At 45.0% G+C, this 115343-nt stretch carries 101 protein-coding genes and 1 tRNA gene (2 of these 102 cut by a window edge); 16 read left to right on the forward strand and 86 right to left on the reverse strand.

What is annotated here, in order from left to right; genetic code table 11:
- The 39 genes from pseF to G630_RS0108430 form a co-directional block, all read right to left on the reverse strand.
- Positions 1-218 carry the 5' portion of a pseudaminic acid cytidylyltransferase gene (pseF, locus tag G630_RS0108240; RefSeq protein WP_026498304.1) on the reverse strand. 487 nt of this gene lie to the left of the window's left edge, so only the first 218 of its 705 coding nucleotides appear in the window; the start codon lies at positions 216-218; its stop codon lies off the left edge, out of view.
- Positions 215-1423, reverse strand: a complete 1209-nt coding sequence (gene pseC, locus G630_RS0108245) for a UDP-4-amino-4,6-dideoxy-N-acetyl-beta-L-altrosamine transaminase (RefSeq protein ID WP_026498305.1) — start codon at positions 1421-1423, stop codon at positions 215-217. Before pseC ends, pseF begins: the two co-directional genes overlap by 4 nt.
- 60 nt (positions 1424-1483) lie before the next feature.
- Positions 1484-2485 carry a UDP-N-acetylglucosamine 4,6-dehydratase (inverting) gene (gene pseB, locus G630_RS0108250; RefSeq protein WP_022760304.1) on the reverse strand — a complete coding sequence of 334 codons (1002 nt, stop codon included), beginning with the start codon at positions 2483-2485 and terminating at the stop codon, positions 1484-1486.
- Positions 2486-2548: 63 nt separating this feature from the next.
- The gene (locus G630_RS0108255; protein WP_026498306.1) at positions 2549-4249 is read right to left on the reverse strand and encodes a hypothetical protein; all 1701 of its coding nucleotides are present in this window, start codon (positions 4247-4249) and stop codon (positions 2549-2551) included.
- Positions 4249-5337 (reverse strand): glycosyltransferase family 2 protein, encoded by a 1089-nt coding sequence (locus tag G630_RS0108260; RefSeq protein WP_022760306.1) that lies wholly within the window; start codon positions 5335-5337, stop codon positions 4249-4251. The genes G630_RS0108255 and G630_RS0108260 overlap by 1 nt, the downstream gene beginning before the upstream one ends.
- A 19-nt stretch (positions 5338-5356) precedes the next feature.
- Positions 5357-6445: a glycosyltransferase family 4 protein gene (locus tag G630_RS0108265; protein WP_049946146.1), complete on the reverse strand. Its 1089-nt coding sequence runs from the start codon at positions 6443-6445 to the stop codon at positions 5357-5359.
- A gap of 243 nt (positions 6446-6688) precedes the next feature.
- Positions 6689-8023, reverse strand: a complete 1335-nt coding sequence (locus G630_RS0108270; RefSeq protein ID WP_026498308.1) for a glycosyltransferase family 4 protein — start codon at positions 8021-8023, stop codon at positions 6689-6691.
- Positions 8024-8034: 11 nt separating this feature from the next.
- A complete protein-coding gene (locus G630_RS0108275; RefSeq protein WP_044958990.1) occupies positions 8035-8910 on the reverse strand; it encodes a glycosyltransferase in 876 nt (291 codons plus the stop codon).
- 1 nt (position 8911) lies between these two features.
- A complete protein-coding gene (locus G630_RS0108280; RefSeq protein WP_242829916.1) occupies positions 8912-10132 on the reverse strand; it encodes an EpsG family protein in 1221 nt (406 codons plus the stop codon).
- Complete coding sequence (locus tag G630_RS0108285) at positions 10072-10881, reverse strand: glycosyltransferase family A protein (protein WP_026498311.1); 810 nt, start codon at positions 10879-10881, stop codon at positions 10072-10074. The genes G630_RS0108280 and G630_RS0108285 overlap by 61 nt, the downstream gene beginning before the upstream one ends.
- 1 nt (position 10882) lies before the next feature.
- Positions 10883-12016, reverse strand: a complete 1134-nt coding sequence (locus G630_RS23490; protein ID WP_026498312.1) for a hypothetical protein — start codon at positions 12014-12016, stop codon at positions 10883-10885.
- Between the two features lie 10 nt (positions 12017-12026).
- Complete coding sequence (locus G630_RS0108295) at positions 12027-13436, reverse strand: exopolysaccharide biosynthesis polyprenyl glycosylphosphotransferase (RefSeq protein ID WP_022760313.1); 1410 nt, start codon at positions 13434-13436, stop codon at positions 12027-12029.
- Positions 13437-13446: 10 nt separating this feature from the next.
- Entirely contained in the window at positions 13447-14217 is a 771-nt protein-coding gene (locus tag G630_RS0108300) for a glycosyltransferase family 2 protein (protein ID WP_026498314.1), read from the reverse strand.
- Positions 14217-15149: a glycosyltransferase family 2 protein gene (locus G630_RS0108305; protein ID WP_022760315.1), complete on the reverse strand. Its 933-nt coding sequence runs from the start codon at positions 15147-15149 to the stop codon at positions 14217-14219. The genes G630_RS0108300 and G630_RS0108305 overlap by 1 nt, the downstream gene beginning before the upstream one ends.
- 2 nt (positions 15150-15151) lie before the next feature.
- Entirely contained in the window at positions 15152-16093 is a 942-nt protein-coding gene (locus tag G630_RS0108310; protein ID WP_334291320.1) for a GDP-L-fucose synthase family protein, read from the reverse strand.
- Between the two features lie 67 nt (positions 16094-16160).
- Complete coding sequence (locus G630_RS0108315) at positions 16161-17957, reverse strand: LIC_10190 family membrane protein (protein WP_026498316.1); 1797 nt, start codon at positions 17955-17957, stop codon at positions 16161-16163.
- 17 nt (positions 17958-17974) lie between these two features.
- Positions 17975-18850, reverse strand: coding sequence for a dTDP-4-dehydrorhamnose reductase (rfbD, locus tag G630_RS0108320; protein ID WP_026498317.1), 876 nt, complete (start codon positions 18848-18850; stop codon positions 17975-17977).
- 68 nt (positions 18851-18918) lie between these two features.
- Positions 18919-19182, reverse strand: coding sequence for an HPr family phosphocarrier protein (locus tag G630_RS0108325; RefSeq protein ID WP_022760319.1), 264 nt, complete (start codon positions 19180-19182; stop codon positions 18919-18921).
- A 42-nt stretch (positions 19183-19224) separates the two neighbouring features.
- Positions 19225-20574 carry a phosphoglucosamine mutase gene (gene glmM / locus G630_RS0108330; RefSeq protein ID WP_022760320.1) on the reverse strand — a complete coding sequence of 450 codons (1350 nt, stop codon included), beginning with the start codon at positions 20572-20574 and terminating at the stop codon, positions 19225-19227.
- A 13-nt stretch (positions 20575-20587) separates the two neighbouring features.
- Entirely contained in the window at positions 20588-21874 is a 1287-nt protein-coding gene (locus tag G630_RS0108335; protein WP_022760321.1) for a CdaR family protein, read from the reverse strand.
- Positions 21871-22761: a diadenylate cyclase CdaA gene (gene cdaA, locus G630_RS21235; protein WP_022760322.1), complete on the reverse strand. Its 891-nt coding sequence runs from the start codon at positions 22759-22761 to the stop codon at positions 21871-21873. Before cdaA ends, G630_RS0108335 begins: the two co-directional genes overlap by 4 nt.
- A gap of 5 nt (positions 22762-22766) precedes the next feature.
- Positions 22767-23624 (reverse strand): hypothetical protein, encoded by an 858-nt coding sequence (locus G630_RS21240; protein WP_242829917.1) that lies wholly within the window; start codon positions 23622-23624, stop codon positions 22767-22769.
- A 113-nt stretch (positions 23625-23737) separates the two neighbouring features.
- Positions 23738-24127 (reverse strand): hypothetical protein, encoded by a 390-nt coding sequence (locus G630_RS0108350; protein ID WP_022760324.1) that lies wholly within the window; start codon positions 24125-24127, stop codon positions 23738-23740.
- Positions 24128-24135: 8 nt separating this feature from the next.
- On the reverse strand, positions 24136-24564 hold the full coding sequence (locus G630_RS0108355) for a flagellar protein (RefSeq protein WP_022760325.1): 429 nt from the start codon (positions 24562-24564) through the stop codon (positions 24136-24138).
- Between the two features lie 29 nt (positions 24565-24593).
- A complete protein-coding gene (locus tag G630_RS0108360; RefSeq protein WP_026498319.1) occupies positions 24594-25313 on the reverse strand; it encodes a ComF family protein in 720 nt (239 codons plus the stop codon).
- On the reverse strand, positions 25303-27528 hold the full coding sequence (gene recD2, locus G630_RS0108365) for an SF1B family DNA helicase RecD2 (RefSeq protein ID WP_026498320.1): 2226 nt from the start codon (positions 27526-27528) through the stop codon (positions 25303-25305). Before recD2 ends, G630_RS0108360 begins: the two co-directional genes overlap by 11 nt.
- Positions 27529-27595: 67 nt before the next feature.
- Positions 27596-27973, reverse strand: coding sequence for a rod-binding protein (locus G630_RS0108370; RefSeq protein WP_022760328.1), 378 nt, complete (start codon positions 27971-27973; stop codon positions 27596-27598).
- A 14-nt stretch (positions 27974-27987) separates the two neighbouring features.
- The gene (locus G630_RS0108375; RefSeq protein WP_022760329.1) at positions 27988-28815 is read right to left on the reverse strand and encodes a flagellar hook-basal body protein; all 828 of its coding nucleotides are present in this window, start codon (positions 28813-28815) and stop codon (positions 27988-27990) included.
- Positions 28816-28917: 102 nt separating this feature from the next.
- Positions 28918-29778: a flagellar hook-basal body protein gene (locus tag G630_RS0108380; RefSeq protein ID WP_022760330.1), complete on the reverse strand. Its 861-nt coding sequence runs from the start codon at positions 29776-29778 to the stop codon at positions 28918-28920.
- Positions 29779-29803: 25 nt separating this feature from the next.
- Positions 29804-30796, reverse strand: a complete 993-nt coding sequence (locus G630_RS0108385) for a rod shape-determining protein (protein WP_022760331.1) — start codon at positions 30794-30796, stop codon at positions 29804-29806.
- Positions 30797-31039: 243 nt separating this feature from the next.
- Positions 31040-33901, reverse strand: coding sequence for an excinuclease ABC subunit UvrA (gene uvrA, locus G630_RS0108390; RefSeq protein WP_026498321.1), 2862 nt, complete (start codon positions 33899-33901; stop codon positions 31040-31042).
- Between the two features lie 50 nt (positions 33902-33951).
- The gene (gene uvrB, locus G630_RS0108395; protein WP_026498322.1) at positions 33952-35940 is read right to left on the reverse strand and encodes an excinuclease ABC subunit UvrB; all 1989 of its coding nucleotides are present in this window, start codon (positions 35938-35940) and stop codon (positions 33952-33954) included.
- A 62-nt stretch (positions 35941-36002) separates the two neighbouring features.
- A complete protein-coding gene (locus tag G630_RS0108400; RefSeq protein ID WP_081667841.1) occupies positions 36003-36914 on the reverse strand; it encodes a serine/threonine protein kinase in 912 nt (303 codons plus the stop codon).
- Positions 36860-37483, reverse strand: coding sequence for a hypothetical protein (locus G630_RS0108405; RefSeq protein ID WP_026498324.1), 624 nt, complete (start codon positions 37481-37483; stop codon positions 36860-36862). Before G630_RS0108405 ends, G630_RS0108400 begins: the two co-directional genes overlap by 55 nt.
- 197 nt (positions 37484-37680) lie before the next feature.
- On the reverse strand, positions 37681-38928 hold the full coding sequence (locus G630_RS21245) for a S41 family peptidase (protein ID WP_044958997.1): 1248 nt from the start codon (positions 38926-38928) through the stop codon (positions 37681-37683).
- 61 nt (positions 38929-38989) lie between these two features.
- Complete coding sequence (locus tag G630_RS0108415; RefSeq protein ID WP_022760337.1) at positions 38990-40213, reverse strand: murein hydrolase activator EnvC family protein; 1224 nt, start codon at positions 40211-40213, stop codon at positions 38990-38992.
- Between the two features lie 33 nt (positions 40214-40246).
- Entirely contained in the window at positions 40247-41143 is an 897-nt protein-coding gene (gene ftsX / locus G630_RS0108420) for a permease-like cell division protein FtsX (protein WP_022760338.1), read from the reverse strand.
- On the reverse strand, positions 41130-41819 hold the full coding sequence (gene ftsE, locus G630_RS0108425; RefSeq protein ID WP_026498326.1) for a cell division ATP-binding protein FtsE: 690 nt from the start codon (positions 41817-41819) through the stop codon (positions 41130-41132). Before ftsE ends, ftsX begins: the two co-directional genes overlap by 14 nt.
- 99 nt (positions 41820-41918) lie before the next feature.
- Positions 41919-43001 (reverse strand): PucR family transcriptional regulator, encoded by a 1083-nt coding sequence (locus G630_RS0108430; protein WP_026498327.1) that lies wholly within the window; start codon positions 42999-43001, stop codon positions 41919-41921.
- A gap of 210 nt (positions 43002-43211) precedes the next feature.
- Here G630_RS0108430 and G630_RS0108435 point away from each other — a divergent pair, with 210 nt between their 5' ends.
- Entirely contained in the window at positions 43212-43403 is a 192-nt protein-coding gene (locus G630_RS0108435; RefSeq protein ID WP_022760341.1) for a YjfB family protein, read from the forward strand.
- Positions 43404-43523: 120 nt separating this feature from the next.
- Here the strand turns inward: G630_RS0108435 and G630_RS0108440 are convergent, their stop codons facing one another.
- Genes G630_RS0108440 through G630_RS0108450 form a run of 3 tightly spaced genes read right to left on the reverse strand, consistent with a single transcriptional unit; the run spans position 43524 to position 46913 of the window.
- Positions 43524-44360 carry a CvfB family protein gene (locus tag G630_RS0108440; protein ID WP_026498328.1) on the reverse strand — a complete coding sequence of 279 codons (837 nt, stop codon included), beginning with the start codon at positions 44358-44360 and terminating at the stop codon, positions 43524-43526.
- 2 nt (positions 44361-44362) lie between these two features.
- Positions 44363-45121, reverse strand: a complete 759-nt coding sequence (locus G630_RS0108445) for an acyl-[acyl-carrier-protein] thioesterase (protein WP_026498329.1) — start codon at positions 45119-45121, stop codon at positions 44363-44365.
- Between the two features lie 4 nt (positions 45122-45125).
- The gene (locus G630_RS0108450) at positions 45126-46913 is read right to left on the reverse strand and encodes a DUF6020 family protein (protein ID WP_026498330.1); all 1788 of its coding nucleotides are present in this window, start codon (positions 46911-46913) and stop codon (positions 45126-45128) included.
- Positions 46914-46965: 52 nt separating this feature from the next.
- On the opposite strand from G630_RS0108450, the gene G630_RS0108455 reads away from it, so the two are divergent.
- Complete coding sequence (locus G630_RS0108455) at positions 46966-48564, forward strand: hypothetical protein (protein ID WP_026498331.1); 1599 nt, start codon at positions 46966-46968, stop codon at positions 48562-48564.
- On the opposite strand, the gene G630_RS0108460 is transcribed toward G630_RS0108455, so the two are convergent.
- Entirely contained in the window at positions 48535-48972 is a 438-nt protein-coding gene (locus G630_RS0108460) for a sugar 3,4-ketoisomerase (RefSeq protein WP_022760346.1), read from the reverse strand. The genes G630_RS0108455 and G630_RS0108460 overlap by 30 nt on opposite strands.
- A gap of 149 nt (positions 48973-49121) precedes the next feature.
- On the opposite strand from G630_RS0108460, the gene G630_RS21250 reads away from it, so the two are divergent.
- Both G630_RS21250 and G630_RS0108470 read left to right on the forward strand, forming a co-directional pair.
- Complete coding sequence (locus G630_RS21250) at positions 49122-50270, forward strand: AI-2E family transporter (RefSeq protein WP_022760347.1); 1149 nt, start codon at positions 49122-49124, stop codon at positions 50268-50270.
- 2 nt (positions 50271-50272) lie between these two features.
- A complete protein-coding gene (locus tag G630_RS0108470) occupies positions 50273-51955 on the forward strand; it encodes an EAL domain-containing protein (protein ID WP_022760348.1) in 1683 nt (560 codons plus the stop codon).
- 36 nt (positions 51956-51991) lie between these two features.
- On the opposite strand, the gene G630_RS0108475 is transcribed toward G630_RS0108470, so the two are convergent.
- Positions 51992-52525: a CPBP family intramembrane glutamic endopeptidase gene (locus tag G630_RS0108475; protein ID WP_155829103.1), complete on the reverse strand. Its 534-nt coding sequence runs from the start codon at positions 52523-52525 to the stop codon at positions 51992-51994.
- Positions 52526-52731: 206 nt separating this feature from the next.
- Positions 52732-52804: transfer RNA gene (locus G630_RS0108480), tRNA-Gln, on the reverse strand.
- Positions 52805-53032: 228 nt separating this feature from the next.
- On the opposite strand from G630_RS0108480, the gene G630_RS0108485 reads away from it, so the two are divergent.
- Entirely contained in the window at positions 53033-53491 is a 459-nt protein-coding gene (locus tag G630_RS0108485) for a LysR family transcriptional regulator (RefSeq protein ID WP_026671166.1), read from the forward strand.
- Here the strand turns inward: G630_RS0108485 and G630_RS24650 are convergent.
- The 12 genes from G630_RS24650 to mtaB form a co-directional block, all read right to left on the reverse strand.
- A complete protein-coding gene (locus G630_RS24650) occupies positions 53445-53627 on the reverse strand; it encodes an MATE family efflux transporter (protein ID WP_155829106.1) in 183 nt (60 codons plus the stop codon). The two genes, G630_RS0108485 and G630_RS24650, sit on opposite strands and share 47 nt — an antisense overlap.
- 199 nt (positions 53628-53826) lie before the next feature.
- Complete coding sequence (locus G630_RS0108490; protein WP_022760351.1) at positions 53827-55938, reverse strand: glutamine synthetase III family protein; 2112 nt, start codon at positions 55936-55938, stop codon at positions 53827-53829.
- Between the two features lie 102 nt (positions 55939-56040).
- Positions 56041-57273, reverse strand: coding sequence for an ATP-binding protein (locus G630_RS0108495; RefSeq protein WP_026498334.1), 1233 nt, complete (start codon positions 57271-57273; stop codon positions 56041-56043).
- Between the two features lie 126 nt (positions 57274-57399).
- Positions 57400-59127, reverse strand: a complete 1728-nt coding sequence (locus G630_RS23495; RefSeq protein ID WP_022760353.1) for a BspA family leucine-rich repeat surface protein — start codon at positions 59125-59127, stop codon at positions 57400-57402.
- A gap of 869 nt (positions 59128-59996) precedes the next feature.
- A complete protein-coding gene (locus G630_RS0108505) occupies positions 59997-61253 on the reverse strand; it encodes a peptidase U32 family protein (RefSeq protein WP_026498335.1) in 1257 nt (418 codons plus the stop codon).
- An 86-nt stretch (positions 61254-61339) separates the two neighbouring features.
- Positions 61340-61981 carry an O-methyltransferase gene (locus tag G630_RS0108510; protein ID WP_026498336.1) on the reverse strand — a complete coding sequence of 214 codons (642 nt, stop codon included), beginning with the start codon at positions 61979-61981 and terminating at the stop codon, positions 61340-61342.
- On the reverse strand, positions 61971-62369 hold the full coding sequence (locus tag G630_RS21260; protein WP_022760356.1) for an endolytic transglycosylase MltG: 399 nt from the start codon (positions 62367-62369) through the stop codon (positions 61971-61973). The genes G630_RS0108510 and G630_RS21260 overlap by 11 nt, the downstream gene beginning before the upstream one ends.
- An 18-nt stretch (positions 62370-62387) precedes the next feature.
- Entirely contained in the window at positions 62388-64070 is a 1683-nt protein-coding gene (locus G630_RS0108520) for a ribonuclease J (RefSeq protein ID WP_022760357.1), read from the reverse strand.
- 120 nt (positions 64071-64190) lie between these two features.
- A complete protein-coding gene (locus G630_RS0108525; protein WP_022760358.1) occupies positions 64191-64451 on the reverse strand; it encodes a DUF1292 domain-containing protein in 261 nt (86 codons plus the stop codon).
- Between the two features lie 3 nt (positions 64452-64454).
- Positions 64455-64889, reverse strand: coding sequence for a Holliday junction resolvase RuvX (gene ruvX, locus G630_RS0108530; RefSeq protein ID WP_022760359.1), 435 nt, complete (start codon positions 64887-64889; stop codon positions 64455-64457).
- Entirely contained in the window at positions 64889-65164 is a 276-nt protein-coding gene (locus tag G630_RS0108535; RefSeq protein ID WP_026498337.1) for an IreB family regulatory phosphoprotein, read from the reverse strand. The genes ruvX and G630_RS0108535 overlap by 1 nt, the downstream gene beginning before the upstream one ends.
- 82 nt (positions 65165-65246) lie before the next feature.
- Positions 65247-66596 carry a tRNA (N(6)-L-threonylcarbamoyladenosine(37)-C(2))-methylthiotransferase MtaB gene (gene mtaB / locus G630_RS0108540; RefSeq protein ID WP_026498338.1) on the reverse strand — a complete coding sequence of 450 codons (1350 nt, stop codon included), beginning with the start codon at positions 66594-66596 and terminating at the stop codon, positions 65247-65249.
- A gap of 89 nt (positions 66597-66685) precedes the next feature.
- Between mtaB and G630_RS0108545 the strand changes: the two genes are divergently transcribed.
- Complete coding sequence (locus G630_RS0108545; protein ID WP_022760362.1) at positions 66686-66916, forward strand: HPr family phosphocarrier protein; 231 nt, start codon at positions 66686-66688, stop codon at positions 66914-66916.
- A 116-nt stretch (positions 66917-67032) separates the two neighbouring features.
- On the opposite strand, the gene thiI is transcribed toward G630_RS0108545, so the two are convergent.
- From thiI to asnB, 15 genes are all read right to left on the reverse strand, one after another.
- Complete coding sequence (thiI, locus tag G630_RS0108550) at positions 67033-68235, reverse strand: tRNA uracil 4-sulfurtransferase ThiI (RefSeq protein ID WP_022760363.1); 1203 nt, start codon at positions 68233-68235, stop codon at positions 67033-67035.
- Positions 68236-68238: 3 nt separating this feature from the next.
- Positions 68239-69447, reverse strand: a complete 1209-nt coding sequence (locus tag G630_RS0108555) for a cysteine desulfurase family protein (protein WP_026498339.1) — start codon at positions 69445-69447, stop codon at positions 68239-68241.
- Between the two features lie 74 nt (positions 69448-69521).
- On the reverse strand, positions 69522-70280 hold the full coding sequence (locus G630_RS0108560) for an RsmE family RNA methyltransferase (RefSeq protein ID WP_026498340.1): 759 nt from the start codon (positions 70278-70280) through the stop codon (positions 69522-69524).
- A 7-nt stretch (positions 70281-70287) separates the two neighbouring features.
- Positions 70288-71349, reverse strand: coding sequence for a 50S ribosomal protein L11 methyltransferase (locus G630_RS0108565; RefSeq protein ID WP_026498341.1), 1062 nt, complete (start codon positions 71347-71349; stop codon positions 70288-70290).
- 102 nt (positions 71350-71451) lie between these two features.
- The gene (gene dnaJ / locus G630_RS0108570) at positions 71452-72630 is read right to left on the reverse strand and encodes a molecular chaperone DnaJ (RefSeq protein ID WP_022760367.1); all 1179 of its coding nucleotides are present in this window, start codon (positions 72628-72630) and stop codon (positions 71452-71454) included.
- Positions 72631-72724: 94 nt separating this feature from the next.
- Positions 72725-74605 carry a molecular chaperone DnaK gene (dnaK, locus tag G630_RS0108575; RefSeq protein ID WP_022760368.1) on the reverse strand — a complete coding sequence of 627 codons (1881 nt, stop codon included), beginning with the start codon at positions 74603-74605 and terminating at the stop codon, positions 72725-72727.
- A gap of 127 nt (positions 74606-74732) precedes the next feature.
- Entirely contained in the window at positions 74733-75413 is a 681-nt protein-coding gene (grpE, locus tag G630_RS0108580; RefSeq protein WP_242829918.1) for a nucleotide exchange factor GrpE, read from the reverse strand.
- A gap of 19 nt (positions 75414-75432) precedes the next feature.
- On the reverse strand, positions 75433-76464 hold the full coding sequence (hrcA, locus tag G630_RS0108585) for a heat-inducible transcriptional repressor HrcA (protein ID WP_044959000.1): 1032 nt from the start codon (positions 76462-76464) through the stop codon (positions 75433-75435).
- Between the two features lie 203 nt (positions 76465-76667).
- Positions 76668-77321: a DUF6465 family protein gene (locus G630_RS25025; protein WP_049946147.1), complete on the reverse strand. Its 654-nt coding sequence runs from the start codon at positions 77319-77321 to the stop codon at positions 76668-76670.
- A 90-nt stretch (positions 77322-77411) separates the two neighbouring features.
- Positions 77412-78656, reverse strand: a complete 1245-nt coding sequence (locus G630_RS0108595) for a pyridoxal phosphate-dependent aminotransferase (protein ID WP_081667846.1) — start codon at positions 78654-78656, stop codon at positions 77412-77414.
- A 24-nt stretch (positions 78657-78680) separates the two neighbouring features.
- Positions 78681-79634, reverse strand: a complete 954-nt coding sequence (locus G630_RS0108600; RefSeq protein WP_022760373.1) for a hypothetical protein — start codon at positions 79632-79634, stop codon at positions 78681-78683.
- Positions 79624-80679, reverse strand: coding sequence for a glycosyltransferase family 2 protein (locus G630_RS0108605; RefSeq protein WP_026498345.1), 1056 nt, complete (start codon positions 80677-80679; stop codon positions 79624-79626). Before G630_RS0108605 ends, G630_RS0108600 begins: the two co-directional genes overlap by 11 nt.
- Complete coding sequence (locus G630_RS0108610) at positions 80676-81443, reverse strand: DUF5672 family protein (protein ID WP_242829919.1); 768 nt, start codon at positions 81441-81443, stop codon at positions 80676-80678. The genes G630_RS0108605 and G630_RS0108610 overlap by 4 nt, the downstream gene beginning before the upstream one ends.
- 11 nt (positions 81444-81454) lie before the next feature.
- Entirely contained in the window at positions 81455-82495 is a 1041-nt protein-coding gene (locus G630_RS0108615) for a glycosyl transferase (protein ID WP_026498347.1), read from the reverse strand.
- On the reverse strand, positions 82492-84375 hold the full coding sequence (gene asnB, locus G630_RS0108620) for an asparagine synthase (glutamine-hydrolyzing) (protein WP_026498348.1): 1884 nt from the start codon (positions 84373-84375) through the stop codon (positions 82492-82494). Before asnB ends, G630_RS0108615 begins: the two co-directional genes overlap by 4 nt.
- Positions 84376-84606: 231 nt before the next feature.
- On the opposite strand from asnB, the gene G630_RS0108625 reads away from it, so the two are divergent.
- Positions 84607-85296 carry a hypothetical protein gene (locus tag G630_RS0108625; RefSeq protein ID WP_026498349.1) on the forward strand — a complete coding sequence of 230 codons (690 nt, stop codon included), beginning with the start codon at positions 84607-84609 and terminating at the stop codon, positions 85294-85296.
- Between the two features lie 73 nt (positions 85297-85369).
- Here G630_RS0108625 and G630_RS0108630 read toward each other — a convergent pair whose 3' ends face one another.
- Positions 85370-85891 carry a DUF4256 domain-containing protein gene (locus G630_RS0108630; RefSeq protein WP_044959003.1) on the reverse strand — a complete coding sequence of 174 codons (522 nt, stop codon included), beginning with the start codon at positions 85889-85891 and terminating at the stop codon, positions 85370-85372.
- A gap of 603 nt (positions 85892-86494) precedes the next feature.
- Here G630_RS0108630 and G630_RS0108640 point away from each other — a divergent pair.
- From G630_RS0108640 to G630_RS0108650, 3 genes are all read left to right on the forward strand, one after another.
- Positions 86495-88252, forward strand: a complete 1758-nt coding sequence (locus tag G630_RS0108640) for an MATE family efflux transporter (RefSeq protein WP_044959006.1) — start codon at positions 86495-86497, stop codon at positions 88250-88252.
- A 280-nt stretch (positions 88253-88532) separates the two neighbouring features.
- Entirely contained in the window at positions 88533-88835 is a 303-nt protein-coding gene (locus G630_RS0108645; protein WP_022760382.1) for a hypothetical protein, read from the forward strand.
- Between the two features lie 230 nt (positions 88836-89065).
- Complete coding sequence (locus G630_RS0108650; protein ID WP_026498352.1) at positions 89066-90751, forward strand: hypothetical protein; 1686 nt, start codon at positions 89066-89068, stop codon at positions 90749-90751.
- A gap of 86 nt (positions 90752-90837) precedes the next feature.
- Here G630_RS0108650 and G630_RS21270 read toward each other — a convergent pair whose 3' ends face one another.
- From G630_RS21270 to G630_RS0108680, 6 genes are all read right to left on the reverse strand, one after another.
- The gene (locus G630_RS21270) at positions 90838-91797 is read right to left on the reverse strand and encodes a prephenate dehydratase (RefSeq protein ID WP_081667843.1); all 960 of its coding nucleotides are present in this window, start codon (positions 91795-91797) and stop codon (positions 90838-90840) included.
- Positions 91794-95363, reverse strand: a complete 3570-nt coding sequence (gene mfd, locus G630_RS0108660) for a transcription-repair coupling factor (protein ID WP_026498353.1) — start codon at positions 95361-95363, stop codon at positions 91794-91796. The genes G630_RS21270 and mfd overlap by 4 nt, the downstream gene beginning before the upstream one ends.
- Positions 95364-95370: 7 nt before the next feature.
- Entirely contained in the window at positions 95371-95946 is a 576-nt protein-coding gene (pth, locus tag G630_RS0108665; protein WP_022760386.1) for an aminoacyl-tRNA hydrolase, read from the reverse strand.
- Between the two features lie 190 nt (positions 95947-96136).
- Complete coding sequence (gene spoVG, locus G630_RS0108670; RefSeq protein ID WP_022760387.1) at positions 96137-96457, reverse strand: septation regulator SpoVG; 321 nt, start codon at positions 96455-96457, stop codon at positions 96137-96139.
- A gap of 40 nt (positions 96458-96497) precedes the next feature.
- Positions 96498-97616: a glucose-1-phosphate adenylyltransferase subunit GlgD gene (glgD, locus tag G630_RS0108675; protein WP_022760388.1), complete on the reverse strand. Its 1119-nt coding sequence runs from the start codon at positions 97614-97616 to the stop codon at positions 96498-96500.
- Entirely contained in the window at positions 97616-98887 is a 1272-nt protein-coding gene (locus G630_RS0108680; RefSeq protein ID WP_022760389.1) for a glucose-1-phosphate adenylyltransferase, read from the reverse strand. Before G630_RS0108680 ends, glgD begins: the two co-directional genes overlap by 1 nt.
- 293 nt (positions 98888-99180) lie before the next feature.
- On the opposite strand from G630_RS0108680, the gene murC reads away from it, so the two are divergent.
- The 4 genes from murC to G630_RS0108705 all read left to right on the forward strand — a co-directional run bounded on the left by murC (position 99181) and on the right by G630_RS0108705 (position 104075).
- Positions 99181-100566, forward strand: coding sequence for a UDP-N-acetylmuramate--L-alanine ligase (murC, locus tag G630_RS0108685; protein WP_026498354.1), 1386 nt, complete (start codon positions 99181-99183; stop codon positions 100564-100566).
- 317 nt (positions 100567-100883) lie between these two features.
- Positions 100884-101882, forward strand: a complete 999-nt coding sequence (locus G630_RS0108695; protein WP_049946150.1) for a DnaD domain protein — start codon at positions 100884-100886, stop codon at positions 101880-101882.
- Positions 101883-101903: 21 nt separating this feature from the next.
- Positions 101904-102872 (forward strand): ATP-binding protein, encoded by a 969-nt coding sequence (locus G630_RS0108700; RefSeq protein WP_022760393.1) that lies wholly within the window; start codon positions 101904-101906, stop codon positions 102870-102872.
- Between the two features lie 12 nt (positions 102873-102884).
- Positions 102885-104075, forward strand: a complete 1191-nt coding sequence (locus tag G630_RS0108705; RefSeq protein ID WP_022760394.1) for a ribose-phosphate pyrophosphokinase — start codon at positions 102885-102887, stop codon at positions 104073-104075.
- A gap of 71 nt (positions 104076-104146) precedes the next feature.
- On the opposite strand, the gene G630_RS0108710 is transcribed toward G630_RS0108705, so the two are convergent.
- Complete coding sequence (locus tag G630_RS0108710) at positions 104147-106705, reverse strand: hypothetical protein (RefSeq protein ID WP_026498356.1); 2559 nt, start codon at positions 106703-106705, stop codon at positions 104147-104149.
- Positions 106706-106813: 108 nt separating this feature from the next.
- Here G630_RS0108710 and G630_RS0108715 point away from each other — a divergent pair, with 108 nt between their 5' ends.
- Positions 106814-107293, forward strand: a complete 480-nt coding sequence (locus tag G630_RS0108715; protein ID WP_026498357.1) for a DUF402 domain-containing protein — start codon at positions 106814-106816, stop codon at positions 107291-107293.
- On the opposite strand, the gene G630_RS0108720 is transcribed toward G630_RS0108715, so the two are convergent.
- The 5 genes from G630_RS0108720 to G630_RS0108740 form a co-directional block, all read right to left on the reverse strand.
- Positions 107290-108483, reverse strand: a complete 1194-nt coding sequence (locus tag G630_RS0108720) for a cell wall hydrolase (protein WP_049946151.1) — start codon at positions 108481-108483, stop codon at positions 107290-107292. The genes G630_RS0108715 and G630_RS0108720 overlap by 4 nt on opposite strands.
- Positions 108484-108521: 38 nt before the next feature.
- Positions 108522-109004, reverse strand: coding sequence for a deoxycytidylate deaminase (locus G630_RS0108725; RefSeq protein ID WP_022760398.1), 483 nt, complete (start codon positions 109002-109004; stop codon positions 108522-108524).
- 36 nt (positions 109005-109040) lie between these two features.
- On the reverse strand, positions 109041-109478 hold the full coding sequence (gene rpiB / locus G630_RS0108730; protein WP_022760399.1) for a ribose 5-phosphate isomerase B: 438 nt from the start codon (positions 109476-109478) through the stop codon (positions 109041-109043).
- Positions 109479-109559: 81 nt separating this feature from the next.
- Complete coding sequence (locus G630_RS0108735) at positions 109560-110618, reverse strand: L-threonylcarbamoyladenylate synthase (RefSeq protein ID WP_026498359.1); 1059 nt, start codon at positions 110616-110618, stop codon at positions 109560-109562.
- A 96-nt stretch (positions 110619-110714) separates the two neighbouring features.
- Entirely contained in the window at positions 110715-112433 is a 1719-nt protein-coding gene (locus G630_RS0108740) for a glycosyl hydrolase family 18 protein (RefSeq protein WP_026498360.1), read from the reverse strand.
- A 758-nt stretch (positions 112434-113191) separates the two neighbouring features.
- On the opposite strand from G630_RS0108740, the gene G630_RS0108745 reads away from it, so the two are divergent.
- On the forward strand, positions 113192-113953 hold the full coding sequence (locus G630_RS0108745) for an adaptor protein MecA (protein ID WP_022760402.1): 762 nt from the start codon (positions 113192-113194) through the stop codon (positions 113951-113953).
- 148 nt (positions 113954-114101) lie between these two features.
- Here G630_RS0108745 and nifJ read toward each other — a convergent pair whose 3' ends face one another.
- Positions 114102-115343, reverse strand: partial view of a pyruvate:ferredoxin (flavodoxin) oxidoreductase gene (gene nifJ / locus G630_RS0108750; RefSeq protein WP_022760403.1) — the end only. Its footprint extends 2286 nt past the window's final position; only the last 1242 of its 3528 coding nucleotides appear in the window; its start codon lies off the right edge, out of view; it ends in the stop codon at positions 114102-114104.

Below are 115343 nucleotides of genomic sequence, written 5' to 3' on the forward strand. Positions count from 1 at the left end.
TCTGCTGATCTAAAGAACGGGACCTTCGCTCCGGCTTTTTTTGCAATCTCAGCAATCTCCTCATCATCAGTGGATACCATGACTTCGTCGAAAATTCCAGAAGCAAGCGCCGCCTCTATGGAATAATTTATTATCGGTTTACCGCAGAACTCTTTTATGTTTTTACGTGGTATGCGTTTGCTGCCACCACGAGCAGTTATTATTGCAATTGCGCTCATTTTTTGTAATACTCCACAATCTTAGTCACCGCTGCTATAACATTCTCCGCATCCTCATCAGTCATGGCTGCATACAGCGGTATCGTAATCATCTCATCATAGAGCTTCTCTGCATTTGGGCAAAGACCCTTTTTATATCCCATCTTCTCATAATAAGGAAAATAGTAGGTCGGGATGTAATGTACGTTACAGATGATATTTTCTGCTCCGAGAGCATCGAAGAACTCTTTCCTTCCAATTTTCAGCTTCTCGGGAACTATCCTTAAGATGTATAAATGTCTGCAGCAATCGGAGTTCTTATCCTCCTTCTGCACGAACAACTCCGGTATTTTGGAAAAAGCTTCATCATACTTCTTCCTGATGGCCTTCCTTCTCTCCACAAATTCGGGAAGTCTGTCGAGCTGACTGCATATAAGCGCTGCCTGAATATCGGTAAGTCTGTAATTCGGTGCAAGCAGAAGCTGCTCATAATACCACGGTCCGTCGCTCTCATGCTCCATAAGGGATTCATCCCTTGTGATTCCATGGGTACGAAGAAGCATCAGCTTTTTATATAACTCCTCATCATTTGTGACTATCGCGCCACCCTCACCGCCTGTTATGGTCTTCACAGCATGAAAACTGAAGGTTGTCATATCAGCCAGTGTTCCCACATGAACTCCGTTATATTTTGTACCGATTGAATGCGCAGCATCCTCGATCATTACAAGACCATGCTTGTCGCAGATATCCCTTATTGCCTGAAGATCAGCTGTCTGGCCGGTGTAATCCACAGGAATAACTGCCTTGGTCTTATCGGTGATCTTCCTTTCAACATCTGCGGGATCTATCTGATAGGTCTCCGGATCGATATCAGCAAAAACCGGTCTGCCACCGCAGTAAAACGCACAATTGGCACTGGCCGCAAAGGTAATGGGAGTTGTTATAACCTCATCTCCCTCACCGACTCCGGCAGCGAGACATGCGATATGAAGTGCTGCAGTATCATTGCTTATAGCGACCGCGTACTTTGCTCCTGTTATCTCGCAAAGCTTCCTCTCCATCTCAGTGATGGCAGGACCTGTTGTGAGATAGTCACTTTTTAATACCTCAACAACCGCTGCGATATCCTTATCATTTATATCCTGATGCGAATAGTATAATTTTTTCTCCCTAACGGGCGAACCCCCGCAAATTGCAGGGATTCCGATGTTGTCGTTATTCATTTATTCCCTCATCCGTCAGCTTCGCTGACACCTTCCCCTTAGGGGAAGGCTTTAAGTATTTTAGTGGTCTACTGCCTCGTGAAGTCTTGCCTTGATATCTTCGACACTCATCCACTCTGTGTTATTGCCTGAACTGTAGGAGAATCCTTCCGGAACCTTCTTGCCTGCAGGATCAGGGGTCTGTCTGTCATTGAAGGTAACCTGAGGATATACGATAAAGTGCTTATCAAACTCGTAGGTAAAAGGCGCATCCTCCACTGTTACCATGATCTCATCAAGCTTCTCACCCGGACGGATTCCGATCTCTTTTGTTGCGATTCCGGGGCACATAGCCTCTGCCAGATCCGTAACCTTGAAGGAAGGAATCTTGCTGATGAAGGTCTCTCCACCCTTTGCCTCGTTAAGAGCCTTAAGTACGAGCTCAACGCCCTCGGGAAGGCTTATCCAGAATCTTGTCATTCTGTAATCGGTTATAGGAAGCTCTTTTTCACCCTTCTCAATAAGGTTCTTGAAAAGCGGAATGATTGAACCGCGACTTCCCGCAACATTACCATATCTAACAATCGAGAAATTTATGTCCTTATTTCCGGCATAAGCATTAGCTGCGATAAACAGTTTATCTGAAACCATCTTGGTTGCACCATAGAGATTCACAGGGTTAACAGCTTTATCTGTACTGAGCGCAACTACACGTTTAACGCCTGTATTAAGAGCTGCATTAATTACGTTCTGCGCACCGTTAACATTGGTCTTTATAGCCTCGTCCGGATTATACTCGCAGGCAGGCACCTGCTTAAGAGCAGCGGCATGGATTACATAATCAACGCCCTCCATAGCGCGCTCCATACGGGCACCATCCCTTACATCACCGATGAAAAATCTCATCTGATCAGCGTGCTCTTTATACACCTTCTCATTGGCCATGGTATATTGCTTATACTCGTCACGTGAATACACAATAATCTTCTTGGGATTATAGTTCTCGAGAAGATACTCGGTAAAGCAATGTCCAAAAGAACCGGTTCCTCCTGTTACAAGTATGGTTTTATCATCTAATTTCATTTTTTACCTCTTTTCAAAGCATAATTCTAATAGATTATACTATAATCAAGGAATTCCTACAAATTATTGCATTTCATATACGGTCCACATATCCTTCTGTGATATTTGACCGCTCCATGACAAAATCGGATTACATTTCATCAAAGAATTCAGTATCTCATCCCTGTTTTCATGATCCGCAGCATATATTGCAAGTATATCCGCGTTCGCAATTTCGCTGTCTGTTATATCCTCTGTATTATCCGCATCTATATAGTAGAGCTTGTCATACACGAGCAACTCATCCGCAAGTCTCCAGATGTTATCGGGAGTAGCACTGTTATATATAACCACCGCCCTTGCATCCTGCGTCTTCATATCCTCTGAGAATTCGATTCTATCCTTGTCCTCCGGATATAGGAAAAGCACATTCCGGTCGATGAACAGTCCCTTTGCTGTTATAACCGCAAATATTAAAAAGGTACCCAAAACCGGTATCGCTATTTCTTTTATTTTTCTGGCTCCCACTATGACTCTCAGTCCGATTCTTGTGAAATAGACCGCAAGTAAAAGTATTATCGGATAAATCGGCATCTCATAACGGTTTGAAGTATCGCCGAGAAGAAGTGCGGTTTTTGCAACTACAAAAAAATAACCCGCCGAAGCAGCAAAAAGGCTTCGGATATTAGCAATGTGAAGTTTATCCTTCTCTCGTTTTATTCTCAGAAAAAAGAACAGTCCTATCAGAGCGATTACTATCATCACGATAATAAGCCATACCATACCCGACATAAGGTAATCATTCGCAAGACCAATAAAAAATCCGAATCGCTCTATGATATTGGAGCCATCTGCAAAGGCAGCCTGGGCCTCCTGTCCCCTATACCCCCTGAAGATATGTGAAAGTGACGCCGGATATACAAGAACGGCGCAGCCAAGAGCAAACGCGCAGCCGATACCATATACCAGAATGTATATTAACCGCTTTGCCATAGATGCAGCCTGCCGGATAAACTCACTGTTCTTTGGCATGAGGAACAGGAACCATATTCCGACCGCAAGCCCCATCATTACCATGAAAATCAGGAAATAGTATTGTGTTAGAAATCCCAGGAAACTTATGGCAGCAATGTCCAAAACTCTTCTTACGAATTTACTCTTAAAGTTTTTGTCAAAGGGCTTTGCGAGAGTATATCCTGTTATCTCGCTTCCATCGTAATATTTTTTTATAAGATTTATCAGTCTCATGTGACACAGCGCCGAAGCGAGCACGAAAACCGTGAGCCACATATACATCCTTATAAACATCACACAGGATATCGTCATGGGATTAAAACCGTAAGCAAACATCAGGATAAGCCTTAATCCCTTGCTCATGCCCACACTTTTCGCAAGACTGTTTAACAGAAAGAAACTTATTATGAACGCAATTATATTGACGATAAGCCCCTGCCACTTTGAAAAGACCTCCGGTGTCAGTGAACAAACCGTATGAAGCATATCATAAAAAAGCGGAGGATGGACATCCCAGGACTGCACAAGATGAACGAGTCCGTAATTAAATCCCTCGCCCTTTTTCACTACAAACTCATCCCGAAGAGTATCTGTATCCACCCATTCCCTGTCAGGATAGTAGAACCCCAAGCTTCTGTTTGTAGAAAAATATGAATAATACTCATCCTGATGAAATCCCTCTTTTTGTACGCCAAAAAAGCAGATAGTAACTATCTGCAAAACCAGGATAACCAGTAAAAGTAAGTTGTATTTTTTTGCGATTATTTTCATCAAAGTCCTCGAATTTTAGCGTGCACAACCCTGATTGTTTTTGGTGCTATTACAAAAAGAGTAAGATATGTCTTATCCCTTTTAGTCATATACTCATTATTATAGATGTTACTTATATGCTTTCTCAAAAAGCCCACCACGTTCTTTTTATAGAAACGGTTATGGCGATTCATCTTACTGATCGGTATGTGCAGCAGATAATCAAGCCTCTGAATGAGGCAGAATCGCATAGCTTCTTCCTTAAGTTCAGGGAAGTTCTTTTTCACAAGATTTCTTGCAACATCCGAATTTCTTACTATATCCGTAAATACCGGCGGGAAGTAATCCTTCTGATCAGCTTTCTTTCTTGAGTTACTTCCGCTTCTGTAAAAAACATGATAATACTGCTGCGGAAGAATGACGAGCTTCTTCACTCTCTTCAGCATGTGTATCATGAGATAAAAGTCCTCGTTAAGCTCACCCTCCGGGAAGCCTTTGCACTCTCCCTGAAAAAGCTTCCTGCTTGTCAGCTTGGTACAAAATGAGGCGTCACCTGTATGCATAAGAAGTGTCCTCATATGCTCAGCACCGGTCACAGTGTTTTCCGTAACAGGCGGGATGCAGACATCCGGAAGTCTTGTACCATCCTCTGCAATCTCATCCCTTGAAATCTGAGCCATCAGAACAGGTTCCTTTTCAGTGCTGTTTTTGATTATGGCTTTCATCAAGGTCTCATACATATGCGGGTCCACATAGTCATCCGCATCGACGAAACCTATATAATCGCCGGTCGCCGCACTGAGCCCCAAATTTCTCGCCTTACTGCTGCCGCCGTTATCCTGGTGGAGCAGGAGGATGCGTGGTTTTTCTCCGGCTGCTGCGTTACTGCTATCCTGCGTGGAACTATCTTTTCCGTCAGCATTAAAGCCATGTGAGTCAATGTAATTCTGGACACGAGCGTAGGTATCATCGGTAGAGCCGTCATCCACAACTATGATCTCCAGTAGTTCATCGGGGTAAGTCTGGGCACAGACTGACTCTATGCAGCGGATTATAAGGTCTTCTATGTTATATGCGGGTATGATTATGGTGATTTTTTTTGTAAACAAATTGTATTCTCCTGTCCCCTCATTCCAGGTGATTGTCTTCCTTGAGGGTTCGGATGAAGCCCGGCGCTTTAAGCACCTTCGCGATGCTCATGGGGCCATCCTTAGGCGTATTGTAATTCGTGCCGCCGGTAATGCTCTTACAAAATGAAAGGAGTCTTTCTGCCGCGCATTTTGCATTCCAGGTAGTCTCGATCGTTTTATAGGCATTTTTCTGAAGGGCACGTTTTTCTTCGGTTGATAGATTTATGAAATCTGTGAGTTTTTTCCTAAGTTCATTCTCATCGCAGTTATCAAAGGTAAGTCCGTTCACGCCGTCCTCTATGAGGTAGGGCACAGCTCCGGCTTCAGAGGATGCAATAACCGCGCAGGCGCTGTTCATCGCTTCATTTACCACTGCTCCCCAGCCCTCGAGATAATTGCTGCCAAAGATGAATACATGGCTTTTTTCCATGATATCACGCACTTTGTCGGGATTGACAGCTCCGTGCAGGGTGATATTTGTCAAAAGCTCTCTTTGCCGTATTTCTTTCGAAAGGGCTATGGCAAGCGGTCCGTCTCCGACCACATCTATATGGAAATCAATTTCCTTTTCTCGCAGTATTTCTGCAGCTGTTACCGCAAATTCAGGATGCTTTAATTTGATAAGTCTTGATGCAAGACAGATCCTAAGCTGATCGCCATCCTTATAAAGCATCTCGTCAAGCGCTTCATCCGTATACTGTCGTAGCGGTGGATAATATCCCCATTTATACATCTTCCCGGGATAAGCACCTATAAGGCTAAAGTCTCCCGAGACATACGCTCCTGCGCAGAGCATATATACCGGTGAATTCTTGTATTTTATATGCTCCTCGTATTTTGCTTTTAAACCTCTTGGGGAAATTGCCTTCCATCTTCCCTCGCGATAGATTCTTTCACTGACGCGAATCACTGGTTTTCCGGAGTCGAGTCTTTCTTTTATAAGTCTCTCCGTAAGGCTCGCCTTGTCTTGACCGGTCCAACCAAGCATAAGTACATCGCAGTTTTTTATAAGCCCTGCGCATGCATCCTCATCCTCATACATTCTGTGAACATAAGGGATGCTGTCCGTATCAGAATTCCATCCCATATTTCGTCGTCCCTCCTCCATGGGCTGTGTCTCTATGAAAGAGAAACCATCGCCTATGCGGGAGTACATCTCATCACAAAGGGGAATCTGGTGGTGGTTTATGAAGTTTGAGATAAAGGTGATATTTAATCCTAGCAATTTATGTTATACCCCTCATCCGGCACTTCGTGCCACCTTCCCCCAGTGGGGGAAGGCATATTATTCTTCATCTATCCCCCAAGGGGAAGACATATTATTCTTCATCTATCCCTCAAGGGGAAGGCATATTTCTTTATATATCTCCACGAGCCGTTTGAAGTTGGCGGCGGGATCGTGGGTTATCATCGCGTGCTTGCGGGCGTTATCGCCGTACACAGCTGCAATAACAGGCTCTCGGAACATCTGTCTGATACATTTTGCAAGATCCTCGGGATTTCCTGCTTCAAACAAAAGTCCGTCCACATTTTTCTCAAGCATATCCGGGATTCCGCCGGTATCGGCAGCAACCACGGGAACCCCGAGAAGCATGGCCTCTGCCATGGAATTGGGCGAGTTTTCCAGAATCGAAGGACAAATAAACAGGTTGCACTTAAGAAGCTGTTCCTTCATCTGCTCTGCAGAGAGCTTTCCCAGCATCACAACCTTACCACCGAGTCTGCCTCTTCTTATAAGTCTCTTTAAGTATTTACCATAGGCTGAAATTCTGATAGCCATGGGATACTTGCTCTTTCCCGAGGAATTCTTCTGCTCGTCGGGAATCGTAACTGTCTTTCGCTTTATCTTTCCGATGACACTGTTTCCCGCAACATATATCTTAGTATCAGGAAACTCCTTAAGTATCTCAGGAACCGCTTCCAACACAAAGTGAAATCCCTTCAAAGGATAATCTCCCTGTGACAGAAAGATGCTGTGCGGAACCGTATTTACAGCTCTCCAAGCATCCTTATAGAAAGTGGGACGCATCGTTTCATTCATCTTGTGATATTTTGCAGTGGGATTTATTTTCGAAGTTGTCTCTTTATCAAAACCGGTTCTCCCCGTGATATGTCCGGTGAGTTTAATGGCTTCTATCTCGTTTTCCGCGCGCTTTGCAAACTTCTCCTTTTGCTGCAAAAGAGAATCATTTTTGTATTTATCGCGGAAAGTCATATCATTGCAGACACTCTCGGGAAGGTTCGCCATATACACCTTTTCTATCTCACTGCAAAGCCCCTGTATCCCAAGAAGCGTCCTCTCAGGCTTGCCAAAAGCTCTGATCGCAGCAAGGCTGTGCGGGAACTCCGTCCCGAACACATGGATAAGATCAGGCTGAAAGCTCTCATATATCTCCTTAAACCTGTCCTCCAGCTTCTCATCATATATCTCAGGCGCATTAAGGTTTTCGGAAAAGCCATAAAAGCTCACATTTTCAATTTTCACAGCATCCCTGCCCATATCCTCTGCGGGAAATGCCACACCCAGTGTGATGTTGCAATTTTCCTTCCCCATAAGGATCTTATCGTAAGCACCCGAGAGCCATCCCTCGCGGTCTGACCATGCAAGTCCTTTCGCCTTTGCAAAAGCAGGGAGCATGATGTTACACACCCATAAAACTTTCATATCTTCCTCATTTAATGCCTTTTAAGCTTATATACCAAACTCTTCACCTTGTTATAAGCTCCTGCCGTTTTCGGGTTCTCCGCAATTTTTGTCCGCAGCGGAGCCAGTGTCAGTTTTCTTATAAGATCAAATTTCTGTATCTGCTTCTTCGGAAGGTAGAGATGAATTATCTGCTGCCTCTCCGTCTCCGAAACCTTCCTGTTCTCTCTTGTCTCGGAAAAGCCGCCTCCCTCGTAATCCGCAATAAGCAGATTCATATAAATAGCCAGCGCCTTCTCAACATAAATGCAGCGGAGGAAGTGCTCGTAGTCAGCCCTCACCTTCCAAACAGTATCGAAGGCATATCTGTACATAAGTCTCTCATCGTAGAAGCATGCCTGATGCGACGGAACATTTCTGTAGCAGGCAAAATCATTGATCTTTGGCACCGAAGAAACCCTCTGTGAGGTTTTCATCTCATATATATCACCGTAGTAAATTGAGGGAACAATCGTACCCGAATTCTTCTCATCAAGCTTTATCTTACTGTGAACCTTTTGAAGCACCTTGCTGTTTGAAAAAATATCGCCGCAATTAAGGAAATAGATAAAGCCCGGCTCTGTATCCTTCGCCTTATTTCCTGCTTCCTCCTTAACAGCACTGACCGCAATATTCATGGCATCGTAAATGCCGTGATCCTTCCCCTTTATAAAAAGAGCTCTTCCGCACTTTTCATCATCCGAAAGGAAGTCCCTGGCCTTCTCATAAGATCCGTCAGTGGAGCCGCCATCCTTAATGACAATGGAGACGTCCTTGAAGGTCTGCATTTTTATGCTCTTAAGAGTCTTTAACAGGTCCTCGCCTGCATTATATGAAACTACAATTATCGTAAAAAATGATTTTTTCATATCAACCAAATCCTCGCTCTGAAAGCGTTGCGGGCAGTTCATGGAAAAAGATAGTCTCATAGGGAAGAATTCTTACTCCATCATTTGCTGCCCCTCTCATATACATTATAAAATAAAGGACGCATCCAACTACTGTAAGAACCTTAAGCATCTGCCCCGCCTTATATCGTTTGTAATCAGGATCTGCCATAAGCCTTTTTAACAGCGCCGGCACGTATAATATCTGTGTCACCATAAAGTAATAGGTAATCCTCGAAACCGTGGGCAAAAAAGAACAGAATACATACAGCAGCAATGCACCTAGATTCGAATAAAAATAGAAGCTCATTTTCTTATCACTTACGATATTCTTCCCAAGCACAAATACAGCTAAAAACAGCACTGCCACGCATCTTGCTATACCTATAGCACTGGTTCCGCCGGATAAATATTCTGTTCCCTCGTAAGAAGGATACAGCTTCGTCGCCACCACCAGATATACATCCTTAAGAAAAATGCAGGAAAAGCAAAGTGCCGAAAGCACTATATACATCCATCTCTTCCACTTCATCGATGCCAGCGGATAAAGCACCAGCACTACTATCAGCGACTTGTGAAAAAGTGCCCCGCACAAAATCAGAATAATAAATCTCGGCCAGTCTCCGTTTAGACAAAAACGAATCGAATACAGCGCCACAGCCAGCGCCAGATAATATCTGACCGTACTTAAGGACTGGAAATAATATCCGAGCAACATAAACATGATAAAGCTCAGAAAAAAATCCTCAGACTGTCTGTACAGCGCAGAAAGGAAAAAGAAAACCGTCGCTGCGGCAAAAATTGCAAACACGGCCACATAGTTTTCAAATCCCGACAGCGTATAGACAAACTTCGTGAGGTAATTAAACCCGGGCTCCGTCGGAACGTAGGCATTACTGAAGGTCCTGTGCATGAATTCCACATAGTTACTGTAGTCATTTCCGACGTTCAGCCTTATTGCGGACACACCTGTTAAAAGCACAAATAGTGAGAAAAGTCCGATTACATTTCTCACTTGCTTTCTGCTGATTCCGCGATATATGTAATTATACTGACCGCTACCTATGACTGCAGGCCTTACATCTCCGCTTTTTATCAGAAATGCGATCGCCAGAGTCACAAGCGTAAGTGACATATAAACTATCATAACCGCTCCAGTCTTCCCTGTCTGATGCCCTTCTTCATAAGTCTGTAGCACTGCCATACGGATTTTTCCCTGCACATCTCATCTCTGTGCACAAGTAAAAAGCGAAGGCTCATAGCTCCCGCAAGCGCTCCGTATAAAAAGTGATAGAGCACTCCTCTGTCAAAGAAAAACTTATCATTAAATCCCGTAAACCAGGTTGATGGTCTGTCGGACTCCTCATGTCCGATTGAAACCCCCGTCCTGTAAATCTTTAATCCCTTTTTCAGACAATCGTGAAGGAACAAAGAATCCTCACCGTTGCTGTACTTTGCTCCGCCTCCGAACAAAACGGAAAATTTTACATTAATCCCTTTAAGGGCCGCTGTTCTTGCAGCTATAGCGTAAGCAGGATATCTTCCGTAATTTTTCCAGGTAACCCTTGCAAAGTCTGTGTTGTGATAGGTCTGTCTCCCCTCCACCGCCTTTACATTAAACAAAAGCATGTCTGCCTCGGGGTGAGAATCAAACTCGTTCTCCATAAGAGCTGTGTACCCATCATCCAGAACAATATCCTCATCAATAAACTGCAAAAGCTCATGATCCGCATTTTGGAGCGCCAGATTTCGTGACAGTCCAACACCTCTCTCAGCCTTGTTAATCGTCTTTATCACATGAGATTTACCCAGTCTGTCGGTATAATCATTTTCCTCAGTAAGATCCCTGTCGCACTGATTCACAATTACCGCATCCGACTGAATATTCATTTTTGACGGAAGCTCTTCCGTATCCTGCTGCACGGCAGCCACAAGCAATTGTATTCTCGACATATCAAAGTCCCAGGTATCTGCTAAGAAACTTCATATCGGCATCAACTATGACAATGCCGTAAATCTTACATCCAAGCTTATTTAAAAGTGAAATAAGGTGCTCTGTCATAGCACCGTTGTGCTCTCCCATTTTTACGGGAATAATAACGCCGTCCACACCTGAAAGCTTCTCGCGGGATTCGTTATCATTCCCGGGAAGAGGCATCGCATTTACAGAGGGCATCTCTCCCGCAAGTCCGTTTCCTATGACCTCGGTCAGCCTCTCTGCTGCTCGCTTTGCATTATCTATTCCATCTTTATCGTCCGCACTTATGAGTGCAATCTTATTATTCGCTTTAAACTTATCCTTAAATACCAGCAGCAGCTCATTTCTGAAAAACGAAGGCTCTTCCTGTCCCTTTGAACTTAGAACACCCAGAACCGGAAGGGAATATCTCCTCTCGGCGTCCTCGGGAACATATACGGTATCATCCATGGATCTTATGATCAAGAGCCCCAGAGTAGCGATAATAAAGCCGATCAGAGCACCGAGAATTACAGCCACTCCCATTCTGTCAGGAATCAGTTCCATTTTGGTTTCTGTTCTTCCGATTAGCTTAATCTGTGTAAAGGCGTCGTTCAGATCACCGTATTTTACAAGTGCCTCACCCGCTGCAGCAGCAATCGCTCCCGAAAGTTCCTTGTCAGGATTGGATACAGTAAGAATCATCACTCTCACATCTGAGGGGATATCTGCATTTAAGGAATCCTTAACAACCTGCCTTGAAACTCCCGGTACCTCATGATAGCCTGCCTTCTCTAGGTTCTCCATTGTCATATCCAGAATGTTATCTTTTGTTTTGATGGGAAGATCGGTATCCTCATCCTTTACCAGAATATTCCAGGTGTAGGCATTGTAGGCATCAACTTCGCTTCCTTTATTTTCATCGTAGGCAAAGTACAGATAAAGAGTTGACTCTGTCACATAGTTCCTTGCAGGTGCATATACCACATTTGCGAGAAAATATATGATTCCGGCTACAACCGCACCGATTACGGCAAAAAGCGGGAGTATCCAGATCTTACGAAGAAGAGTAAGGTAGAATGCTCGAAGGTTTAGTATTTCGTTGTCGTAGTTTTCTCGTTTTGCGGCCATGGTTCCCTCATTATTCAGGTTTCTTCAATGCGGTTGTTTGTGTCTCCTCCACTCCCTCGGTTGCATCGGGAGTAAACAGTATCTTAAGAGTAAGCAGCATGAGCTTGAAATCAAGCCATACCGAATAGTTTTCTATGTAAGCGAGATCGAGCTTTAATTTATCATAAGGTGTCGTATTGTACTTGCCATACACCTGAGCGTAGCCCGCAAGTCCTGCCTTTACCTTCATTCTGAAGGCAAATTCCGGCATAGTCTCCATGTACTGCTCAATTATCTCAGGTCTCTCGGGACGCGGTCCTATGAAGGACATCTCGCCCTTTAAGATGTTGAAGAGCTGTGGAAGTTCATCAATTCTGCAGGCTCTGATAAATTTACCGATAGGAGTTATTCTTGAATCATTCTTGGTCGCAAGCCTTGCAACACCATCTTTTTCGGCATCGACTCTCATACTCCTGAACTTCATGATCTTGAACTCTTTTTGGTTTATTGTGCAGCGAATCTGTTTATACAGCACAGGGCCGTGATCATAAAGCTTGATAACTATAGCTGTTATCAGCATGATAGGCGATGTGAGGATTATCAGGATAAGCGAGCAGATGATATCCACCAGTCTCTTGATGGCACGCTGCTCTACCTTTAAGTAGTACTCTCTAAGAAGCAGTACAGGTGTATCGAACAGATGCATCTGTGTCGATCCCTTAACCAGCACATCAGTAATCTTAGGCATCATATAAACCCTTATAGAATTTGAGTACAAAAACTTAAGCAGTTTATTTCTGTCCTTGGTGGGAATATCCCAGATTACAACGGCATCATATCGCTCAAGGCACTCCCTTTCTATATTCATGAGGCCTTCGCTGATATTCATGCACTTTACAATATTATATTTATCCTGTCTGGAATTGAATTTTCGAAGGATATCATCCACAGGGTATTCACCGCTCACAAGAAGCATTTGCCTTGCCGGGAAAATAGCCCTGTATAACCAGTTGGTACAGACGGCCCACAAAAATGAAATCACCATCTGCACAATCAGTATTTCAAGCATCGGAAACGCCGGCACAAGCCAGTTTCTCATAAGTGATATCTGAAAATAAGAAATTACATTAACCATGAAAAGGGCAAAGATCTGAGACAGGAAAATATCCATGGATTTCAGATATCCTATCTTCAGGCCCCCGTAGGTATTCGAGAAAAACAGCATCAAAACGAAATAGATTGCAATCACAAGCACATGTCCGCGGAAATACAGCTTAAGACCGGCTCCCAGCTGATATCCGTCCGCGCTTATTCTAGGCGCAGATACCAGCGGGTAATAGGTTTTAATCCAGAAATAGCCATAGACAACAGTCTGCATCAAAAGCCCTATAAGCCCCAGGCACAATACAAATACTCTTTTTATAGATTCAATCTGTTTCATACAATTACCCTTACAGCCGGCGAACAGTCGCTCGAACAGCCCACCCGATAAAATAGTACAGGCTGGCGGCAATAGACAATCCGGCTATTTTTCTGTATAGACCCCAAATTCTTCTGATTGCTGTAAATTTATTTGATGAAAGTGATTTAGCAGGTCTTCTGTAGGTCGCAAGAACCTCATCCAGCCCATAAGCAACCGTTCCCCCTTTTAATATAGTCCACCAGGTTGCCGTATCCTCACTTTCAATCTGAGGCATAAATATTTTTTCCTTATGAAGCACATCCATATCTATCATCACGGTTGTAGTGAAAATAACCGTTCTCGAAAGCGCTTCCTTAAAAGTCAGTGTAGTGGGAGCATGAACAATTCTCCCAGTGGGATTCGCATTTTCATCTCCAAATTCATATGATGTAAAAACAAATGCCGCCTTCTTTTCCTTAAGAAATGAAAGCTCCTTCTCAAGCTTATCCGGTTTCCAGATATCATCTGCATCAAGAAACGCAAGATAACGTCCCGTTGCGGCACTTATTCCGGCATTTCTTGCGGAAGCCGCGCCTCCATTGGAAGCTTTTTTTATAAGCTTTATTCTGTCATCACCGACTGCTGCACTCTCTATGAGCGCCGCGCTATTGTCAGAGGAAGCATCATCTACCAGTATAAGTTCATAGTTCTCATAGGTCTGCTGCCCCACCATGGCAATTGTTTCCGAGATATAGCTTTCAGCATTATATACCGGCACCACAATACTTATGCGGTTTTCAAGGCTGCGGTCGTTTCCCATCAGAGTTCTTCCTTAATGATATAAATAGGTCTGTGCTTAACCTCAAGATAAGTCTTGCTCAGATACTGCCCTACTATTCCCAGGCAGAAAAGCTGCACTCCGCTTACCAGTGAAATAATGCACACAAGAGACGGCCAGCCGCTTGTCGGATCTCCGAAAGCTGCCTTTCTGATGATCGTCACAATTATCAGTATTATCGCAAGGAAACAGAACACTACTCCGAGAATCGATGCAAAAGCAAGCGGTACTGTCGAGAACGCAACTATGCCGTCAAGCGCATATAAAAACAGTTTCCAGAAAGACCACTTGGTCTCGCCCTTTTTTCTCTCGATATTTTCAAATTCAAGCCACTTTGTGGAAAAGCCTACCCATCCGAAAAGTCCCTTCGAGAAACGGTTGTACTCCTCCATGGAGAGAATAGCATCCACAAACTGCCTGGTCATCAATCTGTAATCTCTGGCTCCGTCCACGATCTCCGTCTTGGACATTCTGTTTATGAGACTGTAAAATCTTCTTGCAAAAAAGGATCTGATCGGCGGTTCACCTTTTCTGGTAACCCTTCTCGTAGCAACCGAATCGAAGCCCTCATTAACTATGTAGCCATACATCTCGGGCAGCATAGCCGGCGGATCCTGAAGATCACAGTCAAGCATCACGACATAATCTCCCTTGGATTTCTGAAGTCCCGCATATATTGCGGCTTCCTTTCCGAAGTTCCTCGAGAAATTAATCAGATGTACTCTTTCATCTGTCTCTCTAAGCTTTTTAACCTCTGCTACAGTATTGTCCTTAGAGCCGTCATTCACATAAATGATCTCCATCGAAACATCATTATCCTTGAAGAAGTTCTCGGTCTTCATGAGTTCATCGTAGAAATCCTTTACATTTTCCTCTTCATTGTAGCAGGGTACAATTATGCTTATAAGCTTCATTATTATCTCTCCGCCCTCATGGGGTTGTTCAAAAAGTCATCATATGCAAGTCTTATGCCGTCTTCAAGCTCTGTCTTGTAGGTCCAGCCGAGTGAAGCAGCCTTGGATACATCAAGCAGCTTTCTGGGCGTGCCATTGGGCTTTGTGGTATCCCACTCGATTTCTCCCTCGTAGCCCACAACTCTGGCAACCATCTCCGCCAGCTCTTTTATTGTGAGCTCCTTACCTGTTCCGGCATTTACAGTCTCGTTGCCACTGTAATTATTCATAAGGAATACGCAAAGGTTAGCAAGATCGTCAACATACAAAAATTCACGCAGAGGTGAGCCGTCACCCCAGCATACAACCTTCTTTTCTCCGGCTTCCTTAGCCTCATGGAATCTTCTGATAAGTGCAGGAAGAACATGGGAATGAGTCGGATGATAGTTATCATTTGGTCCGTAAAGGTTTGTGGGCATTACCGAGATATAATCTGTTCCATACTGCCTGTTCAGGAACTCGCAGTATTTAAGTCCTGAAATCTTGGCAAGGGCATATGCCTCGTTTGTCTTTTCAAGCTCACTTGTAAGAAGGCAGCTCTCCTTCATGGGCTGCGGCGCCATTCTGGGATATATACATGATGATCCGAGGAACTCCAGCTTCTTACAGCCATTTCTCCAGGCTGAATTTATAACATTCATCTCAAGGATCATATTGTCATACATGAAATCCGCAAGTGCACTCTGGTTAGCTTCGATTCCGCCAACCTTAGCAGCTGCAAGGAAAACGTACTCCGGCTTTTCCTTTGCAAAAAACTCCTCAACCGCATCCTGTCTTGTAAGATCAAGCTCTTTATGTGTACGGGTTATGATATTTGTATAACCCTGTTTCTCAAGTTCTCTTACAATTGCAGAGCCAACCATTCCGCGATGGCCCGCAACATAAATCTTCGCATTTTTTTCCATCATGTGTTTCTCCTAAAATTCAAACTACAACACTCTATTTTACTATAATATAGAGTTTTTTTCCATTTTAACGCCCTGCCGGTAAAAACCCATCCGTAATATCGTTTCCCTCAAGTACAAAACCATCGGGAGCAGGTGTCGAAGGAAAGGCATCGTAGCCAGTCCTGTCGCCTTCCAGAGGATAATAAATCACAGCATTTCCGATAACTTTCTGTCCTACTTCATACTTATTGTAATCCTGCTGCGAAAGAAGATACTGAGCTCTGAATCTTGGTACATCATCTTTTATCAGCATTCCGCATTTATAGAACATAAAAACCGCAAACAGTGCTATTACTGCTTTATAGATATATTTCTTCTGTGGCGGATTCACTCTGTTATCAAAAAGAATGACAAACCGTCCCGCAAGAATGGTAACCGGAAGCCACAGATAAACGCATCCGTATCTCACAAGAGGCGCGGTAAAGACAAAATATATCAGCGCAACATAAGAAATTCCTTCAATAAACAAAAAGTCCGAAAGCGCCACTGCTTTTCTCTGACTCATCATAAATATCTTCTGCACATTTCCGCCGGCACCGTTTTTCTCCTTTTTTGCAGCTGTCATTTTCGAAATAGCATAATAAATGACGCATCCTATGAAAACCGGCAAGCATACCAGATCCATCACAAACATCATTTTGTTAAATAATGACAGAGCAGAAAACCATGCGGGAAACCACTGACCAAAAGGGGCATTATACATGGCCACATCGGTAAAGCCTCGCCCGTAAGCAGCAATCTCATGGGCATCGCTTATGGCGGTTTCAACCGGAACCTTCCAGGCGAAGTTAAACAAATCAACTCCCGTAAAAGGATAAACCAGCCATCCCGTCATAACAACATTCCTTACAAAATAGGGAAGTGCTATAAAAATGCTAAACAAAACGCATAATAAGATAGGCTTTAACCCTGCTTTCTTCTGCTTTTTAATAATCCTTACAATAGGGTAAATCGCAAGCAAGACAAGCGGTGCCGCCGACAGCTTGATGGTAGTCACCCAGACCGCACAGATTGCAAGCAGCGCATGCGGCAAAAAAGCTCTCTCATGCATAGCATACAGATCAAGCCAATGAATTACTATATAGAATACCATTGTCGCCATGAAATAATCCGACGCCGGTGAAACAATCTCATCAAAGACTGTGAAAAGATAATAAATAGCAATTACCCTCACAAAATCAGATAATACGATGTGTCCTCTTCTTGCTATGCTCTTAAGATCTGCGCACTGCCACGCCAGAAGAAGTGCAAAATATCCTGCCATTGCATGCAGGGATTTCCCTAAGAAAGCACCGCTGTACAGGGCTGATAATGCAAAGGACGCGCTGTTATAGCCAAGCCTTAAATGCAAGTTGCCAAGCCCCTTGACCATACCATACTCCTCAATCCATCTGATTGCCTGGGCATGATAAAGATCCGTATCATAATGCATAAGCCCATGGGAAGTTCCATAGGCCATCAAAAGAAAAATCAGCACATAAAGCCAGAAGCTTCCGGATTCTTTTATCTCCCGGATCCCTTCAGTCAGACTCTCTATTATTTCCTCCCTGTACTGGGCAAATAAAATAAGACAGATAAAGATCAGAAGGATATTGGCAGCGAGAGAAACCCTGCCTATGATGCTGAAAAATTCAGCAAGCAGGTTTACCATCAGAATTCCGGCTATAAGTATACTTTCCCTGTATTTGTAGCTATAGGTGAGCTTTTTTTGCCCCTTCGCAGTGGACATGCAACCGATTGATGATATCCCACGCAAAGTGGCAAAGCCGATTATATATGTAGTTATTGACACATAGAGCCAATTAAGTATTACCGCGAGCATCTAATGAGTTATCCTTATCAAAGAATATCCTTTAAATATCTCTCTATAGCTTCATGCCAGTCCGCAAACATGAAATCCGAAGTGAGTTTGAACATGTAGTTCTCAAGTATTGAATAGGCCGGTCTCGGTGCTGCCTGGGGATTTTTAGCGGAATATTCGGCACTTGTGACATGATTTACTTTTGTACTCTTGCCTGCAAGTCTGAAAATCTCCTCTGTAAAATCAGCCCAGTTTGTATCTCCTTCGCAGGTTCCGTGGAAAAGGCCGTAATTTTCTGTCTCAAGAAGGAAATGAATTGCTTTTGCAAGCTCATAGGTACTTGTAGGTGTACCGAGCTGATCGCATACAACACTTACTTCGTCAAGCTTCTCTGAAAGACCGAGCATTGTCTTTACAAAGTTTTTACCATCACCGTAAAGCCATGCTGTACGTATCGTAAAGTATCTTTTAGCAAACTTTTCAACAAACTGCTCACCAGCCAGCTTAGTTATACCATATTTGCTGACCGGTCCTGTCTTATCGAACTCTGTATAGGGTCTGTTTCCGTCTCCGGCAAATACATAGTCAGTTGAGATATGAACAAGCTTTGCATCTGTTTCGGTAGCTGCTATTGAAAGATTTCTGGGTCCGATTGCGTTGATCTTATAAGCAAGGTCCACATCGCTCTCCTGTGCATCTACCGCTGTATATGCAGCACAGTTGATTATCGCATAAGGCTTAACCTGTCTAGCAAGCTTTGTAACAGCATCAACATTTGTAATATCAAGAGGAGTTATACCATCTCCCTCAAAAACATCAGTATTAACAAGTTCATATTCACCTGTTTTGCCGAGCTCGAGATTAACTGCTCTTCCAAGCTGACCGTTACATCCTGTAACAATTATTTTTTTCATTACGATATCCTTCCTTCTCTAATATGAGTTTACGGACGACATAAATGCCGTCCGTCATATAATTCATATTATTCTCCGAGACCATTTTCTATAGCATTGACCAGGGCTTCCATAGCCTCCGTCTCATCAGGTCCCTCACATTTGAATTCAAGTTCATCGCCGCACTTTATACATGCGCCAAGTACACTTAGTACACTCTTGGCATTAGCCGAATTCTCGCCATACATAAATGTTATGTGTGATTTATAATTCATGGCGACCTTACATAAATTTCCTGCAGGGCGAAGATGCAGCCCTGTTGGATTTTTAATAATCACCTTTTTTGTTATCATACTAATTCCCCTATATTTTTAAGCCGTAGTTCCCCTTTTGAATTACAGCATTACATTCTGAATCAGCTCTGCGAGCTTCTTTGCCTCTTCCTCGATTACTTTCTGGTCCTTGCCCTCTATCATTACACGAACAAGGGGTTCTGTTCCGGATGGTCTGATAAGAACCCTGCCGTCGCCGGCAAACTTCTTATCAAGTTCCTCAATGGCTGTTGCAATCTCGGGATATTCCATATAATGATCTTTCTTATGAGTAGGCACTGTCGCATTGCAAAGAGCTTGCGGCATTACATCCATAATCTGTGCCAGCTCTGAAAGCTTCTTCCCGGTTTCCTTCATAACCTTCAGAAGATGAAGTGCTGAGAGAAGTCCGTCTCCTGTGGTGTTGTCATCAAGGAAGATGATGTGTCCAGACTGCTCTCCTCCAAAGTTTGCGCCAATCTCTTTCATGCGCTCAAGAACGTATCTGTCTCCTACCTTGGTCTTTTCAATCTTGATTCCTTCTCGCTCTCCCATCTTGAAGAATCCAAGATTACTCATAACGGTAGCAACAATTGTGTCCCCTTTAAGTTCACCCTTTTCCTTCATGTGCTTACCGATTATGGCCATAATCTCATCGCCGTTAACAAGCTTTCCATTCTCATCAACTGCCAGGAATCTGTCAGCGTCTCCGTCGAAGGCAAGTCCTATATCCGCTTTCTCGGTAACAACCCTTCCCATAAGCTCTTCCATATGGGTTGATCCACAATTCGAATTAATATTTGTACCGTCCGGGCTTGTATGAATCGCGATAACCTGAGCGCCTGTCTGTCTGATGGTCTCTACGGATGTGTAGGAGCTTGCGCCCTCGGCGCAGTCCATTACAATCTTCATTCCATCGAGTCTTACATCAACACAGTTAAGGCTATGGTTGATATATTCCTCTCTGGCATCTGTACGGTTTTTAATCTTACCCACTCCTGCTCCGGTGGGCATTTTTACGCCCTCGAGGTTATTCCTGATAAGCTCCTCGATCTCATCCTCCATGGAATCCGGAAGTTTAAAACCGTTTCCGTCAAAGAACTTGATCCCGTTGAATTCCATAGGATTGTGGGATGCTGAAATTACAACACCTGCATCCACACGATACTTCTTTGTGAGGTAAGCAACTGCGGGTGTAGGTAAAATACCTACATTAACAACATTGGCGCCTACCGAGCATGCCCCTGCCATAAGTGCGGCAGCAAGCATATCTCCTGAAAGTCTTGTATCACAGCCAACCATAATTGTCGGTCTGTGTTTGTTTTCTTTTGAAAGCACATATGCTCCGGCTTGTCCAAGCTGCATCGCAAGGCTGGGTGTAAGCTCGTCATTGGCTACGCCTCTCACGCCGTCTGTTCCAAATAATCTTGCCATATATTCCTCCACCTTAATTCTCTTCTAATTTCGTAAGCTTAACGGTAACTTCAACCGTATCGGTGGTTGTCACCCCACCCGGTAGCGAAAGCGATACAGCTGTCCTGTAGGTTCCTGCTGCATCTTCGCCGCCCTCGCTAATCTGTGATACGTCAATGATACCGGATACATCCTTTTCACTGATGGCATTCACATTCGCCGAAAGTCCGCTTACTGAAAGTGTAAAGGTCTTATTATCGTCAACTATCTGAGCATCATATCCCTCAGGGATATTCATAAGTTCGATCTGACTGTAGGGTATGCTGAGTGCCTTATCGCTCTTCTTATCAATATATGCAACAACAGTTGCAATACCATTGAAGTCCTCATCACCAAAGCTTACATTGCCGGGAAGATATGCGGACAGATCTATTGTAGTCGTCAAATCTTCCGTACGTCCCGTCAGATCAAGTGAATCATCAGAAACGGTGATCGTATCAATCTTGTTAAGCACTGACATTCTTCCTGCAAGCAGAACACTGTCTGTATCGGTATCGATCTCTCCGGTAGCAACATATCCTTCAGCCGGAACTCCCGATACCTGATATGTTACAGGAACTCTCTTGGTTGCCAGAATTGTTACACTTACACCCACTGAGGTGCTGCTAAGCTTCAGATTATCCTTCGAAACTTCTCCGCCATCAGCATCATAAAGATGAATCTCTGCATTGGTTCCGATATTCGTGGTATAACCGGTTACTTCGACGTTTACAGAAGCTGTCTTTACACTCTGAACGATTGATTCTGCACCTGTAATTCTGATCTGGTTCTGATCAGTAACGACATCACCTATTATATACCCATCAGTCAAGGTACCCGTCGTAGAGGCAGAAATAGGAAGTGTCTTGGAATCTCTTCCCTCTATATTCAGCTTAACGGAATCTATCGTTCCCGTTATGCTCTGAATCTGATTTACATATTTATTTGTGTTAAGCTGAATTGCAACATAGTATGTGCCATCGATATTAGTGGTATTCTCAAGATCGGCTATGGCAACAACATTATCCCTGCTCAGGGAATCAACTATGGATCTGGGTGCATAAACGGTGACCGTGGATATTACATCACTGTCCTCCAAAACCTGATACACCTGATTGTTATCCGTTATACTGTTTGCATTTCTAAATGTGACCGGAACATTGCTGAATCTCACTGAATCAACAGGGTCACTTATGTTTGTAACCAGGAACCAAAGAAGTGCGGCAAATAAAAGCGAAGCAATCTTCAGCCCCAGATTGGCAGTCAAATTTAGCTTCTTCATTTCGCCTTTCCTTTCACCGTTTTGTTACTTATTATTTTTTTCTTTTTGTCCTTCTTTTCTTTCTTATCTTCAGTAGCCTTATTCTGTATCTGTCTCAGTCTCTCTCTCAGGCGCTCACTGTCGACTGCTCTCTCGAGCTCTCCCATGTAAGCAACACTTATTTTTCCTGTCTCTTCGGAAACAATTATGGTAAGTGAATCTGTAACCTCGGAAACACCGACACCTGCACGATGTCTTGTTCCAAGCTCTTTTCCAAGCTCCATATTGTCGGAAAGAGGGAGATAACAGGTAGCCGATGTTATTCTGTCACCTCTGATAATAACCGCACCGTCATGGAGAGGTGTATTGTGTTCAAAGATGTTGATAAGAAGCTGGCTTGTTACCATTCCATCAATATCAATACCCGTTCTCTCGTATTCATTAAGAGAAGAAAGCTGCTCAATAACAATAAGCGCACCCGTTCTCACCTTGGCCATCTCCACACAGGCCCTTATAATCTCATTTATTGTCTTATCTGAAAATCTTCCCTCTTCCGTTGTCTCAGTAAAATTGAGGAGTCCATGGAAAAAGTTTCTTCTGCCTATACCTTCGAGCGCCTTTCTCAGTTCCGGCTGCAAAATAACAACCATAGCCGTTACAGCAATTCCAAATACGTTCCTTACTATCCACAGGATGGTCGACATATTGAATGCTGCGGCAATAACTATAAAGACAACAATAACTACGACCCCTTTTAAAAGGGACCATAGTCTCGTGTTTTTGGCCCAAACCAGAATATGGTAGATCAGGAACGCTATGATCAGCATTTCGATGACATCAAGTGCCCTGACTCTTGGCATATGCAGGCTTGTCAGATTGTTTTCAAGAAAAAATACGATCTGTTGCATCTATCTTACTCGCCTCGGTCTTTACCTCTGTAATCCTTGCCCGCACCGGATACATTTATCTTCTTAACCTTCGGTGCAGGAGTGGAAACCGTAACCTTCGGAACGGCCTTTACGTAATAGTAGTACTCATCGTCTTCAAACTGCACCTTCTCAATTCTCGTATAATCGAGATTAAAGGCAAAGAACTGAAGCACCATGAGCAATAAAATTGAAATAATTGTCTGCACGATAACTCCCAGGAAAGAAAGTCCCGTGCTGTAAATCATGTCGCCCACAAGCAGACATATTATATTTGCAAGAGATCCTGCAATAATAGCTATGGTCCATGCATGATCAACCGACATGCGTCTTATGACATAAACAATTGCAAGCGTAATTGCAAAAGCCACAATGAACACCCACATACGCTTATTGGATAAAAGCTCCGAAATGATAGTCCGGAACTGTACTGCAGATTCCTCTATCTGTGATCCTGTCAATGTAGTAGCGTTCCCGGAAATATAATTCACAAGAAATGCAACTATTATTCCAAAGGACATTGAAACAATTGAAGCAGGTGTTCCCATAAGCCCCAGAGCGATAGGCATCACATAAGGAATGCTCAAATAAAAACACATAGGTGTCAACATTACCGCAATTGTATCTTTCGGTGAAAACCTGAAATAAAGCAGAAACATCAAAAGAAAAACAATGAGTGCAACTACTGCGCAAAACAGAGATAATTTATAAAGATGTGCCAAAATAAATCCGGCAGAAATAAGCACCATAAAATTGGAAGGCATTATGGAACACAATAGTGCAGCCATAAGCAATATGGGCAGTTTTGTCAGATTAGCCTGATAACCGATCTTATTACCGATCATGGTAAACGCGATCAGAGAAAGTAAAAACTTCCAGATATATGTTATGTATAACTCATATTTTAAATAAAAATTCTTGATATATTCTCGTATTTCCAGTAAAGACGTCATTTTCCTTATTCCTTTTCATACATTCTGCCAAGCTTCTTAAGGCAGGAGTAATATGCCCTCATATTCTTTCGCATTTTTCCGTATCGGATAGAATAAACGATGTATGAAATCACTGAATATACAGCTACAAGCGCAATGTAGTAGACCAAATATTTCCGTGCGGTTGCAGCAATATCTGTATTGTATACGTCCTGCAGCACATCAGAAAAATGATACATCACATAGGCAGCGACCAGTATCAGATATACCACTGTGGCACTGATAATAGACCTCAGCACCTGGAATCCGACATAGTCGCTGCGAAAATACGAATTTATAGCGTTATTCTCTTTCCCCTCACGCTGCTCGTAGGCAGCCATCCTGGTCATCAGGATAACTCTCTCCTCGTTTAACATTATAGTCCTCAGGTTTTAAGAAATTTCATTCCGGACGTCGAGCTGGGCTGCTGGGCCTGTTTCTTTGCAAGTTCAGCCGCAAGAGCCTGCTGACGCTGTTTAACGGTATCATTAAGCGCATTAGTAACCGTAGCCTTGCACTTAGCACAAAGCCTACCTGTAGCAATACGCGCTCCACAATTCTCACATGTTATCTGAATCGGAGAATTCTCGGTAAACATAAGTCTCTCTTCAAGGATCCACTTCTTAATCTGCTTTGCTGGACAAGAGCAGTCCTCGGCAATCTGCTTGAGACCGCTTCCGGGATTCTCCTGAATGTACTTCTTTACCTCCTGGAATTTCTCCTCAATCTCCTTCTTGCAAACATCACACAACATCTCGCCGGCAATGTAATTAAACATCTTGCCACATCTTGAACAATTACGAATATTACTCATGATATCCTCCTATTAGCAGTGCATATTTTTCACACCACCTGGCCTATTGCAAGCGTAACAAAGAATATCCTTTCCACCCCGTGTCTTCGGAATTCTCTTGCGAGCTCGTCCATAGTACTGCCGGTCGTGTAAATGTCATCAACAAGGATAATACACTTAAATTTTACATCATTTTGGCTTATATTAAAAGCCTTTTTCAAATTCGAGCGGCGCTCGGAGGAGTCAAGCATCTTCATGGGAACCGTGTCTCTGACCCTTCTTACGATATCATTTCTGACAGGTACTCCAATCCTTTTTCCAAGGGCATCCGCAAATACTTCCGCCTGATTATAGCCTCGTTTTCTCTGCTTTTTGTCATACATCGGCACCGGTATTACGGCATCCGCACGCATCGCTTTCATCACTTTTCCAAGATATTGCATTGCAGCTTCCCCGTAATAATCGGCATATTCTCTTCTTCCCGAATATTTGAACCTGTATATGGATCCGGAAATGGATCTGTATCTGAAAACACCGAACCCCCTGTCAAAATAATGTCTTGTTTTTTCACAGTCGGGACAATACTCCTTATCCGCATCAAATAAAGGTTTACCGCATTTCATGCAGATAATTTTGCCTGCAGGCTTTATCACCCTTTTACACTCCGGATGTATCAGCCCTTCCTTACGTTTTACAATAGTGTCGCAGACCGGACATCTTCTGGGATACAGAATGGAAATGACCCCCTCGAGAAGTTCCTCAGCCTGCATCCGCCACCTCCAGAATCCTTGTCTTTAATCCCGTATAGCGTCTAAGCTGCTCCTCATTTCCTATCATTGTATCAATAGTCTCTGTATTTCCCAGAACCACAACACATTTCTGAGCCCTTGTCACGGCCGTATACAAAAGGTTCCTGTTAAGAAGCATTCTCGGCCCTCCAAGAAGCGGCAAAATAACCGCCGGATACTCGGAGCCCTGAGACTTGTGTATGGTTATCGCATAGGCATGCTCAAGGTCATCAAGTTCGGAAAAGGGATAGGTCACACATTTTCCCTCATCGAATTCAACCGTCATCTCTTTCATAACGGTATTGATATCCTTCACAACACCCATATCACCATTAAAAATGCCGAGTCCCTTTTCGATAACAATCCCGTTTTTTCCGCATATCTCCCACTCAGCCTGATAGTTGTTGTGAATCTGCATCACGCGGTCTCCCACACGGATAACCCTCTCTCCATGCACATATTCTTTCTTCCCGCTGTCGGCCGGATTCAGATAATTCTGCAAAACGCTGTTAAGTGTCTGCGCCCCGAGAGGTCCTCGCTTCATGGGCGTAAGCACCTGAATATCCTCAGATCCGGCATCAACATAGCCCGGAAGTTTGTCTCTGATCAGCTCAATCATATGCTTGTAAATGACATCCGCGTTATCTCTTTTAAGGAAAAAGAAGTCCTTGCTCTTATTATCCAGCTTTATAGGATCTCCATCCTTTATATGATGTGCATTCATTACAATATCACTCTGCTGCGCCTGTCTGAAAATCTTTTTAAGTGTAATGGTTGTAAAGCATTCACTTTCTATAAGATCGCGCAGCACCTGCCCCGGGCCGACGCTCGGAAGCTGGGAACTGTCGCCCACCAGAATAAGATGTGTTCCCGGTATAACGGCCTTTAAAAGCGATGCAAAAAGATGCATATCAACCATGGACATCTCATCGATAATTATGGCATCAGCCTCAATCGGATTGTCAGCGTTTTTGTCAAAATGGAGCCTTGTCTTCTCTCCCCGGTCCTCCAGCGGCGCTCCGCCGCCCATTCCGAGTAGTCTGTGGATAGTTGAAGCCTGATAGCCCGTTGCCTCGGTCATTCTTTTCGCCGCACGCCCGGTAGGTGCCGCCAGAACTATCTCCATCTGCTCCTCGGCATAATATTCAATAATCGTATTTATAGTTGTAGTCTTACCTGTTCCGGGACCGCCCGTAATGATAACGACACCGTTTCCGGCGCTTGAAGCTGCTGCTTTTCTCTGCAGTTCATCCAGCTCAATACCACGCCTTTTCTCAATCCTTTTTATTCTGTCCTCAAGGCTTTTTTCGCTCTCATGTGAGACCTGCAGATTAAGCTCTCGAAGCATAACAGCTATTGCCTGCTCCTCGTAGTAGTAGGATGCAGCATATACTTCATCATCCCCCTTGTAGATGAGTTTTCGCTCCACCATGAGATTATCCATCTGCATTCCTATGCTGTCCTCAGATACTCCGAGAAGCTCCCCGCTCCTTTTTATGAGTTCGCTCTTTGGAAGAAAACTGTGACCGTCCTGCGCTCCCTCGAGCAGCACATAGAGAATTCCGCTTCTTATTCTGTAATCGGAATCTACGCTGATTCCCACCTTGGACGCAATTTCATCGGCGGTTTTAAAGCCGATTCCCTCAATATCGTCAGCAAGCTTATAGGGATTCTCCTTCAGAATCCTGTAAACCTGATTGCCATATTTTTCATAAATCCTGACTGACATGTTGCCCGTGATTCCGTATCCGGACATAAAAACAAAGGCATCTCGCATTTCTCTCTTATCCGCAAGCTGAATGGCGATATCTCTTGCTTTTTTCTCACTGATGCCCTTGATCTCTGCAAGCCTCTCCGGCTCATCCTCTATCATCCTGAAGGTATCCTTACCGAATTTCTTTACAATTCGTCTCGCCATAGTCTCGCCGATTCCCTTGATGGCGCCGGAGCCTAGATATCTTTCCATCGACTCCGTATCATCCGGGGCGGCGATCTTATAGCCGGTCACCTTTATCTGTTCACCGTAGACAGGATGTTCTGTCATCTCTCCCGATATCTCAAGAGTATCCCCCTCATCCACATCTATAAAGCTCCCGACACAGGTGATTTCCTCACCGTCGCTGACAAAAACCATAACTCCATAGCTTCTGTCGGGGCTTCTGTATATAAAATGATCTATATATCCCTTTACTTCCATTTTCCTCCCAAAGGACAAAACTATTCCCTCTTCGTTTAAAAAGAGGGAATAAATAATTGTTTATAATTTATAAATCGTAATTTCTCTTCATGTTCTCATACAGCATCTGGGCCAGTCCCACGCTCTGTTTGTCAGCTCCTGTAGCCGCTATATCCTGAATTGTCAGATCCTTGAAATAGTCAACCATTTTCCCCATGGATCCCGACTCATCCTTGCTGAATACCTTGGCTGTCTTCTCATAGCCCTTGTAGATCTGTTCCATGAAGTATGCCTCAAACTGTTTGCAGGCATCCATGAGCTCTTTATCTACCTGAGCCTTATCCTCCTCCGTCTCGATTCGTCTGACTTTGGAGGCCGCCGAGTTTATCTTCTCGGATGCAGCCTGGCTGCTGGCGTACTGTGAAATTCCCGATAAGCTGTTCATTGAATTCATATCAATAGCCATATCTTATACCCTTATTATCTCTTCAGACCGTTTGCTGTCTGCATCATCTCATCAGTTGTGGTAATTGCTGTAGAGTTCATCTCATAAGCTCTCTGCGCTACGATAAGGTTAACCATCTCAGTCGCAACATTTACATTGGAGCCTTCCAGATATCCCTGAACCACCTGGCTTCTTCTGATACCGGCTGTTGTGGCTTCGGGTAGAGCATTACCGCTCGCCATTGTTGCCATAAAGCTTGTATCTCCGACCCTCTCAAGTCCCTCCGGATTTCTGAACTGGAAGAGAGCAATTGTTCCTATATCCTGTCTGTCCTGGTTCGCATCGAGGTAATAAAGATTACCTTCCTGGTCGCAGGTAATATCTGTAGCCTTAACGGTTTCTGCATTAACAACCAGAGGCTGTCCGTCTATTCCGAGAACCGGATTACCTTCAGAGGTTGTAAGCTCCAGCGTATTCTGCTCTGTAAGCGCCCATACAAAGTTACCGTTTCTGGTGTATCTGAGATTAGCGGCATTCAAATCCTGAGCGTCTGTCGAATATACGAAGAATCCGTCTCCCTGAATCGCAAATGCCGAACTGGAATCGTTGTCCTGCATATTTCCCTGTGTAAAGAAGGAATTGATGGATGAAACTCTTACGCCAAGACCAACGTCCGAATTAACAGGTGAACCTGTGGTCTGTACCGTCTTGGTTTTCAGCTCCTGATAAAGTAAGGATTTGAATTTTGCGCTCTGCGCTTTATAACCCGCGGAATTGACATTCGCGAGATTGTTTGCGATGGTATCAACGTTTGTCTGCTGAGCATTCATTCCTGATGCTGCTGTCCATAAGCTTCTTACCATATAATACCTCCTGGCAATTTAGAAAAATAACCTTCATCTTGTAATATAGCCATATTCTGCCAATTAATTTATCGACATTTTATCAGGCATACTTAACCTTTATTAAGTAATTCTTCCAAGCTGATTCACCGCTATATCAAGAGTGTCATCCTCTGCCTGCATTGCCTTGGCATTGGTATCGTAATTTCTCTGAATGGTGATAATATTGGTCATCTCATTGACCACACTGATATTGGATGACTCCAGATATCCCTGATTAACCGTAGCATTAGCTGCCTCGGCAGTTGTGGATACCACCTGAGCTCCGCCGTCACCGATGATAAAAGCATTATCCTGATATCTCTGTAAAAACTGCGGAGAGTCAAAGCTTGCCACCTGAACCGTAGCAACGACATTCTGATTCTGGATAATTCTGCCGTCCTGTAAAATTGTAGTATCCGCCAGGGGATCAATCTGAATAGGATTATTGTTGACATCCAGGACATTATTACCCTCGCTGGTGACAAGGTAGCCATCCACCGTAAGGGTAAAATTACCGTCTCTGGTATATTTGATAAGCTGTCCGCCTCCATCCGGATCATCGGAGGCAAAGGAAGTAGCAAAAAATGCATTACCGCCAGCGGTCATGTTGTCATTAACCTGATCGGCATCAACATTCGGAAGCCCGTTATTAAGAGCGAGATCAAATTTCTGCTCAGTATGTCTTAAGGCTCCCTGTTCAAAATTGGTATAGGACCCGGCAAGTTTAACGCCGGGATTCATAAGGCCGAGTCTCCGCGCTGTCCAGGGTGCATCGGAGTAATCCTTGATCTTCAATCCCAGAAGATCACGGAATGAACGGCTTACCGTACGTTCCTCCTTGAAACCGGTGGAGTTCACATTGGCAAGATTATTGGTCTCGATATCCATGCGACTCTGCTCGTTGATCATACCTGTATACGCGGTGTACAGACCTTTTACCATATTTACCTCACTAAGTGATTACTTGTTAGCCTTCGCGATATCCTGCAAGGAACTCAACATAACGTCCTGTTCCTATTGCCACCGCAGTCATGGGATCCTCTGCTGTCACGGTATTGATACCTGTCTTGGATGCGATCAGGTCATCAAGTCCGCGAAGAAGGCTGCCGCCACCTGTAAGGACGATTCCTCTGTCTGCGATATCTGCAGCAAGTTCCGGAGGAGTCTTCTCCAATACGCTGTGGATAGCTTCCACGATCTGGGCTGTGGTCTCTCTCAAGGCCTCTTCAGTTTCTTCTGAGGACACCTTAACAGTCTTCGGAAGACCTGTTACAAGGTTACGCCCTCTAACATCCATATAATCAGCTTCTGCTCTGGGATATGCTGCACCAATCTTGATCTTGATATCCTCGGCTGTTCTCTCACCGATAAGAAGATTGTGCTTTTTACGCATATATCTGACAATAGCTTCATCAAAATCGTCGCCCGCAATCTTTACAGATGTGCTGACAACAGTTCCGCCAAGGGAAATAACCGCGATATCGGAAGTACCACCACCTATATCAACGATCATGTTGCCGCAAGGCTTTGTAATATCTATTCCTGCGCCGATTGCTGCTGCAATGGGCTCCTCGATGATACGAACATCTCTGGCACCTGCCATAAGAGTTGCATCCTCAACCGCTTTACGCTCAACCTCTGTAACCCCACTGGGTACACATACTGCTATAAGAGGCTTTCTGAAGGTTCTGTGTCCGATTGCCTTGGTGATGAAGTACTTCATCATCTGCTCGGTAACTTTATAATCTGAAATAACACCTTGTCTGAGCGGTCTTACCGCAACGATATTGCCGGGTGTACGTCCAAGCATCAGTCTCGCATCCTCACCGATAGCCTTGATCTTCTCGGTATCTCTGTCATACGCTACAACCGAGGGTTCCTTCAAAACTACACCCTTACCACGGATGTAAACAAGGATACTTGCTGTTCCTAAATCGATTCCTATATCTGTATACTGCATGTAATCTATTACCCCTTTCTGGAAATAAGGCTCAGAGCGCATAGTCGCTCACAATAACTTTAATAATGATATAATTCATCTGCCATTATAAACCAATGGGGCAAGTTTTTAAACATCTAATCGTATTTTTTATTACTATGTAGTATTTACACACATGGAATAACGCAGTAAAACACCTACACCTAATCAGTATTTTTATCGGCAATACTTTATAAAAACTTTATACTTTTATATAAAAAATTTTTATTTTTTCTCGAGCATCTTTTTGATATAGGCACCTGTATAGGACTGCTTACACTTCGCCACCTGCTCAGGTGTACCCGAAACCACAACGGTTCCGCCGCCGGAGCCGCCCTCGGGGCCCATATCTATGATATAATCTCCGGTTTTGATGACATCAAGGTTGTGTTCAATGACGATAACCGTATTGCCCGCTTCCACCAGCTCATGAAGAATTTTCACAAGTTTTTGTACATCCGCAAAATGAAGTCCTGTCGTAGGCTCATCCAGAATGTAGATGGTCTTACCTGTACTTGCTCTGGAAAGTTCTGTTGCAAGCTTTATTCTCTGAGCCTCACCTCCGGAGAGCTCCGTGGAGGGCTGTCCCAGTTTGACATAGCCAAGTCCCACATCATACAAGGTTTTGATTTTTCTTCTTATGGTCTTTATGTTTTCAAAGAAAGGCAGCGCCTCTTCAACTGTCATATCAAGAACATCGTAGATATTCTTTCCTTTATAATGTACCTCCAGCGTCTCTCTGTTATAGCGCTTTCCACCGCAGACCTCGCAGGGAACATATACATCCGGAAGGAAATGCATCTCAATCTTGATGATTCCGTCTCCTCCGCAAGCTTCGCATCGTCCGCCCTTAACATTGAAGGAAAATCTTCCCTTCTTATAGCCTCGTGTCTTGGCGTCGGGAGTACCCGCAAAGAGATCTCTTATCATATCAAACACACCTGTATAGGTGGCAGGATTGGATCTGGGCGTCCTTCCTATGGGTGACTGGTCAATTGCGATGACCTTATCAAGCTGTTCTATACCCTCGATTCCCTTATGTTTACCCGGAATACATCTTGCTCTGTTAAGGTCTCTCTCCAGGTGCTTATACAGAATCTCATTTACAAGCGAGCTCTTGCCCGATCCGGATACACCGGTAACAATAGTCAGAACGCCGAGAGGAAACTTCACATCTATATTCTTAAGATTGTTCTCCTCTGCCCCCTTGACCTTGATCCAACCGGTCGGTTTCCTTCTGTGATCCGGAACCTCTATCTTAAGCTTACCCGAGAGGTACTGTCCTGTGATGGACTCCTTAACCTGCATGATCTCTTCGGCTGTTCCGGCAGCAACAATCTCACCGCCATGCGAGCCTGCACCAGGCCCCACATCCACGATGTAATCAGCTGCCCTCATGGTATCCTCGTCATGTTCGACCACAATGAGAGTATTTCCGAGATCCCTGAGATTCTTAAGTGTATTCAAAAGTTTGTCATTATCTCGCTGGTGAAGACCAATACTGGGCTCATCAAGGATATAGCATACTCCGCAAAGCCCTGAACCTATCTGCGTCGCAAGTCTTATGCGCTGTGCCTCCCCACCCGACAGAGTTCCGGTTGCTCTTGAGAGCGACAGATAATCGAGTCCCACATCTATAAGGAATCCGACTCTGGCTCTAATCTCTTTCAAAACCTGAGCTCCTATAAGCTCCTGCTGCTTTGTAAGCTTTAAATTCTCAAGATATTCATGGAGCTCTCCGATTGACATTGAGGTAATCTCAAAAATATTTTTATCGTCAATCGTAACAGCCAGCGAATCAGCCTTAAGTCTCTGACCCTTACATGCAGGGCAGGGAGTGATGCGCATATACTGTTCATACTCCGCCTTCTGATTTTCCGAGTAAGTTTCGCGATATCTCTGCTCCACATTTTTAATGAGTCCGTCAAAGGTGATGGGATATCTTCCCTCACCTCTCTGTCCGGTGTACTCGACCAAAACCTCCCTGTCTGCACCGTGAACCAGCATGTCTCTTACTTTCGCAGGCAGCTTCTCATAGGGTGTATCAAGGCTGAACTTGTAGGACTTTGCCAGTGCTCTAAGCATAGCATTGGTAAAGCTTCCCTCCTTACCCGAGGACTGCCATCCCATAACCTGAAAACAACCTTCGCTTATGGAAAGCGACTTATCGGGAATCATGAGATCCTCATCAAATTCCATCCTGTAACCAAGTCCCGTACACTCGGGACAGGCACCGAAGGGATTATTAAAGGAAAAGCTTCTGGGTTCGATCTCGGAAATACTGATGCCGCAGTCCGGGCACGCGAAGCTCTGGCTGAAGTTCATAGGCTTTCCGTCTATGACATCAACCGTAAGAAGCCCCTCCGCAAGATTCAGAGCGCTTTCTATAGAATCCGTAAGCCTGCCTCTAAGTTCCTCGTTATCAGCTCTGATAACAAGTCTGTCGACTATTATCTCAATATTATGCTTAATATTTTTATCAAGCTTGATCTCTTCCGAAAGGTCGTACTGGCTGTCATCAATTCTCACACGTACAAAGCCCGCTCTCTTCGCTCTGTCGAGAACCTTGGCATGCTCACCCTTCCTGCCTCGAACGACAGGGGCGAGTATCTGGAATCTTGTACCCTCCTCCAGGGACAATATCTGATCCGCCATCTCATCGACGGTCTGCCTTCTGATCTCTCTGCCGCAGTTAGGGCAGTGCGGTATACCTATACGGGCATAGAGAAGTCTAAAATAATCATATATCTCTGTCACCGTACCAACTGTGGATCTCGGGTTCCTGTTTGTGGACTTCTGATCTATGGATATAGTGGGCGAGAGACCCTCTATTTTCTCAACGTCAGGCTTATCCATCTGTCCCAGAAACATTCTCGCATAGGAAGACAGAGACTCCATATATCTTCTCTGCCCTTCCGCAAAAATAGTATCAAAGGCCAGGGAGGATTTTCCCGATCCCGACAGTCCCGTAAATACAGTAAGAGTCTCCCTGGGGATGTTGACCTCCAGGTGCTTTAGGTTGTGTTCGTTTGCTCCGCGAACACGTATGTAGTCGTGTATATCTTCTGATAGTATTTTCTTCGCCATTTTATGCCCTCATCCGGCGCTACGCGCCACCTTCCCCCAGGGGGAAGGCTTTATTTTGTCACCTCTAATAGATGCTTCTTCAGATCAATCATCTGGTCACGCAGCATCGCAGCGGTCTCGAAATCAAGATCGACAGCCGCCTTCTTCATGCGCTTCTCGACATCCTTGATAACCTTCTCGAGTTCCTTCTTATCCATGGACTCGGGATCCTTCTCAAACTGTACCTCCTGCTTCGCAACAGCCTTGGTAACACTGATGAGATCTCTGACAGCCTTCCTGATGGTCTGCGGTGTGATGCCGTGCTCTTCATTGTACTCCTGCTGGATTTTCCTTCTGCGCTCTGTGATCTCTATCGCATTCTTCATGGAATCCGTCATATTATCGGCGTACATAATGACACGTCCGTCCGCATTTCTTGCTGCACGTCCGATGGTCTGTATAAGAGATGTTTCTGAGCGAAGGAATCCCTCCTTATCGGCATCTATGATAGCCACAAGCGCTATCTCCGGAATATCAAGGCCCTCCCTAAGCAGGTTGATTCCCACAAGAACATCGAATACATCAAGTCTCATATCCCTGATAATCTCAGACCTCTCCAAAGTATCTATATCAGAGTGCATGTATCTCACCCTGATGCCTGTATCTGCCAGGTACTCTGTGAGATCCTCCGCCATCTTCTTGGTAAGGGTCGTTATAAGCACCTTATTGTTTCTGGCAGTCTCCTTATTGATCTCCGTAATCAGGTCATCAATCTGTCCCTCGACAGGTCTCACCGAGATCTCCGGATCAAGAAGTCCCGTAGGTCTGATAATCTGCTCGGCGCGCAGTAGCTCATGCTCCGCCTCGTAAGGGCCGGGCGTAGCCGAACAGAACAGCATCTGATCAATATGTGTTTCAAACTCCTCGAAATTCAGCGGTCTGTTATCAAGAGCCGAAGGCAGTCTGAAGCCATAGTCCACCAGCGTGGTCTTCCTTGATCTGTCCCCATGGTACATAGCGCCTATCTGCGGAATAGTCATATGGGACTCATCGACAATTATCAAAAACTCTCCATCAAAGAAGTCCATAAGCGTAAGCGGCGGTTCACCCGGCTTTGCAAAATTTAGATGCCTCGAATAATTCTCGATGCCTGAACAAAAACCGGTCTCTCTCATCATCTCAACATCAAAATTCGTTCTCTCAGCGATTCTCTGAGCCTCGATCAGCTTATCCTCGCTCTTGAAAAACTTCACCTGCTCATCAAGCTCGGCTTCGATATTCTGACAGGCCAGATTTATCTTCTCCTGAGGAACTACATAGTGCGATGCGGGATAGATCATAACGTGAGTCAGCTCATTTCTCACAGTGCCCGTCACAGGCTCAACCTCACAGATTCTGTCTATCTCATCTCCGAAAAGCTCAATCCTTATAAGATAATCATCCGCCTGGGCAGGGAAAATCTCTATGGTATCGCCTCTTACTCTGAAATTACATCTGTTAAGATCAAGATCATTCCTTGTATACTGGATTGCCACCAGGTCCTTCAGTATCTGTTCTCTGCTTCTCTCCATCCCGGGACGAAGCGAAATAGACATCCCCTTGAATTCATCGGGACTTCCAAGACCGTAGATACAGGACACGCTGGCAACAACTATGACATCCTTCCTCTCCGAAAGTGATGCCGTAGCCGAAAGCCTGAGCTTATCAATCTCATCATTTATCGAGGAGTCCTTGGCAATGTAGGTATCCGTCTGAGGAACATAGGCCTCGGGCTGGTAATAATCGTAGTAGGATACAAAGTATTCGACCGCGTTATTTGGGAAAAACTCCTTAAATTCACCGTAGAGCTGCCCCGCCAGAGTCTTGTTGTGACTTATCACAAGAGTCGGCTTATTCAGCGCCTGAATTACATTTGCCATCGCAAAGGTCTTACCGGATCCGGTAACTCCCTGAAGAGTTTCGAACTGATTCCCCGCTTTAAATCCGTTTACCAGAGCCTCTATCGCCTGCGGCTGATCTCCGGTCGGCTTATATTCTGATTTAAGTTCAAAATGATCCATGATATTACCTCAAGTATTCTTCCGAACATATTTTCGATATATCACTTATTTTATCATATCATTTATAAAAACTCAATCGTATCAAATGTTCTTACAATATCTATAAAAAGCTCGGGTTCATGCGGCTTTGGGCTAAAATACCCCTCACCTTTTCCGGGCCTTTCTCTGCCAAAAAGCTTCACCAAAATACTCTTCTTTTTCTTCCGGGTTTTTATCATCAGAAGATCTGCCGGTATATCACTGACTCTTGAATATCTTTCGCCGGCAATAGGCGCGCAGCACCTTTTAATCACTCGGCACATCTCATCTCTGAAGGCATCAGATACATTTGACCTGGAAAGCAAAACCTCCATCGTTCTTCCAAGCTGATAGATATCTGTTGCAAAGCACTCCGGTGAAAGGCCTCCGTATTGCTCGGGCGCCGCGTACCCTTTTGTACCCGCACCTGTAATACTGCTGTTTTCCATAGCCTCTTCTCTCTTATAACCCGCGTAAATCGCCGCTGTTCCGAAATCAATAAGGTAAAGCTTGCCCTCCTTAGAGGTCATGATATTCGAAGGCTTTATATCCCTGTGGATGACAGGTGTCCTAAGTTCATGAAGAGCACCCGTAATTTTGCAGATATCTGTGAAAAGTGCCTTTAGCTCATCTTCACTGCTTTCTCCAAGGTCCGCATGTTCAAGCGTAAAACCACCCAGATACTCCATAACCATCTCTCTTTCTGAAAATGATAAAGGCTCCGGGGAATACTTATATCCCGCATTTTTAAGATACCTAAGGACCCGCCATTCATTTTCAAGCTGAAGCAGCGAATTTTTCCCTCTGATTGCCCTTTTGACAACGCAGAATTTGCTTTCTCCCTGCAGAACCCCGAGGTAAACCTCAGAATTACCGCCTCTTCCTATACGCTTTTTTGCTACTACTTCACACATACCGCCGCTGCCGTGACAGGTCTCTTCTCTCCTCTGCTCCATAGCTGGCTCCTTAAGTACTCAATATTTTTTTGCATCTCGTTATTGCCAACGCACATCTGCGGGCAAAGTCTCCTATGAATTTCTGTATCTCTCTGCCTTTCAAAAAAAGCACTGTTTGCAGCTATCAAAGTGCTTCCTTCGGGAAGCCTCCCCTCGAGATAATTGTATTGTCCATGCATAATTCCATCAGCTTCCTCGAAAAGATCGGTCGCACCAAGCCTTCCGATGCGCATAACCCTGTTACATCCTCTGTTCATAGCATAGTAATTTATTCCCTTCATCACCAGCACCGTAATGTCGGGCGTACTCTTTCCAAACAGAAAGCCACTATGGCCAAACTTCTTAAACAGCCTCTGAAGAAGTGCCGGTACATCCTTATCATAGCCTTTATGTATCAGCTTTTCGGCATTTCTTATAATCCTGTCGCTTAGTTTCTTATTGGCTCCACAGGAGCTGAGCACCATTACCACCAGATCCGACCTGTCTTTTAAATGTATTCCCTTTACCAAAAGTCCGTCATTATTAAGTTTTTCTCCCGGCTCACGAAGCGTGGCCGCATAGTAATCCATTTACCACACACCCTTTCATAGTTAATTTATTAAAGAATGGAAATATATCCGCGAATCCGGATACGACTTAGAATTTTAAAAACAGAAGAAACTATATCGCAAAAAATATTTTTTGTAAAGAATATTTTTTGAACAAAATAAAAGCGCCCCTGCCCAAATTGGCAGAAGCGCAGTAACATAACGCCAATATAAAATTTTTACGCTGCATCATCAAGTGCAGAGCTCTTGATTTCCTTCTTAATGATCTCAATAGCCTTGTTCAGCTGATTGTCCGTACCATCCTTGTTGTACTTTTCATAATCAAGCGCAATCTCCACATCGGGAGTAATTCCGACACCATTAATATCTGTGCCCTTGGGTGTGAAATAATTACTGATCGTAAGCTTAACGGCAGTCCCGTCGGTGAAGGGGAAAATCCTCTGTACCACACCTTTTCCATAGGTGGTCTCGCCAACGATAGTGCCCTTGCCATAGTCCTTAATAGCTCCGGACAAAATCTCCGATGCACTGGCAGAATAACCGTTTACCATCACAACCAAGGGGATATCGATTTCATTCTTTCCATCGCACTCATAATCTTCTCTGTTGCCATCTCTATCCACCGTATATACAATATCACCCTGAGGCAGAATCTGTCTTGCGATCTGGCATACAGCGGAAAGACTTCCGCCGGGATTGGAACGAAGATCAAGAATAAGCGCCTTCATTCCTTTTGATCTAAGCTCAGTCATACCCTCTGTAAACTGTCCCGGAGTCACGGAGTCGAATTCCGTAATGCCGAGATATCCTATATCGTCTTCAAGCATCGTGGTATTAACCGTCTGGGTCTCCAGCTTATCTCTTTCAACCTCGAATTCCAGATAATCAGGCTCTCCTTCGCGGTAAATGGTAATCTTTACCTTGGTGCCGATCTCGCCGCGTATAAGCTGTACTACTTCATTCAGAGTCAGTCCCTGTACGTTCTCTCCGGCAACCTTATAGATTACATCATTTGCTTTAATGCCGATCTTTTCGGCAGGTGAATCCTTAATTGTTCCTGTTACTCTCGGAAGATTGGTGTCCTTGTCCATGCTGACATAGGCACCTATACCATAGTAAACACCCTCTGTATCCGACATCAGGTCCTCGTACTCGGAAGTGGTATAGTACTCGGAATACGGATCCTGCAGTGACGCAACGACCCCCTTGTAAATAGCATCCGCTTCAGCGGCCCGGTCAACCTCGGTCTTGTAATAGTAATTATTTATTGTATCCTCTATGACCTTAACCTTATTGATGGTATCATCGCTCATAGCGGTATTGATACTATCCTTTTTCGAACCGAAAATCGAAAAGCCCTTCGCCCTTATCACAAACAGTCCTGCAACTATCAGCACAGCAGACAGAAGAAAACCTGCTGCAAGTCCAATAAAAAGCAGACTGATCTTATTTTCCTTTGGTTCCATAGTGGTACTTCCTTTCAGTCTCAGTCAGCTCCCATCAGAGGAGTGGCTGAATAAAAATGTATCATTTCAGATAATTCCACGGGCTTACATAACTTCCGTTAAGTCTTACTCCGAAATGAAGGTGCGGTCCCGTAGATCTGCCGGTCGAACCGACAGAGCCGATTCTCTGGCCCTTAGTCACCTCAGCTCCTGTTGAAACGCTGAGCGAGGATGCATGCATATAAATCGTATACAGTCCACTTCCATGGGATATCATAACATAGTTTCCCATTGTCGAATTATAAGCAGCCGCCACAACCTTGCCGTCATAAGCCGCAAGTATGGCAGAACCGCTTGCTGCAGCGAGATCGATGCCGTTATGCATCTTCTGGATTCCCAGTGTGGGATGCATTCTCATACCATAGTTATCCGATATTCTTGTATATGAAGGACAGGGAAAAGTGAACATTCCTCCGTCATACTTTCTTGCATTCTGAGCCGCAAGCTCAGCCTTTTCTGCCTCAACAGCCTTCTCAAGAGCTGCGATTGTGGCATTTTCTTCTGCAATCTGTTTCTCATACTCCGCGATGGCAGCCTCTTTATCCTGAATGTTCGCGGAAAGCTTGGTTACTTCCGTATTCTTCTCAGCGATAAGAGTCTGAAGATTGCCTTCCTCTATGACAACCTCTGCCTTGGCTTCATCAAGAGTTTTCTTTTCCTCCTCAAGGGCCTCTTTTGTAAGAGTGGTGAGTTCCGTCTGTGCTATATACTCATCGAGCTTACCCTTGTCATAGGCTGACAGTTCCTCTATATACTCTACCTTATTAAGCATATCTGAAAAGGTCCCCGTCTCCAGTAAAAGCTGGAAGTAAAGTGTATCTCCCCTCTCATACATGAAACGGATTCGCTTTTTCATAGCTTCATACTGCTCGTTCTGGATTCTGATATCCTCCTCGAGCTCAGCCGTTGTCTCTTCTATATCTTTTTCTTTCTGTTCAATCTTATCACCGAGATCCTGTATCTTCTTCTGAATGTCATCAAGGCTTGCATCCAGCTTGGTGATATAGGAATTCAGATCCGACTTCTCTTTTTCAAGAGATTTCTTAACAGACTGCAAATCGGTGAGAGAGCTCTTCATGGAATCCCTCTCCTTCTTCGCGTCTTTGATCTGTCCCTCTTTTTCCTTTATACTCTCCGCAGTTACAGCGGCGCGCACAGGTGTCCCCGCAAAAGAAACTGTGCCTGCAAGCAGGCACAGAACCAGAACTGACCCTGTTATTCTTTTCCCAAATGTCGTACTAATCAAAATCCGGCAGCCTCCCCATAAACTCCGTTGCTCTTATACATGAAGGTGTTTGCGTACAGTTGTAACACTTCCAAGGAAACCGATTCCCACTCCTATAAGAATTGAAATAGGTGTAAGAGCTTCAAAAATCTTTCCTACCGGAAGAATATCCAGTATTGAATTAAGCATTGAAAATCTGATTGCCAGGAATTCTTTTGCCTTATTGTAGATAAAATAAATTATCACAAGCGGGAAAAGTGAACCTATAAGTCCGATAATAATACCCTCTATGACAAAGGGCGCACGTACGAAAAAGTCCGTGGCACCGATGTACTTCATGATATTTATCTCTTCTTTTCTGACCGAAATTCCTATCGTAACCGTGTTGCTGATAAGGAAAATTGAAACCAGTAAAAGGATTCCGATTATTCCGAGTGATACATATGCTATCAGGCTGTTGATTCCGCTCAGCGTGGAAGCCGTAACCTCAGATCTGTTGACCATCCTTACGCATTCTATCGATTCGAGATAGGTTACCAGCGCAGGCTGCATGGACACATCATTTAAGTAAATCTGAAGGTTCGCAGAATCCTCCAGCGGGTTCTCCGTAAAGCCGTCCGCATACTCTCCAAGGTAATCGGTTTTAAATCCCTCCCAGGCATCCAGAGCAGAAATATACTCAACTCTGCTGACCTCAGGTCTCTTTTCAATCAGAGATTTGGTCGCAAGGATTATATCCTCCGTCGTTCCCTCATTGAAAAATACCGTAACGGAAACTCCCTCCTCAGCTGTCTGAACCACATGCTGAAAATTGGTTACTATCGAATAAAATATACCAAACAGGAACAGGCAGGCACTGATTGTTGCAATTGATGCAAGCGTATACCATCTGTTACGACCAAGGTTCCTAAAGCCCTGTCCTATTGTATAGAAAAAACTACTCATCCTCATCGTGATACTCACCCTCTTCTTCGTCGTGAATCACGACGCCTTTTTTCATAGTAATAACGCGCTTGTGCATTGCGTTAACAATCTCCCTGTTGTGCGTAACAACAATTACCGTCGTCCCGTTAAGGTTGATCTGCTCCATGAGCTTCATGATCTCCCAGGTATTACCGGGATCGAGGTTACCCGTAGGCTCATCCGCAAGAAGTATCTCCGGTTTATTTACAATAGCTCTTGCAAGGGCAACTCTCTGCTGCTCTCCGCCTGCAAGCTGAGTTACCTTACTCTTGTATTTTCCTGCAAGTCCCACCATTGCGAGAACCGAAGGAACATTTCTCTTGATATCTCTGTTGGACTTCTGGATTATTCTCTGAGCAAAAGCGACATTTTCATAGACATTTCTGTCCTTAAGAAGTCGGAAATCCTGGAATACTATTCCAAGCTTTCTTCTGAACTTCGGAATGTTTCTGTGTCTCATTCTGCCAAGGTCCTGTCCCATAACGGTGATAGTTCCGTCAGAAGGAACAAGCTCCCTCAGAAGCAGCTTTATCAGGGTGGATTTACCCGATCCGCTGTCTCCTACTATAAAAACAAATTCACCCTTCTTTATGTGAAGGGTGACTCCATTTAAAGCTGGTGCTCCCGTAGAATAAGATTTTGTCACGTTATCGAGCGTGATGATCTCATCCTCCGAAACTGGTCCGGCGGCACGTTTTCTTCTGTAAACTTTTTCCATACTTATTACTCCTACTACTTAACTGTATCGCGATCCTACGGATTCTTAGTATCGCTCCATGTATTTCATGTATCGTACAACCATCAGTGCAATCTTGAATGTGATGGCGTCATCGAATACACGAAGATCAAGACCTGTACTCTTTTGGAGCTTATCAAGTCTGTAAACCAGAGTGTTTCTGTGAATAAACAGCTGTCTGGAAGTCTCTGAAACATTGAGGTTATTTTCAAAGAACTTATCAATCGTCGCAAGTGTCTCCTGATCGAATCCATCGGGATTTTTACCGCCGAATATCTCACGGATAAACATCTTGCAAAGCGGGATGGGCAGCTGATATATAAGTCGTCCGATGCCAAGCTCCCCATAGCTTATAACCTTGCGCTCATCGAAGAAAATTCTTCCTACGTCGAGCGCCATCTTGGCCTCTTTATATGAACGGCTGACTTCCTTAATCTCTCCTACAACAGTACCGATGGCAATATGAACATTGGTTATGCCAAGGGACTCAAGATGCTCCTGGAGCTCTCCCGCAGACTTTGAAATCTCTTCGGGTTTGCTGTATTCGGACACATCCTTAACGACAATAACATTGTCCTCATCCACTTCTGTCACAAAATCCCCGCCGTTACCGGTGCCATGAGTTCTTATAAGCTCAAGCACATTGTTCTCACGAACCTTATCCGCGGAAACAATCATGGTTACACGCCTGGAATCGGACGGAATGTGAAGTTTCTTAGCTCTACTATATATATCCACCAGAAGAAGGTTGTCAAGGAGCAGGTTCTTGATGAAATTGTCCTTATCAAACCTCTCTTTATAAGCAACAAGCAGTCCCTGGATCTGATATGCGATCATCTTGCCAATAGTATAGGTGCTCTCACCGCTTCCCGCAGCGATCAGTATATACTCGAGCTGCTGCTCATCATATACTTTGAAAAACTGATAGCCCTGCACTTCCTGAGAATCAGCAGGTGATCTGACAAAATCACGAACAGAATCACCCATGTTTGTAAAGTCGGGTCTTGTTGCGGCAACCTCGTTTCCATCTACGTCAAGTACGCATAAATCCACATGTGCTATGCCTTTTAAGCCGTCTATGGTATTTTGAAGGATCTGATTTGAAATCATAATTAATCTCCCAAAATTATTTTTTCATTGTTCTTATTTTATTCTACTCGATAAATGCATAAAAATCCACAAATTTTATCTGTTTTTTTGTTGATTTTCCATAATAATTATTGAGGATGTTTTTTCCGATATAAGAAATGGATAAGGATACATGTGCGGTGGTGTGATCGTACGCCAAAGCAGTACCCAAAAACGCCTAAGGAGGTGCCTATGGACATACCTGAATTATCAATGGCTTTATCGGCAAGCAAGCTTCAATCTGACTGGGGAACAGCTATGCTCTCCAAGAATCTTGACGCTCTGCAGGATGTCGGCAACACCATTGAAGAAATGATCGATGTGTCCGCCCTCGAAAGGTCAGTCAACCCGAACCTGGGTGGCACAATCGACATCCGGCTGTAAATTCAGCCACGAACGGACACCCCACACATATCATATTATTGTTTCAGCCTCGTTACGCAGAGCGTATAATCGGCTGAAAAATAACACGATATGTGTGGGGTGTCCTGTTTCTTGCCTTTATTATCCCCTCATCCTTATCTCATCTGTGCCAATCTCGATTCTGCCTTCCTTGAGGAGGTGGCCGATGGCGCGTTTGAATTCGTTCTTGCTCATGGACATTTCGTCGCGGATGAGTTGGGGGTCGGCTTTGTCGGTGAAAGGAAAGCGGCCGCCGTTTTCCTGCATAGCTTCGAGGATAGCCTCCGCATCAGAGCCGATCTGAAGATATGCTTTCTCGCGAACACTGAGAGTGAGCTTTCCGTCGTCGCGAACCTCTACCACTCTGGCGGTTATCTCATCGCCGATCTTGATATCTCCGTACAACTCCTTCTTGGGAATGAGAGCTGAGAAAATATCGTCAACAGCCACGAAAACTCCGAAGTTTGAACTGGTCTCATAGACCGTTCCGCGAACTCTGTCATCCTTGTGATAAGGGCTGTCGGTTCTAAGGAACTCATATACATTCATAGTAACCGCAAGTCTTCCGGATTTATCCACATAAAGGGCACAGAGAACACTCTCGCCCTTCTTCACTTTTCTGGTCTGCTCTCTGAAGGGAAGAAGCACGTCCTTCTCAAGCCCCCAATCCATAAATGCTCCGATTTTTCCTACATCGGTGACAGTGAGCATATTGACGTCGCCCAGCATGAGCTTGGGAGTCTTGGTCGTGGCGATAAGTCTGTCATCCGAATCCTTGTAAAGGAAAACGGTAAGCTTATCTCCTATCTCGGAGCCCTCGGGCACCTGCTTTTTTGGCAAAAGCACTTTGTCCTCGTCGCCCTGCTTCTCTGCAAGGTAAACTCCGAAATCCACCTGTTTAATAATTATCAGTTCCTGTTTTTCTCCGATTCTTAACATTTCTATAATCCTTTTATTTCTATTATTGCATATGGTTTGCCGGCATCATCGTTTATATACGTGAGATAGCTGTCTTCCCCCACATAAACCACCGGTTGTACCTCATCTCCCAGATGCGCCTGCTGCCTGTACTCCGCTCTTATCTGAATCTTTTCCCTACTCTTGGCGAGTTTACGAAGCTTATCAAGATCATTTTTCTCCGCCACATAATCGAAAGCCTGAAGCGCAATACGTATGTACTGCCCGTTGTTCACATGAAGGTTTGAATCAAGATGATGCATTCCTATGATTTTCGAAGGAGCCTTATATATCGCTGCACCCTCCACCGGGCGAATCTTTCTTGAAGCGTAGTCCATGGGGAGCTTCTCATCAAGAGGATAGGTAGCAATTATATCATCGTCTATCCTAACCGGTGTCCCTTTTTCCATATTGATCAGTGTCCACACGGAATTCGCAACCGCAAGCCTCTCGCCATCCTCGGTATCCATATAAAAATTTCTGAGTCCGAAAAATCCGTTAAGCTCATAGGGTACGGTACCCGTCACAACCCTTTCGCCAAGCCCCGGCAATCTGTTCACCACCACCTGCCAGCTGTTTAAAACCCAGGCCGTTCCCTTTTTTGCCATCTCCTCTATGGTCGCAGGACCTTCCTGTGTCTGAAAAGTCGAGCAGTCCTGGAAATAATCTATAAGCGATTCAAATGTAAGATAATTTTCTATATCCGTTTCCGAATACCGTATTCTTGAATTAAATGAGTACATTTTTTTAAATCCTCTTCTTAATTATCATAGCACAAATCGCTGCCGTTAGCGGCATAAGCATCACAACGCAGTATTCGTACCTAAAGTCCACCACCGGAGCTGCTATAAGGAGCGTAAGCACAAGCGCTGCCTGCAGCATCACAAATACCGAAAGCTTTCCGCCCATAGTCTTTTTCTTCCAGAGCATCATAAAAAGAACAAAAACCACAAGCCATGTGTAAGCTCCGGCGCACCACAGCATCCCGTAAAGCGGCACAAAGCTTCCGAGCTTGATAAGAATTTCCTTTCCCTTTACAACCGCTTTTCCTCCTATAAGAGGCGTAGGCACAAGCCCATAGGAATTGCCCATTATGCCGTCGATATTTCCCACGTCATAGGAAACATCAGGATACACGTATCCGCCCTCAAGGTCAAACCAGGCTCTTATATAATGCACAGGATGCGCCAGTCCAAGCCGCATCCACAGCCCAAGATAGGCACCTTTGTTATTCTCGATAACCTCGGGATGCCCTGCCCTTACAAGTTCCTTGATATTATCCGCAAAATCCGGAGCATAAAGCTCATGGATATAGGTAGTGTCTATGACCGCCTCCACAAGTTCCCTGTCACCGGAAGATAATTCCTCATCCTCCACCAGAACTCTCGCCACCTGCTGAAGAGGCAGTGATAGCGATTCCGTAAAATCAGGCTGCACGATGCCCACAGCATTCATAACAGGTCCCTTTATCAAAAGGGCAATCACCACTGCGGCTATTACAGAGACAAGCGCCTGCCTCATATTTTTCCTGAAACCATATATGAAAAACGGCGCACATACCAAAAATGCATACCAACCGTTCGATCTGAAAACAGACATCAAAACCGAAAGAACTGCAAAACCGGCGAAATCCATGGCTCCCGGATTTTCCTTAAAGCTCATCTCACAGAGCCTGCATCCAAGCAGCATAACTATCCCCGCAAATGGAATGTCCTTCCAGATGGTAACTGAAAACACCGCATTAAACGGTACCAGTGCAAAGAATGCAAGAGATAAAAAAGCAGGGACAGCTTTTCCCGTAACCCTTTTTACCTGTACCACTACTCTCGAACAGCAAATAGCAAAAAAGATCATCTGTGCCACTGTATAGAAACTTATCGCTTTATTCACATCACCCGTGACCGACATGCCAAGCTTATAAAACAGTGCTATCAACATCGTATGCGCTATCGGATGATGATTGGAAAGTGGATTCACTCCGATAACCTGCTCATATTGCACGATGGAATCTGCGGTCATGATCCCGGGATATTCATATAGAAAGTATGGGAGCCAGCACAGAAAGCAAATCGCTGCGGCCAAAAAGAAAACTGCTGTGTCACTAAGAGTATTTACCCCGGTGCCTGCCTTTTCTGCAATCTCGTCATCACCTTTTGCAGGACCCTCTTTCGGAATAGGAAACGGATTCCCAACCTTCAAAACCAGCTGAAACACCCTGAAATACGAAAGGAAAATTCCCACCAGCATAATTGCAATTCCGAGAAGCCTGAACAGGGCACTGTCAAAACGAGCCACCGATCTTTTCCCGTACAAAAATATCACTGCTGCCGTCAATAACGCGGACATCGCATATATAGGCAAAAAGAGCTTCCGCTTTCTGTTTTTCCTCACCTTCACCCCAATCGCACAAAACAGCGCAAAAAAGACAAGTGTCAGCGGGTTTCTGACTGTGATCCCCAGCATGAGCTGAAGCCCCCAGGTGCACAAGAATGCCACAAGAGCATTATTCAATTCTTTTTTCTCCAAAACTTCCATATCTGTTATAATCCTTGTAGAAATAGCGGGCCGAAAGGAACTACATTATCGCATGAACAGTCAAAACTTACCATCAGACAACACAATAAAAGTCCATGAGCTTATTTACTACATATATTTCCTTTTGCTTTTTGGCGCAAGAGCCATCGGACTCTATGACGGACAGCCCGTTTACAACGCCTGCCTTGTCCTTGGCATGCTCGCTTTTATCATCAAAATCGCGGCCACAAGGCATACACTTTACGAATACATCGCAGGAATTGCCTTTCTGGGAACCGGCGCACTGACCTACCTCTGCTCCGGGGAAAAAGGTCTCCTTATCTACTTTACCATGATGCTCGGCATGAAGGGTATACGTGAAAAAAAGGTTGCAAAGCTGGGACTCATCATCCTTTCCGTCTCCTACTTTGTCCTCTACCTGCTCTCCGTCACCGGCATCATCACCGAGTTAAATCACATAAACAATCGCAGCGGCTACGGATTTCTCCTCCGTCATTCTCTGGGATACCCTTATCCCAATACTGCGCATACAACGCTTCTCATACTGATAATCTTCTTTTTCTATCTCTATGAAGCCAAAAATCTCAGAAGCCTCCTTAAGGCTTCTGTTATTGCTATGCTCCTTAACCTGTATGTGTATCTTTATACCGTAAGCCTCACCGGACTCATATCCATCAGCTTATATCTTATTATAAACATATATTTACAGCTTAGAAGAAATCGCACCAAAGCAGAAAATGCACTTATTTTACTTCTCTTTCCCGCGATAGTTATCTTCTCGATAGCAGGACCTCTCCTTGCAACCGGAAGTGCTTTCGAATTCATGAACAAACTCCTTCACAAGCGCTATGAATTCGCTCTGTATTTTCTGACCACTGAAAAGATAACACCCTTCGGTTCATATTTTAAAGCACCGCCCACCAACTGGTATATGCTCGACAACTCCTTCCTGTATCTGTTTTTGCAGCTTGGAGTGGTACCTTTCGCTCTGGTCTGCGCTCTCTATATTATGTGGATCGGAAATCTCGTAAAGGAAAACAAACCCCGGGAGCTGGCAGTCATCATCACCTTCTGCTTTATCGGAATGAGTGATCCCTTCCTGTTTAACCTAAGCTTCAAGAATCTGACCTTCATATTCCTTGGCGCTTACCTTTATGATTCTCTGAAAAAAATGGAGAACACGCTTCCCGCCGCACTGAGCAAGGAAATAATTATCCTTCCGTTTGGCGAAAAAGAAATATCTGCTTTCAAAAGCAGATTTGCTTTTCCCGGAAAAATCCTGTCAAAAAGCTTTTATGAAATCAGCATACATCTCGTAAGGTATGCGCTTATTATCGCAGTAATCGGGCTTATCGGGTGCGCTTTTTATACAAAAACTCACACTGAGCCCAAGGTTCTGTATGTTGAAACCGAAATCGCAGATCCTTATTTCAATCACAAGAACATCGAAATGACTCCGACCGACGTCGATGCCGCTCTTGCAGCCGGTGACCTCGTCGTAGGATATGACAGTGAAGATCCCACTATGTATGTGTTCAAGAAAAGTGCTCCGCATATGGAATATATACGAAGCACTCTGACCTTCGGTATCTGGGCCGGTCTTATTGCGGCTCTGATAATATCAGTTATCGGATCCGCCCGCAAACGATGAGATTTCTCTTACATACTCATCGTAGTCTCTAATGTATTCATTTGCGTCATAGTGCTCGCTTGCAAGGACAAGCAGCACGGAATCGGCGCTGAAATCGTACATCTCCTTCCAAACCATGTTAGGAAGATATATTCCGGTATTCGGTCTGTTCAGACAGAAAATCGTCTCATTCCCCGCTCCGTCCATAACCTTAACCTTACTGGTTCCCGCCACGTTTATAAGCACAAACTCAGTCCTCTTATTCGCGTGCTGACCGCGGACAACGGTTGCGTCACTTCCATACATATAGAAGGCTCTCTTTATATCGAAAGGGATATCCTTCCCACCTTCCACGATGACAAGCTGACCTCTCTCATCACCCATGTCCTTGAATTCTATCATCTTTACGCGGTCCATATGATTAAGCATAACTAAACTCCCACACGTCAATAATTGAACGAAACTTAATACTTTTTTAATTGAAAGACTCTTTATATAAGACTAAAATTATAAAAGAGGCTACGTTACATTATAAATTAAGATTGGGGGTTTGTGCAATTTAAGCACAAAGGACAGACATGAATTTCTTCAAAAAATGCATAAACCAGAAATGGTTTCCTTACACAGTGGCATCCTGTTCCGCAGTACTTGTTTATCTTGGCGTGTCACACATTAACCTGCTGTTTAAAGGAATAGCTGTACTCGGGAAATATTTTTCACCGGTAATAACTGGACTGATCCTGGCATATGTTCTGCATCCGCTTGTTGCCTTTTTCGAAAGGACTATCCTTTCAGGAATAAAACAAAACGGAATAAGAAGGTCTCTGGCAATACTTCTCTCTGTCATGGTTGTACTGTTGTTTATCGCAATACTGATGATTGCCCTGATTCCTCAGCTTGTAGACAGTATTACGACTTTTGTGTCAAACCTGGACAGCTATGCACGTTCGTTGGAAAACCTGCTCAATAACTTAAATGTCCAGGCAGGTAACTTCCATATCAACCTTTCCGGAATCATAGGCAAGATCAATACCTTCCTGTCGCAGTTTGCACAGAAGCTCCCTCAGGCCATGTCCCAGATAATAAATGTATCTGCCGGCATAGGTAAGGGATTCTTCAACTTTATCCTTGGCTCTATCCTCGCCCTGTACTTTCTTGCAGGCATGGAAAAGCTGCAGGCCGGAAGTGTCAGACTTATGAAGGCATTTATTCCTGACAGCTTTTATCAGAGAATGAGCACATTCTGGAGCACCTGCAACGATATCCTGAAGCGCTACATCGCAGGAGATCTTCTGGATGGACTCATCGTCGGAATAGTAAACTGGTTCTTCATGACAGTGACCGGCATGTCCTACTCAGTGCTGATCTCACTGTTTGTCGGAGTAACCAATCTCGCACCTACCTTCGGACCCATAGTCGGTGCCATTATAGGTGCTTTCATCCTGGTTTTGGTAAATCCTATACATGCACTTATCTTCCTCATCTTCACGATAGTGCTGCAGACAGTTGACGGATATATTATCAAACCCAAGCTTTTCGGAAATACACTTGGCGTCTCAGCCGTTTGGATACTTGTTACTTTGGTAGTCGGCGGGCGCATGTTCGGCGTTGCCGGAATCATGCTTGCCATTCCGTTTGCCGCTATCTTTAACTTTACATATCAGAATTGGATTCAGAAAAGAGAGGCTGCTCTTGCCGATAAAGCAGAACCCCCTGAAGAGGAATAATTATGAAGGTAGAGGAGTACACTTATCAGGAACTTAAGCACATGCTCGATTACATGAAGCGGATGTACGATACCGTCCGCCTCGTTGACCCTGTCGAATGCCGTGTGATCAGTGTGGACACCTCAGGAGAACTCCACTACGAAAAGGAGTGTTATTCCGCATGGAATGCCGCTTCCCGCTGTTCCAACTGCACCAGCTACAGAGCGGTTATGAGCAGTCAGCGCCAGACCAAGGAAGAGGTGTATGACGGTCACAGGTTCTTAGTACAGTCTATTCCGATAAAACTGGTACTCCCGGACAGAAATAATTTTTCCTGCGTAATGGAACTGATCACTGTCGATGACAAGGAAGGCGAGACATTACCGCCTACTCATCAGATATTAACCGGTGAGGATGAAAAACAGGTCTCCCAGGGCATGACAGAGACCGATTATCTCGTTACTCACGACCTTCTCACAAGACTCAATAACCTTGACGGAATCTGCCGCGAGGTCAGAAGAATTCTTGTGGAGGATCCGGATACCAGAAGAGTTCTTATCACGGGAGATATCCGTCACTTCCGCACCCTCAATGAACGCTACGGTGTTCAGAGAGGCAATGAAGTCCTGATTGCCATCGCTGATATGCTACGAAGAAACTGCGGCGAGGATACTGTTTACGGCAGAACCCACGCGGATCACTTTGTTCTTTGCATGCCTGAAGAACGATTCGATGAGGGCGTTTTTATGAACGCTGTGGAAGAAATAGGACAGATGATAGACACAGAGAATTATCACCTGTTTTTCCATCTCGGAGTTTTCAGGATTGATGATCCCGATATCCCGGTAACTGTTATGATAGAGCGTGCAGACCTTGCTCTTAAGTCCCTTCACGACAGAAGAGAAAACGTTCTGACTTTCTATACCAATAAGCTCCTTAAACAGGCTGAAAATGAAATAGAATTCCTGAACGCCTTCCCCAAAAATCTTGAGGACGGTCAATTCCATATTTTCCTTCAGCCGATTTTCGATCAGCAGCAGCGTGTAACAGGAGCCGAGGCTCTGACCAGATGGATAAAGCCCGATGGCTCGATTACTCCGTCGGATAAATATATTCATATCCTTGAAAAGAATGACAATATAGCAAAACTCGACTGCGAGAACTGGGAGCGCGTTATGAAACAGCTTCGCTCCTGGCAGGCCACGGTGAGAGACCACCTTGTTATCTCGGTGAATGTATCTCCGAAAGATCTCTTCTACATGGATGCGCTCAAAAAGGTCAAGGAACTGGTACATGCTTACAGCGTTGATCCTAACAAGCTTATCCTTGAGTTTTCAGAGAGAGATCTTATGAATGACACAGAGCTTCGACTTGAGATCCTGAACAAATTCAGGGCAGAAGGCTTTAAGGTAGCGATAGACAATTTTGGCGCAGGTGATTTCTCCATAAATATGTTAAAAGAGCTCCAAGCCGACTATGTAAAACTGGACAAGTCCTTCATCGACGATGCCTTAGCGAATCCCCGGAGCAAGATCGTACTTGAAGCCTGTGTAAAGCTTATCCATCAGCTTGGCATGAAGGTTGTGGCAGAGGGTGTTGAAACACAGATGCAGTTCGATTACCTGAAATCCATCGACTGCGATAGATTTCAAGGTTATTATTTTACCCCGGCCATTCCAATCCAGGAATTCGAAGAGAAGTATTAAAATGAAAACGCCCCGTGCATTGCACGGGGTTTACTATTACCGCAAGGAGATGCGGGCCACATCATAAATTATTAATGGCAGGTGCTGGTACATCATGAAGAGGATGTGCACCGTAATGGGTACGTATATGTTTCTGGTCCAGAAGAATGCTACTGCGTAGGGAAGGGCAAGCACCATGGCTTCCACAACACCAAGGGGCAGATAAGCATAACTGAAACCGCAAAGTATAAGTCCCAGTGAAAAGCTCACAAGAGCTGATGTACAGGAATCAAAATTCATTATTGCTTTTCTGAAGAACAGTTCCTCTGAAATAGGACAGAGAAAAAGAATTGTTATGGCATACAGGAATTCTCCGATATAGCTGTTTTCCCAGGTAATACCATAGGTTCCGTCCAGCGCTCCGATGAAACTGGGCTGGATGAGACGGAACTTTATCATGTAGCAAGCCTGCGCTGCTAAGACAGTAAGTGCAACGGGTATCCAGAATTTCTTGATACTCTTAAAATTTTGCGTATATTCTCTGATTGAAAAATCTCTGGCGAAATAAACAGCCAGTACCAGATAGAACACAAAAAATATGTAAAGCGTCTTAAACGGCTTTATTATACAAAATATGATAAAAAGCACTTCCCATATAATCGGAAAGGCCAAATTCTTAATCTGAGATTTCACAACCCACCTCTAAGTGTATAATATCTGATTGATTATACCACATTACTCCGAAGTCTGCTCAAATACGGTAAAAAAAATCCTCAGAGGAACTCTCTGAGGAAAAACTGGGCTAGTAGGATTCGAACCTACGAAATGACGGAGTCAGAGTCCGTTGCCTTACCGCTTGGCGATAGCCCACCGACAAGATTGTATTATACGTATGTTTATCCATTAATGCAAGCACTTTTTTTAAATTTTTATAATTTTATTTTTCGGTTTCCTAAAACACTATTCCATAAGCCAATTTTCGCATTATTTTCAAAAAAGGTGTTTGAAATTTAATTATACATGTATTATTATAATTCAGACGAGGACGTCAATTTTGACGCCCTCGTTTTTTTGTTTTTTCAGGAAAGGGTGATTCTTATGTTACGCGAAGCAAAATATGTAAATGCAATTTATAAAAGCGGAAGCTTTTCAAAGGCTGCTGCGGCTCTGTTTATTTCCCAACCCTCTCTCAGCGCCACTATAAGGAGGCTGGAAAATGAACTTGGGACCACCAGCTTTTATTGCTGCTATTCACTTCCGATACATCTCAATCCATTCCGCAGCAAGTATCCCAACATAAGTATCAACCTGAATGAAAATACCAGCAGTGAAGAGATGATCAAAACACTCCGCCTGGGCCAGATTGATTTTGCTTTGAGCAGTAATCCTGTAGGCTTTGAAGAATTCAAAAAACTCTTCTTTCTTAAGAAACAGCTTATTCTCGCTGTCCCCGGTGCCTGGGAGGTAAATGACAGCCTTATAGACTATCAGCTTTCCTTTAAGGATGTCCTTAACGGAAGGCAGCGAAGCCAGACCTGTCCCAAGGTATGGAATTGACAAGTGATATTCCCGATACTGCTTCCTCACCGGCTCCCGATACCATGATCATGTCTGCCATGCCTACCGTAACTGCCAGGAGCTGTTCTATTACCATCGGGATGATCAGCTTCATAAGTTTTTCTCTGCTAAACATTTCCTGCTCTCCTCCCTGTCAAACTTTCCGAATCTTTATAACAAAAAAGGCGCCGGATGTTTTATCTCCGACGCCGTTGTCTTTGCTATGGGTGTATTATATGGGCATCTGTTTTGTATGACAAATACCTGTTAATTTATACCTCATAACTATTTAGTTATAGGGTTCTGTCATTATCCGGGATGCGATATGTTTTATATCAGCCTTCAAAGAGAAGATCCGCATAGGTTGGGAACGGCCAGTCGTTCTTATCCACAAGCATTTCAAGCTTATCTGCGGGAGTTCTGAGCGCTGTCATTGCAGGAACTACCTTATCCTTGCAGTAATATGCTCTCTTTCTGGGTTCGGATATGCTTCTTGCCTTCTCCTCTTCCTTAATAAGCTTATCAAGAGCTTTCTTCATTGCTCCGAGCTGCTTTGTAACTTCTGTAAGTTCACTTGTCATAACCGAAACATCGCAGCCTGCTGTCTTAACTTCGTTGATATTTGAAGCAAGCCCGCCTGCGTACTTCATAACCGCAGGAATGATCTGCTTACTTGCCATATCAATCATGGTGAGTGCTTCGATATTGATAGTCTTGGAGTATGTCTCGAAAATAATCTCCTGACGTGCCTCCAACTCTGTTTTTGTAAATACGCCGAACTTCTTAAAGAGATCGATTGCCTTCTTTGTTGTGAGGACTTCAGCTGCCTCGATGGTTGAAGGGATGTTGGGAAGGCCTCTTCTCTCTGCCTCCTTCTTCCACTCCTCGGAGTAACCGTCGCCGTTGAAGATTACTCTCTGATGCTTTGTCAGGTACTCCTTGATAATATCGTGTACTTCCATATCAAAATCGGAAGCCTTCTCAAGTCTGTCTGCTGCCTCACTGAAAGCCTCTGCAACAATTGTATTAAGCGCTGTATTTGAGCTTGCCATAGAGTCGGAGGAACCAACCATACGGAACTCAAACTTATTTCCGGTAAAGGCGAAGGGTGAAGTACGGTTTCTGTCCGTAGCATCCTTCTCAAATTCGGGAAGGGTTGAAACACCTGTCTTGAGCTTTCCGCCGCGCTTGGATCTCTTGGCTTCACCTGTCTCAATAAGCTGGTGAACAACATCCTCAAGCTGCTCTCCAAGGAACATGGAAATAATAGCCGGAGGTGCCTCATCAGCGCCGAGGCGGTGGTCGTTTCCAACGTCGGATGCGCTCTGTCTAAGGATATCAGCATGTCTGTCGACAGCCTTAACTATGCAGGCAAGGACAAACAGGAACTGAATATTTTCATTTGGTGTATCACCGGGATCAAGAAGATTAACTCCTGTATCCGTGCAAAGTGACCAGTTGTCGTGCTTACCTGAACCATTAACGCCCTGGAACGGCTTTTCATGCAGAAGACATCTCATGTTGTGATGCTCCGCAACTCTCTTCATGGTCTCCATGATGATCTGGTTGTGATCTACTGCGATATTAGCTTCCTCATAAATCGGGGCAAGCTCGTGCTGTCCGGGAGCAACCTCGTTGTGCTGAGTTTTTCCGGGAACTCCGAGCTTCCAGAGCTCGTTGTTAAGATCCTTCATGAACTCTCCGACGCGCTCTCTGATTACGCCGAAGTAATGATCCTCCATCTCCTGTCCCTTGGGCGGCTGAGCTCCGAAAAGTGTACGGCCCGTGAAGATAAGGTCGGGGCGCTGCAGGCTCTTCTTCCAGTCCACAAGGAAGTACTCCTGCTCGGGACCAACTGATACATTTATTTTCTTTGCCTCGGTATTGCCGAAAAGATGAACGATCCTTAAAGCCTGCTCACTTACAGCCTGCATGGATCTAAGAAGGGGAGTCTTTTTATCAAGAGCCTCTCCGTTATAAGAACAAAATGCGGTGGGTATGCAGAGTGTTACGCCTGCACCTGTCTCCTTAAGGAAAGCGGGAGATGTGATATCCCAGGCTGTATAACCTCTTGCCTCAAAGGTTGCGCGAAGTCCTCCTGAAGGGAAGGACGAAGCATCCGGCTCGCCCTTAATGAGATCTTTTCCTGAAAAAGATGTCATCATGTGTCCGTCGCCTCTGGCGCTTGTGATAAATGCATCGTGCTTCTCGGCTGTAATACCGGTAAGCGGCTGGAACCAGTGAGTATAGTGCGTTGCACCGTGCTCCATCGCCCAGTTCTTCATCGCGTTTGCAACAGCATCCGCAGAAGCCAGTGAGAGATCTCCGCCCTTTTCCATGACCTGGATGACCTCTTTGTACACACTCTTGGGCAGACGCTCGCGCATTCTCTCAAGTGTGAACACATTTTTACCGAAAAGTTCCTCAACCATGACCTGTTCGCTCATATACACCTCATTTTCATTTTTTAATATTCAAGAGTATTTCGCCAATGATTGTACTATATTAGTTTGAATTACACAAATAAAAAGCCCCCACATTTTTCCATATCATATATAACTAATTGGCAGCGCAACAAGATTTTCCCTCAGATACATCTTTTTATCTGTCAGGCAGAGGACTACTCCCAATCCCCTCTTTTTATCAGGAATCTTATCAAGGACGGCATTCGCTCCGCCCATGATTGCCTTGGGATTACCGGTCATTTTTATCTCAACAGGATAAAGAACTCCGTTTTCTTCGATAACCAGATCAATCTCATTTTCACGGCTGCTTGTTTTGTCCTTGCCTCTGTAATAAAAAATGCTGAATCTGTAGTCAATGCCCTCATTGGAATACGTCTTTAATATTTCGGAAACAACAAAAGTCTCAAACATATTTCCAGTAACAGCACTGTTCTTCAAGGCATCTGCCGTCAGCCAGCGCGTAAGATAGCAAGCAAGACCTGTATCCCTGAAGTAGATTTTGGGTGTCTTAATCGCTCTCGATAATGCACTTGAAGAATAAGGCTGCAGTAAAAATACAATGCCTGTTCTTTCAAGAATGGAAATCCAGTTTTTAATAGTTGGCTCTGATACTCCCACATCCGAAGCAATATTGGCATAGTTCAGTATCTCCCCGGTCCTGGCCGCAACCGCCGTCAAAAACTTGAAAAAAGTAATACTGTCAGCGGCTATAAGTTCATTGATATCTCTCTCCAGATACGTATCAACATATGAAGAATAGTAGTCCTGCCAATCCCTGTCCACATCGTACAACTCAGGATAAGAGCCCTTATGGATTATCTCCCATATGTCATCGTAATCCGCAAGTTCTTTCTCTCTTTCTTTCAGATATTCATCTGTAGGGACAAAATGCTTGTTAAAATGAACCCCCTTAATCTCACGAAGCGAAAGCCCGGATAATTCCATAACAGAAACTCTGCCGGCCAATGATTCACTCATTCCCTTCATCAGCTCCAGCTTCTGCGAACCCGAAAAAATGAACTGTCCTCTCTCCTCGGATTCATCTATGAGTAGCTTAACATCCTCAAGGATACTGTTTTCTTTTTGCACTTCATCTATAAAAAGCGGTCTGGGATTGTTTAAGAAAAACAGTTTAGGTTCCTCTTTCGCCTGCATCCGGGTCATCTTATCATCAAATGACACCCTGTTATAATCCGCAAACTGATGCTTAAGCAGCGTCGATTTTCCAACCTGCCTTGCTCCGGTGAGCAGCAAACACTTGCTTTCAGAAGCTCTTTTCTTAAGGATACTTGAAATAGCCCGTTCAATATATGCCATAGACGCCTCCCGACTAATCTAAAGTCTGATTTTATTTTAGTCGATGAGTGTTATCAAGTCAACGATGTACAGAAGGCCGATATTATAAAAAGAACTCCGGCATCTCTGTCGAAGTTCTTTTTTGATTTACTTAACTTTTGCGTTGGTTTGTTTTTTGATTTTCTTTATAAGAGTCTTCTTTTCGTTTTTCTTCAGGCCTTTAACCTTAATCACGCAGTTCTTATGCACTTCATCAACCGCCTTGGTTCCAATAGTCAATGAAGGATTGGCCTGTATTGTCATCTTCTTAAGTCTGTAGCAGTGATAGAATGCTTTTTCACCCAATTCTTCTATTGTTGAAGGAATCTTTACTGATTTAAGGTATTTCAAATCCTTAAACGCACCAGTACCTATTCTTGTCACAGTATACTTATCTCCTAAATACTCAACTGTTTTAGGAATTTTAAGTTTTTTAATAGATTTATTCTTGGTCCCCAAAATTGTCACAGTGGTATTACCATTTATATAATATGTAAAATCACCATTCTCAAATTTTTTGCCCACGTAAGGATTTGAAGCATTTTTCACATTTTCATCCTGTAGTGACGGCATATCGGGTATTTCCCATTTTGTCTGAGTATAGCTTATATCATCTGATGTATCTTCTGCTGAATCATCTTGAGCCGAACCAGAAGATCCCGCCTGTGGATTATATCTGACATAGTGATGAGAACCTGTCTGAGGCTCGATTGAATCTATAATTTTACCATCATCAGGCTTGCCATCGTTGTTGTCATCCATGAAAAACTTTCCACCAAGTTCCACCTTGGAAATGGCTCTGCCAAGCATTTTGGGACTCCAGAACTCCTGAAGTGAATCACAGTTTTGAAAGCTCACATAGCTTATTATCCAATTACTAAGATTAACACTTCTTAGGGATGAACATCCATAAAAAGTGAAACCATCCATATTCGCAGTATCAAAATGACTTACATCTATGCTTGTGAGTCGTTCACACGAAGCAAACATTCCACCCGCCCACTTTACTTTTGATGTATTAAATCCACTTACATCAATATCTGTTAGCGATGAGCAAAGCCAAAACATCGCATTCATGTCTTCTACATTAGAAGTATCAAAACGGCTTACATCAAGACTTGTTAATGCTTTACAGTTCTCAAACATGTGCCCCATACTCGTTACATTAGATGTATTAAAGTTCGAGCCCAGCTTTATGCTTTCTAATACATCACAATGTTCAAACATATAAGCCATATTTTCTACGTTAGAAGTATCAAAGCAAGTAATATCTAGATTTTTTACATGACGGCAGTCTTGAAACATACAAATCATATTCTGCACGCTAGATGTATTAAACCCTCTTCCAAAATGGATAGCAGTAGCCTGGCACCCCCTAAACATATAAGTCATATCTGTCGCATTAGATGTATCAAAATTTTCCAAATAAATATTTGTCGCACAAACACCATCAAATGCCCCAGACAAATTTGTGATTTTCGATATATCACAGTCATGAAATTTAGCAGTACCAACCCTTGAATTCGGTACAAAACAATCTGCATAAAATTTTTCGAATGATCCCGTCACATCTACTTCAATAATGTTTGCACGAATTCCTTCAGGAATATCATAAATCAACCCATGAGAGGAAGCATCTATATTCTCTCCCCACACCCATAATTTTCCCTGTGAATCCACCTTATAGTAAGCGTGAGATCTATTGTCATATGTTGCCGGCAACAGATCCCCTGTTGCCGATGCAGACAAGCTAAAGAATCCTCCAAACACTACTATGGCAAAGACCGCAACCATCATGGATAAAGCTAAAATTACCTTTTTTACACTACTTGTCATTTAAAACCTTTCCTTTCTCATAATCATAACAAAAAACGCCGGGCACAAATCAAATGCAAGAACTCAGATCCATCACCGATCCAATATCCTTGCAGCGTTATAATATGCCTGACGTTTAATAGCCATTAAAATATTTAATTATATAAACAACTAAACAGTCACTTACTCTGTTCTGTTCTATCAAAAGCATTGATTTTCGCCCCTCAAATGAAATCATCTTTTGTTAAAGTTCTTCTCAACAATTCAAGATGGTATCACATTTGTTTTTATAAATCAATATTTAATTTATTTTTGTTTATAAGTGTTCATTATGTTATTGTTACTACTTATTACAGGTTTTGTTTTCTATTACATCTTATTACTACTTATTACTACTTTCACTAACCCACACACATTTTTACATCCGACTATTATAGTTAAATTGTACCTCTTCGAGCCCGTTACACGATTTGTAAATGAGAAAGCGTTTATGCCACTTTGGTATACATTTTGAGACCTTTTTGCAGATTATTTCTCCGGAAAAGTAAATAGAATGGCGATTTTCCCGTTTTGGTATCCCTGTTTTGTAAATTCATGGATACCAAAGTCCCTAAAAAGCCTTTTTATTTACAAACACTTCTGTAAAGGTTCTGAAAAGCGCCGAAAAAGTATACCAAAATGGTGAAAACGGCTTTTTATTTACTTTTACTATAGCCTTTGGCCACGCCTAGCTAAAATACTACGGATACAGCCCCACCAACACAAAAACACCGACTAATCTAAATTTAGACTTTAGATTAGTCGGCAACTTTGATTCATATCCAGTTATATTTCTATTTTACTTCTTTTATTACTTCTTCAAAGTTTTCTACTTCCCATATATCAAAATATCAGCAGGAAATATTCTCGCTTGAGCCCGTATGTACTCTCAGGATATCGTACTTCTCAGTCTCCTGATCAAGCTTGATATAAAGTACCTGCTTGGGATGAGGGCAGCTCTCCATCTCATCGCCGTCTTCGTTAATGATGCCGAGGACTTTGGTCTCGATGTCGCGTCCGTCGGGCTTCATGATCTCAATGGTATCGCCCACGCAGAACTTGTTTCTCTGCTCGATTTTAGCAAGACCGCGTTCATTTACCTCACCTACGATACCAAGGTAGGTATACTCATTGACATAAGTATTTGCGTCATAAATCTGAGCATCGTCTGAGGGCTTGCCAAAATAGAAGCCTGTGGTGAACTGTCTGTAGGTACATCTTGAAATCTCATCAAGATACCAGGGCATGTTCTCACGGTATTTCTCCTCGGACTCAAAATAGTCATCAATAGCCTTGCGGTAGGTTCTGGCAACAGTTGCAACGTAAAGAGCAGTCTTCATGCGGCCCTCAATCTTGCAGCTGTCGACACCCGCATCCACAAGCTCCGGAATATGCTCAATCATGCACAGATCCTTGGAATTGAAAATGAAGGAGCCTCTCTCGTTCTCGTATACCGGAAGGTATTCTCCCGGTCTTGTCTCCTCAACCACCGCATATTTCCAGCGGCAGGGATGTGTACACTCGCCGTGGTTGGCATCGCGGCCCGTGAAATAGTTTGATAAAAGGCAGCGACCGGAATAGCTTATACACATTGCGCCGTGGATAAAACTCTCAATCTCAAGATCATCGGGGATATTTTCACGAATCTCCTTGATCTCTTTAAGTGAAAGTTCTCTTGCGGCAACTACTCTCTTTGCACCCTGGTCAGCCCAGAACTTGTATGTCTCGTAGTTTGTGTTATTTGCCTGAGTTGATACATGGATATCAATCTCCGGACAGATTCTTCTTGCCATCATGAACATGCCAGGATCTGCGATGATAAGTGCGTCAGGTCCAAGCTCCTTTAATTCATGAAAATATTCCTCTGCCCCTTTAAGGTCATCGTTGTGCGCAAGGATATTTGCTGTGACATGCACATGTACTCCATGCTCATGGGCAAACTTAATGCCCTCTGCCATATCGTCGTGGCTGAAGTTTTTAGCCTTTGCACGAAGGCCAAAGGAGTTTCCGCCGATGTAAACGGCATCTGCTCCGAAAATTACTGCAGTTTTTAATACTTCAAGGCTGCTGGCAGGGATTAGCAGCTCTGGTTTGTGTTTTTCTCTCATATAACCCTCATCCGGCGCTTCGCGCCACCTTCCCCCAGTGGGGGAAGGCATATTATCTACTTCCTACCCTCTCAGGGAAGGCTTGTTTACAGTTTCAGCGACATGGCCATGCCGTCGCCTACGTTCAAAATAACACTTTGGAGCTCGGGATCGTGCTTGATTGCAAACAGGTACTCCCGCATTCTCTCGTGGATTGTGCGGTTGCGTCTGGTTACGGCGAACCTCGACTCCATCACATCTCCGTCCTGGAGCACATTGTCGGACAAAAGGAGTCCTCCCTTTACAAGGAGCCTCTTGCAGTCCGGCAAAAAGTTGATATATTGACCCTTTGCGGCGTCCATAAAAATAAAATCATACTGCCCGGAAAGTTGCGCCAGAATATCTGCTGCATCCCCCTCAAGCAGTGTGATTTTATGGTTTGTATCATATTTATCGAAGTTTGCATGAGCGACAGGTATGCGCTTTTCAAACTTCTCTATTGTGGTTATCTTTGTATCATCGTCTGAATAGGTCGCCATCAGAAGTGCGGAAAATCCCACCGCACAGCCGACTTCGAGAATATTCTTCGGATGATTCATCTGAAGGAGGAACCTTATAAGGCTCTGGGTATCCTTCCTTATTATCGGCACGTCATCCGCAAGAGATTTTCTCTCAAGCTCATCAAGAAAAGGGGCATTGCCCTGATCAAGCGAATTGATGAAGGTGCTTATTCTCTCATCACTGATCACCTGAATCCTCCTCGCTCTCTGCGATAGAAGATGCACTCATTATCCCTATAATCTCATCCGGCGTCATTGACGGGCTGAGTTCATAGGTACCGGGTGCTATCATTCCGTGATACTCCGAAAATCTCTCCTGAAGCCAAAACAGCTTGCTGTTATTGATGATTCCCCTGTTTTCAAGGAGCTCCGCTATCTCTCCCACAGACATGCTGTCCGTTATCGATACCGACACGGTTCTGGTATCATACTTAGAAGCCGGAACCTGATTATAAATATTGTATCCGTATGTATAGGCCTCAGATGCGTACTTACTTATCAGCATCACGGCAACTATAACAAGCAGAACCTTGACTAAAGTATCAAGAATTCCAAGTCCTATTCCCCTTGCGTCCATAGTTCCTCTTTTCTGTCATTAGTAGTTAGAATCCATGATAATAGGAAGAATCATGGGTCTTCTCTTTGTCTTCTTCCAGATAAAATCTGATAAAACATCTTTAACTATGTTCTTAAGCTTATTCCAGTCTGTAATATTTCTGTCAAGTGCCTCGGTAACCTCATCAAGCACAAGATCCGTTGCATCCTCGATCAGCTGATCGGACTCTCTAACGTATACGAATCCCCTGGATACAATGCTGGGCCCTGATACGAGCTGCGCATTTTCTCTGTCTATCCCGAACACAACAATTACAATACCATCCTCGGCAAGTCTTTGTCTATCACGGAGCACCACATTTCCAACGTCTCCGACACCGAGACCGTCAACGAGAATTGTACCTACAGGCACTTTTCCAACAACCTTGGCCTTCTCCTCGGTCAGCTCCAGAATATCTCCGGACTTTATTATGAAAATATCATCCTTATCCATTCCGAGGCCCATCGCAATGTTCTTCTGGGCTATCAGATGTTTGTACTCACCGTGAACGGGAATCGCGTACTTAGGATGTACAAGTGTGTAGATAAGCTTTATATCCTCCTGGCAGGCATGTCCGGAAACATGAACATCCTGGAAAATAACATCAGCGCCTCTCACAAGGAGGTCGTTTATGATATTTGTAACCGCCTTCTCATTACCCGGAATCGGATGTGATGAAAAGATGATCGTATCGCCGGGTCTGATGCTTATCTTCTTGTGCTGTCCGCTCGCCATACGGCTAAGGGCAGCCATGGATTCACCCTGGCTTCCCGTTGTGATAATAACTGTCTTGTTATCGGGATAATTGTTAAGCTGATCAATCTCAATCAGCGTATTGTCCGGTATCTTGATGCATTCGAGCTTCTGGGCAATATCGATGATATTGACCATACTTCTGCCCTCGACTACAACCTTCCTGCCGAATTTATAGGCAGTATTTATGATCTGCTGAACACGGTCAACGTTGGATGCAAAGGTTGCAACAATAATTCTCGAATCCGAATGCTCCTCAAAAAGTGAATCGAAGGTCTTACCCACGGTTCTCTCAGACGCCGTAAATCCGGGTCTCTCGGCATTGGTGGAATCACACATAAGTGCAAGAACGCCCTTTTTACCAATCTCTCCAAATCTCTGAAGATCAATGGGATCTCCGAAAACAGGAGTATAATCCACCTTGAAGTCACCGGTGTGAACCACGATTCCTGCAGGCGAATATATAGCAAGTGCAGCCGCATCAACAATCGAATGGTTGGTGCGAATAAACTCAACTCTGAAATCTCCAAGGTTGATGGACTGTCCGAATTTAACAACCTTTCTTCTGACCTTCTTTAAAAGTCCGTGCTCTTCAAGCTTATGCTCAATGATGCCCATTGTAAGCCTTGTGGCGTAAATCGGAACCCCTATCTCTTTAAGTACATAGGGAAGCGCACCGATATGATCCTCATGTCCGTGAGTTATCACAAAGCCCTTTATTTTATCAATGTTGTTCTTAAGATAAGTAATGTCGGGGATTACCAGGTCGATTCCCAGCATATCATCATCGGGGAATGACAAACCGCAATCCACTACAATAATACTGTCCTCATATCTGAAGGCAGTAATGTTCATTCCAATCTGCTCAAGGCCTCCAAGCGGTATAACCTGAAGCCCTGACGCGGATTTATTAGTATTCTTTTTATTCAATCAGTTTTCCTCCAAAATTGTTTCGATGGCCGAAAAGATAATCCCATGATCTGAGCCTGCCGGTCTTTTCCCCAGTCCTGAACTACCGGTATAAAGCGATTCACGGATTAAATCCCCGGATCAATCGAGTCCTATATCATCTTCTTCAAGAAGTTTTCTGAAAACAACAGCAACTGCTTCAAGCTCACTGTCATCATCTACAATTGTATAATTAGCCTCGGTTTCACCCTCAGCTGAATCATCGCGAAGTATCAGCGCCTCGCCGTCTCCATCCTCGACATCAGTCACAAGAATGTAGGACTTGGCACCTATTACAGTCTGTTCCAAAACAAAAAAATCCACCGGCTCCTCGCCTTCGGGACGAAATGTTATTTTTTCCATTTATTACTCTTTTACCTCTTTATCCCTGTTATCAAGGTAGTCCTGTAAAATGATCTGCGCTGCGATCATATCCACATACTCCTTGCGGTCTGCTTTTTTAATTCCAACCTCGTCCATTATAGCGTCGGCTTCAACAGTAGTAAGCCTCTCATCCCACATGATCACGGGAAGAGATGTGCGTCTCTCGAGCTTCTCCTTAAACTCCAAGGATAAACCTGAGCGCACAGATTCAGACTGATCCATGTGCAAAGGCAACCCCAAAACTATAAGCTCAACCTTGTACTCCTGAATCAGCTCTTCAATTCTAGCCAGTGTTTTACGAAGCTTATTCTCTTCTTTTCTACGGATAATCTCTTTGGCCTGTGCCGTCATCAAAAGCTCATCACTAAGAGCAACGCCCACAGTCCTTGATCCGTAATCCAATCCCATTATTCGCATTATTTTCTGGACCAGTTATTATTCTTTATATACTCCGTGAGCATCTCTTCCACAAGCTCATCACGCTCAACCTTCATGATAAGACTTCTGGCGCCCATATGGCTCGTAATATATGTAGGATCTCCGGACATGATATATCCGACGATCTGGTTTACCGGATTGTACCCCTTCTCCAGAAGCGCCTCATATACAACGGAGAGAACCTTCTTGACCCCTGTCTCAGGATCAACATCTACTTTAAAAAATTGTGTATTTCCAAGATTAGTATCAGACATATAGCTATCCTCACATATTAAAATTGCGCCTTTTTCTCCATCAATATCGGCACATACTTGATTTTATCATAACGCATAAAGCCTAAATAAGCAATGTATCGTCTCTTAAGAAACTATTAAACGTGTGCTCCGTTATATCTCCGGACTTTATTCCGAGCTCCTCAGCTTTATCCTTCGGCACCGCAATCCTGATGTATCTAGTGGTTAGACCTATCAGATATTCCTTGCCGTCAATGGTTTCAAAGTCCTCCCAGAGCACCTTCTCCGTAGCTCCTATGAAGCTCTCTCTGTAGCGTTTTGACTGCTCTTTGGTCATTGTGAGAAGAACATTACTTCTTGCGGTCTTTTCCCTGTCAGTCAGCTGATCCTTCATCTTGGCAGCCACTGTGCCCTTTCTCGGAGAGTATTTGAACACGTGCATCTCATAAAAATCGATATCCTCTGCGAACTTCCTGCTCTCCTCGAAGGTCTCCTTTGTCTCACCGGGGAATCCCACGATGATATCAGTCGTTATAGCGGGTTTATCATAGACCTTCCTCAAAAGACGTACGCTCTCGGCATATTCCTCAGCGCTGTAATGTCTGTTCATGCGCTTTAAGGTATCATTGCTGCCGCTCTGAAGCGAGAGGTGGAAATGCGGGCAAACCTTGGAAAGCGCCGCCATACCTTCCGCCATCTCCTCAGTGATAATGCGGGGTTCAAGGGAACTAAGTCTTATTCTATCGATGCCTTCTATATCATTGAGCTTTTGTAAAAGTGAAAGCAGCGCTGATTCTCCCTTATCAAGGCCATAGGAGCTGATATGTATTCCGGTGAGAACTATCTCCCTGCAGCCATCTGTCGCAAGCTTTCTTACTTCGCAGAGAATCTCAGCCTCATCCCTGCTCCTGATGCGCCCTCTTGCATAAGGAATTATGCAGTAGCTGCAGAACTGGTTACAGCCATCCTGAATCTTGATATAGGCTCTTGTGTGCCCGGGCATGCTTTTTAATTCCATGCGCTCATATTCCTGCGCAGGATCGTTAATCTCAGTCATGCTCTCGCCGCCAAGCAGCTTATCCACCTTAAGACCGGTCTGTTCCTCTTTCTTATCAAAATAGTCCCTTAAAATCTCGACTATTTCTGCCTTCTTATTGTTTCCGACAATAAGATCGATGCTGTCATCGGCCTTCACACCCTCTTTATCAGTCTCGACATAGCATCCGCATGCCACAACCACGGCCTCGGGGTTCTTCCTCTTAGCCCTGTGGAGCATCTGCCTGCTCTTATGATCCGCGATTGAGGTAACAGAACAGGTATTGATGATATACACATCTGCCTTCTCATCAAATGCCACAATATTGTATCCGCTTTCTTGTAACTTTTGCCCCATAACATCTGTCTCATATCGGTTTACTTTACAACCGAGACTGTGTAAGGCGACACTTTTCATATTAAACCTCCGCTAATTTTGACGTATTATATCATTGACTTTTAACGTCCTTCCGTTTATCATGAAGAAAAGAAGGAGGTATTTGCGCAATGAAAACCGTAAAAATTTCTTTAAATTCTATCGATAAGGTTAAGTCTTTTGTAAACGATATTACAAAGTTCGATTATGATTTCGACCTTGTATCCGGTAGATATGTAATTGACGCAAAGTCCATCATGGGTATTTTCTCACTTGATCTTTCAAAGCCGATTGATCTTAACATCCATGCTGAAGACGGCGCCGATGAAGTGCTTTCAATCTTAAAGCCTTACATGATCTAATTTTAAAATCTACTGAAACCTGCGACAGCGTCGCAGGTTTTTTAGATTAATAGCCTTCTGGTCCCTTGCCTTCCCCCTGGGGGGAAGGTGTCAGCGAAGCTGACGGATGAGGGGTTTTATGCCTCTAACACAATTATCTCATCCGTATCCAGTGCGGTCTGCACCAGTTCATCAATCTTCTCATCAAGTCTGTGCTCATGAGCCCTGATAACCTCAAGCCTCGGCTTTGTTACGGGATGCTTTGCCACGAAAATTGTACAGCAATCCTCGTAAGGAAGTATCGAAGTCTCATAGGCATCAATTTTCAGTGAAATATCAACAATATCCTGCTTATCAAATGCGATCAAAGGTCTGTATACAGGCATATCCGTTACAACCTCGTTGGTCGCCATAAGGCTCTCCATAGTCTGTGATGCAACCTGTCCGATACTCTCACCGGTTACAAGTCCCATGCACTTATTCTGAGCTGCAATTGTATCTGCAATTCTCATCATATATCTGCGCATGATGATAGTAAGCTCATCGTGCGGACACTGCTTATAGATATACATCTGAATATCGGTAAAGTTGATAACGTGAAGTCTGACTTTCCCCGTAAATCTCGCGATAACCTTAGCAAGGTCAACAACCTTCTGCTTTGCTCTCTCACTTGTATAAGGCGGAGCATTGAAATAAACCGCCTCAATCTCGGCACCGCGCTTTGCGATCATGTAGCCCGCAACAGGAGAATCGATACCGCCTGAAAGAAGAAGGCAAGCCTTACCGCTGGTTCCTATCGGCATTCCGCCGGGACCGGGAATGATCTCGGAGTAGATGTTAACCTTCTCACGGATCTCAACACTTACGAGAATATCGGGCTCTCTGACATCAACCTTCATCTCCGGGAATGCATCAAGTACCTGCGCGCCGATCTCGGCTGCTGCCTCCATAGAATCAAGAGGATAAGTCTTATCCACTCGTCTGCACTTAATCTTGAAGGTCTTGTTTTTATCCGGATAAACTCCGTCAAGGAACTTTATAACCTCAGCTGACAAGCCGTTAATATCGGGAAGCTTTCCGTCTCCGTCCCTCTCAATGCATACAGCGGGACAAATTCCGGTGATTCCGAACACTGTCTGAAGAGCAGCCACGGTCTCATCGAAATCAAAGCCCTTCGCATTTAAGTAAATTCTTCCGGAAACCCTGAAAATGCTGAACTCACCCTCGCACTTTTCAAGAACGCGCTCCATCTGTTTTACCAGCGCCTCCTCGAAGAGGTATCTGTTCTTACCCTTAATTCCTATCTCTGCGTACTTAATTATAAATGCATGGTACTGCATGGTTTATCTCCTTGAAAACTGTCTGAGCATCGGCACTATCTCGGCAAATGCTTTCACTGTGGTATCAATCTCTTCCTTAGTCGTAAGTTCCGACATGCTGATTCTGACGGTGCTTCCGTAGAAATCCTTGGAAATCCCGATAGCCTTTAAGGTACCGGATACTGAAGGGTGACTTGACGAGCAGGCGCTTCCCGCTGATACGTAAATCTCCTTATCCTCCAGGGCATGGAGCAACACCTCTGCCCTCACGCCTTTAACAGACACACTGATGATATGCGGAGCTGTCTCCCCGATAGCTTCTGTCAGCTCATCCTCTGAAAAATCGTAAATGCTCTTTTCCGAGGTATCAAGTCCGTTAATCCTTATATCCTGAAGAGCCCCTGTAAGGCCTGCAATAAGCTGCTTTTTGAGAGCATAGAGAGTCTCTATTTTTTCATCAAAACCCTCGTAAATCTCCTGCGCTGCTCTGCCAAGTCCGACAATTCCGGGAACGTTCAGTGTACCCGAGCGCATGCCGCCCTGCTGGCCGCCGCCGTAGCTTATGGGAATAATTCGCACTCCGTCTCTTACATATAAAAAGCCGATGCCCTTGGGACCGTGTATCTTATGACCGCTGACGGACATCATATCTATTCCGAGGTTCTTGGGAATAATCATCTGTTTCCCGTACCCCTGAACGGCATCCACATGGAAAAGGATCTTGGGATTAGCCGCATGAATGATTTTTCCTGCTTCCTCAAGAGGCATCACTGAGCCAAGCTCATTGTTGACCGCCATGATTGAGACAAGGATGGTGTCCTCTCTGATTGCGTTCTTGAGCTCATCAAGGTCTATGACGCCCTTCTCATTGACGCCAAGGTAAGTCACCTCAAAGCCCTGATCCTCAAGATATTTCATGGAGTTCAGAATCGCCGGATGCTCAACGCTTGTGGTGATGAGGTGCTTTCCCTCTCTGTGATGAGCCATCGCTCCGCCGATTATGGCTGTATTATCGGACTCTGTGCCGCCTGAAGTGAAAAGTATTTCCTTCGGCTTCGCCTTGAGAGTCTTTGCAATTTTCTCTGTTGCTTCCTTTACAAATTGTTCTGCCACAACTCCCTTGTGATGCATGCTAGAAGGATTACCGTAATCCTCGGTCATCATTTGGAGAGTCAGCTTTGCCACGTCGTCATAAACGCGCGTAGTGGCGGAATTATCTAAATATATTTCCATTGTTTGCCTTTCATTCCCCTCATCCGTCAGCTTCGCTGACACCTTCTCCCCTAGGAGAAGGCATAGCATTGTATTCAAGCTTCAAGATTATACATTAACCATGCGAGCATTGTAAAGCCTGCGGTTTCTGTGCGCAAAATGCGCTTGCCCATGGTGATGGTCTTAAAACCTGCATCACCGGCATAGCTCACCTCTTCATCGGCGAAGCCGCCCTCAGGTCCAACGAATATGCCTATGCTCTGCCCGGGTTCTATCGAATTGATGACTTCCCTGGTGTATTCCATGCCCTCTGCCATCTCATAGGGAAGGAGCTTCACATCAAGGCTCTCTGCATATTTAACAGCTTCCTTGAAAGTCATGGGCGCTTTTACCTCGGGTATAACTCCGCGCTTACTTTGCTTCGCCGCGGCTTCCGATATGGCATTCCACCTCTTAATTTTATTCGCTGCACGCTTTTCATCGAGCTTCACAACGCTTCTTTTCATGGAAACCGGAATTATCTCAAAAGCTCCGAGCTCCACGGCCTTCTGGATTATGAGTTCCATCTTGTCCGCCTTGGGAAGTCCCTGGAACAGGTATATCTTTGATGGAAGCTCTGCGCCGGATTCCTTAATGAAGCGCAGTTCCCCGATAAGTTCGGTGTCGGAGATCGATTCAATGCCGAATCTGTATTCCTTCTGATCGGCGGTGTCCTCATCCATCAGGCTTACCGAGAATTCCTCGCCCGGTTTCATCCTAAGGACGTTAACCATGTGGTTGTAGTCATCGCCTGTGATTACTATTCTTTTTTGGTTGTCTATAAGTTGGGTGCTGCTTGCAAAAAAATGGTACATAGGCCCCTCAATTCTTCTTGGAAATTACACTGACCCACTCGCCTTGCTTGCAGACCTCGATAATATCAAGGCCGGCGTCCTCGTGAGCCTTTCTGATAACATCTTCCTTAGCTTCAATGATTCCGGAGGTAATGTAAATGCCGCCGGTTTTCAGAAGGCCGGGAACGATGGGTGTGAGCGGAACAAGAACGTAGGGAAGGATATTGGCTACGACGATGTCATACTTCTCCTTGCCAACCTGGTCCTGAACCTTCTCGTCATCTATAATATTGCCGATTATAAGATCAAAATCCTTATCTGCGATGTCATTGTTCTTCTTGTTGTCGTCAACTGCCGGCTCTGAGCAGGGATCAAGGTCTGTTCCAACGCAGTGGCCTGCTCCGAATTTCATTGCAAGAATGGATAGCACTCCGCTTCCGGTTCCGATGTCGAGCACCTCTGCTTCGGGAGTCATATATTTCCTAAGAGCCCTTATGCAAAGCTGAGTGGTCTCGTGCATTCCTGTACCAAACGCGGTTCCGGGATCAATATGAAGTGTGATGTTCGCTTTTTTCTTATCCTCCTCGTCGGGAGTCTCCCAGGAAGGTATTACCAGAACATCATCCACCAGGAACTTATGGAAATACTGCTTCCAGTTGTTAATCCAGTCGATATCCTCAGTCACATCAACGGAAATCGTTCCGTCGCCTATATCGGAAAAGCTTGAAAGCTCATCGAGAACTCCCCTGATCTCCTGCTTTATCTGATCGGGTGTCTTCTTAGCTTCGACCTCTTCACCGTTTTCATCGTACTCGTGGACGGTCAGCATATTGTCATCATCGACTTCGAGGAAAAAGTTCAGATATGCAACACCCTCCTCACCCGGAGCTATAACCGCGCAGCTGTCAACACCTGTCTCCTCGTCATCCGCATCCTGAAGATCATCCGTAAACATCTGCTCCTTGTCGGCAGCTGTGAGAGGGGCATTATCCTCTATCTGCGCACCTTCAAGACCGATATCCATCATACTGCTGACAATGATATCCTCTGACTCTTCATTCGTTCTGATTCTAAAACGCATCCACTTCATAGTTTTACTCCGCTCTTTTCTAATCTATTTTCAGGAAAAGTATATATAAGTACAATAACAGAAATAGCGGGGAGCTTGTACTCCCCGCTCTGTAATTATGTTTTATTTCTTCTTACCGAAAAATCCGCCCTTTTTCTTACCGCCATCATCATTTCCATCCTTATCTCCGGAAATACTGTCGGCAGCGTGTAAGCTGTCTCCGGTCTTCTCATCAAACTGCTTAAGGAGCTCCTTCGCTTCCTTGGAGAGTTTATCCGGAACCTGAACTACAAGAGTAACATAATGGTCACCTCTTACATCCTTGTTCCTGAGTGTCGGAACACCCTTTCCGCGAAGTCTTACTCTCGTATCTGTCTGAGTACCTGCCTTAACATCATAGAGCACCTTGCCGTCAACGGTATCTATAGCAACCGTTCCGCCCAGTGCTGCTATTGCATAAGACATAGGAACTGTTGAGAAAATATCATAATCCTGTCTCTGGAAAATAGGATGATCCTGTACGATAACTTCTACAAGAAGATCACCTCTCGGTCCGCCGTTTCTGCCGGGCTCACCCTTTTCACGGATACGAACGCTCTGTCCGTTATCAATACCTGCGGGGATTGAAACCTGAATTCTCTTGTTGCTTGCAACATATCCTGTTCCGCCACAATCGGTACACTTATCCTTAATTACCTTACCGCTTCCGTTACAGTCGGGACATGTCTGAACATTTCTGACTGTGCCGAAGAAGGACTGCTGTGTGAATACAACCTGACCTTTACCACCGCACTTAGGACACATCTGAGCTGTTGTTCCCGGCTTAGCACCGGTTCCCTTACAGGTCGGGCAGGGATCCTTAAGTCTAAGTTCCAGTTCCTTCTCACATCCGAAAACTGCTTCCTCAAAGGTTATACGAACGCTGGCACGAATATTTGCTCCCTTTGCAGGGCCGCTCCTCGCACCCTGGCTCCTTCTGCCGCCTCCGAAGAAATCTCCGAATATATCACCGAATATATCGCCAAAGTCTGCTCCACCGAAGTCGAATCCGCCATATCCGCCGGCACCGCCCTCAAATGCAGCGTGACCGAACTGATCATACTGACGTCTCTTCTCAGGATCGCTCAAAACCGCATACGCCTCGGATGCCTCCTTGAACTTGTCTGCTGCAGCTGCATCTCCGGGGTTCATATCCGGATGGTACTTCTTTGCAAGCACACGGTATGCTTTTTTTATTTCATCATCACTGGCTCCCTTGCTAACGCCAAGGACCTCGTAATAATCGCGCTTCTGATCTGCCATGTGTCTCTCCTAATTTACGCTAATTGCCCAATACATCTTATCTGATGTATTGGGCATTAGCAATATTTATATTATTAAAGTTTTATAAAACGGATTAAACCTCTCTGTAGTCGCCGTCAACTACGTCGTCTGCATTACCTGCATCTGAGCTCTGAGCTGAGCCGCCCATGCCGCTCATGTCAGGGCCTGCACCCTGAGCACCTGCTGCGCCCTGAGCACTCTCATAAACCTTAGCGAAGAGAGCCTGAGCATCAGTCATGAGCTTCTCCTTCTGGCTCTTGATTGTGTCGATCTCGCTGTCTGTAAGCTCACGATCCTTAGTCTGCTCAAGAGTATCCTTGAGAGCCTTGAGATCATCCTCTACAGTCTGCTTCTGAGAAGGATCGATCTTGTCGCCAACTTCCTGAATAGCCTTCTCTGTCTGGAATACGAAGGAATCAGCTTCGTTTCTAGCGTCAATGCCTTCCTTACGCTTCTTATCCTGAGCTTCGTACTCAGCAGCTTCCTTGATAGCCTTATCGATATCCTCGTCAGACATGTTGGAGCCAGCTGTGATTGTGATGTGCTGCTCTTTACCTGTTCCAAGATCCTTAGCGGATACGTTAACGATACCGTTTGCATCGATATCAAATGTAACCTCGATCTGCGGAACACCTCTCATTGCCGGAGGGATTCCATCAAGACGGAACTGTCCGAGTGACTTGTTGTCCTTAGCGAACTGTCTCTCACCCTGAAGAACGTTGATATCAACGGCTGTCTGGTTATCAGCTGCAGTTGAGAATACCTGGCTCTTCTTTGTAGGAATAGTTGTGTTACGCTCGATAAGTCTTGTAGCAACACCACCCATTGTCTCGATTGAAAGTGAAAGAGGTGTTACATCAAGAAGAAGGATATCGCCTGCACCTGTATCGCCTGCAAGCTTACCACCCTGGATACCTGCACCTACTGCTACGCACTCATCGGGATTAAGGTTCTTTGAAGGCTCATGTCCTGTGAGCTGCTTAACCTTCTCAACTACGCAGGGAACACGTGTTGAACCACCTACAAGGAGAACTTTTCCAAGGTCTGAATAGTTAAGACCTGCATCCTTCATAGCGTTCTGTACCGGAATAGCACTTCTCTCTACGAGGTCGTGAATAAGCTCCTCGAACTTAGCTCTTGTGAGATCCATATCAAAGTGCTTGGGGCCTTCTGCTGTAGCTGTAATGAAAGGAAGGTTGATGTTGGTTGTTGTAGAAGAAGAAAGTTCCTTCTTAGCCTTCTCAGCTGCTTCCTTAAGTCTCTGCATAGCCATCTTATCGCTTGAAAGGTCTACTCCTTCCTTAGCCTTGAACTCAGATACCATCCAGTCGATGATCTTCTGGTCAAAGTCGTCACCACCGAGGTGTGTGTCACCGTTTGTTGAAAGAACTTCGATAACACCGTCACCTATATCGATGATTGATACGTCGAAGGTACCACCACCAAGGTCGTATACCATGATCTTCTGCTCTTTTTCGTTATCAAGACCGTAAGCAAGAGCTGCTGCTGTAGGCTCGTTGATAATACGCTTTACTTCAAGACCTGCAATCTTACCTGCATCCTTTGTAGCCTGACGCTGTGCGTCATTGAAGTATGCGGGAACTGTAATTACTGCCTCTGTTACTTTTTCGCCGAGATACTGTTCTGCGTCTGCCTTCAGCTTCTGAAGAATCATAGCTGAAATCTGCTGAGGTGAATACTTCTTGCCGTCGATTGTGCGGCCGTTGTCTGTACCCATATCTCTCTTGATTGATGAGATTGTGTTCTCAGCGTTTGTTACTGCCTGACGCTTAGCGGGCTCACCTACGAGACGCTCGCCATTCTTTGTGAAAGCTACAATTGAAGGTGTTGTTCTTGCACCCTCAGCGTTAGCGATAACGGTGGGCTGACCACCTTCCATAACAGCTACGCAGCTGTTGGTTGTTCCTAAATCGATACCTATGATCTTACTCATTTTATTTTCCTCCGTTTATAAAACTAATGAATAATTAACAATAAAAATCTAATGAAGTTCTGCTCTCACACTTCGTGTTCGACAGAACTAAGTAGTACACTAAGCTCGGCAAAACCTCGCTAAGTGATTACTTAGCAACGGCAACCATGCTGTGTCTGAGCACTGTGTCGTGATACATATAACCCTTCTGAAGCTCCTGTGCCACGAATCCTTCCTCGACATCTTCGCTCTCAACCTGCATTACAGCGTTGTGGAAATTAGGATCAAATTCCTTTCCAACGGCTTCGATGGGAGTTACACCAAGATCCTCAATCTGCTTCATAAGCTGCTTGTATATCATATTCATTCCGTCTGCAAAAGCGGAATTCTTCTCTTCTTCAGGGACAGCAGCAAGTCCTCTTTCGAAGTTATCTACAACAGGGAGAATTTTCTCAAGTACACTGGATGCTCCCTGGTTGAACATCTGCGCCTTTTCTCTGTCGGTTCTTGTTCTGAAGTTCTCAAACTCAGCAAGCTGGCGCATGTATTTATCCTGCATCTCTTCGAACTTTTCTTTGTAAGGGTTCTTCTTTTCTTTTTTACCGAAAAGACCTTTCTTCTCACCCTCGGCGTTTTCAGTGTTCTCGGCACCTTCTACGCTCTCAGCGGCCTCTGCTACAGCTTCGGCAGCCTCTTCCTCTGCGGCCTCGGCAACCTTGTTTGCTGCATCAGCTACCTTTTTAGCCTTCTCGGCAACTTCCTGCTGAAGTTCCTTTGCAGTTTTCTTACCGGACACTGTATTTGTATCCTTCTTAACTTCCTTACTCACTTAAATACTCCTTATGGTTCTATTCTTTTTTATATAAATCATCCAGAGCTCTCATCATATTCTTAAGTGCTCCGACAACTTTGTCGTAATCCATTCGCTTAGGTCCGATAACTCCTACCGTTCCTCTCATGCCCTCTCCGAGATCGTAGGTCGCTGTTACAACGCTGCAATCCTTCATGGACTGAACCGGAGACTCATTACCGATGTAAACCTGTATACCTGTCTCCTCTGAGGAGGACTGAAGCGCATTCTCAACGATACTTGTAAGATCGCTCTTATCCTCAAAAGTGGTTATGAGGTCACTTGCTCTCTCCTTATCAGCAAGCTCGGGATATCTGAAAATGTTGTTCGCACCGCTGGTGTAAATCTGAAGGTCCTCATCCTCCGTAATGGCATCTCCGGCTGTATCGAGTATCTTGTCGATTATCTCGCTGTGGATACCCGCCTCCTGCTTCATCGCAGTTATAAGTCCGAGGTTAATGTCCTCTACGGAAAGTCCTGCAAGTCTGGTATTAAGCAGGATATTGAGCTTAAGCATATCCGCTTCGGAAAGCTCCTGCTCCACCTCAACCATTCGGTTCTTAATTACGTTTCCTTCTATTACTATAGTGGTAAGAATGTGTTCCTCATCCACTCTGGAAAGCTGTACGAATTTCAGCTTATTCCTTCTGATCATGGGTGCTGAGATCATCGAAGCGTAGTTGGTATCAACCGCCAGGGTCTTGGCAACCTGCTTAAGGAGCTTCTCAAGCTTCTCTTCTTTATCCAGAAGCATCTCCTTCATGTTCTCAACTTCCTGTTCCTTCTCAGCGAGCATCTCATCTACATAAACTCTGTAGCCCTGATCTGACGGAATACGTCCCGCGGAAGTATGAGGCTGCAATATAAGTCCCATCTCCTCAAGATCCGCCATCTCGTTTCTGATGGTAGCCGAACTGAGATTAAGATCCGTGTACTTGGAAATCGTCCTACTGCCCACTGGCTCGCCTGTCTCGAGGTAATTGCGAACAATTGCATGCAGTATTTTCTTTTTTCTGTCATCCAGTTGCATCACAAACCTCCTTTTTTGATGTGTTAGCACTCAACGTCATTGAGTGCTAACATCTTCTGAGAATAAATTACCACTATAAATTATTAATGTCAATAAAAAACCCCAAGGATTTCTCCCTGGGGACGAATAATCTACATATATGTGATAAAGTCCCGGCCTGCAGCAAGCAAGCTTGCCAGGCCGGGACCTTCCATCCTTGTTTATCACATCCCAAAATCAGCATGAACCTCGCCGTTAACAACGAAGTATACTCTTTCCTCTTCGGGCTTTACATAAAGCTCAAGAGTCTTGATCTCGGAAACTTTTCTTCCCATATCATACTGCCATACATTCTTGGCATTCTCGATAAAGGTGTCATATGTAACGCTCTTATCAGCATACTGAAGAACGATATTTGTCTTTGTTGCAGGAGCCTTTGCAGCTGTTGTCTTCTTTGCTGCTGGCTTCTTAGCTGCTGTAGCCTTCTTTGCTGCAGGCTTCTTTGCTGCTGGCTTAGCTGCTGCCTTAGTCTCAGTCTTCTTGGCTGCTGCCTTGGTTGCTGTAGCCTTTTTAGCAGGTGCTGCCTTCTTTGCTGCAGGCTTCTTTGCTGCGGGCTTCTTCTCTTCCTTCTTATCAGCTGCCTTGGTCTCAGTCTTCTTAGCTGCTGCCTTAGTTGCTGTAGCCTTCTTTGCTGCGGGCTTCTTAGCTGCTGCCTTCTTTGCTGCGGGCTTCTTAGCTGCTGTAGCCTTCTTCTCCTCAGCCTTAGGTGCCTCTGCCTCAGCAGGCTTTACTTCATCCTTCTTTTCTGCAGCAATTACCGGTTTCTTGATAGTCGCAATCGGCTTTAAAGCTGCTTCTCTCAACTTGTCTTCAGCCATATCTCCCTCTCTTTCCGTAAGGAACGCGTGTTATGCGTTTTTGCAAATTTATCATTACGTTTTTGAGTTTAGTACATATTCTAAAAAAAGTCAACATTTATGCGCTTTTAGACCAGATTCTATTCTTGAAAGCGCCTTTTTAAGCACTTCCATGGAGGACGCAAACGAAATTCTCACGAATCCTGGGGCAAAATAGGCACTTCCGGGCATCATGGCAACACCGTATTTTTCCAACAAATATTCGCATAATCGTGTATCGTCATCTATAATTCCGTAACCCTCGTATTCTTTTCCGAGAAAAGCACGGATATCGAAGAACGCATAGAAAGCTCCCTGGATCTCATGGCAAATGACACCGGGTATCCCTCGCAGTTTTTCCTGAACAAAATCTCTGCGCTTCTCAAACTCTGATCTCATGAGCTCGACAGAATCCTGGGGCCCGCAAAGTGCCTCGACCGCCGCATACTGTGAGATGCTCGGAGGTGTGGTAGTTGTCTGGCTCTGCACCTTCACCGCAGCGCCAATAACATCGGCTCTGCCGCAGACGTACCCAAGTCTCCAGCCAGTCATGGAGTATGTCTTGGAAAAACCGTTAACCACGATAGTCCTGTCCTTCATCCCCTCAAACGCAGAAATGCTTTTGTGGCGATTCTCACCGTATATTATTTTTTCATAAATTTCATCGGAAATAACAAAGATATCCCTGCTGATTGCAAGGTCAGAGAGCCCCTTCAGCTCATCCTCGCCGTAAACCTTGCCGGTGGGATTGTCCGGGGTACATATTATAACAGCCTTGGTGCGTTCGTTTATCGCACTCTCAATGGCTTCAAGATCAAGAGAAAAATCGTCCTTCCTCTTCACAAGAACGGGCTTTGCGCCCGCAAGAGCTACCATATCGGGATAGCTGACATAGCACGGAATGGGGATTATGACCTCATCACCCTCGCCCGCAACAGCGCACAGCGCACCAAACAGCGCCTGCTTCGCACCGACGGTCACCGCCACCTCATTCATCTCATAGGTGACGCCGTTGTCCTTTTTCATCTTCTCGATTATCGCCTCCCGAAGCGGTGCGATACCGTTTCCGGTGGTGTATTTGGTGAAATTCTCATTGATTGCCCGTATTCCCGCTTCTTTGATATTGTCCGGCGTAGGGAAATCGGGCTCGCCCACATTGAGAGAAACTATGTCCTCTCCCTTCCGCCTAAGCTCCTCCACCTTTCCGAAGAGAGCCGTGGTCGGGGACATTTTTACCGCCGCCATTCTCGTAGATAATGTTGTGCTCATACTTTTTTCATACTCCTCATCCGTCAGCTTCGCTGACACCTTCTCCATAAATGGAGAAGGCATAACTACTTGTTACTTTATAAGCATCCTTCTAATTTTATGGTACGCCTTCCTGATGAACCTTCCCACCGTAATATCCAGCTTATGATACAGCCTTGAAAAAGCTGTAATGGGTGGCATTACCAGATAATCATACTCTCCTATATGCTTAAGAAGGTACTCCGGATAACTTCCGTCGACCTCCGTACGCTCAAATCTCGCATCCCTTCCGAAGATGTCCCTGCCGAGCACCAGATTATCCATGGTCTCAGCCAGAATCTCGCGGTCGTTGTACTCCTGATGCGCAGCCGCTTTTACCTTGACGCCTATCCTCTCGACGGGATTGGTCTCGTGCCTTCCGCCCATGTAGCCGAAATGCCAGCCGCCGTCAGCGACTCTGACAGACCTTTTATCGCAGGGTGACACCAGATCGCGCAGCCTTACGATTCCCTCGCGCGGGATATTATCTATGGAAGTAATCTTTGTTCCAAGCCACTTCCTGTCGCTCTCCGCAACCTCCGGGAACTCTCCGGTAATCGAGAGCAGCTTTCCCGACTTTTCTTCCATATTAAGGAATACATAAAAATTCCTCTGCGCCAAGTGGTAGACCTTCGTCTTATCAAAATTCTCTATGATTTTCGTAAGAACCTTGGGATTTGGAATCTCATCCACATCACCGAACAGGATTATGTCGTCGCTCGTCGCGCCGACTTTCTTCAGCCCCTCTATCAGACGGTTTTTCTGAAAATAATCCCTCTCGTGGGTCAACGCATCCACCGGCGAATCAGTGACCACCACATACTCTATGCGGTCAAGATAATCCTTGAAAAGATCTCTGTTCTTTTCAAAACAAAGCTCCTTCTCTTCACCCGAGAAGGTCATTGTTGACTCTTCTATAATGAACTTATCCACATAGGGACTAAGGATTTCTAACCTCAGCCTCAGGATGTCCACTTCATTAAAAAATGGAATGCAATCATATACCATTTTTTCTGATCCTCGCTTTAATCCGGGATTTCAGGCGCGTCTTCCTGCTAAGAAGCATCAGCCGCAAAACCGGCATACCCGCCACCTGATACCTGTAAACATACGCATCCTCCTCGGATGCCCAGGACGGAAGCTTGCCCTTCCCATACTCTTTATAAAAATCGGAACCCATCATCTCCTTCATCTTCCGCTTGATCTCGGAAAAAGGAAGGTCCGAATAGATAAGCTTTTTCATGCTTATCGTGCAGGTCAGGGTCTTGCGCTCGTTTATAACCTCAGTAAAACCACCCTTTGCCCACTTTTTCGCATAGTCGTCCAGAACCTCGAAGGCCTTCTCCTGGTTCTCCATAAAGTTTTCATGATAACCGCCCGTAAGCCCCTCTTCGTTTATTCTGTAAAAATACAGTATCCTGTCGAGATATGCAATGCTTTTTGCTTTATCAATTATTTCGGCGGTCTGCAGAAGGTCCTCTCCGTAATTGAGCTTCCTGTTCACCGTCTCCTCGATGCGGCCCGCAAGCTCTTTTCCTATGCACTTGTTCCACATGGCATTTAGCATATCACCGGAGCACATTATTTCATAGAACTTCTTCTTGCCATCGCCCGAATAAATCTTGCCCTCTTTAAAGGGAAAAGGAAACATCTTCGACTCGGGAGTGCTCATCTCTGCAGCATTATACAGTATTATCTCAGGCCTCTTACCTTTTCTTTCATATTTAGAAGCCGCTTTCTGAAGCTCAGTGAATATCCCGGGAGCCACGGCGTCATCAGCATCCATGAAAACAAGATAATCTCCCGCAGCTCTTTTTATCCCCTCCTGCCTCGCATCGTAGGCAGACGCGGGTCCCATATGCACCGTCTTTACAAATGGAAAACGGTTTGCAAGTTCGCCGCATATATAGCCACTTCTGTCTGTGGAGCCGTTTTCAATAAGAAGAACCTCGATACTGTTCTCCATCCCCTCAGCGGCCTTTACTATAGAAGACGTCGCTTCACTTATGTACTTTTCAGCATTGTGAACAGGCACTATTACCGAAAACTTCATGTTATATTGTGCTCCCTCTTCCACTTTTCACTTCTTCTCCAGAACAGCAAGGGCCTTACGGCCATCTTGAATCTCTTCGTGGGGCTGTAGAAATGCGGATATCCCTCATTTTCTCCCCACCATTTATGAAAAACGAAAGGCTCCACTCCCTTGTTCTCGGGAAGCGGATGTTCTCTTCCAAACTTAACCGCGCTATCTAAATCAGCCCACTTAAGGCCGTCCTTCTCCATCTGATTTTTGCAGTGACAACAAAGGAAAATATCCTCGTTGTAAAAACCGTCATATACCTTAACCCAGGGAAGGTCGTGCTCCTTAGGATAATCAAGAAGTCTCTTGGACCTGATGGATACGCTGTTTCCGACTCTGCAGATGTTGCCCTCGCTGTCCCTGTAGGCATAGTCATTCTTCGGAAGCGGCCAGGGAGAGCCTATATAATCGTAGTTAAGAAAGCTCTCGTCCCAGTTTTCCGGATGTATCACAAAGCCGTCCGCGTGCACGATAAGAACAAAGTCCGTCTTAATGTGATCGCGAAGCTCATATACCATTTTGTAATTGAATTTGTCGATGTCATCGAGTTTTGATGTGTAGCTGAAGCGTATGTCCTTTGGAAGATAAAACGGCTTTTTATCTGTAATCAGAACCGCGTCACCGAATTCGATATCGCGCATGCTGTACTTCATCGCCTGCACGGTCTCATATACATCTACACTTGTCATCGCTGCAATCGTGACTCTCGGAAGCTGCAGCTTCTTTGTATTATTCATATATCCTCTATTTATCCGAAGGTTTTTATTATTCCGGTTCTCCTTAAGAAGGAGCGCCACATTTTCTTAAAGAAGAACACTCCATACAAAAGTCTTCTCCTTATATTCTGGAAAAATTCCCTTACCGCTCCCGGCCTTACATTTCTTCTTGCATAAAGTGCTGAGTGCTTCTTGTATTCCGCCAGTTCAGCTCTGCATTCATCGGCGCTAAAGAGCCTTCCCTTTTTATCCTGATAGGTAAGGAAGCTGTAAATATTCTGCTCCGATGACCAGAAACCGTCAGAAATATTGTGCCTTGCCCAGTACTTCGGAGCAATCGCGTATTTCAATTCAGTGCTCGACATAACTGGCATCATCGCAAAGGATGAATTCGAAAGAATAAGGTATCTCGCATTTTTTATGGTAACGTAGTCCTTACCCATGTCGAAGTGGTGACACTCATACTCGGGAAGCACCTTCCTGGTAGCCTCTTCATCCTCGGTGATTATCATGAACCGCATATTCGGGTTCACCTTTTTCATGTTCTCGATGGCATTTAGCCAGTACTTTCTATCAAGGAAAAGCTCCGGACAGCTTGTATACTCGCCGCCTCTCATATTGATGATGCAGAGGTCGTCTGCCGTATATTCGTAGGACTCTGCCTCCTCCTTTACGTGGAGCCAGTCCTTTATCTTATCGCGGTACTTCTCAAAATAGGACTGATCCTGGAGATTCCCATATATAAGAGTATTGTCTTCAATTTCAGAAAGTCTCGGGTCAGCCCCCGAAATATAGCAGCCATTGGTCATGTCATGAACCGAATTTCCCATGAAAAGTCTGTCATCCTGCTCATGGAAAATCGTGAATTTGTCCATATCTTCACGAGGGATCTCAGTTCCGAGATCTATGTCCATGAAATACATGCCTTTGTTAGAATGGAAAACGTTGCCGACCTGCCCCGGGTTCACAAACCCGAAGGGGACGCCCAGCTCCTCGGCCATGCATCTCGTGACTACATAGAAAAACAGCTGATTTCCAAGGCCGTAGCCCTTAATAAATTCTGCACCTATCATAAAAACTCTTCCTCATACCACTGCTGGAACATCAGGATGTACCAGATTTGGATCCTGTAGATGCCCCTCTCGGTAAAGTCTGTCCAGATTTTCTCGACAACCTCCGGGTCAAGAATACCCTGCTGCCTGATTTTTTCCTTATTAAGAAGGCCCTCGGCCCAGTCGCGGAGATCACTGTCAAGAAGCCACTTCTCAATCGGAATCGAAAAGCCCTTCTTTGGGCGCTCCATCATTTCCTTCGGAACGTAGCGGTAAAGCACGTCGCGAAGAACCTTCTTGCCCACCTTGTCGTCGCGAAGGTACTGAATCGGGAGGCTCCAGGCGAACTCAATCACATCCCTGTCAAGCATCGGCACACGCGTTTCAAGCGATACCGCCATCGCTGTCCTGTCCACCTTCACAAGGATATCGTCGGGGTGGTAAACCAGCATATCCATAAGCATGCACTGGTGATTCACTTCCTCAAGAAATCCGTTTGGAAGCTCAGTGTATTTATAGGGAATGGTTCCTCTCTTAAGCGCAATCCTCTTTGTCAGCGGATCCGTCTCATGCTCCATTCTGTGGATATCCACGGGTCCCTCGGCGCCAAGGAGTGTCCCCTTTATTCTGTAAATATCTTTATTTTTCAGGGGTGAATTCAAGACTATCGAGCTAGCAACCTTCCTTATAGGATAGGGCACGCCGTGCATCTTCCCCCAGATTCTGCTGATGGATTCATATGAGGTGTAGCCGCAGAACAGCTCATCTCCGCCGTCTCCGGAAAGGGATACGGTCACGTGATCCCTCGTCATCTTGCTCACAAGATATGTGGGAATCTGTGAAGAATCCGCAAAAGGCTCGGCAAACATATGCGCAAGTCCGGGAATAACGGCCTTGGCATCTTTTTCCGTAATATAGAGCTCAGTGTGCTCGGTGCCGAGGTGCTTTGCAATCTCAGCTGCGTAAATCGCCTCGTTGTAGGCCTTATCCTCCATGCCGATGGTGAAGGTCTTAACCTTCCCGGGCTCAAGTGACTGCATAAGTGCCACCGTCGTGCTGGAGTCGATTCCCGCTGATAAAAAGGCTCCGACAGGAACATCCGCAACCATCTGGCCTTTTATTGATTCCTTCAGAAGTCTTTCAAGCTCGTTCGCCGCTTCCTCGCTGCTGCCGGTAAACGGATTTTCCTGACCTCTCTTGGCGGTCTCCTTCATAGACCAGTAGGTAGTGGTCTGTGTGCTAAGGTCCTTTAAATTGACCGTCATGAAAGTTCCGGCCTCGAGCTTGTTTATTCCTTTATAAATAGTGTAAGGCGCAGGGATATAGCCCTCCACAAAATAGATATCAAGAACGTCAGTGTTTATGGCATTGTCGAAGCCATCCACAACCCTGAGGCACCCCAGATCGGAAGCAAAAGCGAAGGCTCCCGCAACTTTTCCATAATATAAAGGCTTCTCTCCGACTCTGTCTCTGGCAAGAGTAACTGTCTCATTTCTCTTATCATAAACCGCGATGCCGAACATGCCCTTGCACATTGAAAGGGCTTCCTTCATTCCGTAGTGCTCGATAGCCTCAAGAAGAACCTCTGTGTCCGAGCTTCCCCTGAAATCTCCCGCCGCTGCAAAACCGTCATCCAGGAGCTTTTTCTTTACATCTTTGTTGTTATATATCTCGCCGTTGTAGACCATCACAAGGTTCCCGGAATGGCTGACCATAGGCTGGGCACCGTTCTTGGAAAGGTCCACAATAGAAAGGCGCCTGTGTCCAAGCGCCACTTCACTATTTTCACTTACATAAATCCCATCATCATCAGGTCCTCTGTGAATCATGCGGTCATTCATCTTCTGGATATTCGCGCGCGCATCACCTGAGAACTTCAAAAGTCCTGATATTCCACACATATGTAGATGTCCTCATTCCTAGTGCTAACTTTTCCCTAATAGTACCATATATTCGGGGATAATGAAATTTTAATTTGTTCGCGATGCCGCTTGCCTCCTGACTTTTATGCAGTTCCCGTGAAGTAAGGCAGACGTGGTTTTAGCTATTGCAATGTAATTCGCAGAGAAATTATTGTAGTATGAAGATGAGATGCAATAAATGATTCAAGTTCAAAAGGAAGCCGGATCTATATGAGTGGTAATGAGAAAAAGATCATTATAATTTTGATAATAACCAGTATCATTGCAATTATTGGGGCGCAGATTTATAAGGCAGCAACAGTCTTCAAATATGAGGACCATCTTGATGAAGTTATAATTTCCGTGGACGATAACAGTCTGACACTACGTGAATTTGGCTATTACATATATACGACTGAAGAGTTCGTCCAAAAACAGGCTGTTTTATATGATCCCGAGGACCCGCTGCATTGGTGGAACACGCATTTTTCTGCCGGACTAGATTCACAGTTTGTCAGTGAACTGGCTATGAAAACGGCTATCAATACGTATTTGTCACATGCAATCTATTACGCCGAAGCACAAAAGGCCGGTATGGCATTAAGCTCCTCTGAGGAAGAAGCTGCACAGTCAGAAGCAGATGAAATGTATCAGAAAATGAGTCCTCTTCAGCTTAAGAAAACAGGGCTTAATGAGTCGCTTATTTATTTTGCATTGTGCAGGAAAAAACTTGCATCAAAATATGCCGAAGATTTGGCGACGAATATCGATTTTTCAGGATATGAAGATGATCTGGGATCCCTGCTTAGCGGAGACGGGGATTATTTTCAGAATGTTATCCTGCCGCAGCACAACGTGGTGATAAATGAAAAGCTTATGAAAAATATAAAGATTGGAAGAATTACTGTAAACAACACATGAACTGCTCTCCTCGTAAGACAAACTGCCGAGATATCGTTCTGATTTATTCTGAAATTTAATCACAAATTTGAATTTATATAAGCGTATAACCTCTGAACCCGCGCACGGAATAGTACGAATCCGCCCCGTTATGGAATGTGAAAACCCTTCCGTAACGTCGTTCGCAGAACAATGCACCGCCCTTGTCGCGAATATCATCCGGCGTAGTGATCCAACTTGACGTTTTCAAATCAAATTCCCCGAGACTTTGCAGTTGGCGATAGAGTTCCTCCGTCATGATCAAAACGCCGATTTCTTTTGCTTTCCATTCGGCGCTGCCTGACGGCGGGTTTTTAGCACGCCCCTGTAATGCCTTTTCGTCATAGCACAGGCTTCTGCGCCCAGAAGGGGACTCCTTTGCGCAGTCGCAGAAAATTAGCTTTCCCGTCTTTTCGTCATAGCCGATGGTATCCGGTTCTCCGCCGCTCTCCTCCATCCTTCTCAAAACATCCATGGAGTCCGGATGCTCAAGCAAACGTTTCTCCACGTCAAGCCAACTCAGTTCCATATGAAGATTCTTATTATCCTGAAACCTCGCTTTTAATATTTCTAACATAGTTTCCCCCTCCAATCTCCGATTGGGAATGAACCATTCCCAAGGATTTTATAACTCGTTACAATTTATTATTTCATCATCCGCAACCCCATGTAAATACTAAATTTGCGGTTGTTTACCTTTCCCTTATGATTTCCCTTGTGTTATATCGTCCCATAGTACTTTACAAGTGTTGATAAGGGAAAAAACAAGGATTTTTTCTTCTTCCCGTTAGGCTTTCTTTCGGCATTTTGCCGTCTTGCTTCTTCCTGTGCTTCTTTGAGCATGGTCGACATCCCTGTCTCCCGGTACAAACTGTTCCGAAGAAGGCTGAGCCCGAGGTCAGAAGGATAACAGAATTCGATATGATTATTTTATCCTTTTTTAATTTGTTTTTAGAGGAGATGGAATAGATAATAATTATTAGAGGAATGTTATATGACGTATTGTGTTATTGATGTGTTTTTGGCGAAAATCTTATAGAGTATTGTTCTTCACACCTTAAGGAAGTGATTTCTTAGGGTGTGTTTTTTATTGGTACTGAATTGTAGATATATAGTTATGAAGCCTCAATTTAGCCGGCATATTTATGCTATACGTGATAAAAAGGGAGAGTGGGCAGATTTGAAAACAAACACTACAACTAAACACGCCATTATATGGAAATCATATGTGAGACTTGCTCTGGTGAATATGGTGGCTTATGTAGTTTCGAATATCTGCTGCTTTATCGATAATATCGTGATTGGCAGATTTCTTGGCGAGCATGCTCTGGCAGCGGTAGGTCTGTTCTCGCCGGTGCTGGTACTTTCGGGACTGGCATTTGTAATAATTGCGGGAGCAGAAATACTGATAGGCACACTTATTGGAGCTGGTAAGCAGGATAAAGTTACTTCACTTTTTACAAGCTCTTTTATAACAATTGCCTTTATCTGGGCTGCTATTTCTATTGCGCTTTTAATTGCAAGAATTCCTCTTGCTGGATTGCTGGGCGCAAGAGGAGAGTCAAAAGAACTTCTTGAACAGTATATTGCCGGATATTCATTTAACTTATTGTTTGCTGCCCTCAGCTCTCTTCTTATTTCAGTTGCTTCTTTTAATAATGCGATTAAAAGGTCTTATATAGCTACAACTGCGCTGTTCTTTTGCGATGTCGTTTTTGATGTCCTTTTTGTTAATATCCTTGGGATATTCGGGGTAGGACTTGCATCTACCCTGAGCAGTCTTGTTGCTTTTCTTATACTTTTACCTGCTTATACGAATAAGGAAAAGACTGTTCACATTGAAAAGACAGCGTTTGATAAAGAATTATTGGCAGAGGCTGTAAGAAGAGGGGCTCCCACTCTTCTGTTTAATATCGGGATTTTTGTCAAAAACAGTCTCATAAATTATTCATTGCTTAGATATGTGGGCGTGGAGAGCATAGCTGTTGCAAGTGTTTTAGTTGCCATGTGCGGTTTGGTGGGGGCTGTCACAGTAGGCTGTTACAGTGCGCATTCTGCGCTTACCAGCCTTTACTATGGTGAAGAGGACCGTGAAGGGTTCATTGATGTGTTTAAGACTGCTTTAGTGGCTGGTGTAGCATGTACTACGCTTGTGGTGACATTTTTGGCTGTCTTTTCATCTCGGCTTTCAGATATTTTCTTCAGTCCGGGTACCGAAATATATGAAATGGGAAGGACTATGTTTACTATAGGTTTCTGGTTTTCCCTGTTTAATGTATTCCTGAACCTTCTTATGAATTCATATAAAATCCAGGGAAGAATGAAGCTTGTAAATATCATCTCTTTTGCTGAGGTGGCCATGATAGGCATTTTAACGCTTCTGACAGTTCCTTTATGGGGAAGCAATGGAGCATGGCTTGCCAATATGTGGAGTGATATTCTTTCAATTATCATTGTGATCATTTCGGTATTTGCATATACAGGCAGTGCCGACTTAAGCATCCCGTCATTATTAAAGCTTCCGCCGGACTTTGGTGCTTCCAAAGAGGAATTTGAGGAATATTCCGTACAAACGAAGGAAGAAGTGTCAGAGATCTCACAGAAAGTGATTGATTTTTGTCGCTCAAGGGATATTGACCATAAAAAGGCGCTATGGGTCGGTTTATGTATTGAAGAGCTTGCTGTAAACATTATTGATCACGGCGGATTTAAGCGTGGGCATAACAGCATAGCAATAAGGGTCGTAAATAAAGAGGAAGGTGAGCTTACAGTAAGGATACAGGACGATTGCATTAGATTTGACCCTAGAAGCTATCTGAATATGTTCAACACCGATTCACCTGAGGAGCATATTGGACTTCGCATGGTAGCAAAGCTGGTAGATAGCATCAATTACTATAACAATGCCGGTATTAACACTTTAATAATGAAATTATAAAGTGCCGATACTAAATCAAAGATATGATCTCCTTATCCGGTTTATCACCAGGCGATAACCTGATATTAACCTATGAAACAAAGGACTGTCCGCTTGATATCAGCTATGTTCAGGGAGTCATCAATTTGTATTTTGGACCATTGGAAAATTGACTGCATAATCAATTCATTTATCTGATATAATATGTAGTAGATGTAATTGTTTTAGCGACTAATAAATATCTGTTTTCAGAAAAGTGTTTGGTCGCGCTAACGGTGCCGGCAATACAGGAGGGGGTATTATGTATATTGCGATGCATTGTATTAATGCAAACAATTCCGAACTGGATGAGATTTGCAAGTTTTACGGAATTCACTACGACAACATGTACAAATCATGTGTGATATCTACCGATCATCAGCATCATGATTTTGTAGTATCTATGCTCGAAGAAGATTACAAGGACTTCTATCGCCAGGTTCTTACGGCGCTTGCAGCTGAGGGCGGTCAGGTAATGGAGATTACCAAGGGCAAGGTTTTCAGGTGCAGGAAAAATGAAATCAGGCACGGTGAGAATCAAAAGTGCGAAATTAAAAGATTGTAATTCATTTTAAAATGAGATTGAAAAGATCACTGAAAGAGACCGAAAAGGTCTCTTTTTCTTTGTCTTTTTATTGAATGAAAAAAGGCGTTGTGCTAGAATTTCCAAATGAGGGAGCTAATTTAAAAGACTTTTTACTGTCATGGGGAAATCTATTCTATATATTTCCGGGCATTCGTCCGCCTTTTTCCTTGTCAGCAAAAAGCAAAATGTTTTGTGGAGGAAATATTAAGATGTATGAAAAAAGATTTGATCCTATGACAGGAAAACCGCTTAACCCGGATTCTGTCAATCAGCAAGCTGAAAATCAACAGCCTGTCAATCAGCAACCAAACAATCAACAGACTTACGGAACACAGCAGACCTATGGACCCCAGCAGACTTACGGAATGCCGCAGAATAATGCTACCCAGCAGACCTATAGTGCGCCGCAGAATTACACATACGATCCTGCAGCAATCGAGAAGGCACAGTCAGATAAGAACAAGAAGCTTGCTTATGTGCTTCTTGGTGTTTGCGCAGTTTTATTTATGGTAGTTCTTGGCTTTGGTGCGTTTACTGTCATGAAGTTTTTTGCTAAGAATTCTTCCGGCAGCGATGCAGATCAGAGAATAGAAGCAGCGGCAGAGGAGTCGGAAACAAGCGAATTTGCTTTTGATGAAGAAGGCACTACAGAGGAAGTTACAGATGAAAATGCGGCTGATGAAGCAGCTGTAGAAGAAATCCCCGGACTTCAAATGATAGAGGAACCTAACGCTGAAGATTTCCTGAGTGAAGATACGGATTCTTATACAGAAGAGGATTATACCCAGGCTGGTTCTGCAGCGGAGGCTGTTCCGGAAAATATCTACAATCTGTATACTGTTCAGTTGGGAGATGATACCTACCATATTCCTGCTAAATTGACTGATTTTCTTGAAAAGGGCTGGACTCTCCCGGATGAGAAGACAGCACAGGAAGTCCTTGCCAATCGTGAGATGGCCTCTGTTGAACTGTATTCTCCCGACGGCAGTAACAACTACTTAGATGTGGACGTTACGAATTTTGATGTTAATTCGCAGGCGCTCAGAGACTGCTATGTTTCAAAAATAAGTCTTGATGACTATGTAACTGAAAAAACAGGCATAGAATTTAAATCCTATAATGGTGACTTGGTAGTTGGTAAGAGTACCAGAGATGACATAATTGCTGCCGCGGGAGAGCCGAGTGACGTAATAGATAGCGCTGGCCATATATCGCTTTTCTATGAAGGAATAGCTGAAACATATCTTGGATCAGAGGTTATATATTATCTGGATGAAAACGATGTGCTGGACTATGTTGTTGTTCGAAGCGATAATGCTCCGGAAGATTTCGTAGCTACTGAGATAAGTGATGAAGCACCTGCTTATCTTGACCAGTATGTGGCACCTACATCTCTTGGAAATGATCCTTTCTCAGGTAATTACAAGCTTGATGGAGTACTTTACAATCTTCCGACTCCTTTCTATGAGATCACTAATAATGGATGGGATTATCCCGGAAATCCTGATGAGATAGTTGAAGCGGGCCAGATGTACAGTGTTCGTTTCGACAAAGGTGACAGGAGCCTTTATGCAACGGTTTACAATCCCTCTGAAGAGGCTACATATCTTAAGTATTCGATGATCATCAGTGTCAGTGACCCGAGAGGTCTTAGTGCTAACGATTTAGAGTTCCCGGGAGGACTGTCCGGATCCATAACAGAGGAACAGCTTCTGACATATTTGGATAAAAACGGAATCACTAACTATGACTATAACAAGGGACCCGGATGCTACCATATATATTTCGATCAGACCGGAAATGACAGAAGTATGGCAAATGACTGGTATCAGATTTTTGCAGACGGAAATGAAATAATCGACATTGAAATGCAGAACTACGGCTGGCTGAAATAAGAGCATTAAGGAAGAGACTCATACTATAAATGGTATGGGTCTCTTTTTTACATTTTATGCAAGCGTCCCCGCGAACAAATCAAACATCACTCCAGATTCTCTGCGAAGTTGCCGAAAATCCTTATGTCGGTTACGGTGCACATCAGCGCCTCCATAACTCTGTTCATGTCCTCCATCATAAGGTCTCCCGTGAATTCCGCAAAAAACATATACTGCCACTTCTGCTCGGGAATCGGGCGGGACTCAAGCCTTACAAGGTTTAGACCGTAGATTCTGAAAACCGTGAGCGCTTCGTGAAGTGCACCGGCCTTGTGCTCGGTTCTAAAGCTGATACATATCTTGTTTCTGCCCTCGCGAAGCTCCATTCTGGGAGATACAACCACAAATCTTGTGGTGTTGGTGCGGTTAGTATTGATGCCTTCCTTGATGATCTTAAGGCCATAGATCTCTGCGGCACGCGATGAGCAGATTGCAGCTTTGGTCTTATCACCAAGCTCGGCAACCATTCTCGCACTGCCTGCGGTGTCAGCCTGCGGCACGCGAACCCAGTCCCTGTGCTCATTTAAAAACTGCTCGCACTGGAATATTCCCTGCTCATGTGAGAAAACCGTCTGAATATCAGACATCTCCGCATCCGGAAGAACCATCAGACTGTGCTTTACTCTGACTGTGGTTTCGCCTACCATGTAGCACTCGTACTGCGCAAGCAGGTCGTACACCTGGCGGATTGCGCCGGTCGAAGAATTCTCTATAGGAAGAACCGCGTAGTCAGCCGCTCCGCTTATCAAGGCTTCAAAAGTATCCTCAAAGTGCACGAGTCCTTCGCTGTTTACATCTTTTCCAAAGAAATCAATTGCAGCCATCTCGCTGTAGGCACCGGGCTCACCCTGGTAGACTACCTTGGGGTTCTGCACAGGCTCCCTGACACCGGCAAGTGCGCTGTCCAAAAGTTCGCAGGCGCCGTCGCTCTCGCCGAGCTTTCGCTCCACGCGCTCGCGGAGCTGGGTTATGTATTTTTCGTTGATTATCTGAATCTCGTCCATCATACCTCCGACAAAACTTCCATCTTCTCCACAATCTCCTCCACATCCAAAAGCAGCTGTTTCTCGGCCTGCTTGGGATTGTTGTCCTTCACATACTTATACAAGAACAGCGAATAGGATGCAGGGCGGAAGGTAATCTTACCCTCGCAGCTCTCGATAAATGCGGGTATATTCTCCGCCTTAAGTCTCGCATTGTTGTTCATCTTGATGGCAACCTCCCCGTTGCCGCCCTTAATCTCAAGGATGTAGAGTTTGTGCGCCTTCTCGCGGACAAGCGATATCCTGATCAGATTGTCCACCGACTCAGGCAGCTCGCCGAAGCGATCCCTCAGCTCATCGCGCATATCATCGCGGTCGCCCTCGTTCTCGATCCCGGCAATTCTCTTGTATATCTCGAGCTTCTGCTCTTCATTAACAATATATTCACTCGGAATGAATGCATCAACATCGATATCGACACTTGTGGAAAAATCTTCCAGAAGGGCATCCTTCTCTTCGCCCTTCTTGCGTCTGACAGCCTCTCCGAGCATTTTGCAGTAAAGATCATATCCGACTGAAGCCATATGTCCCGACTGGCTCTTTCCGAGAAGATTTCCCGCGCCTCTGATTTCAAGGTCTCGCATCGCAATCTTAAAGCCCGAGCCGAGATCCGTGAACTCACGAATTGCAGATAGCCTCTTTTCCGCAACCTCTCTTAGCATCTTGTTTCTCTTGTACATAAGAAAAGCGTAGGCAGTTCTGTTCGACCTTCCGACACGTCCCCTTAGCTGATAGAGCTGGGAAAGACCCATCTGGTCGGAGTCGTGGATAATCATAGTATTTGCATTGGAGATATCAAGTCCCGTCTCGATGATAGTTGTCGATACCAGCACATTTATCTCGCCGTCTATGAAGTCGTACATGATTCGCTCAAGCTCCGACTCCTTCATCTGGCCGTGTGCAAAGGATACATTCACCTCAGGCACCAGCTTCTGAATTCTCGCCGCAACATCCGCGATATCATTTACACGGTTGTAAACATAGTAGACCTGACCGCCGCGCGCAACCTCTCGGGCAATCGCCTCGCGCACCATCTCGTCGTTGTACTCACAGACGAAGGTCTGAATCGGCTGTCTGTCCATCGGCGCTTCCTCAAGTACGCTCATGTCCCTGATTCCAACCAGTGACATGTGAAGAGTTCTCGGAATAGGCGTTGCGGACAATGTCAGCACATCCACATTTTCCTTGAGCTTCTTTATCTTTTCCTTATGAGTTACGCCAAATCTCTGCTCCTCATCAACGACCAGGAGTCCCAAATCCTTGTAGACCACATCCTTTGATAAAAGTCTGTGCGTTCCGATAACGACATCCACGAGACCTTTTCGCAGGTCTTCCACAGTCTTCTTCTGCTCGGACGCCGTCCTGAACCTGGACATCATGTCGACCCTCACAGGGAAATCCTTCATTCTCTCCGTGAAGGTGTTGTAATGCTGCTGTGCCAAAATTGTTGTGGGAACAAGTATCGCCACCTGTTTTCCGTCCTGCACCGCTTTGAAAGCTGCTCGGATAGCAATCTCCGTCTTGCCGAATCCAACGTCTCCGCAGATAAGTCTGTCCATGATTCGCTCGGATTCCATGTCGGCTTTGGTGTCCGATATAGCGGTCAGCTGATCTTCTGTCTCATCAAAAGGAAAGGCCTCCTCAAACTCCTGCTGCCATACAGTGTCGGAGCTGAACTGATATCCGCTGCTGTTCTGCCTCTTTGCATAGAGCTCTACCAGATCGTCCGCAATCTCCTCAACTGCAGTCCTTACCTTATTCTTCGTGCGCTTCCAGTCGCCGGTTCCAAGCTTGTTGAGCTTCGGCTTTCTCGCCTTCCCATCGGCTCCGACATCGCCGCTCGCGTACTTCTGTATTACATTGAGGCCTGTCGCAAGCACGTAGAGATTGCCGCCGTCAGCATAGCTGATCTTGATGTAATCCCTGACCACCTTGTCGGTCTCAATCTTCTCTATTCCCTTGTAAATTCCAAGTCCATGATCCTCGTGAACCACATAGTCGCCCACCGTCAGATCCGAGAAGCCTGAAATCTTCTCGCCGCTGTACTTCGACTTGGAATGCTTTCTCTTTTTCTTCTTATGCTCCGTGAAAATATCGCTCTCTGAAATCACCGCGAATTTCAGGTCGGTGTATTCAAACCCCTTGAGGATTCTGCCGTAATAGGTCATAATCTCCCCGGGCTGGAGCTCGCGCATCGGATTCTCGCTGTAAAAAGCGGTAACGCTCTGGTCGCGAAGATCCTCGACAATTCTCTTGGCTCTCGTTCGGGATCCCGAAAGGATAAGCACCCGGTAACCATTTTTCACAAAGCCCTTGAGGTCGTGTACCAGCGATTCGAAGCTGTTGTTGTAGGGCGCAATGCTCCTTGCGTGCACCTCGGTGCTGATGTCGGGCTCAAACTCGTTTAGCCCCTTGGGAGCTGCGAGCGCCGAGAGCATTATGCGTCTCGTGCTCTTCATCCTCGCAATGCACTCGTCCTTCGAGTACAGAAGGTCCATCTGAGACGGCAGCGCATAGCCATTCTCTGACCTGTGGATCATGCTCTCCCTGAATTCGTTCTCCACCGCCGATGCGTGCTCAAGCACATGGAGCGGCTCATCTATGAAAACACAGGATTTTCCTGCAGGGAAAAGCTCCAGGAAGGTCACGGTCTCATCGTAAAAATATCTTATATAACTCTCGAGATTCACCTCGAGTTCAAGCTCTGTCAGTTCTTCCTTAAGTTCCTCGAAGGAAGTCTTTATGCGGTGCGCCGCCTCGGTCTTAAACTCTTCGCGAAGCTTTTCATAGACGAGCTTCGTCTCGGCCTCCATCTTTTTAAGACCCTTCGTCTTCTCATCATCCGTCAGGATAATCTCAGCCGCAGGATAAATCTCAATCGATTCGAGCTTGTCTATCGACCTCTGTGTCATAATGTCGAAGCTTCGGATGTTCTCGACTTCGTCGCCCCAGAGCTCGATTCTGTAGGGATTCTCTTCTGTCAGATCGAACACGTCGATGATATCGCCCCTTACGGAAAATTCGCCCGGAGCTCCCACCTGATAGACGCGGTTGTATCCGATCCTTGTGAGGATCTTCGCAACCTCGCGCTCATTGACGGGTTTTCTCTTATCTATTTTCAGAATGTTATTTTTAATTATGTCTATGGGAATCTGCGGCGTCATCAGACTTGAGAAGGTTGTGACCACAGTAACGGGACGCCCTTCGATGAGGCGCCTCAAACATTTTATCCTCTCCCTTACGATTTCATTGGAGTGGACATCTGCCTGGTAGAATATCAGATCCTTTGCGGGATAAACAGTGACGTTTCGGTCGTAAAATCTGTAGTCCTCACAGATCTCCTTAACCCGAAGGTCGCTGTAGGTCACAATTATCCTGTACTTGAAATCCTGCGCAAGTCCGCTAATGAAATGGAGTTTCTGAGAATCCATACAGCCGGAGACCTCCGCGCAGGCAAAAGGCTTTTCCAGGTACTTATTTAGTTTGATAAATGCCTCCAGTTCTGAAAGAGGCGCTTCGATTGCTCGCATTTTTACCTCATTCCGGTTTGTATCCGTTCCACTTGTTCATGGCGGAGTTGACGCCATCTTCCATGATAACTCGAACGGCGTCGGCTGCGTGGTCCATCGCTTCCATAACAAGAGCTGTGTCCTCGTCGTCGAAGTGTCCGAGAACCCAGTCTGCAAGGTCTATGCGGGGCGGCTTCTTGCCAACTCCGACTCTGACTCGTGCGAACTCGTCGTGGCCAAGCTGCGCGATTATATTCTTAAGACCGTTGTGGCCACCGGCGCTTCCGCTGGGACGAACTCTGATTCGACCGGGATCAAGATCGATATCGTCGGAGAGCACGATGAGCTCAGTCTTCGTATCAATCTTGAAGTAGTCCGCGACGGGCCTTATGGATTCTCCGCTGAGATTCATGTAGGTCAGCGGCTTTAGGAGGATTACCTTTTCGGAGCCGATCCTGCCCTTTCCATACATACCTTTGAACTTCATCTCGGTCAGGTCTATATCATATTTTTCTGATAAAACATCTATTACGCCAAAGCCCACGTTGTGGCGAGTGGCGTTGTATTTTCGCTCGGGGTTTCCGAGGCCTGCGATTAAGTACATATGAGTCCCCTCATCCGGCGCTTCGCGCCACCTTGTCTACGCTCCGCTTCGGTCCGCGCTGGACCGACGTCCCCCGGACGTCGAGCGCCCCCCAGGGGGGAAAGGCTTTATTTTAATTAAATAGGGAGCAACGAATTCGTCGCTCCCCATATATTAGCACAATTATTCTTTTTGTAGTATAAAAACCCGCTTAGAAAAGACTTCCCACTCCTGTAGGTGCGGCTTCGGTCTCAACCGGTCTTGAGTCGATCACTTCGTCTGAAGCCTCGTCGTAAGCCTTCAGAATGGTATCCTGAAGCAGCCTTCTCGTATCTGAATTAATCGGATGAGCGATGTCACGATACTCTCCATCGACTGACTTTTTGCTGGGCATTGCGATAAACAAACCCTTGTCGCCCTCGATCACCTTGATGTCATGAACAACGAACTCATTGTCAATGGTGATTGAAACGATGGCACGCATTTTGCCCTGCTTTGCAACTTTTCTAACACGAACATCTGTAATATTCATCCTGCTTTGTCCCCCTTTTAGAAATGTAAAAAATGAATACTTAGATTACATACCTCTCATTGTTTTCTACTACTATTTTTATACCGTTCTCTCCCTTGTAATAGGAGTTCGCCTGGATGGTTCCATGGCTCTCGACGATACAATTCTCAATGTGCGTGTTATCTCCGATGTAAACATCATTCAGAATAATCGAATTCTTGATGTAGCAGTTATTTCCGATGAATGCACCCTTGAAAATAACCGAATCCTCAACCATTCCGTTTACGATACAACCGCTGGAGATAAGACTGTTGGCAACCTTGACGCCCACGTTGTACTTTGCGGGAGGAAGGTCCACAACCTTGGTGTAAACACCCGGGTACTCGTTGAAGAAATAATTTCTAACTTCAGGCTTCAGGAAATCCATGTTGGTTCTGAAGTAATCCTCAACGGAAGCGATGTTGTTCCAATAGGACTTAAGCTTGTAACCGTAGATTCTCTTCATATCCTTGTAACGAACCAGGATATCCCTAACGAAATCGAATCTCTCCTCGGTCTGAGCTTTTTCTATGAGCTCTATGAGCTGACGTCTTCTGATGACGTATATACCGCAGGAAATCGTGTTGGATCTCGCCACTACCGGCTTCTCCTCGAACTCCTCGATACGGCTCTCCTCATTCATACGAATAGTTCCGAATCTCTCGGTATCGATGTCTGCAGGCACATCCTTGCATACAACAGTGATGTCAGCCTGCTTATCGATGTGGTACTCAAGGAGCTTGTTGTAATCCATCTTGTACACGCAGTCACCGGAGGTGATAACCACATAGGGTTCATGACAGCTCTTTAAAAAGCTGAGGTTCTGCGCAATGGCATCCGCCGTTCCTCTGTACCAGAGATTTCCGTTTGCCTTGGCTGCGGGAGTGAATACGTAAAGACCTCCCTGCTTACGTCCGAAGTCCCACCACTTCGATGAAGACAGGTGTGTGTTAAGGCTTCCTGCATTGTACTGCGTGAAAACCGCCACCGTCTGAATGTGGGAGTTCGTCATATTACTAAGTGCAAAATCTATGCTTCTGTAAAATCCGGCCACTGGCATAGCACAAACTGCTCTGTTCTTAGAAAGCTCGTGCATGCGGTTACTTCCACCACCGGCAAGAATAATTCCAATCGCTCTCACTACCTATCACCTGCCTTATCCAATGTTCTTCCGCTATCCAAACTTCCGTCAGGATAGTCCTTTTCGGTAGTTACTCCGGAGATCATCGTGTTCTTTCCTACGGATACACCGCTGGGAACCACTGACTTCTCTCCGATTGTTACGATTCCGTCTCTGTAAATTCCGGGCTTGGTCTCGTTCTGAACTTCATCACCCTCACCGAGTCTTACGTTGTTACCAATATCAACATGCTCGGCAATTACAGCCTTCTCAATATTACAATTTTCACCGATGACGGTTCCGTTCATAATGATGGAATGGCTTACAATCGTGCCTCTTCCAATCTTAACTCCGCATCCTATTACGGAGTTGTGTACCTCTCCGTAGATCTCCGATCCCTCGCCGATGATACTTCTTGAGGTAGAACTCTCGGGGCCAAGGTACTGCGGAGGCTGAACATCGTTTCTGGTGTATATCTTCCAATACTCCTCGTAGAGGTTGAACTCCGGAACGATGTCGATGAGTTCCATGTTGGCCTCCCAGTATGATGTAAGAGTTCCTACATCCTTCCAGTAGCCGTCGAATTCATATGCGTAAAGGGACTGACCCTTCTCCTTACAATAAGGAATGATGTGCTTACCAAAATCCAGGCCGGGCTGATCCTGATTGGTAATAAGCGCTTCCTTCAGCGACTCCCATGAGAAAATATAGATACCCATAGAAGCAAGGTTTGATCTGGGCTTCTCGGGTTTCTCCTCAAAGTCCACAATTTTCCTGTCCTCATCGGTAATCATAATACCGAATCTGCTGGCCTCCTCGATCGGCACAGGCATAACCGCGATAGTAACATCTGCGCCGTTAGCCTTATGAAAATCGAGCATTGTCTCATAATCCATCTTATAGATATGATCTCCCGAAAGAATGAGAACATAATCCGGATGGTAATTCTCCATATACTCAAGGTTCTGGAAAATAGCATTCGCAGTACCTGTATACCACTCACTGTTCGCACTCTTCTCGTACGGAGGCAGAATGGTAACGCCACCGATATTACGGTCAAGATCCCACGGAATACCGATTCCGATATGCGAATTAAGACGCAGCGGTCTGTACTGTGTAAGTACGCCCACTGTATCTACACCTGAATTAATGCAATTACTGAGTGGAAAATCAATGATGCGGTATTTACCGCCAAATGAAACTGCCGGTTTCGCCATCTTGGATGTAAGTACACCAAGTCGGCTGCCCTGTCCGCCTGCCAGTAGCATGGCAATCATCTCTTTTTTTATCATGTTAAGACCTCGTTGTCATAAAAAATGTAGAATTTCCTATGAAGTAATATAGTTCCCGCGGTCTATGATCGTGGCTTTTCTATGCCCCCACATAAACCACCATTTAAAGTATATCACACTAATTATTTAAAGGGAACGAGTTTACAAAAATCCTGGCGAGTTTTTCGTAAGATTTGGGAGGTATTTCGGGGGAAGGATTTTGACACTTCTTCCTATTAGATGTATTTTTATAGAAAAGAGGAATCCCCTCATCCGGCGCGCAGCGCCGGATGAGGGGACACGAAAGGACGCATATGTATCAGATAAGCTTTGATAACCCAATAAACGTATATTTCATCGGTATCGGCGGCATCTCAATGAGCGGCCTCGCCATGGTACTTGCCGACAGAGGGTTCAAGGTCAGCGGCTCAGACAGAGCCGAGTCTGACGTAACAGAGAATCTCAAGAAGGCCGGAATTAAAGTCTACATCGGACAAAAGGCAGATAACCTCACCGCAGGCGATAAGCCTGAGCTCGTGGTTTACACAGCTGCCATTCATCCCGATAATCCCGAGTTTGCAAAGTCAAAGGAGCTCGGAATCCCGATGCTGACAAGAGCTGAGCTTCTCGGTCAGATAATGAAGCACTACTACCTTCCTATTAATGTTGCGGGAACCCATGGTAAGACCACCACAACCGCGATGGTCTCCAAGATACTTCTTGAGAATAACATGGATCCCACCATTTCAATCGGAGGAAATTTAAAGGACATTGGCGGCAACATCAGAATCGGTGCTTCCAAATACTTCGTAACCGAGGCCTGCGAATACACCAACAGCTTCCTCAGCTTTTTCCCGGGAGTTGGAATTATTCTGAACGTGGATGCGGATCACCTCGACTTCTTCAAGGACCTTGATGACATCAGGAACTCCTTCCACAAGTTTGCAGAGCTCATCCCCGAGGACGGAACTCTTGTTATAAACGGAGAGATCCCGAACCTGTCAGAACTTACAGACGGCTTAAAGTGTGGCATAAAAACCTACGGTTTTACCGATGAATTCGACTACTATCCTACAGATATAACCTACGATGATTTCGGCAACGCTTCTTTCACTATTAATAGAAGAGACGGATCATCCTTCGGTGTAAGTCTCAAGGTTCCCGGAAAGCACAACGTAGGTAACGCCCTCGCTGCTGCTGCTGCAGCCGACGTTTTTGATGTTCCCGAGGCAGAGATCGCCGCTGCTCTTACATCCTTTACAGGAACCGGAAGGCGCTTCGAATACAGAGGATGTGTGGACGGTCTCACCATCATCGACGACTATGCTCATCATCCGACAGAGATAGCTGCGACACTCAGTGCTGCAAAAAATTATCCGCACAAAACTCTCTGGGTAGTTTTCCAGCCTCACACCTTTACACGGACAAAGGCGCTGATGGACGAGTTCGCAAATGCCCTTCTGCCTGCGGATAAGCTCATCATCGCTGACATCTACGCGGCCAGAGAGACCGACAATCTGGGCATCAGCTCCAGAACCCTGAAGGAGAAAATCGAATCCCTCGGACATGAATGTTTCTATTTTCCGTCCTTTGATGAGATAGAAAAATTTCTTCTACAAAATTGCACGAAGGATGACATGTTGATAACCATGGGGGCAGGGAATGTGGTAGATATCGCCAATGACCTTTTGGGTCTTTGATTTTCCACTCTATCCACTTACACCTTATACAATTTAATCGAAATACCATGTGGATAACATCCGCTGACATCATCTGGTCGCCGCCTCTTGATTCAGCGGATTTTTATAAAAATTTTATAAAATAATCCACGTTATCCACAATGTCCACAAGGGTTCGAAAATGTTTAAGCTCAGTCCCCACCTGACATTTCTTCGTCACTTTTCCCATTTGCAGCCGGCCCTCTTCGGTGTATAATTCAAAACGAATTAGAGAAAAAATATGAAAAAAGTGGGTGAAGCAACACATGATGGGGCGAGTAACTATCAATCAAAATTCTATGATGTCAACGACATCACTTTCCAACATTTTTATAGATGAATATCTTGCGGATGCTAACGATGCTCAGATAAAGGTCTACCTTTATCTGCTTCGTATGATGTGCTCAGGCATGGCTACAAGTGTTTGTGACCTTGCCGATAAATTTAACTACACTGAGAAGGATGTTCAGCGGGCCCTCAGGTATTGGGAGGAGCTGGGGCTTATATCCCTCGAGCTCGACGGTTCAGGCATGCTCGTTGGGATTCATATGCAGGACATTTTTCCCAAAAAAGCTGCAAAGATCACAGGTCTGCATTCTGTACGCACACCTGAGCACGAAGCACCATCAAGATATTCTGTAGTGAAAAAGACACCGGAGAAAAAAGCACCGCACAAGGACAATCCTCAGATGCTTTTCGTGGCTGAACAGTATTTCGGAAGAACACTCAACAGCAGCGAGATCAAGACAATCTACTATATTCAGGACACCCTTGAATTCTCCGAGGACCTTCTTGACTACCTTCTTCAGCACTGCGTAGGCAAGGGGAAGACAGATTTCGACTATGTACGCAAGGTAGCTATGGCATGGCATGAAAAAGGCATCACATCTCCCGAGCAGGCAGCTCTCGAGGTCACAGCCACCAGAACCGCGTATCAGATAATGAAGGAGCTCGGAATGCAGAACGCTCCGACTCCGACAGAGCTTCAGTACTTCGACAGATGGCAGGCTGAATACGGCTTTTCCCTCACCATCATCACAGAGGCTTGCAGACGCACCGTGCTTCAGACACAGGTTAAGCGCGTTCAGTACTGCGACGGCATCCTGAAGAGCTGGTTCAAGGCAGGAGTTAAGGCACTCTCCGATGTAAAGGCACTCGACGGAGCCTTCGGAAAAGAGACAGCCCGCAAAGAGAGCTCCCGCAAGGCAGAAGCCGTAAAAACCAATAACCGTTTTCATCAATTCAAACAAAATGATTATGATCTATCCAGTCTTGAGAATCAGTTACTTGATAATTAATCAGGAAGGTAGGGCAGAATTATGGCATTAACAAATACTCAGTACGACGAAATAATGCACGATTATGAGACGCTTCGCACCATCAAGCGCCGCGAGCTCACCAAGCGCATCAAGTACGTAGAGCAGCATGTTCCCGGATACCTTGTACTCGAGCAGGAAACAGGCAAGAGAAGCGCCGCCTTCGGCCGCAGACTTTTAAATGGCGAGAAACTGGACAGATCCGAGCTCCACAGACAGCTCGTTGAAGTCTCCGAGCAGAAAAAGAGCCTTCTTCGCGAGGCCAATCTGCCCGTAGATTACCTTGAGATGCAGTATGAGTGTCCCCTTTGCAAGGACACAGGCTATGTTGGCAGTGAAAAGTGCTCCTGTTTTAAGCAGAGAGTTATAGAGCGTCTCTATGCCCAGTCGAATATCAACAGACTCGCTGAGGACGCCAATTTTGACCTCATGTCCGAGGAATATTACACGGGCGAGGACCTGGATCACTTCCGCGGAGCTGTTAAAACTTCCAAAGAATTTATTAAGAATTTTGAAACTTTATACCCAAATCTGCTCTTTTATGGTACAGTTGGTACTGGTAAATCGTTCCTTTCAATTTGTATAGCCAAGGAGATACTGGATATGGGGCATTCCGTGCTGTATTTCAGCGCTGCTTCCCTGTTCTCGCTTTTGCAGACCAACTCCTTCGATTTCAAGAAATCGGATGAGCTGCGCACTCTCCTGGATGACCTGTACAACACAGAGCTGCTCATAATCGATGATCTCGGAACCGAGCATGTTACCAATAACTCGATTCCGCAGCTTTTCACTTGTATTAATGAGAGACTTATCAGGAACAGATCTACCATTATCACTACTAATTTTTCATTGGACGATATCAAGTCCATGTATTCTGAGCGTGTATCTTCGAGAATTGCGAGCACGTATCATCTGTGCAAGCTTACAGGCAGGGATATACGCATCATGAAAAAGGTCCAGAACAGAAAGTGAGGAATTTTGGCAATGCCAAGACGTGAAGAAAAACGTAACCTTGAAACAATCCCCGTTGGTTCTCTGGGAATTATCCCACTCAAGGGGTGCAAGACACTGGGGGAGAAGGTTGACTACTATCTTGTGAAGTGGCGCCAGGAGCGCGAAAACGAGCACAAGGGCAGCCTTGCATTTACAGGTTATGAGCGCCCGTCCTATCTTCTTAAGGCCGAGGTTCCGAGATTCGGAAGCGGCGAGGCCAAGGGTGTTATCAAGCAGTCAGTCAGAGGTGATGACCTCTACATCATGGTCGATGTATGTAACCATTCATTAACTTATTCACTTTTTGGAAAAGAAAATCATATGTCTCCTGACGATCACTATCAGGATCTCAAGAGAATTATCGCAGCCGTAGGCGGTAAGGCGAGAAGAATCACAGTTATCATGCCTTTCCTCTACGAGAGCCGCCAGCATAAGCGCTCCTCAAGAGAATCTCTTGACTGCGCAATCGCTCTTCAGGAGCTTGTGAGCATGGGTGTTGATAACATAATCACCTTCGACGCTCACGATCCCAGAGTACAGAACGCAATCCCGCTCAACGGATTCGAGACAGTTCGTACCACTTATCAGTTTATTAAAGCACTTTTGAGAAATATCAAGGATCTCAAGATTGATTCAGATCACATGATGGTCATCTCCCCTGATGAGGGTGGAATGGGCCGTGCAATCTATCTTGCAAGTGTTATGGGTCTCGATGTCGGAATGTTCTACAAGCGCCGTGACTACACTCAGGTTGTGGACGGACGTAATCCCATCGTATCACACGAGTTCCTCGGCACCTCCGTTGAGGGCAAGGATGTTATCATTGTAGATGACATGATTTCATCCGGCGAGAGTCTCATCGATGTAGCCAAGGCTCTGAAGCAGAGAAAAGCAGCTCACATCTACGCTTTCTCAACCTTCGGCCTCTTCACCAGCGGTCTTGAGAGATTCGACGAAGCCTACAACGAAGGCCTCATCGACAGAATCCTCACCACCAACCTGATCTACCAGACTCCCGAGCTTCTCTCCAGAGAATGGTACATCAGCTGCGACATGAGTAAGTACATCGCATACCTCATCGATACACTCAACCACGACGCATCCATCAGCGACCTGCTTAATCCGGTTGAGAGAATAAATAGCATCATTGCCAGATATAATAATGGCGAACTTGATAATTAAAAAGGAAGGCCTGCGAGCGTTGCTCGCAGGCCTTTGAATTTAAAGCCTTCCCCTCCGGGGGAAGGCTTTTATTAATTCTCTAATCCCGGTAAGTATGTGACGAAGTGATTTCCGTTGTTCTCAAACAAGTTGTTGGAGTCTTCTCTTCCGAACTTGTAGACTCTTCCGGTGGTGGGTTCCATGAGAACCGTGTTCATCTCATTGAAGCCGATGATAAGGAGACTGCTGCCGTCGTTTAAGGTTGCCATGACGGGGATGTCCTGATTTACATAATAGAGCATCGCTTCCATCTTGCAGCCATCGAGTTCGAGAACCTTGGCATTCACGAGACTTTCACTCAAAATATCAACAACAGTTTTGCCCTGTTCCAGCATGGAATCAACGTTAACATTGATTCCTCTGTGCTGGAGGATCATATCAAGGCAGACACTTGTTGAATTCTCGGCGGTCATATTCTCTCTGGTCTCAGCCAGATTGGTTATATACATAATCTGATTTGAAGTCAGCAGATTACCTCTAACCCATACATACTGGTTGATGTCATTTACCACAACTCCGGCAGCGTCATAGGCATCGTTAACTGCTTCGGCAGGGTTGTCATAGATACTCTTTAAACCATTCAGACCGTAGACAAAATAGTAGGGATTATCATCCATGCTTCTGTCAGAGTCTATCTGCACATCTCTGCTTCCCTCAAACAGTGTCATATTAGGAGTCTGCAGAATAAGTGACTTCTTCTTAACATTACTCTTGACGTTGATCTGTGTGATATTCTTGTAATTCTCGGTTGCAGCAACAGATATGAAATTACTTCCAACCTCTTTTTTCAGAGTACTCATGATCTGGTCGTCTATGAGCTCATCGTAAAGCTGGCTGCCATCGTTCCACTGTGCACGGGAAAGCCTTATGACATTATCTTCGATCCTGACACCGGTCACAACGCCCTGGTCGGGGCTGTAATTTTCCAGAATATTACCATCGCTGTCTACGATATGAATGCTGTGCATTCCATATACCGTGCTTCCCATGCGGTCACTGTGCACATCATATTCATGCGCCATACCATACACGAGATCCTCACCCATAAAACCAAGAACCTTCACAAAATCACCGCTCTCCGCTTCAATATCGGAAGTAACCTGGGTGCTGAGATTCATGATCTGCACCGTCTTTTTATCCTCGGAATGCCATGCAATAATACTTCCCGATTCAGAAATGCAGTATCTGTCCTCAGACAGATTTTCGATGAGCTTCTTCTGGCTTCTGGAATCCAGGTCGATCATATACACATCACCATCGAGCTTTATGAAAAGCGCACCGCTTGTACTTATATAGAGCACCTTCTCGGAGTAGGACCTTATGATATCCTGATGAAGTTTGGATGAGATAAACGCCATCTCCTCAATAGTATTTAGCTGTGAATCATACTTATAAACAGCATTACCCACATAACCCTCATGGTCTCCGCGGTTCATATAGCCCGAAACCACGAATTCCACATTTCCGGCCTCATCCACGCTCAGAATATGAATCGTATTGCCCATAAAGGTCGCGCGGTCATCAGTATATTCATCATTGTAAAAACCGAATACCAGCGCGATTTTGTTACCCGTGCCGTTGTAAACGTAGAGCCTGTCCTCACTTACAAAAGCGAAAACACCGCCGCCATCGCTCTCCTTCACGGTAACGTTCGGATCGGTGATCCACAAGCTGATAACATTGTCCGTAATATCCGAAGTGTCCGCATTGAACACATAATTCATCGTTCTGTCAAAATTGAGGAGGTAAATTCTATCCGAAGTATATCTGATTCTGTAAGCCTCTTCTACGTTATAGAGCTTCTCCGTGCCGTCCTCGATTTTCTGAGTAACCTGATAATCCAGAACAATTATGGAAGTCTGGGGATGCACATCCCTCACAAAAACCTTGGGATCTGTACGTGCTACAATGTTAAGACCACCCCAAGTCACCTGCTCGTAGCTACTGTTGATCGTCACATGACTAAATGAAGTATTGTCTCCGTCTGCATTGGACTCCAGGTACTTAGCAAGTTCCTCCGAGTGCTCCGCATTATTAAAAGTCATATTCGAGAAATTCAGCGCAAAATCAACGATTTCTCTGGTATGATAAGCGTTATCCTCTTCGGTCCAGATAACCCTCTCATAATATCTTGCAGTTTTGCCGTTTACATTTGCCAGAATAACAAGTATGTACTCTTTTCCCGGATCAATAAGATCCTTCATCTGGAATTTTCCCTTGATAATCTCCCCGTCCTGCGAGTAATCCGTGATATCCGAGTTCTCAACCAGGCTGTTACCGGAGACCTGTCTGACCTCAAATTTCAAATCAGAGATGCTCTCACCATAGGTGTTCATCTGAAAAGAAATCGTTCTCTGGGCATCGGTAGGCATAATCTCCCCGTGCATGTGCGCAACATCCATCTCCTGCGCATAGCCGTGGAGCAAATTTATCTGTTTTCCACCCGATTCAAAGGTCACTGTGGGAAAAGTAGGCGCACCCATCCTGGCAGTCATATCAACTGTCTCAACATTGGTGAAATGCCCAATAAGAAGAAGTGAAACAATAAAAACAACGATTGTATATATAATCTTGATGATTGTTTTTTTCATTATAAATCCTTATGCCTTAATTCCATTGACTTCTTACACTCATCGCGGTAATATTTTTCTAACTTAAAAACGTCAGATAAAAGCGCAAGTGCGCAGATAGGGGGAATCATGAGTTACCCTGTTCTATATCGTAAACGTATTATTCCGAATGAATGCATTCTGCTAAAGGACGACCGTATCCTGCAATGTGATGATAACACCATTGTCACAGCGTGGGAAGCGATACACCCACGGTCCGATTTGTCACACGGCTATTCCTGTTATTATTTAAAACGCGGTTATAAGATCAGCAAGTTTTATCGTGCTGACTCCAGTCTCATGTACTGGTACTGCGATATAGTCGAATATCAGCAGGGCCCCGAGGAAAATTCCATCGTAACCCTGGATCTTCTCGCCGACGTAGTCATCTACCCCGACGGCAAAATCCGCATCCTCGACCTGGATGAACTGGCTGAGGCCTTCGAGCAGAAGCTTATTGATGAAAAACAGCTCAAGACCGCGCTTCATTCATTGGGGAATCTGATGGATGCGATTTATGAAAATAGTATCTCGACGCTTGAGGCGCCGATAATTAAGGCGTTACGTTAATAGAACACATGCCCGCCGATATTGATTCCGGTGAGCCCCGGAATTGGTGTTCTGAAATAAACGCAGTTTCCTACGTTTGTTGCGCCGCTCATAGCGGCATCTGCTGCCTGATAGCAGGCCTCGTTTGCATCTCCGTTTGCAAGCGCAAGCGCGAGTCTTCCGCTACCCACGGGTGAAAACTGTGCATTCTGGTAAATAACACCTACAACTGTATCAGGATAAACAGAGCTAAGCACTCTGTTGATAACAACCGCTCCAACGGCGACTTTTCCCTCGTAGGGTTCTCCACCCGCCTCGCAATATATCAGATTTGCCAGAAGATATCTGTCTCCTTCCGCAAACTGAACATCCGAAATATTTCTCCACTTTGACTTAGCCGCCAATTTTGACAGACGAATTTCCTCAGCGAGCTTTGCTTCAAGAGCCTTTACATCGGCATTCTGCTCAGCTACCTGATTTTCATACTCCTTCGCCTTGCTCTCGATATTCTTGGCCTCTTCCTCTGCGGTCGAGATATTCTTCTTGTATTCACTTATGCTGCCACTGGTCTTGCTGACAAGCCCCGATACGCGGCTCTGCTCAGCCTCAACTTCAACCTTACACTGATCGAGCTCAGTCTTCTCTGACTGAAGAGTCTTCTCTTTCTCATCGATCTGCGCACAGGTCTGCTTGTACTGATCAAGCATCTTCCTGTCATAGGAAGAAAGGGACGCAACATAACTGCTATGATTAAGAAAATCCGCAAAGCTGCCCACATCCGTTAGCATATCCATGAGCATGAAGCTCTCCTTTTCATAGATAAACTGCACACGCTTTTTCATCGCTGCGTACTGGGCATCCTTAGTGCTGATTGCGGCCTCAAGCTCAGCCTGGGTCGTGTTGATCTCATCGGTCTTGGCATCGATCTGATTTTCAAGATCCGAAAGATTGTTGCTAACCTCCGTAAGCTGACTGTTCAGGTCGTCGAGCTTATTCTCAAGAACACTCTTTTCCTGATGAAGATTGGAAATATCTTCCTTCTTGTCATCGAGCTGATCCTGAGTCTCACTCAGCTGTCCCTTGGTCTCATTGAGTTTGTCCTTTGCTTCCCGCAAAGCTTTCTTAGTCTCCTCGGTCGCCTTAACTGTAGTTCCCGCACTCCCCCAATTTATGCACAGAACTATCGCCATTGTTACTGCAACGAGCCGCATGACTCTACCCCAATAACTTTTCACTGGTTTTCCTCTGATTATATTTCTATGTGTATGTTCTTACCTGACCTGCTATAAGGATAATACTTCACTCCCGCCGCATCGAACATCTTCTTGGATGCTCTTGTTGCAGCTGAGGTGCTGTATTTATCGCTGTCATACACGACAGTCCTTATGCCGGCCTGAATTATTGCCTTTGCGCATTCATTACAGGGAAAAAGAGATACATAAAGCTTAGCCCCTTCAAGGCTGCCGCCTCTGTAATTTAAGATGGCATTGAGCTCACTATGGGTTACGAAGGGATATTTTGTGGCAAGCTCATCCTCGCCGTCCCTTTCCCACGGAAAATCATCATCATCACAGCCAATCGGGAAACCGTTGTAGCCCATGGATAAAATCTTGTTATCCTCGCTGACAATACAAGTTCCCACCTGCGTGTTGGGATCCTTGGAGCGCATAGCTGCAAGCTTTGCAACGCCCATGAAATACTCGTCCCAGGAAATGTAATCTTCTCGTTTCATACTCTTCCTCCTTTCCCCTCATCCGGATGAGGGGATTTACGCCTCCGCGTCCGTGATCTCCCCAATTCTTCTCACATGCTTCTCAAGTCCTGAAAACTCTGTGTCCAGGAATGTATCCACAATATCAATTGCCATATCGGGGCCGATAAGCGCGCCGCCCATGGCAAGTACATTCGCATCGTTGTGCTCACGTGTGAGCCTTGCTGAATGAGGCTCTGAGCAAAGAGCGCATCTGATGCCCTTTACCTTGTTGGCGATAATTGAGATACCGATACCTGTTGTGCAGATAACGATTCCCTTCTCACACTCGCCGCTTGCAACAGCCTCTGCTGCCGCCTTTCCGAAAATCGGATAATCACAGGAGTTCTTATCATAAGTACCAAAATCCTTGTACTCTATGCCCCTCTCCTTAAGATGCTCGATTACCACCTGCTTGATGTCAAATCCGCCGTGGTCACTTCCAAGTGCTATCATTTTTTCATTCTCCTCTTCTTTATTTTTTTGCCTTCCCCCTCCGGGGGAAGGTGGCGCGTAGCGCCGGATGAGGGGCCAGCTTTACACCCTCACCACCTTATGTCCAGCTGCCTTCAGCAGTCTGTTCATTATTGCCTGCCCGAGTCCCGTATCATCAAAAGCCTCGGAATACATGCATTTTACATCCTCATCGTCGAACTGCCGCAGGATACTGAAAAGATTTCTTGCAATCTCTTCCTCGTCCTCTCGGCTTCCCGCGCATTTTACGACGTCGGCCCTGTATTTATCACGGGTCTCATCAGTTGCGATGACACCGGTTCGCTCTCCGTTTTTGCTGTGCTCCAAGATCTTCTCGTTAATGTATACCGTAACCTTATCGGGTTCACCCTCAACTATCGTAAGATCGCCTTTTGGTGCATAATGTCTGTACTTCATCCCGGGAGCCTTGGGCTTCACCCCGCTGTCGGCACTGAGAATTGTCTTATCAATGCTAACATCCCCGAGAATATCGGAAAGCATCTTCTGCGTCACATATCCGGGGCGCAAAATCATGGGCGTATCCGAAGTTAAGTCTATTATAGTAGATTCCAGGCCGATTCCAACCTGTCCTCCGTCAATTATCATATCAACTCTGCCGTCTAAGTCCTCGATGCAGTACTTTGCTTCGGTGGGACTTGGTCTTCCCGAGAGATTCGCGCTCGGCGCCGCGATATATCCGCCAGACTGTCTGATCAACTCAGCTGCGATTTTGTTGCTGGGCATCCTTATCGCAACGGTTTCCAGACCTCCTGTCGTCTCATAGGGAACCGCCTCAGATTTCTCCATTATCATAGTAAGGGGGCCCGGCCAAAGTACCTCAGCAAGCTTGTAAGCCGCCTCCGGAAGCTTTTTTACTATCTTTTTGATTGATTCAATGTCCGCAACGTGCACTATCAGCGGATTGTCTGAGGGCCTGCCCTTCGCGGAATATATCTTCATGGAAGACTTCGGATTAAGTGCATCTCCGCCAAGACCGTAGACCGTCTCTGTGGGAAAAGCGACAAGACCGCCGTTTTTCAGGATTGTGCCGGCTCGCTGCAAGGCCGCAAGGGCGGCGGCATCTATGTTATTTTCGTTAATTTGAATTAATTCAGTGTTCATGGTTTCCTTTGGTATATCTTTATTCCCCTCATCCGGCGCTTCGCGCCACCTTCCCCCAAAGGGGGAAGGTGCCCGAAGGGCGGATGAGGGGTCCTCTTACTTCGCCATATACTCCGCAATTACATCCCAAACATCTGCGGTTTCGAACCCGAGGGCCCACTCCGCAACTCCGGCGATGCCGGCGCTCTGCATTACATTCAGCTTAGCCTCAAGGGATCTCGCATCCTCGTTCCATATCTGATAGAAATCGCCGTTTTCAGCGGTTGCTTCGCCGTAGTACTGGCATGTGTTCTCATCCCACTTAAGCTCAATTCCCTTTTCGGAAATCACATTTGCTACGCCGTCCATATGAAAAGCCTTACTTGAAAGCTCTCCGCCGCTGGTCGTCCACAATCTTGTATAGAAAGGAACGGAATTTACAAGCTTCTCTGCCGGAACCTGCTCGAGGGCTTTTTGGATACCGCTCTCAACATATCCGATTGATGCGACAGAGCCTGCCTCGGATGAACCGGAATAGTGCTCGTCATATCCCATTATAATTACGTAATCGCAGACAATTCCCTGCTCGGTAAGGTCATAGTGATCGTTAAAATCCATCGGCACATAGTCATCGACAGACAAAACAATCTGATTCTGACGGCATGCCACCGACAGCTCTCTCAAAAACTCCAGATAAGAGCGGCTATAGCTCTCATCGATAAGCTCGAAGTCCACATTTATTCCGTCAAAGCCAAACTCAGCCTGCTGCGCCATGAGGTTTGCGATAAGATTCGCTCTGGAAGCCGCATGTGAAACAACAGCCTCGGTATCACAGCCATTCGGATTATTGAAATTATCAACAGCCGCCCAGACCTGCACTCCTGCCGCATGCGCTGCAGTTACATAATCATGAGTTGCATAGCTTGAGATATTTCCTTCATTTCCATCAAGCGAAAACCAGGTGGGTGAAATGACGTTCAAAGATTTAGCCTGCGCAAGAATACCGGAAACCGTCTCATTTCCCTGGATGCCGCCTATCGGATGGAATCCCATGTTAACTTTTGATCCAAGTGACATAGAAGTATACTCTCCAAGGGCAACTTTTCCCTCACCATCGTCCACGCTCACTACTACGGGCGCGACATCCTTGATATGCTTGTTCTCAACATATCCGATATGACCGTTGGATGAGATGACTCTGGACCACTCCTCCATCTCCTCGATCACGGTAACCGTGCCGGCAGGAGCCTCGGTTACAACCTCACTCTTCCTACCACCAAGCTTCCTGATAGCAATATCCTTCTTAAGGGTTCCGTTCTGGCTCTCCCCGGCAGCCGCCGTATAAATCCTGATTCTGGCAGGACCCTCATCTGCGAAACTCTCATATTTCATGGAAGCGAATTTTTTCAGATAATCCACAGACACATAGAGCTTATCGCCCTCAAGCAGAGATGCCGGAAAGCCCAGATCCTCGCTGTCTCCCGCGGAAGAGGTGATGGTGTTCTCACCGACCGTGGCAGTATAAATCGCATTCGGACCTGTATAAATCAAAATCCCGTCATCAGCGCCGTAGTAGAATCTGTTGCTTATATCTGTCTGGACGAGGTCATAGTCCAGGTAATATCTATCATTGTAATATCCGGCCTTCTCCTCCATGAGCTTGTCATTTAGGATCAAAACAGCCTGCGTAGGGTCAGTAAGGCCATAGTATTCATTAAGGTCCACCCGCTCCTTCGTATAGGAAAAACGCTCGAAGGCAAGCTGACCCGCATATATAAGTCCAAATAATATAATAAGAGCGATTATGAAAATCACCGGTTTAATCTTTTTCTTCATCTGTGACTCCTTCCAATCGCTTATTATACCATATTATGTAGTTTAATTGCCATTTTGCCGGCGGCTCTGTAATCCACACCCCGCATACCGTATTTGACACATTTTATTTGTCTTAATTATGCATGTCGTAACCGGTGGTGGGGCCTCCAGTCAATATTTATCAACTAAAATTCGAATATCAAAGGTTAGATTCCAAAAGAAGGCTCAAAAGTTAGATGTAACATAAGTGATAGTTTCCTTAACCGCTTTCGAAATCCAAAAGTAATTGCTTACAATTTTTGATATGCGAAGTGGGATTACGAGCCGAGGCGTTTGGCACTGGTGCCTCTTCTCGTATCACAATTCATTCCTATAGTAAAAATTCATTTCTATAGTTAAAACAATTCCTGCAAGTTAATACTTTGTTGTAAGTTTGTACTAATTAAAAAATAATTTACAGGGATTTGATTTCTTCCGATGATTCTCGGATGAACTTGTAAGACATTCCGTCAAGAACGACGGAACAATCGTAATATTCAAATATTGTGTACCATGCCTCCTCTCCGATACGTACTCTCAGAGGCACCACGAGTATGTAATATACACGACCAAAATCATATTGTCAACACCTAATTTCAATTTTATATTTTTTTATAATTCTAACCTATATATTAAATTACTAAACATGTCGATAGAAGTATTGACACATGCAGTTGTTTCCTATAACATTTAATAACTATATATACATATGTAACAACCTTTTTTATGGAGGGCATCGCATGAAAATCGAGCGAGTTAATGATTGCCAAATCCGATGCACACTTACTAAGGAAGATCTTGCAAGCAGACAGCTGAAAATCAGCGAACTTGCATACGGAACCGAGAAGGCGAAGGACCTGTTTCGCGACATGATGCAGCAGGCCAATTACCAGTTTGGCTTCGACGCGGAGGACATTCCGCTTATGATCGAAGCAGTTCCGATCAATTCCGAATGCATCATTTTAATAATAACAAAAGTTGAAGATCCCGAGGAACTGGACACCAGATTTGCCAATTTCTCACCTTCAATACAAAGTGAAGTCTCAGGTACAGATAACGAAGCTGCTGAGGAAGAGGACGTCATGGATCTGTTCCAGCGTCTGAAAAATGAATCAACTTCCGATTCAGATGAGATAGACCGCGTTCTGAACACCGCAAAGAAGGAAGCTCCTCAGAGACCTTCTTCCAATGCCGGTAAAGCTGCAGTCGATCCGTTCTTCCTGTTCTCTTTTGCAACAATGCATGATGTGATGAAGTTCGCACAGCTGAACAGAACCAGTGCTTCTGTTCGCAACACCTTGTACAAGAGCGACAGCAACGGAAGACTCTACCTACTGATTCACCCGGGTAACGAATCCGCTTCAGTTTTGCAGAAGCTCTGCTCAATCCTGTCCGAGTACGGCAGATCCGAGTCAGCAAGTTCTATCAGTGAACAGTATCTGGATGAGCATTATCAGGTGATTATTAAGGATAATGCAATTCAGAAATTATCAGAAATTTAATAAGATTTATAAGGAAACTTCCCCTGACCGGGGAAGTTTTTTATTTGAGCCTTCCCCCGGAGGGGGAAGGTGTCGGCGTAGCCGACGGATGAGGGGATATAAAAAGGCTTCGGATTTCTCCGAAGCCTTTCCTTGTTTTATGAGTTAATTACTTTGAATAAAGTGTAACCAACTTATTCAGATACTCAAGACGCTCCTGTGCGTTCTCCTTTGACTTAGCATAGAGCTTCTGTGCTCTCTCAGGATTCTTAAGCTTAAGTGAAAGGTATCTAACCTCACCGTCAAGGAAGTCCTGATACTCCTCTGTAGGAGCCTTGCTGTCAAGAGTGAACTTCTGCTCAGCAGCAGGATTGAATCTGAACATATGCCAGTAACCTGTTGCTACTGCCTTCTTCTCTTCGTCCATAACCTTGTTCATACCGGACTTGAGACCCTGGTTGATACAAGGAGCATAAGCGATGATGAGTGAAGGTCCCGGATATGCCTCTGCCTCAGCGATAGCCTTAAGTGTCTGGTTCATATCAGCACCCATAGCGATCTGAGCAACATATACATAACCATAGCTCATTGCGATAGAAGCGAGATCCTTCTGCTTGATCTCCTTACCGCCTGCAGCGAACTGTGCAACAGCACCTGTAGGTGTAGCCTTAGAAGACTGTCCGCCTGTATTTGAGTAAACCTCAGTGTTAACAACGAGAACGTTTACATCCTTACCGGAAGCAAGTACGTGATCGAGACCACCGAATCCGATATCGAATGCCCATCCGTCACCACCGAAGATCCACTGTGACTTCTTAGCTGCGAAGTCCTTATTCTTAAGAACATACTTAGCAGCATCTGAGCTGTCGCCTGAAAGTGCAGCTACGAGCTCTTCTGTAGCAGCTGTGTTTGTAGCGCCGTTTGAGAATGTATCGAGCCACTTCTGAGCTGCGTCCTTAGCGGAACCGCTGCCAGCTGCGATCTCTTCTACCTTCTCCTTGATAGCGTCACGGAGTGCGTTCTGTGCAAGAACCATACCGAAACCAAACTCAGCGTTATCCTCGAACAGGGAGTTATCCCATGCAGGACCCTGGCCCTTTTCGTTTACTGTGTAAGGTGTTGAAGGTGAGGAGTTACCCCAGATTGATGTACATCCTGTAGCATTAGCAACGTACATTCTGTCACCAAAGAGCTGAGTAACAAGCTTAACATAAGGAGTCTCACCACAACCTGCGCAAGCGCCTGAGAACTCAAGGAGAGGCTGCTTGAACTGTGAACCTCTGATTGTTGTCTCTTTAAGCTTCTCAACAACTTCTGTCTTAACAGGAGTCTTAACAGCATAATCGAAGTACTTCTGCTCATCCTTGTTATCAGCGATAGCGCCCATCTTAAGAGTCTCGCCTGCCTTGTT

It is taken from the genome of Butyrivibrio sp. WCD2001 (genome assembly GCF_000424485.1).
Classification (GTDB): domain Bacteria; phylum Bacillota; class Clostridia; order Lachnospirales; family Lachnospiraceae; genus Butyrivibrio.

Excerpts from the sequence above, each read along its gene's own strand:
- G630_RS0108435 (WP_022760341.1), top strand. The coding sequence starts at position 43,212 with ATGGACATACCTGAATTATCAATGGCTTTATCGGCAAGCAAGCTTCAA.
- G630_RS25025 (WP_049946147.1), bottom strand. The coding sequence starts at position 77,321 with ATGGCTGAAGACAAGTTGAGAGAAGCAGCTTTAAAGCCGATTGCGACT.
- G630_RS0108725 (WP_022760398.1), bottom strand. The coding sequence starts at position 109,004 with ATGAAACGAGAAGATTACATTTCCTGGGACGAGTATTTCATGGGCGTT.
- G630_RS0108360 (WP_026498319.1), bottom strand. The coding sequence starts at position 25,313 with ATGCAGGCTGAGGAACTTCTCGAGGGGGTCATTTCCATTCTGTATCCC.
- cdaA (WP_022760322.1), bottom strand. The coding sequence starts at position 22,761 with ATGCAACAGATCGTATTTTTTCTTGAAAACAATCTGACAAGCCTGCAT.
- recD2 (WP_026498320.1), bottom strand. The coding sequence starts at position 27,528 with ATGGAAGTAAAGGGATATATAGATCATTTTATATACAGAAGCCCCGAC.
- G630_RS0108335 (WP_022760321.1), bottom strand. The coding sequence starts at position 21,874 with ATGAAGAAGCTAAATTTGACTGCCAATCTGGGGCTGAAGATTGCTTCG.
- asnB (WP_026498348.1), bottom strand. The coding sequence starts at position 84,375 with ATGTGTGGAATATCAGGACTTTTGAAGTTCTCAGGTGATGCGCGCGCG.
- G630_RS0108610 (WP_242829919.1), bottom strand. The coding sequence starts at position 81,443 with ATGAATAATACAAAGAAGCTGCAGCTTCCGAGAGTCACGATTGCAGCG.
- G630_RS0108485 (WP_026671166.1), top strand. The coding sequence starts at position 53,033 with ATGTTACGCGAAGCAAAATATGTAAATGCAATTTATAAAAGCGGAAGC.
- G630_RS23490 (WP_026498312.1), bottom strand. The coding sequence starts at position 12,016 with ATGGCCGCAAAACGAGAAAACTACGACAACGAAATACTAAACCTTCGA.
- G630_RS0108270 (WP_026498308.1), bottom strand. The coding sequence starts at position 8,023 with ATGAAAGTTTTATGGGTGTGTAACATCATGCTCCCTGCTTTTGCAAAG.
- G630_RS0108430 (WP_026498327.1), bottom strand. The coding sequence starts at position 43,001 with ATGATTTCAAATCAGATCCTTCAAAATACCATAGACGGCTTAAAAGGC.
- mfd (WP_026498353.1), bottom strand. The coding sequence starts at position 95,363 with ATGCGAGCAATCGAAGCGCCTCTTTCAGAACTGGAGGCATTTATCAAA.
- G630_RS0108615 (WP_026498347.1), bottom strand. The coding sequence starts at position 82,495 with ATGATAGGTGCAGAATTTATTAAGGGCTACGGCCTTGGAAATCAGCTG.
- G630_RS0108305 (WP_022760315.1), bottom strand. The coding sequence starts at position 15,149 with ATGAAGCTTATAAGCATAATTGTACCCTGCTACAATGAAGAGGAAAAT.
- uvrB (WP_026498322.1), bottom strand. The coding sequence starts at position 35,940 with ATGGATCATTTTGAACTTAAATCAGAATATAAGCCGACCGGAGATCAG.
- pseB (WP_022760304.1), bottom strand. The coding sequence starts at position 2,485 with ATGAAATTAGATGATAAAACCATACTTGTAACAGGAGGAACCGGTTCT.
- G630_RS21270 (WP_081667843.1), bottom strand. The coding sequence starts at position 91,797 with ATGATGGACGAGATTCAGATAATCAACGAAAAATACATAACCCAGCTC.
- G630_RS24650 (WP_155829106.1), bottom strand. The coding sequence starts at position 53,627 with ATGTTTAGCAGAGAAAAACTTATGAAGCTGATCATCCCGATGGTAATA.
- G630_RS0108605 (WP_026498345.1), bottom strand. The coding sequence starts at position 80,679 with ATGAAGTTTTCGGTAATAGTGCCTGTTCACAATGCTGAAAAGTACATA.
- G630_RS0108745 (WP_022760402.1), top strand. The coding sequence starts at position 113,192 with ATGAAAATCGAGCGAGTTAATGATTGCCAAATCCGATGCACACTTACT.
- G630_RS0108490 (WP_022760351.1), bottom strand. The coding sequence starts at position 55,938 with ATGAGCGAACAGGTCATGGTTGAGGAACTTTTCGGTAAAAATGTGTTC.
- thiI (WP_022760363.1), bottom strand. The coding sequence starts at position 68,235 with ATGCAGTACCATGCATTTATAATTAAGTACGCAGAGATAGGAATTAAG.
- ftsX (WP_022760338.1), bottom strand. The coding sequence starts at position 41,143 with ATGAGGATGAGTAGTTTTTTCTATACAATAGGACAGGGCTTTAGGAAC.
- G630_RS21245 (WP_044958997.1), bottom strand. The coding sequence starts at position 38,928 with ATGGAACCAAAGGAAAATAAGATCAGTCTGCTTTTTATTGGACTTGCA.
- G630_RS0108705 (WP_022760394.1), top strand. The coding sequence starts at position 102,885 with ATGCCAAGACGTGAAGAAAAACGTAACCTTGAAACAATCCCCGTTGGT.
- G630_RS0108535 (WP_026498337.1), bottom strand. The coding sequence starts at position 65,164 with ATGTCTGATACTAATCTTGGAAATACACAATTTTTTAAAGTAGATGTT.
- hrcA (WP_044959000.1), bottom strand. The coding sequence starts at position 76,464 with ATGCAACTGGATGACAGAAAAAAGAAAATACTGCATGCAATTGTTCGC.
- G630_RS0108385 (WP_022760331.1), bottom strand. The coding sequence starts at position 30,796 with ATGCAGTATACAGATATAGGAATCGATTTAGGAACAGCAAGTATCCTT.
- G630_RS0108600 (WP_022760373.1), bottom strand. The coding sequence starts at position 79,634 with ATGGTATATGATTGCATTCCATTTTTTAATGAAGTGGACATCCTGAGG.
- G630_RS0108715 (WP_026498357.1), top strand. The coding sequence starts at position 106,814 with ATGAGTTACCCTGTTCTATATCGTAAACGTATTATTCCGAATGAATGC.
- G630_RS0108525 (WP_022760358.1), bottom strand. The coding sequence starts at position 64,451 with ATGGAAAAAATAACATTTCGTCCCGAAGGCGAGGAGCCGGTGGATTTT.
- G630_RS0108400 (WP_081667841.1), bottom strand. The coding sequence starts at position 36,914 with ATGGAGCAGAGGAGAGAAGAGACCTGTCACGGCAGCGGCGGTATGTGT.
- G630_RS0108720 (WP_049946151.1), bottom strand. The coding sequence starts at position 108,483 with ATGCGGCTCGTTGCAGTAACAATGGCGATAGTTCTGTGCATAAATTGG.
- G630_RS0108255 (WP_026498306.1), bottom strand. The coding sequence starts at position 4,249 with ATGAAAATAATCGCAAAAAAATACAACTTACTTTTACTGGTTATCCTG.
- G630_RS0108370 (WP_022760328.1), bottom strand. The coding sequence starts at position 27,973 with ATGGCTATTGATATGAATTCAATGAACAGCTTATCGGGAATTTCACAG.
- G630_RS0108630 (WP_044959003.1), bottom strand. The coding sequence starts at position 85,891 with ATGTTAGAAATATTAAAAGCGAGGTTTCAGGATAATAAGAATCTTCAT.
- G630_RS0108300 (WP_026498314.1), bottom strand. The coding sequence starts at position 14,217 with ATGGGAAACGACCGCAGCCTTGAAAACCGCATAAGTATTGTGGTGCCG.
- G630_RS0108710 (WP_026498356.1), bottom strand. The coding sequence starts at position 106,705 with ATGAAAAAAACAATCATCAAGATTATATATACAATCGTTGTTTTTATT.
- G630_RS0108700 (WP_022760393.1), top strand. The coding sequence starts at position 101,904 with ATGGCATTAACAAATACTCAGTACGACGAAATAATGCACGATTATGAG.
- rpiB (WP_022760399.1), bottom strand. The coding sequence starts at position 109,478 with ATGATAGCACTTGGAAGTGACCACGGCGGATTTGACATCAAGCAGGTG.
- G630_RS0108445 (WP_026498329.1), bottom strand. The coding sequence starts at position 45,121 with ATGTACTCATTTAATTCAAGAATACGGTATTCGGAAACGGATATAGAA.
- G630_RS0108405 (WP_026498324.1), bottom strand. The coding sequence starts at position 37,483 with ATGGATTACTATGCGGCCACGCTTCGTGAGCCGGGAGAAAAACTTAAT.
- G630_RS0108470 (WP_022760348.1), top strand. The coding sequence starts at position 50,273 with ATGAAGGTAGAGGAGTACACTTATCAGGAACTTAAGCACATGCTCGAT.
- G630_RS0108315 (WP_026498316.1), bottom strand. The coding sequence starts at position 17,957 with ATGCTCGCGGTAATACTTAATTGGCTCTATGTGTCAATAACTACATAT.
- G630_RS0108380 (WP_022760330.1), bottom strand. The coding sequence starts at position 29,778 with ATGGTAAAAGGTCTGTACACCGCGTATACAGGTATGATCAACGAGCAG.
- uvrA (WP_026498321.1), bottom strand. The coding sequence starts at position 33,901 with ATGGCGAAGAAAATACTATCAGAAGATATACACGACTACATACGTGTT.
- G630_RS0108325 (WP_022760319.1), bottom strand. The coding sequence starts at position 19,182 with ATGATAACAAAAAAGGTGATTATTAAAAATCCAACAGGGCTGCATCTT.
- G630_RS0108495 (WP_026498334.1), bottom strand. The coding sequence starts at position 57,273 with ATGGCATATATTGAACGGGCTATTTCAAGTATCCTTAAGAAAAGAGCT.
- G630_RS0108740 (WP_026498360.1), bottom strand. The coding sequence starts at position 112,433 with ATGAAGAAAAAGATTAAACCGGTGATTTTCATAATCGCTCTTATTATA.
- G630_RS0108565 (WP_026498341.1), bottom strand. The coding sequence starts at position 71,349 with ATGAAGTGGATGCGTTTTAGAATCAGAACGAATGAAGAGTCAGAGGAT.
- rfbD (WP_026498317.1), bottom strand. The coding sequence starts at position 18,850 with ATGAAAAAAATAATTGTTACAGGATGTAACGGTCAGCTTGGAAGAGCA.
- G630_RS0108355 (WP_022760325.1), bottom strand. The coding sequence starts at position 24,564 with ATGAGTAATATTCGTAATTGTTCAAGATGTGGCAAGATGTTTAATTAC.
- G630_RS0108735 (WP_026498359.1), bottom strand. The coding sequence starts at position 110,618 with ATGAACACTGAATTAATTCAAATTAACGAAAATAACATAGATGCCGCC.
- murC (WP_026498354.1), top strand. The coding sequence starts at position 99,181 with ATGTATCAGATAAGCTTTGATAACCCAATAAACGTATATTTCATCGGT.
- G630_RS0108560 (WP_026498340.1), bottom strand. The coding sequence starts at position 70,280 with ATGTACCATTTTTTTGCAAGCAGCACCCAACTTATAGACAACCAAAAA.
- G630_RS0108695 (WP_049946150.1), top strand. The coding sequence starts at position 100,884 with ATGATGTCAACGACATCACTTTCCAACATTTTTATAGATGAATATCTT.
- G630_RS0108505 (WP_026498335.1), bottom strand. The coding sequence starts at position 61,253 with ATGAGAGAAAAACACAAACCAGAGCTGCTAATCCCTGCCAGCAGCCTT.
- pth (WP_022760386.1), bottom strand. The coding sequence starts at position 95,946 with ATGTACTTAATCGCAGGCCTCGGAAACCCCGAGCGAAAATACAACGCC.
- G630_RS0108350 (WP_022760324.1), bottom strand. The coding sequence starts at position 24,127 with ATGTTAAACGAGGAGAGAGTTATCCTGATGACCAGGATGGCTGCCTAC.
- G630_RS21240 (WP_242829917.1), bottom strand. The coding sequence starts at position 23,624 with ATGATCGGTAATAAGATCGGTTATCAGGCTAATCTGACAAAACTGCCC.
- G630_RS0108280 (WP_242829916.1), bottom strand. The coding sequence starts at position 10,132 with ATGGCAGTGCTACAGACTTATGAAGAAGGGCATCAGACAGGGAAGACT.
- G630_RS0108265 (WP_049946146.1), bottom strand. The coding sequence starts at position 6,445 with ATGGGATGGAATTCTGATACGGACAGCATCCCTTATGTTCACAGAATG.
- G630_RS0108375 (WP_022760329.1), bottom strand. The coding sequence starts at position 28,815 with ATGGTAAGAAGCTTATGGACAGCAGCATCAGGAATGAATGCTCAGCAG.
- mtaB (WP_026498338.1), bottom strand. The coding sequence starts at position 66,596 with ATGAAAAGTGTCGCCTTACACAGTCTCGGTTGTAAAGTAAACCGATAT.
- ruvX (WP_022760359.1), bottom strand. The coding sequence starts at position 64,889 with ATGCGAATAATGGGATTGGATTACGGATCAAGGACTGTGGGCGTTGCT.
- dnaK (WP_022760368.1), bottom strand. The coding sequence starts at position 74,605 with ATGAGTAAGATCATAGGTATCGATTTAGGAACAACCAACAGCTGCGTA.
- G630_RS0108595 (WP_081667846.1), bottom strand. The coding sequence starts at position 78,656 with ATGGAGAAGGTGTCAGCGAAGCTGACGGATGAGGAGTATGAAAAAAGT.
- G630_RS0108295 (WP_022760313.1), bottom strand. The coding sequence starts at position 13,436 with ATGAAACAGATTGAATCTATAAAAAGAGTATTTGTATTGTGCCTGGGG.
- G630_RS0108555 (WP_026498339.1), bottom strand. The coding sequence starts at position 69,447 with ATGGAAATATATTTAGATAATTCCGCCACTACGCGCGTTTATGACGAC.
- G630_RS0108625 (WP_026498349.1), top strand. The coding sequence starts at position 84,607 with ATGAGTGGTAATGAGAAAAAGATCATTATAATTTTGATAATAACCAGT.
- G630_RS0108645 (WP_022760382.1), top strand. The coding sequence starts at position 88,533 with ATGTATATTGCGATGCATTGTATTAATGCAAACAATTCCGAACTGGAT.
- G630_RS23495 (WP_022760353.1), bottom strand. The coding sequence starts at position 59,127 with ATGACAAGTAGTGTAAAAAAGGTAATTTTAGCTTTATCCATGATGGTT.
- dnaJ (WP_022760367.1), bottom strand. The coding sequence starts at position 72,630 with ATGGCAGATCAGAAGCGCGATTATTACGAGGTCCTTGGCGTTAGCAAG.
- G630_RS0108650 (WP_026498352.1), top strand. The coding sequence starts at position 89,066 with ATGTATGAAAAAAGATTTGATCCTATGACAGGAAAACCGCTTAACCCG.
- spoVG (WP_022760387.1), bottom strand. The coding sequence starts at position 96,457 with ATGAATATTACAGATGTTCGTGTTAGAAAAGTTGCAAAGCAGGGCAAA.
- glmM (WP_022760320.1), bottom strand. The coding sequence starts at position 20,574 with ATGGCAAGATTATTTGGAACAGACGGCGTGAGAGGCGTAGCCAATGAC.
- G630_RS0108440 (WP_026498328.1), bottom strand. The coding sequence starts at position 44,360 with ATGTTAAGAATCGGAGAAAAACAGGAACTGATAATTATTAAACAGGTG.
- G630_RS0108275 (WP_044958990.1), bottom strand. The coding sequence starts at position 8,910 with ATGAAAAAATCATTTTTTACGATAATTGTAGTTTCATATAATGCAGGC.
- G630_RS21260 (WP_022760356.1), bottom strand. The coding sequence starts at position 62,369 with ATGGACGCAAGGGGAATAGGACTTGGAATTCTTGATACTTTAGTCAAG.
- G630_RS0108545 (WP_022760362.1), top strand. The coding sequence starts at position 66,686 with ATGAAAACCGTAAAAATTTCTTTAAATTCTATCGATAAGGTTAAGTCT.
- G630_RS0108450 (WP_026498330.1), bottom strand. The coding sequence starts at position 46,913 with ATGGAAGTTTTGGAGAAAAAAGAATTGAATAATGCTCTTGTGGCATTC.
- G630_RS0108680 (WP_022760389.1), bottom strand. The coding sequence starts at position 98,887 with ATGATAAAAAAAGAGATGATTGCCATGCTACTGGCAGGCGGACAGGGC.
- G630_RS0108285 (WP_026498311.1), bottom strand. The coding sequence starts at position 10,881 with ATGTCGAGAATACAATTGCTTGTGGCTGCCGTGCAGCAGGATACGGAA.
- G630_RS0108310 (WP_334291320.1), bottom strand. The coding sequence starts at position 16,093 with ATGGAAAAAAATGCGAAGATTTATGTTGCGGGCCATCGCGGAATGGTT.
- pseC (WP_026498305.1), bottom strand. The coding sequence starts at position 1,423 with ATGAATAACGACAACATCGGAATCCCTGCAATTTGCGGGGGTTCGCCC.
- G630_RS21250 (WP_022760347.1), top strand. The coding sequence starts at position 49,122 with ATGAATTTCTTCAAAAAATGCATAAACCAGAAATGGTTTCCTTACACA.
- G630_RS0108460 (WP_022760346.1), bottom strand. The coding sequence starts at position 48,972 with ATGCTTAATCATATGGACCGCGTAAAGATGATAGAATTCAAGGACATG.
- G630_RS0108455 (WP_026498331.1), top strand. The coding sequence starts at position 46,966 with ATGAACAGTCAAAACTTACCATCAGACAACACAATAAAAGTCCATGAG.